103 protein-coding genes and 1 pseudogene (1 of these 104 cut by a window edge) are annotated in these 114,427 nt (G+C 72.0%); 46 read left to right on the top strand and 58 right to left on the bottom strand.

What is annotated here, in order from left to right; translation table 11 throughout:
• Positions 1-411, bottom strand: the 5' portion of a protein-coding gene (locus AAH991_RS12640) for a type III secretion system chaperone family protein (RefSeq protein WP_346225970.1). Its footprint begins 24 nt before the window's first position; the window shows 411 of its 435 coding nt (coding positions 1-411); the start codon lies at positions 409-411; its stop codon lies off the left edge, out of view.
• Between AAH991_RS12640 and AAH991_RS40470 the strand changes: the two are divergent.
• Together AAH991_RS40470 and AAH991_RS12630 are read left to right on the top strand one after the other, a co-directional pair.
• A pseudogene (locus tag AAH991_RS40470) lies at positions 292-573 on the top strand (sigma factor); the annotation flags it as partial. The gene AAH991_RS12640 and the pseudogene AAH991_RS40470 sit on opposite strands and share 120 nt — an antisense overlap.
• 148 nt (positions 574-721) lie before the next feature.
• Entirely contained in the window at positions 722-1,786 is a 1,065-nt protein-coding gene (locus AAH991_RS12630) for a cobalamin-independent methionine synthase II family protein (RefSeq protein WP_346225969.1), read from the top strand.
• Positions 1,787-1,789: 3 nt separating this feature from the next.
• Here the strand turns inward: AAH991_RS12630 and AAH991_RS12625 are convergent, their stop codons facing one another.
• The 3 genes from AAH991_RS12625 to AAH991_RS12615 form a co-directional block, all read right to left on the bottom strand.
• The gene (locus AAH991_RS12625; protein WP_346225968.1) at positions 1,790-2,731 is read right to left on the bottom strand and encodes a hypothetical protein; all 942 of its coding nucleotides are present in this window, start codon (positions 2,729-2,731) and stop codon (positions 1,790-1,792) included.
• A gap of 65 nt (positions 2,732-2,796) precedes the next feature.
• Positions 2,797-3,366 carry a carboxymuconolactone decarboxylase family protein gene (locus AAH991_RS12620; protein WP_346225967.1) on the bottom strand — a complete coding sequence of 190 codons (570 nt, stop codon included), beginning with the start codon at positions 3,364-3,366 and terminating at the stop codon, positions 2,797-2,799.
• A gap of 105 nt (positions 3,367-3,471) precedes the next feature.
• Entirely contained in the window at positions 3,472-4,005 is a 534-nt protein-coding gene (locus tag AAH991_RS12615; RefSeq protein ID WP_346225966.1) for a TetR/AcrR family transcriptional regulator, read from the bottom strand.
• A 74-nt stretch (positions 4,006-4,079) separates the two neighbouring features.
• On the opposite strand from AAH991_RS12615, the gene AAH991_RS12610 reads away from it, so the two are divergent.
• Positions 4,080-4,799, top strand: a complete 720-nt coding sequence (locus AAH991_RS12610) for an SDR family oxidoreductase (protein ID WP_346225965.1) — start codon at positions 4,080-4,082, stop codon at positions 4,797-4,799.
• A gap of 12 nt (positions 4,800-4,811) precedes the next feature.
• Here AAH991_RS12610 and AAH991_RS12605 read toward each other — a convergent pair whose 3' ends face one another.
• From AAH991_RS12605 to AAH991_RS12580, 6 genes are all read right to left on the bottom strand, one after another.
• On the bottom strand, positions 4,812-5,450 hold the full coding sequence (locus tag AAH991_RS12605) for a pyridoxamine 5'-phosphate oxidase family protein (protein ID WP_346225964.1): 639 nt from the start codon (positions 5,448-5,450) through the stop codon (positions 4,812-4,814).
• A gap of 41 nt (positions 5,451-5,491) precedes the next feature.
• Complete coding sequence (locus AAH991_RS12600) at positions 5,492-6,397, bottom strand: hypothetical protein (RefSeq protein WP_346225963.1); 906 nt, start codon at positions 6,395-6,397, stop codon at positions 5,492-5,494.
• Between the two features lie 139 nt (positions 6,398-6,536).
• Positions 6,537-6,710, bottom strand: a complete 174-nt coding sequence (locus tag AAH991_RS12595; RefSeq protein WP_346225962.1) for a hypothetical protein — start codon at positions 6,708-6,710, stop codon at positions 6,537-6,539.
• A gap of 249 nt (positions 6,711-6,959) precedes the next feature.
• Positions 6,960-7,400, bottom strand: a complete 441-nt coding sequence (locus tag AAH991_RS12590) for a carboxymuconolactone decarboxylase family protein (protein WP_346225961.1) — start codon at positions 7,398-7,400, stop codon at positions 6,960-6,962.
• A complete protein-coding gene (gene sigJ / locus AAH991_RS12585; protein WP_346225960.1) occupies positions 7,397-8,305 on the bottom strand; it encodes an RNA polymerase sigma factor SigJ in 909 nt (302 codons plus the stop codon). The genes AAH991_RS12590 and sigJ overlap by 4 nt, the downstream gene beginning before the upstream one ends.
• A 43-nt stretch (positions 8,306-8,348) precedes the next feature.
• On the bottom strand, positions 8,349-9,800 hold the full coding sequence (locus AAH991_RS12580) for an MFS transporter (RefSeq protein ID WP_346225959.1): 1,452 nt from the start codon (positions 9,798-9,800) through the stop codon (positions 8,349-8,351).
• Positions 9,801-9,906: 106 nt separating this feature from the next.
• Between AAH991_RS12580 and AAH991_RS12575 the strand changes: the two genes are divergently transcribed.
• Positions 9,907-10,401: a winged helix-turn-helix transcriptional regulator gene (locus AAH991_RS12575; protein ID WP_346225958.1), complete on the top strand. Its 495-nt coding sequence runs from the start codon at positions 9,907-9,909 to the stop codon at positions 10,399-10,401.
• 50 nt (positions 10,402-10,451) lie between these two features.
• On the opposite strand, the gene AAH991_RS12570 is transcribed toward AAH991_RS12575, so the two are convergent.
• The 4 genes from AAH991_RS12570 to AAH991_RS12555 are packed head-to-tail and all read right to left on the bottom strand — an operon-like array spanning position 10,452 to position 14,594.
• A complete protein-coding gene (locus AAH991_RS12570; RefSeq protein ID WP_346225957.1) occupies positions 10,452-11,453 on the bottom strand; it encodes a LacI family DNA-binding transcriptional regulator in 1,002 nt (333 codons plus the stop codon).
• Positions 11,454-11,497: 44 nt separating this feature from the next.
• Complete coding sequence (locus tag AAH991_RS12565) at positions 11,498-12,379, bottom strand: carbohydrate ABC transporter permease (RefSeq protein WP_346225956.1); 882 nt, start codon at positions 12,377-12,379, stop codon at positions 11,498-11,500.
• A complete protein-coding gene (locus AAH991_RS12560; RefSeq protein ID WP_346225955.1) occupies positions 12,379-13,275 on the bottom strand; it encodes a carbohydrate ABC transporter permease in 897 nt (298 codons plus the stop codon). Before AAH991_RS12560 ends, AAH991_RS12565 begins: the two co-directional genes overlap by 1 nt.
• A gap of 2 nt (positions 13,276-13,277) precedes the next feature.
• Entirely contained in the window at positions 13,278-14,594 is a 1,317-nt protein-coding gene (locus AAH991_RS12555) for an ABC transporter substrate-binding protein (protein WP_346225954.1), read from the bottom strand.
• Positions 14,595-14,801: 207 nt separating this feature from the next.
• On the opposite strand from AAH991_RS12555, the gene AAH991_RS12550 reads away from it, so the two are divergent.
• The 3 genes from AAH991_RS12550 (at position 14,802) to AAH991_RS12540 (ending at position 19,214) form a co-directional block, all read left to right on the top strand.
• A complete protein-coding gene (locus tag AAH991_RS12550) occupies positions 14,802-16,787 on the top strand; it encodes a beta-galactosidase (protein WP_346225953.1) in 1,986 nt (661 codons plus the stop codon).
• Between the two features lie 103 nt (positions 16,788-16,890).
• On the top strand, positions 16,891-18,033 hold the full coding sequence (locus tag AAH991_RS12545) for a glycoside hydrolase family 53 protein (RefSeq protein ID WP_346225952.1): 1,143 nt from the start codon (positions 16,891-16,893) through the stop codon (positions 18,031-18,033).
• An 89-nt stretch (positions 18,034-18,122) separates the two neighbouring features.
• The gene (locus AAH991_RS12540; RefSeq protein WP_346225951.1) at positions 18,123-19,214 is read left to right on the top strand and encodes a glycoside hydrolase family 53 protein; all 1,092 of its coding nucleotides are present in this window, start codon (positions 18,123-18,125) and stop codon (positions 19,212-19,214) included.
• 75 nt (positions 19,215-19,289) lie between these two features.
• Here the strand turns inward: AAH991_RS12540 and AAH991_RS12535 are convergent, their stop codons facing one another.
• Together AAH991_RS12535 and AAH991_RS12530 are read right to left on the bottom strand one after the other, a co-directional pair.
• A complete protein-coding gene (locus tag AAH991_RS12535; protein WP_346225950.1) occupies positions 19,290-19,763 on the bottom strand; it encodes a hypothetical protein in 474 nt (157 codons plus the stop codon).
• Positions 19,764-19,882: 119 nt separating this feature from the next.
• Entirely contained in the window at positions 19,883-20,119 is a 237-nt protein-coding gene (locus tag AAH991_RS12530; protein WP_346225949.1) for a hypothetical protein, read from the bottom strand.
• 137 nt (positions 20,120-20,256) lie between these two features.
• On the opposite strand from AAH991_RS12530, the gene AAH991_RS12525 reads away from it, so the two are divergent.
• From AAH991_RS12525 to AAH991_RS12505, 5 genes are all read left to right on the top strand, one after another.
• Entirely contained in the window at positions 20,257-22,560 is a 2,304-nt protein-coding gene (locus AAH991_RS12525) for a TIM-barrel domain-containing protein (protein ID WP_346225948.1), read from the top strand.
• A 23-nt stretch (positions 22,561-22,583) separates the two neighbouring features.
• Positions 22,584-23,903 (top strand): ABC transporter substrate-binding protein, encoded by a 1,320-nt coding sequence (locus AAH991_RS12520; RefSeq protein ID WP_346225947.1) that lies wholly within the window; start codon positions 22,584-22,586, stop codon positions 23,901-23,903.
• A 73-nt stretch (positions 23,904-23,976) separates the two neighbouring features.
• Entirely contained in the window at positions 23,977-24,879 is a 903-nt protein-coding gene (locus AAH991_RS12515; protein ID WP_346225946.1) for a carbohydrate ABC transporter permease, read from the top strand.
• On the top strand, positions 24,876-25,715 hold the full coding sequence (locus AAH991_RS12510; protein ID WP_346225945.1) for a carbohydrate ABC transporter permease: 840 nt from the start codon (positions 24,876-24,878) through the stop codon (positions 25,713-25,715). The genes AAH991_RS12515 and AAH991_RS12510 overlap by 4 nt, the downstream gene beginning before the upstream one ends.
• A 41-nt stretch (positions 25,716-25,756) precedes the next feature.
• On the top strand, positions 25,757-28,687 hold the full coding sequence (locus AAH991_RS12505) for a glycoside hydrolase family 3 protein (RefSeq protein ID WP_346225944.1): 2,931 nt from the start codon (positions 25,757-25,759) through the stop codon (positions 28,685-28,687).
• 63 nt (positions 28,688-28,750) lie between these two features.
• On the opposite strand, the gene AAH991_RS12500 is transcribed toward AAH991_RS12505, so the two are convergent.
• The gene (locus AAH991_RS12500; RefSeq protein ID WP_346225943.1) at positions 28,751-29,074 is read right to left on the bottom strand and encodes a DUF1330 domain-containing protein; all 324 of its coding nucleotides are present in this window, start codon (positions 29,072-29,074) and stop codon (positions 28,751-28,753) included.
• A gap of 342 nt (positions 29,075-29,416) precedes the next feature.
• Between AAH991_RS12500 and AAH991_RS12495 the strand changes: the two genes are divergently transcribed.
• The 4 genes from AAH991_RS12495 to AAH991_RS12480 all read left to right on the top strand — a co-directional run bounded on the left by AAH991_RS12495 (position 29,417) and on the right by AAH991_RS12480 (position 34,815).
• On the top strand, positions 29,417-30,928 hold the full coding sequence (locus AAH991_RS12495) for a serine/threonine-protein kinase (protein ID WP_346225942.1): 1,512 nt from the start codon (positions 29,417-29,419) through the stop codon (positions 30,926-30,928).
• A 2-nt stretch (positions 30,929-30,930) separates the two neighbouring features.
• Entirely contained in the window at positions 30,931-32,316 is a 1,386-nt protein-coding gene (locus AAH991_RS12490) for a serine/threonine-protein kinase (protein ID WP_346225941.1), read from the top strand.
• A 799-nt stretch (positions 32,317-33,115) separates the two neighbouring features.
• On the top strand, positions 33,116-34,495 hold the full coding sequence (locus AAH991_RS12485) for a hypothetical protein (protein WP_346225940.1): 1,380 nt from the start codon (positions 33,116-33,118) through the stop codon (positions 34,493-34,495).
• Between the two features lie 65 nt (positions 34,496-34,560).
• A complete protein-coding gene (locus AAH991_RS12480; RefSeq protein WP_346225939.1) occupies positions 34,561-34,815 on the top strand; it encodes a metallothionein in 255 nt (84 codons plus the stop codon).
• 15 nt (positions 34,816-34,830) lie between these two features.
• Here AAH991_RS12480 and AAH991_RS12475 read toward each other — a convergent pair whose 3' ends face one another.
• Entirely contained in the window at positions 34,831-35,178 is a 348-nt protein-coding gene (locus AAH991_RS12475) for a peptidylprolyl isomerase (RefSeq protein WP_346225938.1), read from the bottom strand.
• A gap of 73 nt (positions 35,179-35,251) precedes the next feature.
• A complete protein-coding gene (locus tag AAH991_RS12470) occupies positions 35,252-36,436 on the bottom strand; it encodes a cytochrome P450 (RefSeq protein WP_346225937.1) in 1,185 nt (394 codons plus the stop codon).
• A 498-nt stretch (positions 36,437-36,934) separates the two neighbouring features.
• Here AAH991_RS12470 and AAH991_RS12465 point away from each other — a divergent pair, with 498 nt between their 5' ends.
• The 5 genes from AAH991_RS12465 to AAH991_RS12445 all read left to right on the top strand — a co-directional run bounded on the left by AAH991_RS12465 (position 36,935) and on the right by AAH991_RS12445 (position 44,673).
• Positions 36,935-38,146, top strand: coding sequence for an ROK family protein (locus tag AAH991_RS12465; RefSeq protein WP_346225936.1), 1,212 nt, complete (start codon positions 36,935-36,937; stop codon positions 38,144-38,146).
• 208 nt (positions 38,147-38,354) lie between these two features.
• The gene (locus AAH991_RS12460; RefSeq protein WP_346225935.1) at positions 38,355-39,278 is read left to right on the top strand and encodes a hypothetical protein; all 924 of its coding nucleotides are present in this window, start codon (positions 38,355-38,357) and stop codon (positions 39,276-39,278) included.
• Positions 39,279-39,590: 312 nt separating this feature from the next.
• Positions 39,591-42,395, top strand: coding sequence for a glycoside hydrolase family 3 C-terminal domain-containing protein (locus tag AAH991_RS12455; RefSeq protein WP_346225934.1), 2,805 nt, complete (start codon positions 39,591-39,593; stop codon positions 42,393-42,395).
• Positions 42,386-43,393 (top strand): LacI family DNA-binding transcriptional regulator, encoded by a 1,008-nt coding sequence (locus AAH991_RS12450; protein ID WP_346226078.1) that lies wholly within the window; start codon positions 42,386-42,388, stop codon positions 43,391-43,393. The genes AAH991_RS12455 and AAH991_RS12450 overlap by 10 nt, the downstream gene beginning before the upstream one ends.
• Positions 43,390-44,673, top strand: a complete 1,284-nt coding sequence (locus AAH991_RS12445) for a GH1 family beta-glucosidase (RefSeq protein WP_346225933.1) — start codon at positions 43,390-43,392, stop codon at positions 44,671-44,673. Before AAH991_RS12450 ends, AAH991_RS12445 begins: the two co-directional genes overlap by 4 nt.
• Before the next feature lie 66 nt (positions 44,674-44,739).
• On the opposite strand, the gene AAH991_RS12440 is transcribed toward AAH991_RS12445, so the two are convergent.
• Both AAH991_RS12440 and AAH991_RS12435 read right to left on the bottom strand, forming a co-directional pair.
• Complete coding sequence (locus AAH991_RS12440) at positions 44,740-45,870, bottom strand: low temperature requirement protein A (RefSeq protein WP_346225932.1); 1,131 nt, start codon at positions 45,868-45,870, stop codon at positions 44,740-44,742.
• A 44-nt stretch (positions 45,871-45,914) separates the two neighbouring features.
• A complete protein-coding gene (locus AAH991_RS12435; RefSeq protein ID WP_346225931.1) occupies positions 45,915-46,916 on the bottom strand; it encodes an isopenicillin N synthase family dioxygenase in 1,002 nt (333 codons plus the stop codon).
• Between the two features lie 193 nt (positions 46,917-47,109).
• On the opposite strand from AAH991_RS12435, the gene AAH991_RS12430 reads away from it, so the two are divergent.
• Together AAH991_RS12430 and AAH991_RS12425 are read left to right on the top strand one after the other, a co-directional pair.
• Positions 47,110-48,498: a sensor histidine kinase gene (locus AAH991_RS12430; protein WP_346225930.1), complete on the top strand. Its 1,389-nt coding sequence runs from the start codon at positions 47,110-47,112 to the stop codon at positions 48,496-48,498.
• 85 nt (positions 48,499-48,583) lie between these two features.
• The gene (locus AAH991_RS12425) at positions 48,584-49,519 is read left to right on the top strand and encodes a DMT family transporter (protein WP_346225929.1); all 936 of its coding nucleotides are present in this window, start codon (positions 48,584-48,586) and stop codon (positions 49,517-49,519) included.
• Between the two features lie 29 nt (positions 49,520-49,548).
• Here AAH991_RS12425 and AAH991_RS12420 read toward each other — a convergent pair whose 3' ends face one another.
• From AAH991_RS12420 to AAH991_RS12410, 3 genes are all read right to left on the bottom strand, one after another.
• Positions 49,549-50,361 carry a DoxX family protein gene (locus AAH991_RS12420; RefSeq protein ID WP_346225928.1) on the bottom strand — a complete coding sequence of 271 codons (813 nt, stop codon included), beginning with the start codon at positions 50,359-50,361 and terminating at the stop codon, positions 49,549-49,551.
• Positions 50,362-50,440: 79 nt separating this feature from the next.
• Positions 50,441-52,030: an MFS transporter gene (locus tag AAH991_RS12415; RefSeq protein WP_346225927.1), complete on the bottom strand. Its 1,590-nt coding sequence runs from the start codon at positions 52,028-52,030 to the stop codon at positions 50,441-50,443.
• A gap of 212 nt (positions 52,031-52,242) precedes the next feature.
• The gene (locus tag AAH991_RS12410) at positions 52,243-52,857 is read right to left on the bottom strand and encodes a TetR/AcrR family transcriptional regulator (RefSeq protein WP_346225926.1); all 615 of its coding nucleotides are present in this window, start codon (positions 52,855-52,857) and stop codon (positions 52,243-52,245) included.
• Between the two features lie 99 nt (positions 52,858-52,956).
• On the opposite strand from AAH991_RS12410, the gene AAH991_RS12405 reads away from it, so the two are divergent.
• The 3 genes from AAH991_RS12405 to AAH991_RS12395 all read left to right on the top strand — a co-directional run bounded on the left by AAH991_RS12405 (position 52,957) and on the right by AAH991_RS12395 (position 58,587).
• Complete coding sequence (locus AAH991_RS12405) at positions 52,957-54,159, top strand: MFS transporter (RefSeq protein WP_346225925.1); 1,203 nt, start codon at positions 52,957-52,959, stop codon at positions 54,157-54,159.
• A 273-nt stretch (positions 54,160-54,432) separates the two neighbouring features.
• The gene (locus AAH991_RS12400; RefSeq protein WP_346225924.1) at positions 54,433-56,781 is read left to right on the top strand and encodes an AAA family ATPase; all 2,349 of its coding nucleotides are present in this window, start codon (positions 54,433-54,435) and stop codon (positions 56,779-56,781) included.
• Between the two features lie 102 nt (positions 56,782-56,883).
• On the top strand, positions 56,884-58,587 hold the full coding sequence (locus AAH991_RS12395) for an ABC transporter family substrate-binding protein (protein ID WP_346225923.1): 1,704 nt from the start codon (positions 56,884-56,886) through the stop codon (positions 58,585-58,587).
• Between the two features lie 27 nt (positions 58,588-58,614).
• On the opposite strand, the gene AAH991_RS12390 is transcribed toward AAH991_RS12395, so the two are convergent.
• Together AAH991_RS12390 and AAH991_RS12385 are read right to left on the bottom strand one after the other, a co-directional pair.
• Positions 58,615-60,117, bottom strand: coding sequence for a hypothetical protein (locus tag AAH991_RS12390; RefSeq protein ID WP_346226077.1), 1,503 nt, complete (start codon positions 60,115-60,117; stop codon positions 58,615-58,617).
• Between the two features lie 225 nt (positions 60,118-60,342).
• On the bottom strand, positions 60,343-60,525 hold the full coding sequence (locus AAH991_RS12385; protein ID WP_428833980.1) for a hypothetical protein: 183 nt from the start codon (positions 60,523-60,525) through the stop codon (positions 60,343-60,345).
• Between the two features lie 173 nt (positions 60,526-60,698).
• Here AAH991_RS12385 and AAH991_RS12380 point away from each other — a divergent pair, with 173 nt between their 5' ends.
• The 4 genes from AAH991_RS12380 to AAH991_RS12365 all read left to right on the top strand — a co-directional run bounded on the left by AAH991_RS12380 (position 60,699) and on the right by AAH991_RS12365 (position 66,514).
• Positions 60,699-61,265 carry an HhH-GPD-type base excision DNA repair protein gene (locus tag AAH991_RS12380; RefSeq protein WP_346225921.1) on the top strand — a complete coding sequence of 189 codons (567 nt, stop codon included), beginning with the start codon at positions 60,699-60,701 and terminating at the stop codon, positions 61,263-61,265.
• A gap of 177 nt (positions 61,266-61,442) precedes the next feature.
• Positions 61,443-63,524 (top strand): SpoIIE family protein phosphatase, encoded by a 2,082-nt coding sequence (locus AAH991_RS12375; protein WP_346225920.1) that lies wholly within the window; start codon positions 61,443-61,445, stop codon positions 63,522-63,524.
• Positions 63,525-63,743: 219 nt separating this feature from the next.
• Positions 63,744-65,435, top strand: coding sequence for an RNA polymerase sigma factor (locus AAH991_RS12370; RefSeq protein ID WP_346225919.1), 1,692 nt, complete (start codon positions 63,744-63,746; stop codon positions 65,433-65,435).
• A 113-nt stretch (positions 65,436-65,548) separates the two neighbouring features.
• A complete protein-coding gene (locus AAH991_RS12365) occupies positions 65,549-66,514 on the top strand; it encodes a hypothetical protein (protein WP_346225918.1) in 966 nt (321 codons plus the stop codon).
• Between the two features lies 1 nt (position 66,515).
• On the opposite strand, the gene AAH991_RS12360 is transcribed toward AAH991_RS12365, so the two are convergent.
• Positions 66,516-67,265: a YaaA family protein gene (locus AAH991_RS12360; protein WP_346225917.1), complete on the bottom strand. Its 750-nt coding sequence runs from the start codon at positions 67,263-67,265 to the stop codon at positions 66,516-66,518.
• Between the two features lie 127 nt (positions 67,266-67,392).
• Between AAH991_RS12360 and AAH991_RS12355 the strand changes: the two genes are divergently transcribed.
• Positions 67,393-68,124 carry a GNAT family N-acetyltransferase gene (locus AAH991_RS12355; RefSeq protein ID WP_346225916.1) on the top strand — a complete coding sequence of 244 codons (732 nt, stop codon included), beginning with the start codon at positions 67,393-67,395 and terminating at the stop codon, positions 68,122-68,124.
• A gap of 224 nt (positions 68,125-68,348) precedes the next feature.
• Here AAH991_RS12355 and AAH991_RS12350 read toward each other — a convergent pair whose 3' ends face one another.
• On the bottom strand, positions 68,349-68,579 hold the full coding sequence (locus AAH991_RS12350; protein ID WP_142561501.1) for a DUF7455 domain-containing protein: 231 nt from the start codon (positions 68,577-68,579) through the stop codon (positions 68,349-68,351).
• A gap of 247 nt (positions 68,580-68,826) precedes the next feature.
• Between AAH991_RS12350 and AAH991_RS12345 the strand changes: the two genes are divergently transcribed.
• Positions 68,827-70,899: a DNA gyrase/topoisomerase IV subunit B gene (locus AAH991_RS12345; RefSeq protein ID WP_346225915.1), complete on the top strand. Its 2,073-nt coding sequence runs from the start codon at positions 68,827-68,829 to the stop codon at positions 70,897-70,899.
• Between the two features lie 23 nt (positions 70,900-70,922).
• Here the strand turns inward: AAH991_RS12345 and AAH991_RS12340 are convergent, their stop codons facing one another.
• The 6 genes from AAH991_RS12340 to AAH991_RS12315 all read right to left on the bottom strand — a co-directional run bounded on the left by AAH991_RS12340 (position 70,923) and on the right by AAH991_RS12315 (position 74,573).
• The gene (locus AAH991_RS12340) at positions 70,923-71,216 is read right to left on the bottom strand and encodes a hypothetical protein (RefSeq protein ID WP_346225914.1); all 294 of its coding nucleotides are present in this window, start codon (positions 71,214-71,216) and stop codon (positions 70,923-70,925) included.
• 205 nt (positions 71,217-71,421) lie between these two features.
• The gene (locus AAH991_RS12335; protein WP_346225913.1) at positions 71,422-71,850 is read right to left on the bottom strand and encodes a DUF6210 family protein; all 429 of its coding nucleotides are present in this window, start codon (positions 71,848-71,850) and stop codon (positions 71,422-71,424) included.
• A gap of 62 nt (positions 71,851-71,912) precedes the next feature.
• Positions 71,913-72,407, bottom strand: coding sequence for a beta-class carbonic anhydrase (locus AAH991_RS12330; RefSeq protein WP_346225912.1), 495 nt, complete (start codon positions 72,405-72,407; stop codon positions 71,913-71,915).
• Positions 72,408-72,520: 113 nt separating this feature from the next.
• Complete coding sequence (locus AAH991_RS12325; RefSeq protein WP_346225911.1) at positions 72,521-72,844, bottom strand: hypothetical protein; 324 nt, start codon at positions 72,842-72,844, stop codon at positions 72,521-72,523.
• A 15-nt stretch (positions 72,845-72,859) separates the two neighbouring features.
• Complete coding sequence (locus tag AAH991_RS12320; RefSeq protein WP_346225910.1) at positions 72,860-73,867, bottom strand: SPFH domain-containing protein; 1,008 nt, start codon at positions 73,865-73,867, stop codon at positions 72,860-72,862.
• Positions 73,868-74,072: 205 nt separating this feature from the next.
• Positions 74,073-74,573, bottom strand: coding sequence for a beta-class carbonic anhydrase (locus AAH991_RS12315; protein ID WP_346225909.1), 501 nt, complete (start codon positions 74,571-74,573; stop codon positions 74,073-74,075).
• A gap of 135 nt (positions 74,574-74,708) precedes the next feature.
• Here AAH991_RS12315 and AAH991_RS12310 point away from each other — a divergent pair, with 135 nt between their 5' ends.
• On the top strand, positions 74,709-75,083 hold the full coding sequence (locus AAH991_RS12310) for a VOC family protein (RefSeq protein WP_346225908.1): 375 nt from the start codon (positions 74,709-74,711) through the stop codon (positions 75,081-75,083).
• A 4-nt stretch (positions 75,084-75,087) separates the two neighbouring features.
• Here AAH991_RS12310 and AAH991_RS12305 read toward each other — a convergent pair whose 3' ends face one another.
• Positions 75,088-75,375: a hypothetical protein gene (locus tag AAH991_RS12305; protein WP_346225907.1), complete on the bottom strand. Its 288-nt coding sequence runs from the start codon at positions 75,373-75,375 to the stop codon at positions 75,088-75,090.
• A 2-nt stretch (positions 75,376-75,377) separates the two neighbouring features.
• The gene (locus AAH991_RS12300) at positions 75,378-75,905 is read right to left on the bottom strand and encodes a hypothetical protein (RefSeq protein WP_346225906.1); all 528 of its coding nucleotides are present in this window, start codon (positions 75,903-75,905) and stop codon (positions 75,378-75,380) included.
• A gap of 246 nt (positions 75,906-76,151) precedes the next feature.
• Between AAH991_RS12300 and AAH991_RS12295 the strand changes: the two genes are divergently transcribed.
• Complete coding sequence (locus tag AAH991_RS12295) at positions 76,152-77,108, top strand: GlxA family transcriptional regulator (RefSeq protein ID WP_428833981.1); 957 nt, start codon at positions 76,152-76,154, stop codon at positions 77,106-77,108.
• 91 nt (positions 77,109-77,199) lie between these two features.
• On the opposite strand, the gene AAH991_RS12290 is transcribed toward AAH991_RS12295, so the two are convergent.
• Both AAH991_RS12290 and AAH991_RS12285 read right to left on the bottom strand, forming a co-directional pair.
• Positions 77,200-79,728, bottom strand: a complete 2,529-nt coding sequence (locus AAH991_RS12290) for a DNA gyrase/topoisomerase IV subunit A (RefSeq protein ID WP_346225904.1) — start codon at positions 79,726-79,728, stop codon at positions 77,200-77,202.
• A gap of 225 nt (positions 79,729-79,953) precedes the next feature.
• On the bottom strand, positions 79,954-80,529 hold the full coding sequence (locus AAH991_RS12285; protein ID WP_346226076.1) for a GNAT family N-acetyltransferase: 576 nt from the start codon (positions 80,527-80,529) through the stop codon (positions 79,954-79,956).
• A 96-nt stretch (positions 80,530-80,625) separates the two neighbouring features.
• On the opposite strand from AAH991_RS12285, the gene AAH991_RS12280 reads away from it, so the two are divergent.
• A complete protein-coding gene (locus tag AAH991_RS12280; protein WP_346225903.1) occupies positions 80,626-82,737 on the top strand; it encodes a RecQ family ATP-dependent DNA helicase in 2,112 nt (703 codons plus the stop codon).
• A gap of 136 nt (positions 82,738-82,873) precedes the next feature.
• A complete protein-coding gene (locus AAH991_RS12275) occupies positions 82,874-83,452 on the top strand; it encodes a hypothetical protein (RefSeq protein WP_346225902.1) in 579 nt (192 codons plus the stop codon).
• 43 nt (positions 83,453-83,495) lie between these two features.
• Here the strand turns inward: AAH991_RS12275 and AAH991_RS12270 are convergent, their stop codons facing one another.
• Positions 83,496-84,389 (bottom strand): carbohydrate kinase family protein, encoded by an 894-nt coding sequence (locus tag AAH991_RS12270; RefSeq protein WP_346225901.1) that lies wholly within the window; start codon positions 84,387-84,389, stop codon positions 83,496-83,498.
• Positions 84,390-84,666: 277 nt separating this feature from the next.
• Between AAH991_RS12270 and AAH991_RS12265 the strand changes: the two genes are divergently transcribed.
• From AAH991_RS12265 to AAH991_RS12250, 4 genes are all read left to right on the top strand, one after another.
• The gene (locus tag AAH991_RS12265) at positions 84,667-87,303 is read left to right on the top strand and encodes a bifunctional acetate--CoA ligase family protein/GNAT family N-acetyltransferase (RefSeq protein WP_346225900.1); all 2,637 of its coding nucleotides are present in this window, start codon (positions 84,667-84,669) and stop codon (positions 87,301-87,303) included.
• Between the two features lie 82 nt (positions 87,304-87,385).
• Positions 87,386-87,985, top strand: a complete 600-nt coding sequence (locus AAH991_RS12260) for a DUF5998 family protein (RefSeq protein ID WP_346225899.1) — start codon at positions 87,386-87,388, stop codon at positions 87,983-87,985.
• Positions 87,986-88,040: 55 nt separating this feature from the next.
• On the top strand, positions 88,041-89,249 hold the full coding sequence (locus AAH991_RS12255) for an alkaline phosphatase family protein (protein ID WP_428833979.1): 1,209 nt from the start codon (positions 88,041-88,043) through the stop codon (positions 89,247-89,249).
• 119 nt (positions 89,250-89,368) lie between these two features.
• The gene (locus tag AAH991_RS12250; protein ID WP_346225898.1) at positions 89,369-90,181 is read left to right on the top strand and encodes a sulfurtransferase; all 813 of its coding nucleotides are present in this window, start codon (positions 89,369-89,371) and stop codon (positions 90,179-90,181) included.
• Between the two features lie 36 nt (positions 90,182-90,217).
• Here the strand turns inward: AAH991_RS12250 and AAH991_RS12245 are convergent, their stop codons facing one another.
• The 5 genes from AAH991_RS12245 to AAH991_RS12225 form a co-directional block, all read right to left on the bottom strand.
• Positions 90,218-91,198, bottom strand: a complete 981-nt coding sequence (locus tag AAH991_RS12245) for a threonine ammonia-lyase (RefSeq protein WP_346225897.1) — start codon at positions 91,196-91,198, stop codon at positions 90,218-90,220.
• 122 nt (positions 91,199-91,320) lie between these two features.
• The gene (locus AAH991_RS12240; protein WP_346225896.1) at positions 91,321-93,861 is read right to left on the bottom strand and encodes a CHAT domain-containing protein; all 2,541 of its coding nucleotides are present in this window, start codon (positions 93,859-93,861) and stop codon (positions 91,321-91,323) included.
• The gene (locus tag AAH991_RS12235; RefSeq protein ID WP_346225895.1) at positions 93,858-94,310 is read right to left on the bottom strand and encodes a hypothetical protein; all 453 of its coding nucleotides are present in this window, start codon (positions 94,308-94,310) and stop codon (positions 93,858-93,860) included. The genes AAH991_RS12240 and AAH991_RS12235 overlap by 4 nt, the downstream gene beginning before the upstream one ends.
• Complete coding sequence (locus AAH991_RS12230) at positions 94,307-94,834, bottom strand: RNA polymerase sigma factor (protein ID WP_346225894.1); 528 nt, start codon at positions 94,832-94,834, stop codon at positions 94,307-94,309. The genes AAH991_RS12235 and AAH991_RS12230 overlap by 4 nt, the downstream gene beginning before the upstream one ends.
• A gap of 44 nt (positions 94,835-94,878) precedes the next feature.
• The gene (locus AAH991_RS12225) at positions 94,879-95,898 is read right to left on the bottom strand and encodes a S8 family peptidase (RefSeq protein ID WP_346225893.1); all 1,020 of its coding nucleotides are present in this window, start codon (positions 95,896-95,898) and stop codon (positions 94,879-94,881) included.
• Between the two features lie 192 nt (positions 95,899-96,090).
• On the opposite strand from AAH991_RS12225, the gene AAH991_RS12220 reads away from it, so the two are divergent.
• Complete coding sequence (locus AAH991_RS12220) at positions 96,091-96,588, top strand: DUF3145 domain-containing protein (protein WP_179155579.1); 498 nt, start codon at positions 96,091-96,093, stop codon at positions 96,586-96,588.
• A gap of 151 nt (positions 96,589-96,739) precedes the next feature.
• Positions 96,740-97,495 (top strand): hypothetical protein, encoded by a 756-nt coding sequence (locus AAH991_RS12215; RefSeq protein WP_346225892.1) that lies wholly within the window; start codon positions 96,740-96,742, stop codon positions 97,493-97,495.
• Between the two features lie 60 nt (positions 97,496-97,555).
• Here AAH991_RS12215 and AAH991_RS12210 read toward each other — a convergent pair whose 3' ends face one another.
• From AAH991_RS12210 to AAH991_RS12155, 12 genes are all read right to left on the bottom strand, one after another.
• Positions 97,556-98,500 carry an aldo/keto reductase gene (locus tag AAH991_RS12210; RefSeq protein WP_346225891.1) on the bottom strand — a complete coding sequence of 315 codons (945 nt, stop codon included), beginning with the start codon at positions 98,498-98,500 and terminating at the stop codon, positions 97,556-97,558.
• Complete coding sequence (locus tag AAH991_RS12205; protein ID WP_346225890.1) at positions 98,497-98,994, bottom strand: hypothetical protein; 498 nt, start codon at positions 98,992-98,994, stop codon at positions 98,497-98,499. The genes AAH991_RS12210 and AAH991_RS12205 overlap by 4 nt, the downstream gene beginning before the upstream one ends.
• A gap of 130 nt (positions 98,995-99,124) precedes the next feature.
• Positions 99,125-100,546, bottom strand: a complete 1,422-nt coding sequence (locus AAH991_RS12200) for an acyl-CoA carboxylase subunit beta (protein ID WP_346225889.1) — start codon at positions 100,544-100,546, stop codon at positions 99,125-99,127.
• A gap of 14 nt (positions 100,547-100,560) precedes the next feature.
• Positions 100,561-101,793 (bottom strand): beta-ketoacyl-ACP synthase II, encoded by a 1,233-nt coding sequence (gene fabF, locus AAH991_RS12195; protein ID WP_346225888.1) that lies wholly within the window; start codon positions 101,791-101,793, stop codon positions 100,561-100,563.
• 119 nt (positions 101,794-101,912) lie between these two features.
• Positions 101,913-102,152, bottom strand: coding sequence for an acyl carrier protein (locus tag AAH991_RS12190; protein ID WP_169984581.1), 240 nt, complete (start codon positions 102,150-102,152; stop codon positions 101,913-101,915).
• Positions 102,153-102,232: 80 nt separating this feature from the next.
• A complete protein-coding gene (locus AAH991_RS12185; protein WP_346225887.1) occupies positions 102,233-103,189 on the bottom strand; it encodes a beta-ketoacyl-ACP synthase III in 957 nt (318 codons plus the stop codon).
• Positions 103,186-104,082, bottom strand: a complete 897-nt coding sequence (locus tag AAH991_RS12180) for an ACP S-malonyltransferase (RefSeq protein ID WP_346225886.1) — start codon at positions 104,080-104,082, stop codon at positions 103,186-103,188. Before AAH991_RS12180 ends, AAH991_RS12185 begins: the two co-directional genes overlap by 4 nt.
• Before the next feature lie 117 nt (positions 104,083-104,199).
• Entirely contained in the window at positions 104,200-105,348 is a 1,149-nt protein-coding gene (locus tag AAH991_RS12175; RefSeq protein ID WP_346226074.1) for a PucR family transcriptional regulator, read from the bottom strand.
• Between the two features lie 213 nt (positions 105,349-105,561).
• Entirely contained in the window at positions 105,562-107,208 is a 1,647-nt protein-coding gene (locus AAH991_RS12170; RefSeq protein ID WP_346225885.1) for a DUF2079 domain-containing protein, read from the bottom strand.
• 148 nt (positions 107,209-107,356) lie between these two features.
• Positions 107,357-107,800 (bottom strand): DUF350 domain-containing protein, encoded by a 444-nt coding sequence (locus tag AAH991_RS12165; protein WP_346225884.1) that lies wholly within the window; start codon positions 107,798-107,800, stop codon positions 107,357-107,359.
• A 14-nt stretch (positions 107,801-107,814) separates the two neighbouring features.
• Positions 107,815-108,978 (bottom strand): glutathionylspermidine synthase family protein, encoded by a 1,164-nt coding sequence (locus AAH991_RS12160; RefSeq protein WP_346225883.1) that lies wholly within the window; start codon positions 108,976-108,978, stop codon positions 107,815-107,817.
• Positions 108,979-108,981: 3 nt separating this feature from the next.
• Complete coding sequence (locus AAH991_RS12155; RefSeq protein WP_346225882.1) at positions 108,982-109,395, bottom strand: hypothetical protein; 414 nt, start codon at positions 109,393-109,395, stop codon at positions 108,982-108,984.
• Between the two features lie 212 nt (positions 109,396-109,607).
• Here AAH991_RS12155 and AAH991_RS12150 point away from each other — a divergent pair, with 212 nt between their 5' ends.
• The 4 genes from AAH991_RS12150 (at position 109,608) to AAH991_RS12135 (ending at position 112,533) form a co-directional block, all read left to right on the top strand.
• A complete protein-coding gene (locus AAH991_RS12150; RefSeq protein ID WP_346225881.1) occupies positions 109,608-110,624 on the top strand; it encodes a PHP domain-containing protein in 1,017 nt (338 codons plus the stop codon).
• A 69-nt stretch (positions 110,625-110,693) separates the two neighbouring features.
• A complete protein-coding gene (locus tag AAH991_RS12145) occupies positions 110,694-111,152 on the top strand; it encodes a helix-turn-helix transcriptional regulator (protein ID WP_346225880.1) in 459 nt (152 codons plus the stop codon).
• A 128-nt stretch (positions 111,153-111,280) separates the two neighbouring features.
• Positions 111,281-111,994 (top strand): helix-turn-helix transcriptional regulator, encoded by a 714-nt coding sequence (locus AAH991_RS12140; protein WP_346225879.1) that lies wholly within the window; start codon positions 111,281-111,283, stop codon positions 111,992-111,994.
• Positions 111,995-112,140: 146 nt separating this feature from the next.
• Positions 112,141-112,533, top strand: a complete 393-nt coding sequence (locus AAH991_RS12135; protein ID WP_346225878.1) for a VOC family protein — start codon at positions 112,141-112,143, stop codon at positions 112,531-112,533.
• Positions 112,534-113,092: 559 nt separating this feature from the next.
• Here AAH991_RS12135 and AAH991_RS12130 read toward each other — a convergent pair.
• Together AAH991_RS12130 and AAH991_RS12125 are read right to left on the bottom strand one after the other, a co-directional pair.
• Positions 113,093-113,671, bottom strand: coding sequence for a hypothetical protein (locus tag AAH991_RS12130; protein ID WP_346225877.1), 579 nt, complete (start codon positions 113,669-113,671; stop codon positions 113,093-113,095).
• The gene (locus tag AAH991_RS12125) at positions 113,668-114,336 is read right to left on the bottom strand and encodes a hypothetical protein (RefSeq protein ID WP_346225876.1); all 669 of its coding nucleotides are present in this window, start codon (positions 114,334-114,336) and stop codon (positions 113,668-113,670) included. The genes AAH991_RS12130 and AAH991_RS12125 overlap by 4 nt, the downstream gene beginning before the upstream one ends.
• Between the last annotated feature and the right edge of the window lie 91 nt (positions 114,337-114,427).

Genomic DNA, 114,427 nt, shown 5'->3' with positions numbered 1-114,427 from the left:
GTCGGTGAGCCAGCGGTAGAACTTGATCGAGAACCTGACCCAGTGGGCCACCATCGTGGTCAGGTGTTCCCTGGTCACGCCGGCCCCGATGTAGACCTGCGAGTCGCCGACGAGGCGGATGTCGCCGTTGTCCTGGGTGAACGTGTACACCTTCGGCCACATCGTGTCGGCGTTCCACTCGTTGAGCGCCGTGAGCAGCATCGGTTTGTCGTCCACCGAGTGCGGCCTGTCGTAGAAGGTGCGTACGGTGAAGAGATCTCCTTCCCTGCCGAACAGGAAGAAGATCGTGAGATGGGCGGTGGAGATCGCCAGATCGCCCTCGGCGTCTATGGTGTGCTCGATGTCCAGCTCGTCGAGGATCTCCTCGAGGAGATCCCGGTCGGGCTGTACGACCGCTGGGGAAGGCGTCACGGTCCCATCCTGCCGCATCGGCTCGGTCCTGAAGTGGCGGATGTGACAAGGGAGCCCACCGAGGAGTTCGTCGAGCACAGAGCCCGATTGTTCGGGCTCGCCTACCGGCTTCTCGGCTCCGCCGCCGAGGCCGAGGACGCCGTCCAGGACGACTACCTGCGGTGGCACGCCGCCGATCCGGCCGTGATCGCCGGTGGTGGTCGCGCTCGCACGCGGCGGAGCGTCACGAGGCCGAGGCGGAGCGCTTGTGGTAGCTGCGCTTACCACTCTGTCATTGATGGGACACATGGGGTGACCGTACGCTCACCGCATGAGCATCCCCACCGAACCCATCGGCAGCATCCCCCGTCCCGAGACGTTGCTGACCGCCCTGGCCGACCACGCCGCAGGGCGGGTCGAGGACGACGAACTCGCCGAGCGGCAGGAGGAGGCGACCGCCGACACCATCCGCAGGCTGCAGGGGCTCGGTTGCCCGGTCCTGGTCGACGGTGAGCAGGCCAAGCCGAGCTTCGCCACCTACCCGGTTGCCGGGCTCGGCACGCTCGCGCCGGACGGTGCGGTCATCCCGTTCGCCGACGGGCACACGCGTCAGCTGCCGCGGCTCACCGGAGGGCCGTTCCGCTACGCGACCCACGCCGACGCGTACCTGCGGACGGCCCGTCGGCACACGGACCTGCCGGTCAAGCAGGCCGTCATCGCGCCCTCCGCGCTGAGCCTGCTGTACCCTGCAGAGGGGGTCGACGGCTATCCCCGCGAGGTCTTCCTCGACGACCTGGTCGACGAGGCCGAGGCGGACATCCGCAGGTGCCTCGACGCGGGAGCCCACATGGTGCAACTGGACTTCACCGAGGGTCGTCTGTCGCTCAAGCTCGACCCCTCGGGCGGCCTGCTGGACGCCTTCGTCGCCCTGAACAACCGGGTGCTCGAGCGCTTCACCGCGGCCGAGCGCGCCCGGATCGGCGTGCACACCTGCCCCGGCGGCGACCTGGACTCCACGCACAGCGCCGACGTCGATTACGCCCTGCTGCTCCCCACGCTCTTCCGGCTCCGGGTGGGCGGCTTCTACGTCCAGCTCGCGAGCGAGCCCGACCGGGAGCGGGTGCTCCGCGTGATCGCGGAAACGCTCCCGGCCGAGGCGCGGATCTTCGTGGGAGTGACCGACCCGATCGATCCCGTGGTGGAGACGGCCGAGCAGGTGCGCGACCGCGTTCTGGAGGCGGCCCGGCACCTGCCGCCCGAGCGGCTCGGCACCTGTGACGACTGCGGTTTCGCGCCGTTCGCCGACGACGCCTCGACATCGCGGGAGACGGCGTTCGCCAAGATCACCGCGCGGTTGGAGGGCACCAGGCTCGCCGAACAGGCGCTCGGGCTGTAAGCGCTACCAGGAGGCGGTGGGGAACCAGCCGTACCCGAACATCGCGGGCAGCCGTACGTCCCAGTAGAGGAACGTGAAGGCGCCGACGACGAGGAAGGCCACGGCGGTGACCGTCGCGACCCGCGCCGGAGCCGCCGTGAGCCATCGCGTGAAACGGCCCCTGGTCGCGTAGACCAGCACGACGAAGAGCAGGGCCATGAGGGTGATGTTGCCGAGCGACTGCAGGACGAACACGGCCGCCCCGTAGAACGGGTTGCGTGTCTGCGCCGCGTACTCGAACAGCTTGTGGAACAGCGGGAACGGACGGCCCACGAGGAAGCCGCCGATCAACGCGCCGACCACCACGAGCCGCGCGTGCGGGAAGCGGGTGGACACGCGGGCGAAGGGATCCGGTACGACACGCAGGGCCGCCAGGCCGAGGTAGACGAAGGCCAGGCCGATCAGCCCGAATGTCACGGACGCCTGGATCAGCCGGGGTGGCAGGCCGGAGGCCGCCTGCGCGGTGGACAACTGGGGCAGCCGCTCGCCGAGCAGGGCGCCCACCGCGCCGTACACCGCGGAGACGACGACCATGCCGAGCGCGAGCCTGCTGAGCGGGCGCAGCGCCGCCCTGAGCCGGCCGCCGGCGTCCGTGGAGTCGGCCATGGGTGCGATCGCGCTGAACACGGCGATGTTGCACGCGGTGAACGTCCCGGCCAGGCCCGAGACGAACGCGAAGACGGTGCCCGCGACGAGCCCTCCGATGGCCGTGTGCTTGGCGTCGTATCCGAGCAGCGTGTTGGCGACGTTGTCGCCGATCACGCTGTCCACGAACCGGAACGACCAGAGGGCGGCGATGAGCGCGCCGGCGAGCACGCTGAGGACGACGATCAGGCCACGGCGCCGGGGCACGCCGTCGGAGCGCGAGAGGGACGGGGAGGCGGGAAGCGGCAGGGTCCGAGCCATGAAACACCTTTCTCCGGACGAGGACGTGACGGGGGAGGTGCGATCGGGAGCTGCGGAAGGGACGGTCAGGACCGCCCGGCGGCGGCCTGCATCTCGGCGAAGAGCGCCAGGTAGCCGTTGGCGACGATCCCCTTGGCCCGGGCGGCGTACGACTCGGGGTCGTCGGGCGCGATCGTGGCCAGGCCGTCGACGTACCGGTTGAACATGCAGAAGGCGGCGGCGATGAGCACGGTGTCGTGGATCTCCAGGTCGGTCGCGTCCTCGGCGCGGGCCGCGACGATCTGCTCCTCGCTCACCTCCCTGCCGCCGCGCTGCACGGAGGCCGCGATGCGCAGCAGGGCCCGCATCTTGGGCGTGACCGGTGCGGAGCCGAGGTCGGTGCGCACCTGCTCGACCAGCGTCATCCCCTCGGGCAACTGGGCGGCGGCGTACGCGGCGTGGGAGGAGAAGCAGTATCGGCACTCGTTGAGCGACGACACGTACGCCGCGATCAACTCGCGCTCGCCCCGGGAAAGAGTGCTGTCGCCGCGCAGCAGCACCTCGGCGAGCGCGTTCAGCGGCAGGGCGGTCTCGGGGCGGAAGGCGAACAGGCCGCGGATCCCCGGGGCGTCGGATCCGAGGTCGATGTGGGGCATGGACGCTCCCTTGCTGGCGGGGGAAGGGGGACGGGCGTCTCCCCAAGCAGCGTCGGCGAGAAAGATCGTCCGGTCAACCTCCATGTTGCCCAGTGGACCGTGTGCTCATCCGATCCGGCGTACGAGCGCCGCGATGTCCCGCGCCGCGGCGGCGTCGAGCGGGGCGTGCCGGTTGAGCAGCCGATACCACATGACCCCAAAGACCATGTCCACCAGCAGGTCCAGGTCCGCGCCGGGGGGTGGCGGCATCCGTTCCAGCACTCCCCGCAGGGCGGCACGCCGTGGACCGATCAGCCGCTCGCGCAGCCGATCGCTCAAGGCGGGGTCGCTCTGGGCCTCTGCCATGAGGCCGGCCACCACGCTGCCGACGACCCCGTCGGCCAGCGCGAAGGTGTCGCTGAGGAATGTCTCCAGGTCGTCCTCGGACGGCGCCCGGGCGCCCGCGACGAGGTCGGTCATCGCCTCCAGCAACAGGTCGGCCTTGGTGTCCCACCACCGGTAGAGCGTCTGCCTGCCGGTGCCCGCCTCCTCGGCGACGCCCTTGAGCGTCACGTTCGGATAGCCGTCGCGCTCGCACAGCCGCAGGGCGGCCCGGAGGATCGCCCGGCGCGCCTCCTCGCTGCGAGGTCTGCCCACCATGCCCGCCACTTTACAAGACATCGTGCCTCGTTTTAATGTTACGAGGCATGATGTCTCGTAATGAGGAGAAGTCCGTGAACGAACGCGTGGTGATCGTCGGAGGTGCGAGCGGCATCGGCCTGGCCGCCGCCGTACGGCTGGCCGCGACGGGCCGCGATGTCGTCGTCACCGGCCGTACGCCGGAACGGCTGGAGCGGGCGGTCAAGCAGATCGGGGAGCGGGGCTCCGCCGTGGCGGCCGACGCCCGTGACCCGGAGGCGATGCGGAATCTGTTCGCCGAGGTGGGCCCGGTGGACCACGTCGTGATCAACGTGTCCGGCCGGAAGGGCGGGGGGCCGTTCCTGTCGCTGTCGCCCGACGACCTGCGCCGGGCCCTGGACGACAAACTGATCGCGCATGTGGTCACCGCCCAGGCCGCGCTCCCGGCGCTGCGGCGGGACGGGTCGCTGACGTTCGTCGCGGCGGCCAGTGCGAACAGCGCGATGGCCGGGGTGGCCGGGCTCGCGGCCGTGAACGGCGCGATCGAGTCGATGATCCCCGGCCTGGCCGTGGAGTTCGCCCCGGTCCGGGTCAACGCGGTGTCGCCCGGCGTGATCGACACAGAGTGGTGGGACGGGCTGGGGGACGACCGGCAGGGCACACTCGACGCGTTCGCCGCCGCCACCACGGTCGGCCGCGTCGGCGCTCCCGCCGAAGTGGCGAACGCGATCACCTACCTGATCGAGACGGGCTACGCGACGGGCACCGTGCTGACCGTCGACGGCGGTGTCCGCCTGAAGCCGGGCGCGCGCTGAGGGCCCCCTCGGTCAGTACGGCATGCCCGTGCGGGCCAGGATGTGCGGCGGGACGGGGTGGGCGGCGGCCCGCGGGTCGGTCACGGGGGCCTGCCACGACGGGGTGAGCGGCAGAACGCCCGCCCACACGTCGTGCGGGTCGTCCGCGTCGTCCGGGTGGCCCTCGCGCACCTTGACCGACGCCTCGTCGAGGGGGATCGCGAGGATGGTCGTCGCGGCCAGTTCCTTGCGGTTCGGCTGCCGGGCGTGGTCCCACTGGCCCGGAGCGACGTGCTCGGTCAGGCACCGCAGGGCGGCGAGTTTCTCGTCGTCCTCCAGCACGCGCGGCACGCCGTAGATCATCGCGCTGCGGTAGTTGACGCCGTGCTCGAAGACCGACCGGGCCAGCACGAGGCCGTCGACATGGGTGATCGTCACGCAGACCGTCGTGTCGCGGGTGAGGCTGCGGCTGGCCACCGAGCCGTGCACGTACAGATGGGCGTCGTCGAAGCCGTACACCGTCGGCACGACCATGGGGTCGCCGTCCACGACGACGCCGAGGTGGCAGACGAACCCGGCCCGGAGCACTTCGAACAGGGCCTCCCGGCCGGTGCGGCCCTGTTCCCGCAGGCGGCGGTGCCGGGTCCGCGCCGTCGCGGACAGATCACTCATAAGGCGCCATTCAATCAGATAAGGGATAGCCTGCGGCGGGCTCAGGGAATGATCTGCATCTGGACCACACCCATGAGGTAGGCGGCGCGAACGTGAGGATCGCGCACCATCTTCAGCGCGTCGGCGGGGGGCGTCCAGTCGACCATCACCCCGGAGATCAGCCCGGCGTCGGCCGTGCTCCGCATCGCCGTCAGGTCGAAGGCCTTCCTGGTCAGCGCCTTGCGCTGCAAGGGGCCGAGACCCCGCAGCCACGCGCGGAACTGCTCGACCGGGTCCGTTCCTCCCTCGCAGGCCGCCGTGTGGAGCGGCTGGCAGTTGTCCTCCGACCACGACAGCGGGAGATGCGCCGGTCCGAGGGCCGGGAACAGCACTCTGTCGCCCTCCAAGCCGCTCGCCTCGATCTCCGCATAGGTCAGGGGCTCCTTCAGTTCGACGACGAGAGCGACGCCGATGGACAGGTCGCCCAGTCGCGCCGCGGACACCGCTCCGGCGAGACCGGCCAGAAAGCGCTCGACCTTGCGGCGCTGCCGGAGCGGCCGTCCCGTCCCCTCCAGGTACCCCTTCCGCAACACCTCGGTGGCGGCGGTGTCCGGGATGGTCACCACGTCGACGTTGCCGCCGACGGCCGGATCGAGAGCCACCTTCCGTGGGGCGGTCGCAAGGTGGGCCGGGAGGGGGACGAGGTCGATCGGGATCGTGCCGGGTGCCTCGGTGGGCAGCGTGTTGTCCTCCCGGGTGAAATCGGACAGAGGGCCGGCCCCGTAATCCGGATGAGCGACGGCCAGGGCGACTCCGTAGGCCGAATACAGTTCGGCCCACTCCTTCCGGGCGATCTCACCGCCGTCGCTCGCGCAGGAGCCCACGGCGACCAGCACGGCGGCGAGCGCGATGCGAGCCGGCTTCCACACCCGTGACAACATCGCCTCCGCCGTCACCAGAACGATCATGCTGCCTGTGCATGCTAGGCGGTGGGGGCGGGTTCCGGCGGGTTCCATCCCTATTCGGCATCACGGCGATGGACGTGACGCACGCGGCCCGCCCGGCGGGAATGCCGGGCGGGCCGTGGGATCGCTGTGACGGACCGGATCAGGCGGCCGACGTCGGTCCGGACGTCCTCGGGAACCGGATGACGTTCCCGCCCGTGTAGGCCCTGAGGTCGACGATCTTCCTGTCCCCTCTGTCCCTCCTGGGCCTTCGGCGCAGCGCGGTCCTGATGTCCCTGACCTTGGCGAGCGACGGCACCACCGTGACCATGTTCATTACCCCCCGACCGTGATGGTTCCGTGACCTTGTCGGAATAGATATCGGAGACTCGGTAAAACCGGCGTAAAGCCTCCGCTGTCACGCGGGTCTCAGTAAGGAAGCGACCGGCCGGAGGGGGTGCGCAGGTCGAGATCGGCGGCGGGACGGCGGGTGCGGAGCGGCTTGCGGATCCTGGTGCGTCTCATGGCCTCCTCCTTCCGTGATGGAGGAAGACTATTCGCCCCGCGTGCCGCCGTCCTCCCGTTTTCAGGCGGAGCCGGGGCTCTTCCGGCTCACGACACAGATCCGGTTCCAGGCGTTGATCTGCGCGATGGCGACGACCAGCGCGGAGAGCTGCTCCTGGGAGTAGTGCTCAACCACCTCCGCCCAAAGCTCGTCCGGCACGGGGTCGGGGCGGTCGGCGAGCCGAGTCGCGGCCTCGGTCAGTGCGAGGGCCGCCCGTTCGGCGTCGCTGTAGAACGGCGCCTCCCGCCAACCGGCCACCGTCCACAGGCGCTCGTCGCTCTCGCCGGCCTTCTTCGCGTCCCGGTGGTGCATGTCCAGGCAGAAGGCGCAGCCGTTGATCTGGCTCGCCCGGATCTTCATCAGCTCCAGGGTCGCGGGCGGCACGTCGCACTCGTGCAGGAAGCGCTCCACCCCGAGCATGGCCTGGTACGCCTCGGGAGCCAGCTTGATCCTCGTGGTCATCGTCGGTTCCTCGTCTCGTCGGCCCGCGTCACGCGGGCGAGTTTCTCCGGGTTCGCGACCATGTCGACGGCGGTGATCCGGCCGCGCGCGATGGAAAGCCCCATCACGGCCACCAGACGCCCATCGCGGTAGCGCAGCAGCCCCGGCCAGCCGTTCACCGTGACCGGGACCAGCTCGTGCGAGCCGAACCTGCGGATGCCGAACAGCAGCCTGGCCACCTTGGCCGCGCCGAGGACGGGCCGCCTCGCCGCGCGCACCCGGCCGCCGCCGTCGCTGCGCAGCACGACGTCCGGGTCGAGCAACGCGAGCAGCGCGTCCAAGTCGTCGCCGAGGCAGGCCCGGGCGAAGGCGCGCACCACCCGCCGGTGCTCGGCGGGGTCCACGTCGAATCGGGGCGCACGGGACTCGACGTGCGCCCGTGCCCGCGCGGCGAGCTGCCGGCAGGCGGCCGGACTGCGCCCCACCGCCGCGCCCACCTCGGCGAACGTCAGGCCGAACACGTCGTGCAGCACGAAGGCGGTCCGCTCGGCCGGGCTGAGCGACTCCAGCACGACGAGCATGGCCATGCTCATCGACTCGTCCAGAGTCACCCGCTCGGCGGGGTCGGGCCCCATCAGAACGGGCTCGGGCAGCCACGGCCCCACGTACTCCTCCCTGCGGTGCCGCGCCGAGCGCAGCACGTCGAGGGCGAGCCGGGAGACCGTGACCACCAGCCAGCCGGTCGCGTCCCTGATCTCGTCACCACCCGCGGCCTTGGCGGTGCGCAGCCGCAGCCAGGCGTCCTGCACCACGTCCTCGGCCTCGTCGAGGCTGCCGAGCAGGCCGTACGCGACGCCGAGCAGCCGGGGCCGCAGTGCCTGGAACTCGGCGTCCAGGCCGGTCACCGCGCTTTCATGGTCGTTCACACCCTGAGGACGAGACACACCCTCAGTGTGTGACATCCGGCAGCTACGCCCGCGGGGCGGCCGCGGCCGGCTCGGCCGCTGCGTCCTGAGCGGACGCCGCGGCGCCGCCGGGGGCGCGGAGGCCGAAGGCGACGATGATCGCCCCGAGCGCCGCCGCCACCAGCGGGACGACCAGCGCGGTCCGCAGCCCATCCGGCCCGGACCTGGCCGCGACGCCGACGGCGGTGACGGCCGACAGCCCGAGCGCCGTGCCGAACTGCATCGCCGTGTAGAGCAGGCCGCCCGCCAGGCCGTGCTCGTCCTCGTCGACGCCCTCCGTCGCGGCCATGGTCAGCGGGCCGTACGCCAGGGAGAAGGACAGGCCGAGCAGGAGCAACGCCGGGAGCATGGCGGTGTAGGTCCAGTCCATGCCCACGGGGAGGAAGAGCGCGTACGCGACCGCCGCGAGGACGACGCCGCCGAACAGCACCCGGGTGTTGCCGAAGCGGTTGACCAGGCGCGGCGTCAGCGTCGGCGCGAGCACCGTGTCGATGCCGATCACCAGCATGGCCAGGCCGGTCTGCATCGTGTTCCAGCCACGCAACTCCTGAAGGTACAGGGTGACCAGGAACTGGAACCCGGCGAACGCGAACAGGAACAGCAGCGCCGCCGCGTTCACCCGCACCAGCGGCGCGCTACGGAGGATGCCCAGCCGCACCAGGGGCGACGACGATCGCCGCTCGATCGCGACGAACAGCACCAGCATCACCAGCCCCGCCGCGTTGGCACCGGCGGTCAGGCCGGGGCCGTCCCCGGGATGCTCCAGCCGCACCACCCCGTACGCGAGCAGCAACATGGCGGCTGTGACGGCGAACGCCCCGGGCAGGTCGAAGCCGCCCGAGGGGCGCCCGCCACCCGTGTCACGGACGAGGACCAGCGCCGCCGCCAGGATCAGCGCGGACAGGACGACCGGGGCGAAGAACACCCACCGCCAGCCGAACGCGGTGAGCACGCCGCCGGCGACCAGGCCGAGCGAGAACCCGCCCGCCGCCGTGCCCGCGTACACGCCGAGCGCCCTGGTGCGCACCGGCCCCTCCGGGAAGTTGGACGTGACCAGCGCCAGCCCGGCGGGCGCCATGAACGCGGCCGCGATCCCCGTGACGAACCGCGCGGCCAGCAGCATCCAGCCCTGGGTGGCGAGCCCGCCGAGCCCGGAGAAGACCAGGAAGACGGCCAGCCACAGCAGGAACATCCGACGATGGCCCAGCAGGTCGGCGGCGCGCCCGCCGAGCAGCATGAACCCGCCGTAGCCGAGCACGTAGGCGCTGACGACGCCGCTGAGCATCCCGGTGGACAGCCCCAGGTCGGCCCGGATCGACGGCAGCGCCACGTTGAGCATCGCCACGTCGATGCCCTCCAGGAAGATCGCGCCGCACAACACGAGCAGCACTCCCCGGGCGCGCCCGGTCATGCGGGCGGTGTGCCGGGCGGAGATTCCGCCCACGGAATCGGACATCGGAGTCCCGCTCCATCTCGTCGGGGAACCGGTCCCGGGGTGGTTCCCCGAGTGCCTGCCGGTTCCCTCTTGTAACCGACTGCATCGTCAGGCACTATCGGTGACTGTGGAAGACGGCACTTCCGAGTCCCTCGGTTACTGCGCGGATACCGGCGTCGACGACGACGTCCTCCAATGGGACCAGCGCGCGGACTGCGAGGTGCGGCAAATCCTCGACCGGATCGCCGACAAGTGGTCGCTCCTGGTCATCGCGCTGCTCGACAAGCGAAGCCTGCGCTTCACCGAGCTGCGCCGCGCGATCGACGGGGTCAGCCAGCGGATGCTGGCCCGCACGCTGCGGCATTTGGAACGGGACGGGCTGGTCAGCCGGACGGTCCACCCGACGGTCCCGCCGCGCGTGGACTACGCGCTGACGCCGATGGGCGCGACCCTGCACACGACCATCCGTGCCCTGGTCGACTGGACCGAGGAGCACCAGAACGCCATCGCCGCGGCCCGCGCCGCCTACGACCGGCGCGTGGCCGCCGAGCAGGAGGCCGCCGAGCGCGAGGAGGCCGAACGCCTGGCCGTCGCCCGCGCGGTCCTGCCGGTCAGGGGCTGACCGCCGGCACGGGTGCCCGGACGAGCGCGAGCACGCGCCGGGGACGCGACCTAGGCCGACTCCCTCACGACGAGACGGGTGGGCAGGATCACCGGGTCCACCGGGCCGCCGCCGTCGATGAGCGTGAGCAGGAGCCGTACGGTCTCCTGCGCGACCTCGGCGAGCGGCTGGCGGACGGTGGTCAGCGGCGGATGCGTGGTGGCGGCCACCGACGAGTCGTCGAAGCCCCCCACGGCCACGTCGTCGGGCACCCGGCGCCCGGCCGCGCGCAGCGTGGACAGCGCGCCGGCCGCCATGAGGTCGGAGGCCACGAAGACGGCGTCGAGGTCGGGCGTGCGCGCCAGCAGCCGCGCCATCGCGCTCTCGCCGCTGAGCTGGGTCCAGTCGCCGTGCTCGATGAGCTTCCTGGACGCCTTCCTGCCGAGCACGTCGGCGAAGCCCTCCAGGCGCTGGATGCCGCCGGGGGTGTCCATCGGGCCGGTGATCGTGGCGATCCTCCTGCGGCCCTGCTCGACCAGGTAGCGGGTCATCTGCCGGGCGCCCTCGCGGTCGTCGGCCGCCGCGTACGGGATCGTGGTCTCCCGCCCGATGACCGCGCCCTGCGCCACGGCGGGGACCTTCGTCTCCACCAGGGCGTCCACGAGCGTGTCGCCGGCGTGCGTGGACATCAGGAACACGCCGTCGGCGTGGCCGCCGCGCACGTAGCGGAGCACCCGCTCGCGGTCCCCGTCGTCGCCGGCCAGCATGACGACGAGGGACACATCGCGCTCGGCCAGGCGCTTGATGGCGGTGCGGATCATCACGCTGTAGTTGGGGTCCTCGAACAGCTTCTCGTGCGGCTCGGACAGGACCATCACGACAGAACCGGTCCGCTGGGTGACCAGGCTCCTGGCGGCGCGGTTGACGACGTACCCGGTCTCGGCGATGGCCCGGCGGACGGCGGCGTGGGCGGCGGGGCTCACGTACCGGTCGTCGTTGAGCACCCGGGAGACCGTGCCCCGGGAGACGCCCGCCGCCGCGGCCACGTCGTGGATGGTCGGACGTTTCGCCATAGACGTATTTTCCCCCCGCCGATCAGCGTGTTTCCCCGTGCGCATCAGCTTTTCACGGCCCCGCCGGACAGGTCCGTACGCCAGTAGCGCTGCATCGTGAGGAACAGCGCGATCAGCGGGACGAGCGACAGCATCGTCCCCGTGAGGATCAGGTTGTACAGCGACGGCTGGTTGGCGCCCGCGGCGAGCAGCGTGTAGAGGCCGACCGTCAGCGGGAACCTGTGGTCGTCGCCCAGCATGATGAACGGCAGCAGGAAGTTGTTCCAGATCGCGACGAACTGGAACAGGAAGATCGTCACCATGCCCGGCGTCATCATCGGCAGCGCCACCTGGCGGAACAATCGCCACTCGCCCGCGCCGTCCAGCCGGCCCGCCTCCAGCAGCGAGCCCGGGATCGCGGCCCTGGCGTAGATCCGGGCCAGGTAGATGCTGTACGGATGCAGGATCTGGGGCAGCAGCACCGACCAGTACGTGTCGGCCAGGCCGGCCTTGGAGAACAGCAGATACTGCGGGATCGCCAGCACCACCGACGGCACGAGGATGCCGCCGATGAGCAGGTTGAAGATCAGATTCCGCCCCGGGAAGTCGTACGTGGCGAGGGCGTAGCCCGAGACGGTGGACACGGCGGTCGACAGGACCGCGCCGCCCCCGGCGTACAGGAGGGTGTTGAGCAGCCAGAGCCAGAAGACGCCGTCGCGGTAGGCGAACAGGTCGCCCAGGTTGGACAGCAGCCCGGTCCCGGGCGCGAACGTCGAGGTGGAGAACAGTTCGGCCTTCGACTTGGTGGCCGCGACCACCACCCAGCTCACCGGGAACAGGGTGTAGATGGCGCCCAGCACGAGCACCCCGGTCGGCACGACTCCCAGCGGCCGGCGCGGCGCCGGCCTGGCGTGGCCGCGGCCGCGCGGCAGCGCGGTGGCGGTCATCAGCCCTCCCCGAACGCGCGGTTCTTCACGATCCGCAGGAAACCGAACGACAGGACGAGGGAGATGCCGGCGATCACCATGGAGGTCGCGGCGGCCGAGTAGAGGTCGCCGGTGACGAACGCGTCGCGGTACACCTTCATCAGGGGGCTCCAGGTCGAGCTGATCGTGTTCGTCAGCGGCCGAAGGGTGGTCGGTTCCGTGAACACCTGGACGGTCGCGATGACGGAGAACACGGTGGTCAGGATGATCGACGGGACCAGGATCGGGATCTTGATGCGCAGCGCGATGTCGAGTTCGCTCGCGCCGTCGATCCTGGCCGCCTCGTAGTACTCCCGCGGCACGGCCCGCAGGTTCGTGTAGAGCACCAGCATGTTGAAGCCGGTGCCGCCCCAGACCGCGACGTTCGCCATCGAGAACGTCACCAGGCCGGCGCTCAGGAACGGGTGCTCGCCGAACGGGCTGAGGCTGGGCAGGTAGAGGAAGCCCCACATCAGCGTCGCGGCCACGCCGGGCACGGCGTACGGCAGGAAGATCGAGATCCGGGTGAGGCGGGCGAGCCGCACGTGCGCGGCGTCGAGCATGAGCGCGAACACGAGGGCGAGCCCCAGCATCAGCACCAGCACCAGCGCGCCGTATCCGAGGACGCGCAGCCAGCCGGCCCACAGCTCGCCGTCGCCGACGGCCGCCGCGTAGTTGGCGAGCCCGGCGAAGACCTCCGTACGGGCCCCCTTGCCGAGGCCCAGTCCGGAGACCTTCGTGCGCCGCAGGCTCAGATAGATCGTGTAACCGATGGGCAGGGCCATGAAGAGCGCGAACAGCGCCATGGCCGGGGCGAGGAACAGGTAGGGCACGGCGCCCGCGCGATGCGCGCGGGCGCCCTTCTCAGGAGATCGCATCGTCACTGGGCGAGGCTGAAGCCGGACTTCTGCATGTCGGCGACGGTGGTGTCCTGCATCGTCCCGACTGCCGCGGCGAAGTCGGATTTGGCGGCGACGGCCTTGTCGAAGGCGTCCTTGTAGGCGTTGTAGGTCACGTTGACGTTGGGGCCGAAGGTGAAGCCGCGGGCGGTGGCGCCTATGTCGGCCGCCTGCTTCCAGAAGTCGGGCTGGTTGGAGAAGTAGTCCGGCGCCTCGGTCATCAGGGCGGCCCCCTTGGCGGAGGCCGGGTAGACCGCGCCCTCCTTGATGAGCAGGCCGAGCGCCTGCGGGTCGGTGTTGAGCCAGGTGGCGAACTGCGCGGCGGCCGCCTTGTTGGGCGACTTCGCGGCGACGGCGGTGGACGAGCCGCCCCAGAAGCCGCTGTGGTTCTCACCCGCGTTCCACTGCGGCAGCGGGGCGATGGCCCACTTGCCCTTGGCCTTCGGCGCGTTGCTCGACAGGACGCCCGGGCCCCACACCGCCGACGGCCAGGTGAGCAGCTTGCCGTCGTTGAGCGCCTTGTTCCACTCGGGGGTGAAGTACGGCATGCCGTCGATGACGCCCTCCTTCACCAGGCCGCCCCAGTAGGAGGCGACCTTCGTGGTGGCCTCGTCGTTCACCGCGACCTTCCAGGCGTCGCCGCTGATCGACCACCACTGCGCGCCCGCCTGCTGGGAGAGGCCGGCGAACCAGCCCGGGTCCTTGCTGGAGAACGTGCCGAGGAAGACCTTCGGGTCCTTCTTGTGCACGGTGCGGGCGGCCTCGGCGTACTCGTCCCAGGTCTTCGGCACCTCGATGCCGTACTTCTCGAACAGGTCCTGCCGGTAGTAGAGCATCATCGGCCCGCTGTCCTGCGGGACCGCGTAGACGGCGTCGGTGCCGAGGGTCACCAGCCCCCAGACGCCCTCGCCGAACTCGCTCTTCGCCTGCGCGGTCTCCGCCTTGAGGTCGGCCACGGCGTCGGCCGCGACGAAGGAGGGCAGCATCTGGTATTCGGCCTGGACCAGGTCGGGCGGATTGCCGGCCTTGGCGGCGGTGAGGAACTTGGCCGCCGCGTCGTCCCCGCCCGCCTGCTTGCTGACCGTGACCTGGATGTCGGGGTGGGCCTGGTTCCACACCGCGGCGATCTTGTCCATGTTCGGGACCCAGGTCCAGTAGGTCAGCTTCACCGGCCCGGCCGGTGCCGCGCTCCGGCTCGCGGCCTCCGAGGACGGTTTCTCGGCGCCGCCCGAGCAGGCCGCCGACAGTGCGGTGGTGAGGATCGCGACGGCCGCCACTGCTGACCGGTTTCCACGCATAGGGCCCTCCAGGCAGGGGGGAGAGGGAGTGGGGAGGATGAAACGTTCTGGGAGCGTTCACAGAGTGGAAGTTCGCCAATGTGCTGTCAATGGTCGTTACCCGGTTGTTAACGGCCCGTCTTCAACAGCGCAAATCGCCCACACCTTCACGACTGAGCGGCTGTGCGTTACTGTGCACGTTCACAGAAGCAGAATCGAGGGGGAGACGTGCCCGGATATCCCGTCCTGCCCGAGGGCCTCGCCTACGGCGGGGACTACAACCCCGAGCAGTGGCCGGAGGACGTGTGGCGGGAGGACGTCCGCCTGATGCGGGAGGCCGGGGTGAACCTGGTCACCGTGGGGGTCTTCAACTGGGGACTGATCGAACCGGAGGAGGGCGAGTACGACTTCTCCCGGCTCGACCGGGTCCTCGACCTGCTCCACTCGGCCGGCGTGTACGCCGACCTCGCCACCCCCACCTCGTCGCCGCCCACGTGGTTCCGCCGCCGCTACCCCGGCAGCCGCCTGGTGGACCGGGAGGGCCACGTGCTCGGCGGAGGCTCACGGCACAGCTTCTGCCCGAGCTCGCCCGACTACGCCGCCGCGTCCGAGCGGATCGTCGCCGCACTGGCCCGGCGGTACGCCGGCCACCCCGCGGTGGTCATGTGGCACGTGCACAACGAGTACGGCTGGGCCAACGCCCACTGCTACTGCCCGACGTCGGCCGAGGCGTTCCGCGCCTGGCTGAGGGACAGGTACGGCGACGTGGGGGCGCTCAACGCCGCCTGGGGCACGACCTTCTGGGGGCTGACCTACGGCTCGTTCGAGGAGGTCGAGCCGCCCGTGGCCGCGCCGGCGGGCCTGCTCACCGGGCTCCAGCTCGACTTCATGCGGTTCTCCGTCGACGCCCACATCGCCTGTTTCCGCAGGGAACGGGACACGATCCGCCGGTTCGGCGACCTGCCCGTCACGACCAACTTCATGATCCCCAACTGCAAGCCGATGGACTACTGGCGGTGGGCGGCGGAGGTCGACGTGGTGGCCAACGACCACTACCTCGACTCGGGGCGGGCCGACCCGCACATCGAACTCGCCATGGCCGCCGACCTCACCCGCTCGGTGGCCGGAGGCCGCCCCTGGATGCTGATGGAGCACTCGACGGGCGCGGTCAACTGGCAGCCGCGCAACCTCGCCAAACGGCCGGGGGAGATGCGCCGCAACACCCTCGCCCACGTTGCGCGCGGCTCGGACTCGGCGATGTTCTTCCAGTGGCGCGCCTCCCGCCACGGCGCGGAGAAGTTCCACTCGGCGATGGTGCCGCACGCCGGGACCGACTCGCAGATGTGGCGCGACGTGGTGGCGCTCGGCGCGGACCTGCGCGAACTCGCCGGGGTCAGGGGCTCGCAGGTGACGGCCGAGGTCGCCGTGGTGTGGGACTGGGAGTCCTACTGGGCGCTCGAGTTCGAGTGGCGGCCCTCGGCCGACCTGCGCTTCCGGGAGCGCGTCGAGGCCTACTACGAGGCGCTGTGGCGGGAGCACGTCACCGTCGACTTCGTCCACCCGTCGGCCGACCTGTCGCCGTACCGGCTGGTCGTCGCGCCGAGTTCCTACCTGCTCGCAGAGGCGCCGGCGAAGAACCTGCACCGCTACGTGGAGGCGGGCGGGCACCTGCTCGTCTCCTACTTCTCCGGAATCGTGGACGAGAACGACACCGTCCACGCGGGGCCCTGTCCCGGGGCGCTGCGCGAGGTGCTCGGGGTGGTCGTCGAGGAGTTCCACCCGCTGCGCGAGCACGAGACCGTGACGGTGGAGCCCTTCTCCGCCACCGGCCGGATCTGGTCCGAGCGCGTACGGCTCGCGGGGGCGCGGGCCGTGCACGAGTTCGGCGACGGGCCCGATGCCGGGCACCCCGCCGTCACCCGGCACGACCTGGGCGCGGGCACCGCGTGGTACGTGTCCACCGCCCTGGACGCCGGGTCCGGCCTGCGCGGGCTCCTCGGCCGGGTGCTCGACGGCGCGGGCGTCTCCCGGCCGCGCGGCCTGCCCGACACGCTCGAGCTCGTACGGCGGGGCGACCACCTGTTCCTCATCAACCACGGGGACGCGCCGGTCACCGTGTACGGGGTGACCGGCACCGGGGTGCTCGACCGCGCCGCGTACGACGGCTCGGCGACGGTGCCCGCCGGAGGCGTCGTGGTCGTCCGCACCGAGTGAGACTCCCCGGCGCCGTGCCGCACCTGACCGACGGCACGGCGCCGGGGCCCGCACAATCACCCACAGAGGAACACGGCTCGTCCTCTCCTGACCGGAGGATCACATGGCTCGATTCCTGGCGGCCCTGCTGTGCGCGATGGCCGCGCTGTTCACCACCGTCGCCCCGGCCGGGGCCGCGGCACCGGCCGGCGGCGGCCCGAAGCCCGGCGGCCCCCCACCCCACCTCGCGATCAGGGGCGCCGACGTGTCGAGCCTCGCCAAGTCCGAGGCGCTGGGCGGGACGTACCGCTACGCGAACGGGCGGCGGGGCGACGCGCTGGCGATCCTGCGGCACAGCGGGGTCAACTACATCCGGCTCAAGGTGTGGGTGAACCCCGCCGACGGCTACAACACCGAGAACCAGGTGCTCGCGATCGCGAAGCGGGCCAAGGCGCTCGGCATGGGCCTGCTGGTCGACTTCCACTACTCCGACTCCTGGGCCGACCCGGGCAAGCAGAACAAGCCCGCCGCCTGGTCCGCGCTGTCGTTCGAAGAACTGAAGCAGGCGGTGTACGACCACACCTACGACGTGCTGAGCGCGCTGAAGGCGCAGGGCACGACGGCCGACATGGTCCAGGTCGGCAACGAGATCAACGGCGGCCTGCTGTGGCCGGACGGCCGCTGGGACGCCTGGCCGGGAATGGCCGCCCTGCTGGGCGCCGGGTACGACGCGGTCAAGGCGGTGTCCGCCCGGACGAAGGTCGTGCTGCACTTGGCGGACGGCGGCGACAACGGCCTCTACCGGTGGTGGTTCGACACCGCCGCGTCCTACGGCGTCCGCTACGACGTGATCGGCCTGTCGTACTACCCGTTCTGGCACGGCACCCTCGCCGCGTTCCAGGCCAACCTCAACGACGTCGCCGCACGGTACGGCAAGCCGGTCGTGGTGGCGGAGACCGCCTATCCCTTCACGACGGCCGACGACGACGGCTGGGAGAACATCGTCACCTCCGCCGAGCCGTACCCGGGATATCCGGCGACCCCTGCGGGCCAGGCGGCGTTCGCCCGCGACCTGACGAACATCGTGCGGGCGGTGCCCGGCGGACTCGGCCTGGGGGCCTTCTGGTGGGAGGCCACCTGGACGGGGGTGAAGGGCAACGGCTGGGATCCCGCCGACCCGTCGTCGGGCAACGCCTGGGAGAACCAGGCGTTGTTCGGCTTCGACGACCGGGCGCTGCCCGCGCTGCGGGAGTTCGCCCGCCGGTGAGTATCGAAACGTCCCTCGCCGTGGCGGCCTGACCTCGTGACGGCGGGGGTTCGGGGGCGTCCACCCATCCTCTCCTGACCGGAGGAACCATGAGAAAGATCCTGGCGGCGCTGGTCGTGTGCGCCGCCGCGGTGCTCCCCGCCGCGCAACCGGCGCACGCCGCCGGCACACTGACCATGCTCGGAGCCGACGTCTCCTCCGTGCAGCGCTCCCTCGACCTGGGCGCGAAGTACTACGACGCGGGCGGCGCCCAGCGGGACCCGCTCGACATCCTCAAGGGCGTCGGCGTCAACTACGTCCGCCTGCGGATCTGGAACAACCCGGCCAGCGGCTACAACAACAAGGCGAAGGTCCTCCAGTACGCCAGGACGGTCAAGGCCAAGGGCCTGAAGCTGATGATCGACTTCCACTACTCCGACACGTGGGCGGATCCCGGCAAGCAGTACAAGCCCGCCGCGTGGGCCAGCCACGGCATCGGCCAGTTGCAGACCGACGTCTACAACTACACCTACGACGTGTGCTCCAGCCTCAAGGCCCAGGGCACGACCCCCGACAGCGTGCAGATCGGCAACGAGATCAACGTCGGCATGCTGTGGAACGACGGCAAGGTCGTCAACAACGACTTCACGAACCTGAGCCTGCTGCTCAAGGCCGGCTACAACGCGACCAAGGCGTGCAACTCCGGCACTCAGGTGATCATCCACACCGCGAACGCCGACAGCGACGCGCACGCCCGCTGGTTCTACGACGGCATCCGGGCCAAGGGCGTCCCCTGGGACATCACCGGCCTGTCGTACTACTGCATGTGGCACGGCACGCTGTCCAACCTGTCCAGCGTGATCTCGGACATGCGGTCCCGCTACGGCAAGCCGGTCGTCATCGCCGAGACGGCCTACCCGTTCACTCCGAACAACGCCGACTGGGAGGGCAACTCGGTCACGTCGGGCTGTCCGGGATACGGCCTCACCTGGCAGGGTCAGGGCGCCGAGTTCGCGGCGGTGCAGAGCACGGCCCGCAGCGCGGGCGCCGTCGGCGTCTTCTACTGGGAGCCGACGTGGTACGCCGTGCCCGGGAACGGCTGGGACCCGGCGAACATCAACGGCACCGGCGACGGCTGGGACAACATGGCCGTCTTCGACTGGACCGGCCACATCAACCCGAACGTCAGATGGACCCCGTGACCGACTGACATCAAGCGGGCCGCCTCCGGGGTGCACCCCCGGGCGGCCCGCCCGCCCCCACAGGCCAGGCGGTCATCAATCGAACAGCTCGTCGACTGTGGTGATGACGGCAGCCCTGCGGACCCAGGCCTCCAGTTGGTTCGTGTCCTCACACCGCTGGATCCGTTCGCGCACATCGTCGGAGATCTCCAGGCCGCGGGCGTCGAGCATGATGAGAAGCGCCTCCGCGCGGCCCTGGTCCTTCCAGTGGGAGAAGTACTTGTCGCCGAGGTAGTCGAAGTCCTGAATGGTGGTCACCATCTCCTCCAGACGCTTGACCGTCACATCCTGTAGCGAGCTGATCACGTAGTTCAAATATACTCTGGCGCGATCCTCATCCAATGTCGCCAGCCCCGCCAGCATCGCCTCCAGCACCTGCTCGTCGTCGGCCTCGACTGGATGCGCCACGGCCGAGAGCACGGCGAGTTCCGGGCTGGCGCGGGCCTGGTCGGGGTCGGTGATCAGGGGGGATGCGGCCGGGGTCGATCGCCAGCGGTGTGATGGCGCCACTCGGGGAGTTCGAGTGGCATCTCGTGATCAATACCGGGCATGGCCGAGAATTTACTCAATGTTGAGACTCAATCACACGCGGTTAGCGCAAATGGCGGCGATTGACGGCATTAAAGCGCTCAGGGCTCGGGGATGGCTTCCCATTCGCGGCAGGGGCTGAGCGGGTGGTGCTGGTAGATCACGCCGACGGCGGGGTGGGGCCAGCCGAGGATGACGGCCTCGCGGTCCGTGTGCGGAACCGGCTCGCCGAGGTCGGCGGCGGTGACGGGCTGGCCTCCGGGGCCGCAGACGCACTCGGGGCTGCCCTCGTGGTCGATCACGTCGTCGAGCGGCATCACATGCACGAACCTGTCCATCTCACCTACCTTGTCGCGGGATTGCGGTCACATTACCTCAAACAGGCATTAATCGGAATAATTTGGACAAATCCGGAGCGAGTTCGACCCATTGACCTTTGTTGGGATGGACGGCAAACTAACTCCACAATCGCCGGATGAGCCGATGGAGTGCCGCAATGCCGTACCGTCCCCCATTGATCGCGCGCGAGTTCTTCGTGGCGGATCCTCCCGAGCTTCCGGTACGCGAGCCGGGCGAGGCGGGCCTGTCCGCGCTGACCAGCGCGGAGGTGGTGGCCTCCGACGGCCGGGGCGTGACGCTCAAGGGCTCCACCTCGGCCGAGGAGACGCTCGTCGTGCAGATCACGGTCGCGGGTGAGGGGGTGATCCGGGTGCGCCTGTCGGAGGATCCCGACGCGCGCACCCGGTCCGCCCGCGCGATCTCCATGGTCACCCCGGGGGAGTACGGCGAGGCCGTCGTGGAGGCGAGCCACAGCCGCGTGATCGTCGACGCGGGATCGCTGCGGGCCGAGGTGCGGCTGAACCCGTGGAACCTGCGCTTCACCGACCGGGCGGGCCGCACGCTGGTGGAGCAGGACCCGGGTCACCCCGACATCAGCGGCCGGCTGCGCACGCTGCCGTTCGGCCGCTCCGCCGTCGACGGCGCCCCCGTCGCCTATCACGACACGTTCGTGGCCCCCGCCGACGAGGCGTTCGGCGGCTTCGGCGAGTCGTTCACGCCGCTCGACAAGCGCGGCCAGCGCCCGCTCATGTGGAACTTCGACGCCTTCGGCGCCGAGTCGCAGCGCGCGTACAAGAACGTGCCCTTCTACCTGTCCAGCAGGGGATACGGCATCTGCGTCGACAGCGGCACACCGGTCGAGTTCGACGTGTGCCAGTCCACGCACAGCGCCGTGCAGATCATCGTGCCCGACGACCTCATCGACTACTACGTCATCGCGGGACCGGCCCCGGCGGAGGTCCTGGACCGGTTCGACCGGCTGACCTGCCGGCCGCAGCTGCCGCCGAAGTGGGCGTTCGGCACCTGGATCTCCTCGGGCTTCTTCCGCGACAGCCAGGAGCGCGTGCTGGAGCGCGCCAGGAAGATCAGGGAGCGGGGGATCCCCTGCGACGTGCTCCACCTCGACTGCTACTGGCAGGCCGACGGGCACTGGTCCGACCTCCAGTGGGACCCGGAGACGTTCCCCGACCCGGTGGGCATGCTCGCCACGCTCAAGGAGCAGGGCTTCAAGGTCTGCCTGTGGATGAACTCCTACGTCTCGCACCTCAGCCCGGCCTTCGCCGAGGCCTCGGAGAAGGGCTACTTCCTCAGGACGCGCGACGGCGAGACCTACGTCGCCGACACCTGGCACGGCTCCTACCCGGCCTGCGGCATCGTCGACTTCACCAACCCCGAGGCGGCCGAGTGGTTCAAGGGCCTGCTGCGCGACCGCCTGCGTGAGGGCGTGGCGGCGTTCAAGACGGACTTCGCCGAGGGGGTCCCCGCCGACGCCGTGGCCTTCAACGGCATGACCGGCACCGAGCTGCACAACGTCTACACGCTGCTGTTCAACGACATCGTGGCGGAGGTGACCCGCGAGGTGAACGGACACGAGCTGGTCTGGGCCCGCTCGTCCTACCTCGGCGGCCAGCGTCACTCGGCCCAGTGGAGCGGCGACGTCGACACGACCTACTCCGCGATGGGCAGCACGATCAGGGGCGGGCTGTCGCACGGCCTGTCCGGCATCCCCTTCTGGAGCCACGACGCGGGCGGCTTCACCGGCACGCCCAGCCCGGACCTCTACATCCGCTGGTCGCAGTTCGCCGCGCTGTCCCCGCTGGTCCGGTTCCACGGCACGACCACCCGGGAGCCCTGGGAGTTCCCGGCGCACGCCGAGCGGGCCGCCGTCGAGGCCCTGCGGCTGCGCTACCGGCTCATGCCGTACATCTACTCGGCGGCCGTCACCGCGGCCGAGACGGGCGCGCCGATGCTGCGCGCGCTGTGCGTCGACCACCCGGACGACCCGGTGGCCTGGCAGGCGGACCTGCAGTACCTTCTCGGCACCGACCTGCTCGTCGCCCCGATGACCGCCGCCGACGGCACCAGGAAGGTCTACCTGCCCTCGGGGGTGTGGGTGGACTACTGGACCGGTGAGGCCGTGGACGGCGGACGTTACGTCACGGTGTCGCCGCCGCTCGACCAGATCCCCCTGTTCGTACGGCACGGCTCGCTGATCCCGGTCACCGAGCCGGGCGACACGGTGGCCGACGAGCCCCGGGTCTCGCTGCTCGCCTTCGGCGTGCCGGAGCGCGAGAGCCGTACGACGATCAGGGACCTGGACGGGGACACGACGGTCACGGCGGTGCGGGACGGCGACCGGCTGGTCGTCACCGCCGAGGGCCCCAAGCAGATCGACGGCGTCGAGTTCGTTGGCCCCGGCGTCCCGGTCGTCATCAACTAGACAAACCCCCCTGGAGAAACACCATGTTCAGAGTAGGCAGGAGCGCGGCGGTGGCGGCACTGGCCGCGGCCGCACTGGCGCTCGGCGCGTGCGGTGGATCCTCTGACGATTCCAATAGCGGCGGCAGCGGCGGCTCCGCGGAGGGCAGGACCCTCACCCTCTGGCACTACGAGACCGGCAACAGCGCCATGGGCACCGCCTGGGCTCAGGCGATCAAGGATTTCGAGGCGAGCCATCCCGGCGTCACGGTGAAGTTCGAGGAGAAGGGCTTCGAGCAGATCCAGAAGACGGCGTCTATGGTCCTCAACTCCGACGAGGCGCCCGACATCATGGAGTACAACAAGGGCAACGCGACGGCCGGTCAGCTGTCCAAGCAGGGCCTGCTCACCGACCTGTCGGAGGAGGCCACCAAACGCGGCTGGGACAAGCTGCTCAGCCCGTCGCTGCAGACCACGGCCAAATATGACGAGCGGGGCATCATGGGCTCGGGCAAGTGGTTCGGCGTGCCGAACTACGGCGAGTACGTGATGGTCTACTACAACAAGGACATGTTCGAGAAGGCGGGCGTCAAGGTGCCCACCAGCTTCGACGAGTTCACCGCGGCGCTCGACGCGTTCGCGAAGAAGGGCACCACGCCGATCGCGACGGCGGGCGCCGAGTACCCCGCCCAGCAGCTGTTCTACCTGCTCGCGCTGAACAAGGCCAACCGTGCCTGGATCGACTCCTTCGAGCTCTACAAGGGCAAGGTCGACTTCCACGGTCCCGAGTTCACCTACGCCGCGCAGACCATCTCCGACTGGGTGAAGAAGGGGTACATCGGCAAGGACTCGGCCGGCATGAAGGCCGAGGACATGGGCGTGGCGTTCATCGGCGGCAAGTACCCGATCATGGTGTCGGGCAGCTGGTGGTTCGGACGCCTGCAGGAGGAGATCAAGGACTTCAAGTGGGGCTCGTTCCTGTGGCCCGGCCAGTTCGCCCCCGGCTCCAGCGGCAACATCTGGGTCGTGCCGGAGAAGTCCGAGAACAAGGACCTCGCCTACGACTTCATCGACATCACGATGAAGAAGGAGATCCAGAACCTGCTCGGCAACTCGGGCGGCGTCCCGGTCGCGGCCGACCCCACCGCGATCACCGACGCGCAGAACAAGGAGCTCATCGAGAACTTCAACAAGCTCTCGACGCAGGACGGCCTGGCCTTCTACCCTGACTGGCCCGCCCCCGGCTACTACGACGTGCTCGTCGCCGGCGTACAGGAACTGATCAACGGCAGCAAGAAGCCCGAGGAGGTCCTGGACGAGATCGCCCAGCCGTACAACGACAACCTGGCCGACATCGCCGAGTAACCCTCCCCGACTCCGGCGGCGGGGCTGCCTGACCGGCCTCCGCCGCCGGACCCCTTCTCGAAAGGCTCCGCACATGGCACCACCCGGCGCGGGTACCGCCCGCCCGCGCGGGAGGGGCGGCTACTGGCTCTACCTGGTTCCGAGCCTGGTGCTGTTCCTCGCGATCATCGTCGTCCCGTTCCTGATGAACCTCGCGACGAGCTTCACCCGCTGGTCCGGCGTCGGCACTCCCAAGTGGATCGGGCTCGACAACTACACGAAGCTGTTCAAGGACGAGCGTTTCTGGGCCTCCTTCCAGCACAACGTCGCGCTGATCGTCGCGATGGCCGTGGTGCCCACGATCATCGGTCTGGTGCTCGCCGCCGCGCTGTTCGACTACATCGCCAAGCGCTTCGGCGGGCGTACGGCCTCGGCCCTGCGCGCGGCGTTCTACCTCCCGCAGGTGCTGCCCGTCGCGGTGGCCGGCGTGGTCTGGGGCTGGATGCTCCACCCGTCGTACGGCGCGGTCAACCAGATCTTCGGGCTGAAGGTCAACTGGCTGGGCGACCCCGATTTCGCGCTGGCGACGGTCATGGCGATCATGGTGTGGTTCCAGCTCGGGTACCCGGTCGTCATCTTCATGGCCGGGCTCCAGCGGGTCGACCCCTCGTTGTACGAGGCGGCCGAGATCGACGGGGCCTCGTGGTGGCGCAGGTTCTGGCACATCACGATCGCGCAGATCCGGCCGGAGATCTTCGTGGTCCTGCTGACCTGCACGATCGCGGCGCTGAAGGTGTTCGGGCCGATCTTCGTGCTGACCAGGGGAGGGCCCGGCTCCGCGACCATGGTGCCGTCGTACTTCTCCTATCTGAACTTCTTCCAGAAGGTCAACGTCGGGTACGGCTCGGCGATCGCGACCGTGCTCGCCCTGATCATCCTCGTGGTGACCTTCCTCTTCCTGCGGGTGCAGGAGCGTGACCAGGAGAGTGAGTCGTGACCCCCGATCGCACCATCCGCCAGCCGGGACGATGGGCTGTGCTCGCGGCGCTGGTCGTGCTCGCGGTCGTGATGCTGTTCCCGTTCGTCATCGTCACGCTCAACGCGGTGAAGTCCCCGGCCGAATACTCCTCGGGCGGCCCGCTGAGCCTGCCCCACGGGCTCTACCTGGACGGAATCGCCGCCTTCTGGGACCGCGTCGACTTCGGCCTGAAGCTGTGGAACAGCCTCCTGATCAGCGGTGTCGTCGCGGTCGCCGCCGTGGTGCTGTCGGTGCTCAACGCGTACGCGCTGGGGATCGGCAAGGTGCGCGGGCGGCTGTGGATCCTGGTGGTCTTCCTGGTCGCCAACACGCTGCCGCAGGAAGCGCTGGTCTACCCGCTCTACTTCCTGGCGAAGAAGGCGGGGCTGTACGACTCGAAGCTCGCCGTCATCCTGATCTTCACGGTGATCCAGGCGGCCTTCGGGACCTACCTGCTCTCGTCGGTGCTCGGGCAGTTCCCCCGCGCAATCCTGGAGGCGGCCGAGATCGACGGCGCGAGCAGGTGGCGGATGCTGTGGCGCATCGTCGTGCCCATCAGCCGCCCGACCCTCTCGGTGCTGCTCATCTTCTTCTTCATCTGGACGTGGAACGAGTTCTTCCTGCCGTTGGTGTTCCTCATCGACAACGACAACCAGACCGTGCCGGTCGCCCTGGCCAGCCTGCAGGGCGAGAAGATGATGGACGCCACCACGACCAGCGCGTCCGCGCTGCTCGGCATCGTCCCGGCCGTGGCCTTCTTCCTGATCTTCCAGCGCACGCTGACCCGTGGCGTCACGGTCGGCGCCATCAAGTAACACCCCCCAAGTAACGCGTCACTACCTGACCTGGAGGCGCAATGTCCCATCGCCGTTCGGCGATGCTGTCCGCGTCGGCCGCCCTGGCCCTGGCACTGAGCCTGGGCGCCGGCCCCGCGAGGGCGGCCGACGACTATCGGTTCCGGAACCCGTCGCTGCCGCTCGCGCAGCGCGTCGACGACCTGCTCGGCCGGCTCACGCCGGACGAGAAGATCGCGATGCTGCACCAGTACGCCCCCGCGATAGACCGCCTCGGCATCAAGATGTTCAAGACGGGCACCGAGGCGCTGCACGGCGTCGCCTGGTCGACCGACCACACGAACAACGGCGCCGTGGTCACCGCCAAGGGCACCGTCTTCCCCCAGGCGGTCGGCCTGGCCAGCACCTGGGACCCCGCTCTGATCAAGCGGGTCGGCTCCGCCGTCGGCGACGAGGCCCGCGGCTACCACGCCGAGAACCCCACCGTGTGGGGGCTCAACCTCTGGGCGCCCGTGGTCAACCTGCTGCGCGACCCCCGCTGGGGACGCAACGAGGAGGGCTACTCCGAGGACCCCCTGCTGACCGGCGCCATCTCCACCGCGTACGGCTCGGGCATGGTGGGCGACGACCCCGACCACCTGAAGACGGCGCCCACGCTGAAGCACTACCTGGCCAACAACAACGAGGTCAACCGCGACACCACGTCGTCGGAGCTGCCGCCGCGGGTGAAGCACGAGTACGACGAGGCGGCCTTCAAACCGGCCATCGAGGCCGACGCGGCGACCGGCGTGATGGCGTCGTACAACCTCGTCAACGGCCGGCCGAACACGGTCAACCCCGATCTGGACGGCGTGGTCCGCTCCTGGACGGACCGGACGCTGTTCAACGTCTCCGACGCCTGGGCGCCGAACAACCTCGTGCAGACCGAGAAGTACTACGCGACCCAGCCCGAGGCGGCCGCCGCGCTGATCAAGGCGGGCCTCGACAGCTTCACCGTGGACGACACCAACGGCGGCCCGACGGTCGCGTCCGTCAAGGAGGCGCTGTCGAAGGGCCTGCTGAGCCAGTCGGACGTGGACGACGCGGTCCGGCACCAGCTCAGCGTCCGGTTCCGGCTCGGCGAGTTCGACCCCGACGGCGGGCCGTACGCGAGGATCACCAAGGACGTGGTCAACAGCCCGGCGAACCAGAAGCTGGCCCGTGAGACCGCGGCCAAGGCGATGGTGCTGCTGAAGAACTCCGGCGGCGCGCTGCCGCTGAAGCCCGGCAGGAAGGTCGCCGTGGTCGGCCCGCTGGCCGACGTGCTCTACACCGACTGGTACTCGGGCAGCCTGCCGTACAAGGTGACCCCGCTCGACGGGATCAAGGAGCGGGCGGCGTCGGTGACCTCGTCGGAGGGCGTCGACCGCATCGCGCTGAAGGACGTCGCCACGGGGAAGTACATCAGCGCGCCCGCGGCCGGCGGCGACCTGAAGGAGAGCGCGACCTCGGCCGGCGTCACCGAGCAGTTCGACGCGTTCGACTGGGGTCAGGGCGTGCTGACGCTGCGCAGCGTCGCCAACGGCAAGTACGTCAGCCGGGCCAACTGGGCGACGCTGGCCAACACCGCCGAGCAGCCGTCCGGCTGGTTCGTGCAGGAGCAGTTCAAGCTGGAGCGGCAGGCCGACGGCACGTACCTGCTGCGGTACGCCGGCTACGAGACGTCCGAGAGCTGGTTCGGGTCGGACACCTACGTCAAGGCGTCGTCCGACGGCACGCTGAGCCTGACCTCCGCCGACCAGGCCACGCACTACGCCAAGGAGGTCGTCTCCAGCGGCGCCGACGACGCCGTCGCCAAGGCCAAGGCCGCCGACGTGGCGGTCGTCGTGGTCGGCAGCATGCCGTTCATCAACGGCCGCGAGGCCCACGACCGCACCGACATGAACCTCGCCGAGGGCCAGGAGGCGCTGGTCAAGGCCGTGAAGGCGGCCAACCCGAACACGGTGGTGGTGCTGGAGAACAGCTACCCGACCACGATCAACTGGGCGCAGGACAACGTCCCGGCCATCCTGTGGACCACCCACGCGGGCGCCGAGACCGGGCACGCCCTCGCCGACGTGCTGTACGGCGACGTCAACCCGGCCGGCCGGCTCACCCAGACGTGGTACCGCTCTGCGGACGAGCTGCCGGGCATCCTCGACTACGACATCGTCAAGAAGGACCGGACGTACCTGTACTACCAGGGCAGGCCGCTCTACCCGTTCGGCTACGGCCTGTCGTACACGTCGTTCGCCTACCAGGGCCTCAAGGCGGTGCGGAAGGGCGACGCGTACGAGGTCTCGGTGAAGGTGACCAACACCGGCTCCCGGGCCGGCGACGAGGTCGTGCAGCTCTACACGCATCAGCACCGCTCGCGGGTGAAGCAGCCGGTCAAGCAGCTCCGCGCGTTCCAGCGGGTGACGCTGGCGCCGGGGCAGACCAGGACGGTCGCCTTCAGCGTCGCAAAGAGCGACCTCGCGCTGTGGGACGTCACTCGCAACAAGTGGACCGTCGAGAACGCCACCCACGACGTGCTCGTGGGGTCGTCCTCGGCGAACATCCGGCAGCGGGCGACGATCAACGTGCAGGGCGAGAACATCCCCCACCGCGACCTGTCGAAGACCACCCGGGCGGTCGACTTCGACGACTACTCGGGCATCCACCTGGTCGACGAGACCAAGGAGCGCGGCGACGCCGTGGCGGGCGCGAGCGGCGGCTGGATCGCGTTCAAGGACGTCCAGCTCCGCAACTCCAGGAACGTGACGGCCGGGGTCGCCTCGGCGGGCGGCGGGACGATCGAGGTGCGCCTCGGCTCGCCGACCGGCGCCAAGGTGGGCACGATCCCGGTCGCCGCGACCGGCGGGATCTACAACTGGGCCACCGCGGCCGCGCCCCTGTCCGGGGCGAACGGCGTGAAGGACGTCTACCTCGTCTTCACCGGCGATCTCCGGATCAAGGACCTCACCCTGAGCTGAGGCCCTGCGAGGACGGCGGACGCCCCGCGCGCACGCGCGGGGCGTTCCCCGTCCCGGGGGTGGTCAGCCCGCCAGCACGTCCGTCGCCTTGTGGTCCTCGTCCACACCCTCGATGAGCACGGCGTCGCCGGAGGAGTTCCCGGTGCGCAGCGGGAGGATCTCCTGGTAGGCGGGCGACCGGTACCACGCCCTCGCCCTGCCGAGGTCGGGGAACTCGATGACGATGAGGGTGTGCGTCCAGGCGCCCTCCAGCACCTCGGGCTCGCCGCCGTGGATGATGAAACGGCCGCCGAACGGCTCCAGCGTGGCGTCGATGCGCCGCAGGTACTCCACGATGTCATCGCCGAGGTTGACGTCGCGGAGCTGGGCGACGGCGTAGGCAGTCATGGTTCCTCCCGTGATCGCGTGCGGCCGGGTGCGGGGCCCCGGGCGGGGCCCGTCCTCCCGTGGTCCCGAGCATCCCGCGGACGGGTCGCGAAGACGATGACGTGAGAGGTAATCGGCTTGCCGTACCGGTCGGCCGGGACGTCCGGGTGTGTTCCGGCAGTGCCGGTCAACCAGGCGAACAGCCGGACAGGCCGGCGATGTCAACCCGCCGGGGTGCCTCGTGAAGCGCCTCGTCCCCGTCGCGGGGCGATCCCTCTCCGGACGCCTCCAATATGCGTCGGTCAGGACGACCGTGCCGGGTTTCGTCGGGCGATCAATCACGCTTTCGCTATTCTCCCCCATATGGCCGAATCGCTGAGGGGGACGCTGGCCTCGCGATACCACCTCCTGCGCCCGCTGGGCTCCGGCGGCATGGGCACGGTGTGGCTGGCCAGAGACTCCGTGCTCGACCGCGAGGTGGCGATCAAGGAACTTCGCATCCCGGACGGCCTCGGCGACCGCGAGCGGGCCGAGCTGGTCGCCAGGGTCATGCGCGAGGCGGAGGTCACCGCGCGTGTCCGGCATCCCGGGATCGTCGCCCTCCACGACGTGCTCCTCCAGGACGGCAGGCCGTGGATCGTCATGGAACTGCTCCACGGCCACGACCTCGCCCGGCAGATCGCGACGTACGGGCCGCTTCCGTACCGGCAGGTGGCGGACCTCGGCGCCCGCCTGCTCGACGCGCTGTCGGCCACGCACGCCGGGGGCGTGCAGCACCGTGACGTCAAGCCGGGCAACGTCTTCCTCTGTGCCGACGGCCGGGTGCTGCTCACGGATTTCGGCATCGCCCGCCAGGCCGGCCAGGCGTCGATCACCGAGGCCGGGCTGCTGGTCGGCTCGCCCGGGTTCATCGCGCCGGAACGGCTCGCGGGCGAGCCCGGCGGCCCGGCCGCCGACCTGTGGTCGCTCGCCGCCACGCTCTACACGGCCGTCGAAGGCGTCGCTCCGTACCAGGGCCCGCGTGCGGAGGTCATCCGGGCGACCCTCACCCAGGCCGCCCGTCCGCCGGTGCTCGCGGGGCCGCTCGGGCCGGTGCTGGCGTGGATGATGGCGCGCGACCCGGCCGGTCGTCCGGACGCGGCGACCGCGCTCACGCTGCTGCGCCAGGTCGCCGCCGGCGGCACGCCGTCGGTGGACCACGGGCCGGGCATCCGGGTCGAACCCCCGCCGCGCCGCCGGCGGACGTGGTGGTGGATCGGCGCCGCGGCCGCCGTCGTGGTGGCCGCCGCGGTTCCCCTGACGGCGCAGCTGCTGAGGAGTGAGCCGCCGGGCGATTCCACCCGCCGGGTCTCACCGGCTTTCGAGCGTGCCGTGGACCTGTGCCGGTCGCTGTCGGCCGGCCAGGTGCGGCGCATCCTGGGCGCCCCGGCGCAGGCGCGGCCGGGGGAGGCGAGCTGCCAGTGGGCCGTGACGGGCGCCGGCATCGCGCTGAGCGCGGAGACCGACTCCGACACCCCCGAGCCGTGGGCGCTCGACACGGCCGCCGCGCACACGCTCCTGGAGGGGCTGCGCAGGCAGTACGCGTCGGGTCCGCGTGACCGCGACTGGATCTGGTACGAGATCGGCCTCGACCGCAGGAGCCAGGCCATCGAGTCGGCCGCCAGGGACGTGCCGGAGGCGGCCGACGAGGCGTTCGCGGTGGACCTCACCACGCCGGAGGGTAAGGCGCAGGCCACGGTCGTGTACTTCAGGCTCGGCGACCTCGTGGCCCGGCTCCAGTACGCCGACCTCGACGCGAAGTCGCCCGCCGACCTGCGCGACCGGGCGGTCGCGGCGGCGGCGTCGGCGGCCGAGGGCCTGAGGGGGCTGGCCTAGCCGTGGATCTGCTCGCCGGACGGTACCGGCTCGCCGAACCGCTGGGTGAGGGCGGCGGCGGCACGGTCTGGCGTGCCCACGACGAACTGCTGCGCCGGGAGGTGGCGATCAAGCAGGTGCGCGTCCCGCCCGGTCTGGACGACCGGGAGCGCGCCGGTTTTCTCGGCAGGGCCGTCGAGGAGGCCCGGGCGGCCGGGCGGCTCACCCACCCGGCCATCGTGACGGTCCACGACGTCGTCGGGCACGCCGGGCAGCCGTGGATCGTCATGGACCTGGTGCCGGGCCGCTCCCTCGACAAGATCATCCGAGAGGACGGGCCGCTTCCCTCCGAGCGGGTGGCCGAGATCGGCCTGGCCGTGCTCGACGCGCTGGAGGCGGCCCACTCCCGGGGCATCCTGCACCGCGACGTGAAGCCGGCCAACGTGCTCATCGGGCCGGACGGCCGCGCCCTGCTCACCGACTTCGGCATCGCCGCGCCCGTGGGCGGCGCCGGCGGCTCCTGGCAGAGCTCGGCGGGGTCGCCCAACTACATGGCCCCGGAACGGTTCCGGGACGAGCCCGACGGCCCGCCCTCCGACCTGTGGTCGCTGGGCGCCACGCTCTACACCGCCGTCGAGGGGGAGCCGCCCTTCCACCGGAACATGGCCGCCGCGCTCGTCGCCGCCGTTCTGCTCCACGAGCCCCGGCCGGTGACCCGGGCCTCGCGGGTGCTCGCGTGGATCGTGCTCGCGCTGCTCGACAAGGACCCGGCGCGGCGTCCGCCGCCCGACGTCGTACGGCAGGCGCTGCAGGCCGCCGCCGCGCCGCCGGTGCCCGCCGCACGGCCCGCGCGGACGTGGCGGCTCGTCGCCGTGGCGGCCCTGGTCGTCGTCGCCGGCCTGGCGGCGGGCCTGGGCGCCTGGCTGCTGGTGTCCGGGGGGCGGGACGGCTCCGCGCGGTTCGCCGCGCTCCCGGACGCCTGCCGCAGCCTGACCGAGGCCCAGATCCGCGACCTCATCGGCGCCGCGCCACGCGGGGAACCCGCCGCCGAGGGGCGGTGCGAGTGGAAAGAGCACACCACCGGCCGTGAAGGGGCGATCACGGTGACCTACCGGCTGCCCGCCGAAGGGGAGGACGAGGCGGCGGCCTCCCGCGACCTCGCGGCGGAGCGGGCCACCCGGGCCGCCCAGTGCGCCGCGGCGCGCGACCGGCCCGGGATCGCCGACGAGGCCTTCACCTGTGACTCCTCCGACCCCGCCACCGGTGCCACCGGGGCCACGGTCTGGTTCCGCCTCAGCAATCTCATCGTCGAGGTCGCCTATCGGCGTGCCGGTGACCCCTCGGTCACCCCGGCCGACCGGCACACCGCCGAGCGCGCCGCCGAACTCGTCGGCATCGGGCTCGGGTGACCTCCCGACCGTAGGAGACGATATGACCAGCGGTGACGACGCACCCGTCGAGCCCGGCGGGCCCCCTCCCCAGGACCGCCCCCGGCAGGGCGTGCCGCCGTACCCGCCCCCGTACGGCCCGCCCCCCGGTGCTCAACCCGGTGCCCAGCAGGGTGCCCCCTACGGTCGGCAACAGCCGGGTGCCCAACCTGGCGTCCCATACGGTCAGCAACAGCACGGTGCCCAGCCGGGCGCTCCGTACGGTCAGCAACAGCCCGGTGCCCAGCCGGGCGCTCCGTATGGTCCGCCGCCGGGTGCCCAGCCCGGTGCCTCGTACGGTCAGCAACAGCCCGGCGCTCAGCCCGGTGCTCCGTATGGTCCGCAGTCTCAGCCCGGCGGATATCCGGGTGCCGTGCCCGGGGGGCAGCCCGCCCCGCAGCCCGGCTTCGGCGGGTACCCCGGTGCCCAGGCCGGTGCCCAGGCCGGTCCGCCGTCGCCGCCCGGACCGTACCCCGGTCCTCAGCCCGGTCCGTACCCCGGTCCTCAGCCCGGTCCGTACCCCGGTCCTCAGCCCGGTCCGTACCCCGGGCAGCAGCCCGGTCCGTACCCGGGACAGCAGCCTGCCGGGTACCCGGGCACGCCGGGCGGGCAGGCCGCTCCGCAGTCCAGCCCGCAGTCCACACCGCCATCCGGACCGCAGGCGCAGCCCGGTCAGTACTCCGGCCCCTACTCGAGCCCGTACCCCGGCCAGAGCGGTCAGGACGCGCGGCAGGGGCAGGGCTGGCAGCCCGCGACGCCGCCCCCGCCGGAGCTGTGGCAGATGCCGACCCAGCCGTCCGCCCCGGCGCGGCGGGGATGGGTGCTGCCGGTGACGGCGGTCGTCGCCGTACTGGCGGTGGCCGGGGGCACGTTCGCGTTCATGTCGATACGCCAGACGGGGACGACGCCCGGCGCGGCGGGTTCGCCGGCGCCGTCGCAGGCCGCGAAGTCGGCGTCGGCCGTCCCGCAGGCGGCCGGCGCCGACGTGTGCGCCATGCTCGATCCGGACGACGCCGAGCGCCTCGTGCCGCAGGCCAAGGTCGACTCCTCGACGAACGACAACCGGAGCGACAGCATCGTCAGCTATGTCCGCTACACCTGTGGCTGGGTCAACCGGGACATCTCCTACAAGGACGTCACCCGTAGCCGCGAGATCACGGTGCACGTGTCCAAGTACGAGGCGATCGGAACGACCACCGCGGAGAAGTCGGCGCGGATCCAGTACGACGGCGAGCTCAGGCAGTACAAGTACCAGGCGACCATCTCGAACAAGGAGCGTTACTACTCGGCGGCCAAGGAGTACCCGGGGATCGGCGAGCAGGCGGCCGCGCAGTACCACTGGACGCGGGAGAGCGACAAGTACTGGTACTCCTTCGGCCAGGGAGTCGGGCGGATCGGCGACGTGGTCTTCCAGGTGAAGTACGAGGCGAGCCAGAAGAAGAAGGAGGCGGACCTCTTCTCCAACGAGACCACCCAGTCGATCACCGAGGAGAACGCCCTGCGCGAGGTGAAGGGCCTTCTGACGCAGGTAGCGCGATCGGTGGCCGCCTGGCGGGACGGCAAGCCGCTGCCGTACCACGCGCGCCCGAAGCCGAGCCCGACGCCGTCGCCCTCGCCCACCCGGATCCCGCTGCCGAAGGCCTGCGTGAGCCTCGAGTCGCTGGCCGCCACCCTGGTGCCGAAGACCGAGGGCGCGGCCGTGCGGGGCAAGGAGGGCAACTCGACCGTCACCCAGTGCCAGTGGTGGAACGACAAGCTGCCGCTCGGCGGCGGCAAGGTCCGCTGGCGGAACCTCCGTGTCGCCGTCCACAGCTTCTGGGACGCCGAATCCGCTCGTTATTACCTCATCGACCAGCGTTCGAAGACCAAGTTCACGGCGAGCAGCGAGATCGGCGGCATCCGGTGGGGCAAGGTCGAGAAACTGACCGGTTTCGGGCAGGAGGCGTTCGGCCAGGCGATCCGGCAGCGCACCGACACGGCCCAGGGCAACCGCTACGAGATCTACGCGCTGGACGGCAAGAACGTCATCTGGGTGCTGCTGTCCGGCAGCGACCGGCCGGAGAACACACCGATCAACGCGCCCGATTCCGTGCTGATGGACCCGAAGGAGGCCGAGGACGGGGCCAAGTCCGTGGCCAAAGCCCTGCTCGACGCACTATGAGGCGGTGTTCGTCCAGGATTGGGCGGGTACTTCCCCCCTCGACCGCGAGTCGACGGGGGGAAACCATGGCTACCTGTGAAGTCTGCGGCAACGACTACGACATGGCCTTCGAGGTGCACAGCCAGGGCGCGGTGCACGTGTTCGACAGCTTCGAGTGCGCCATCACCCGGATGGCACCCGTGTGCGAGCACTGCGGGTGCCGGATCGTGGGCCACGGCGCCGAGTACGACGGCCGCTGGTTCTGCTGCGCGCACTGTGCGCGCGAGGAGGGCGCGACCAGGATCACCGACAGGGAGGTCACGACCGCCGGCATGCGGTAGCCGTACCGGCGGCGGTCAGGACTCGAAGGCGACGAGGCGGATGATGAGGAAGTGCCCGCCTTCGGGTTTGGGCGGCAGCGTGGTGCCCGGCACGGCCTCGAACACCTCCGGGTGCTCATCCCGGGTCACCACGCCGAACAGGTCGTCCGGCAGGGCCACGCCTTGTGCGAGCGCACGCCGCGCCGCGGCGTAGAAGCTGCCGCCCGCCTCCAGGTCCGCGGCGACCGCCTCCGCCGCCGACCGGCTGGGCACCGTGATGCGGGCCACCCGCGCCCGCTCCGGGCGTGCCGTACGCGCGCGCAGGTAATCCTCGATCTCCCAAATGAGCAGCTCGCCGAGATAATGCGAGACGTCCTTGTCCATGGCGTCCATACTGGTGCGTCCCGTTTGATGCGGACTTGCACTCCGCTTGTCCCGCGTCATCGATCCGTGGGCGTCATCCCGCCGAGGTGACGTGCAGGGCGACGGGCCGCAGGACAAGGCCGTCTGTCCATGCCACCGACTCGGGTGAGGTGGCCAGGCGGAGGGCGGGCCGCCGGATGACCAGGGCTCTGATCGCCTCGGTGAGCTCGACCCTGGCGAGGCTGGCGGCCAGGCAGCGGTGCGGGCCGTAACCGAACGCCACATGCGGGTTGGGCGGATGGCCGGTGAAACGGTGGATGTCGAACCGGCCGGGCTCGGGAAACGCCTGCGGATCGTGGTTGGCCGCGTTCAGGTTCGGCATGACGACCGTCCCCGCGCTCAGCGAGCCGCCGGACAGCTCGGTGTCCTCCGTGATGCGGCGCATGAACGCGCTGGCGGGCGGCCCGTCGAAGCGCAGGATCTCCTCGACGGCGGTGGCCGTCAGGGCCGGATCCGCGACCAGCTCGTCCCACTGGTCGCGGTGGAGGAGCAACCGGAACACACCACGGGCGATCATCGAGGCGGTCGTCTCGTACCCGGCCGTGATGAGGGAGAAGACGGTGTTGACGAGCTCGCCCTCCGACAGCCGGTCATCGGCGTCCCTGGCCTGGATGAGCAGGTCGATGAGGTCCTCGCCCGGTTCGAGGCGATGCTGGGCGACCAGTTCGGCGGCGTAGGCCATGAAGTCGGTGTAGCCCTCGTGACGCGCCTGCTCGGTGGCCGTGGACGTGGTCAGGAACATGTCCGTCCACCGGACGAACTGCGCGTAGTGGTCCATCGGCACCCCGAGCATCGCGCAGATGACATTGGCCGGCAGTCGCAGCGCGCATCCCCCGACCACGTCGAAGTCGTCGCCCAGGCCGTCGAGGAGGTCCCGGGCGATCCGCGCGATGCGGGGGCGCCACGGTTCGATCCGGCGCGGGGTGAAGGTGCCGTGCATGATCCGGCGGTAGCGCGTGTGCTCCGGCGGATCCTGGTTGATGAGCGCGTCCGGGTCGTCGTCGATGCCGACGCCGCTCACGAAGCGCGGCAGCCCGGGAAGGCGCAGATTACGGCTGGACGTGGGTGAGGCCAGCAGTGCGCGCACGTCCTCGTACCGGACGGCCATCGGCACGCGGTCGCCACTTGGCATGGTCGCCGGCTCCAACGGCCCCGACTCCCGTCTGCGGGCGAACTCCGGCGGCGGAGTGGCGAGCGGCCCCGGCACGACGTCCGGCACAGAATTCAGCCCAATCCCGTTCGAATCCGGCTCGGTGCTCAATGCAACCCCTTCCGGTTCGGGACGCCCGGAGGACGGCCTAGGCGGAACGTACGAAATGCCGCACCGCCCGTCAACAGGGGTAGGTGCCGGCCATCGCCGACGATTTCGGCCGGCTCATCGAGGACGCCGGCGAACTCCCGCTCGGGAAGGACCGCGATGCGCCGGTGCCGCTCGGGGCGAGGCGCAAGGGCCGAGTACGGCCGGAGGCCGGCCCGTGACGTGCCCCTGGATTCCGCATGCCACTCCACGGTAGGCTTTAGTTAGTTCCATAGCCAAACAAACGTCGGAGGAGCGAGTGCCACCAGGTTACCCGGGAGGCGCTGGGGCCGGTGGCCGGTGCCACGCCGGACGCGGCGCGGCCCGCGCGCCCGTCCGTGCCTCGATCCTGGCCGCGGATGTCGTGTCAAATTGCTCGCAATTGCGGCATGATGAGCCCGAGCGGGAACGGGGCGGACATTGATCACATCGCACAACGGGCCACAGCCGGCCGACTTCACCGACGTACGCGCGACCAACCTCGCCGTCGTGCTGCGGTTCGTGCGGGAGAACGCGCCCTGCTCGCGCGCCGACATCGCCGCCTCGACGGGCCTCAACAAGGCCACCGTGTCCAGCCTGGTCGCCGACCTCATCGACCGGCGTCTGCTGCGCGAGACCGGCCTGACCGAGCACCGCGTCGGCCGGCCCGCCACCATGCTCGTCCTGGACGGCTCGCCGTACGCGGCGATCGGCATCGAGGTCAACGTCGACTACATCACGGCGGTCGCGGTGGACCTCAAGGGCGAGGAACTGCTGAACTGGCGGCGCTCCTTCCCCGGCGGGACCTCCAGCGCGGGCCAGGCGGTCGTCGCGATGGCCGCGCTCGCCCGGCGGGTCGTCAGCAGGATGACCAAGGAGGCCCGCCAGGTGCTCGGCCTGACCGTGGCCGTCCCGGGGCTGGTGGACGTCAACGGCGCCGTACGGGTCGCACCCAACCTGGGCTGGCACGACGCGGACCTGGCCGGCGACCTCACCAAGGCGCTGCGCGACCCGGGCTTCCCCGTCCTGGTCGACAACGACGCCAACCTCGCCGCCCTCGCCGAGCACCGGTTCGGGCCCCACCGCAACGCCGCCAACCTCGTCTACGTGACCGGCGAGGTGGGCGTGGGCGCGGGCATCGTCATGGACGGCAGGCTCAGGCGAGGCGGGCAGGGCTACAGCGGCGAGATCGGCCACATCGAGCTCGACCCCGCCGGGCCCACCTGCCGGTGCGGCCGGCGCGGCTGCCTGGAGGCCGTCGCCGGGATCGGTGCGATCCTCGCCCGCACGGCGCCCGACGCCTCGCCGTCCGAGCTGGAACTCGAGATCGACGAGGTCGTGCGGCGCGCCCGCAACGGCGAGCCCGAAATCCTCGCGCTGCTGGAGGACGTGGGGCGCCACCTCGGCAGGGGAATGGCCGCCGTGGCCAACATGCTCAACCCCGAGGTCGTGATCCTCGGGGGCTACTACGTGCCGCTGGCGCCCTGGCTCGTCGCGTGCGCGGAGGAGGAGATGTACGGCAGGGTGCTCGCTCCCGGCGGGGGCGGCTGCCGGCTCGAGGTGTCGACGCTCGGGTACGGCGCCGCGGCGCTCGGGGCGGCCGCGCGGGTGCTCGACTCGGTCGACTCCGGCCGCCTGCCCGCGCAGCGCTGACCGCCGCCGGGAAGCGTCCGCCGGGAAGCGTCCGCCCGGCGGGGAAGCGCCCGCCCGGGCGGGGAGCACCCGCCGGGCGGGAAACGGGCGCCGGAGCCATGCGCCGGACGCGGGGTCCGGCGCGGTGGCCGATGCCGATATGGGATGCCCGCGAACCGGGCCGGGAAACGACGCGTCGAACATCGGCAACCTCAACGAATGGGACACGATGAAGACTCGCCTGCTCTGCGCCGCCGCGCTCTCCACCGCGCTCTCCGCCGTGCTCGCGGGCGCGCCGGCCGCCCCCGCGGCCGCCGCCCCGGCCGGAGCCTCCGCCGCGCCCAAGCCCCTTGCCGGGGTCGCCGTCTACCTCTCCTACGGCAAGGGCTTCCCGATCACCCGGTACGAGCCCGGCAAGGGCTTCTCGAAGCTCGGCGTCATGCCGATGACGGGTCAGTTCTCCGCGTCCCCGGACGGCACGAAGGTCGCCTGGATCACGGACCGCGGCGAGGTCCGTGTCGGCAGCGGCAGCACGGCGACGACCGTGGCCAAGGGCGCCGCGGCCGGGTTCCCGTGCGGCACCCCGGTCTGGTCGCCGGACTCCCGGTCGGTGGCGTACGTGAACAAGGGCAACTCCGACGCCGGGCCGGTCTCGATCGTCGGCGCGGACGGCAGGGGCGCCCGGAAGGCGGGCACCACCCTCGGGATCTGCCACCTCGCGTGGTCGGCGGACGGCCGCTACCTCGCCGGCTACGCGGGGACGACCAGGGGCGTGTACCGCCTCGACGTGAAGACCGGCAAGGCGGTCAAGGTGAAGGGCGTCGACCTCGCCAACCACGTGCAGAGCCTGTCGCCCGACGGCGCCAAGGTGGTCGTGGCGCCGCTGTCGCGCACCGCGCCCGCGGGCGACGGCTCCTGGCCCGGCGGCTTCCGCCCGGCCGTGGTCGACGTCGCCACCGGCAAGAAGAGCGCGATCCCGGTGAAGGGCTCGCTCATCGGGGCCTTCTACCTGCGGGACGGCCGCCTGGTCGTCCGGGTCGCCGGACGCACCGCCAACACCCTCGTCGTGCTCGACAAGAACGGCAGGCAGCTGCAGAGCCTGACCGAGCCGGCCGCGGCCAGGCGTCAGGCGCTGCTGCAGATCGTCCGCTGACCGGGGACTCCCGGGGCATCCGAGGGCGGGCGCGGACCGGCGGGTCCGCGCCCGCCCTGTTGCGTACGCCCCCGCGTATGGCCGGGATGACATCGGGGCGGAACCGGCGCGACGAGAGGTCTTGACCTGAGCCGAGGATGCGGGCAATCTTCCGGATGAGTCCGGATTTACACACCGGAAACTCGCGGTAACCCTTTCGAAGCGCTTCGACGGCGGCGCTTCCCCAACCGAACAGCGGATCCTCGCGACGCCCTTTGGGCGCGTTTTTCGGCAGGTCATCGAAGCGCTTCGACGCGAAGGGTAACTCTCCAGATGAACGAACCGGCTCAAGACCCGGCATTCCGGAACCCCGCGCTGTCTCCCGCCGACCGGGTGGACGACCTGCTGGGCAGGCTCACACTCGACGAGAAGATCGGCCTGCTGCACCAGTACCAGGCGCCCGTGGAACGGCTCGGCCTGCGGCCCTTCCGCACCGGCACCGAGGCCCTGCACGGCCTGGCCTGGCACGGCCCGGCCACCGTGTTCCCCCAGGCCATCGGGCTGGCGAGCACCTGGAACCCCGACCTGGTCCGCCGAGTGGGGGACGCGACCGGCGACGAGGTCATGGCCTTCCACCACAAGGATCCGCAGAGCGTGGGCCGCAACGTCTGGGCGCCGGTGGTCAACCCGCTGCGGGACCCGCGCTGGGGCCGCAACGAGGAGGGCTACTCGGAGGACCCCTGGCTCACCGGCGTCATGGGCACGGCCTACGCGAGCGGCCTGCGCGGCGGTCACGAGGTGCTGAAGACGGCGCCCACGCTGAAGCACTTCCTCGGCTACAACAACGAGACCGACCGGTGCGTGACCTCCAGCGGCCTGCCGCCGCGGGTGCTGCACGAGTACGAGCTCAGGGCGTTCCGCCCGGCGCTGCGGGCGGGAGCCGCGGTGGCCGTGATGCCGTCGTACAACCTCGTCAACGGCCGGCCGGCCCACCTGTCGCCGCTGATCGGCAGCCACCTGCGGGCCTGGGCCCCCGACGACATCCTCGTGGTCAGCGACGCGTACGCGCCGGGCAACCTCGCCGGGATGCAGGGCTACCACAAGGACCTGCCCCAGGCGTACGCGCACGCGATCAAGGCCGGGCTGGACAGCTTCACCCAGGACGGCGCCGACAGCGCCGCCACCTTGGGCCACGTCAGGACCGCGCTCGACCGCGGCCTGCTGAGCGAGGCCGACATCGACGCCGCCGCCCGGCACGCGCTGTCGATCCGGGTGCGCCTGGGCGAGTTCGACCCCGCCACGCCGTACGACGACATCACCCACGACATGGTCAACAGCCCGGAGCACCGGCGGCTCGCGCGGGAGGCGGCCCGGCAGTCGATCACGCTGCTGAAGAACGACGGCCTGCTGCCGCTGGCCGCCCCGCGCACGGTCGCGGTGATCGGCCCGCTGGCCGGCGTCCTGTTCGAGGACTGGTACAGCGGCACGCTGCCGTACCAGGTGACGGCCCTGGCGGGCCTCGCCGAGCGGTGCGAGACCGTCTACTGCGAGGGCGTCGACCGGGTGGCGCTGCGCACCGAGGGCGGGTACGTCGGCGCGTCCGCCGACCCCGCGGGCGGGCCGCTGCTCGTGGGGAGCGAGCGGTCCTGCTTCGACGTGTTCGACTGGGGCGGCGGCGCGTTCGCGTTCCGGTCCTGCGCCAACGGGCGGCACGTGTCGGCGGGGGAGGACGGCGTGCTGGTCAACGACCAGCCGGGCCCGAACGGCTGGGAGGTGCGCCAGACCTTCCGGATCGAGGAGCGCCCGAGGGGCGTCGTGCTGCGCAACATCTCCTCCGGCAGGTACGTCACCGTGGCGGACGGGGTCGTCCGCACCACCGACGACCCCGACGCCGCGGCCGTGCTGGCCGTGGAGCCGGTCGAGAGCGGCGCTGCCCGCGCGGCGGAGGCGGCGGCCGGCGCCGACGCCGCGGTCGTCGTGCTCGGCGACCACCCGCTGGTGAACGGCCGCGAGACCGAGGACCGCGCGACGCTGGCGCTGCCCGAGCGGCAGGAGGCCCTGCTGAAGGCCGTCCACGCGGCCAACCCGGCCACCGTGCTGGTGATCTCCAGCGGCTACCCCTTCGCGGTCGGCTGGGCGCAGGAGCACCTGCCCGCGATCCTCTGGTCGTCGCACGGCGGTCAGGAGTACGGCCACGCGCTCGCCGGCGTGCTGCTCGGCGACGACGACCCGGGCGGCCGCCTCACCCAGACGTGGTACCGCTCGGCCGCCGAACTGCCCGACCTGCTCGACTACGACATCATCGCCTCCGACGCCACCTACCTCTACTACCGCGGCCGGCCGCTCTACCCGTTCGGGCACGGCCTGAGCTACACCCGCTTCGCGTACTCCGGCCTGGAACTGTCGTCGGCGGAGGTCGCCGAGGGCGAGACGCTGACCGTCAGCGTGACCGTGACGAACACGGGCGAGCGCGCGGGGGAGGAGGTCGTGCAGTTCTACACCCACCAGCGGCGCTCGCGGGTGAAGCAGCCGCTGCGCCAGCTGCGCGGCTTCGCCAAGGTGCGGCTCACGCCGGGCGAGAGCCGTACGGTGTCGGTGGACGTGCCGGTCGGCGACCTGGCCTTCTGGGACGTGACGCGGGGCAGGTTCGTGGTCGAGGACGCCGCGCACACGGTGCAGGTGGGCGCCTCGTCGGGGGACATCCGCCTGTGCGCGCCGGTTCGGGTGCGGGGCGAGCGCATCCCGCCGCGGGACCTGACCGCGGGGCCACTGGACGCGGCCGACCACGACGAGTACGACGGTGTGGTGCTGTGCGACGCCGCGCTCGACGCCGGGGACGCGGTGCGCTCCACGTCCCCGGGATCGTGGATCGCCTTCCGCGACTGTGATTTCGGCCGGGGGGAGCTGTCGGCCTGCGTGCTGGCGGTGTCGAGCGACGAGGGCGGGGTGGTCACGCTGCGGCTCGACGATCCCCTGACCGGCGAGGTCGCCGGCGCGGTCAGCGTCCCGCCCACGGTCACCCGGCATGATTTCGTCGAGGTGAGCACCCCTCTGGCGGGAGCGGCCGGAGTGCGCGATCTTTATGTGGTGTACGAGAGCGAGGGGGTCACGGTGAACGCGCTGGGGTTCTGCCCGTGAGGACCGTGACGATCGCCGACGTCGCCAAGCACGCGGGGGTCGCCGTCTCCACGGTGTCGTACGTGCTGAGCGGCAAGCGGGCGATCTCGGCGACCACGCGGCAGCGGGTCCTGGACAGCGTGCGTGCGCTCGGTTACCACCCCAACGCCGGCGCCCGCGCCCTGGCCAGCAAGCGCGCGAAGGTCATCGCGCTGGTGCTGCCGCTGCGGGCCGGCATGAACCTGCCGGTCCTCATGCAGTTCGCGACCTCGGTCGTCACCACGGCCCGGCAGTACGACCACGACGTGCTCCTGATGACGGCCGACGAGGGAGCGGACGGGCTGCACCGGGTGGCGGCCAGCGCGCTGGTCGACGGGCTGCTGCTGATGGACGTGGAGATCCACGACCCCCGCGTGCCGCTGCTGCGCAAGCTCGCCGAGCCGAGCGTGCTGATCGGTTTCCCGGCCGACCCCGAAGGGCTGACCTGCGTCGACCTCGACTTCGCCCGGGCCGGGGCGCTGTGCGCCGACCACCTGGCCGACCTCGGGCATCGCGAGATCGCGCTGCTCGGCGCGCCCCGCGTGGTCTACGAGCGCGGCACGGGCTTCGCCGAGCGGACGATGGCGGGCTTCGTCGAAGCGGCCCGGCGGCACGGCCTGGAGGCCGACGCGCGGCCCTGCGAGGAGTCGTTCGACGAGGTCCACGCCGCCGTGAAGCTGCTGCTCGACGAGCGGCCTCGGCTGTCCGGGCTCGTCGTGCACAACGAGGCGGCCGCCGGCCATGTGCTGGGGGCGTTGCGGATCCTCGGCAGGCGGGTGCCCGAGGACGTCTCGGTGGTGGCGATCTGCCCGGACGACATCGCCGAGCGGGCCAGCCCCGCGCTGACCTCCGTGCTCATTCCCGCCGAGGACGTCGGCAGACAGGCGGTCCGGCTGCTCATGGCCAAGCTGGAGGGCCAGGCCGTACCGGAGTCGACGCTCCTCGAACCTCGGCTGACGATTCGCGAAAGTTCACGATGACCTCATTCCCCGACGGCTTCCTGTGGGGCGCCGCCACCGCGTCGTACCAGATCGAGGGCGCGGTGCGCGCCGACGGCCGCGTCCCCTCGATCTGGGACACCTTCTCCCACACTCCCGGCATGGTCGTGGACGGGCACACCGGCGACGTGGCCTGCGACCACTACAACCGCTATCTCGAGGACGTCGAGATCATGGCGTGGCTGGGACTGAAGGCGTACCGGTTCTCGGTGGCCTGGCCGCGCCTGGCCGACCTGAGCTTCTACGACCGGCTCGTCGACGCCCTGCTCGACAGGGGGATCGCGCCCGTCGCGACGCTCTACCACTGGGACCTGCCGCAGACGCTGCAGGACGAGGGCGGCTGGGCCAACCGCGACACCGCCTACCGGTTCGCCGACTACGCCGCCGCCGTGCACAAGCGCCTCGGCGACCGCGTCGCCACCTGGACGACGCTCAACGAGCCCTGGGTGTCGGCGTTCGTGGGGTACGCCTCGGGCCGGCACGCGCCCGGCGTGACCGACCCGGCCGCCGCGTTCACCGCCGCCCACCACCTGATGCTCGCGCACGGCCTCGGCGTGCAGGCGCTGCGGGCGGGAGGCGCGGAGTCGGTCTCGCTGACGCTGAACCTGACGCCGATCCTCGGCGACGCCGAGCCGGCCCGCCTGATCGACGGGCTGGCGAACCGGCTCTTCCTCGACCCCGTGCTGCGCGGCGAGTACCCCGCCGACGTCCTCGCCCACCTGGAACGTTTCACCGGGGTCGACCTGGACGACCTGCCCACCATCGCGCAGCCGATCGACGTGCTCGGCGTGAACTACTACACGGTCAACCGCGTCGTCGCCGACCCCTCGTCCGAGGGGCATCCGGAGTATCCCGGCAGCGAGGGCATCGCCTGGGAGGACCCGCACGGCCCGGTCACCGAGATGGACTGGGAGATCAACCCGGCCGGGCTGGAGGATCTGCTCGTACGGCTGTCGCGGGACTACCCCGGGACGCCTTTGATGATCACCGAGAACGGGGCCGCCCTGCCCGACGGGGTGGCCGACCCCGGCCGGATCGCCTACCTCGACGCCCACTTCCGCGCCGCCCGGTCGGCCATGGACCGCGGCGCCGACCTGCGTGGCTACTTCGTGTGGTCGCTGCTGGACAACTTCGAGTGGGCCCGGGGCTACGACAAGCGGTTCGGGCTCGTCCGCGTCGACTACGAGACGCTGGAGCGCACGCCCCGCGACAGCGCCAGGTGGTACCGCGAGGTGATCGCCCGGAACGGCCTCGCCGGCTGAGACCGCTCCACCCGCGTCCCGGCGGGGACCGCACCGGTCCCCGCCGGCGACCGGGCCGCTCAGGGCCTAGCGGACGTTCTCCAGACTGATCATCGCGACCACCAGCACGACCAGCGCGCCGAGGTGGGCGGCCGACGACCACAGGCCGATCGGGACGGTCGCCAGGGCCAGCAGCGCGGCGGCGATCCGCACGGCCGGCCGTCCCAGCCCGAGCACCCGGCGGAACCACAGGTCGCCGAGCAGGAACAGCGCGGTTCCCCCGGCCAGCGCGACGGCGGGGCCGAGGCCGAGGTGGTCGTGGCCGACCGCCTTCTTGATCCCGGCCGCGGTCGCGACGATCCCGAGCAGCATCGGGATGTGGGCGTAGAAGTACGCCCCCAGGATGAGCCTGGTCCGGCGGACGACGTCGGCCCGCGCCAGCGCGTGCTCGGGTCCGCTCTCGCCGCGTCCGAAGTACACCCACCACATCGCCGCGGTGAGGGCGAGGCCGAGCAGCGAGGTGACGATCAGGGCCGCCCCCGGGTGGCCGTCGGTCGCCCCGATGCCGATCGCCACGATCGACTCGCCCAGGACGATGATGACCAGCAGGCCGTGCCGCTCGACGATGTGCGCGGGGTGCAGCGGGAAGCCCTTCTGCCCGATGAAGACCGGGCTCGTCCAGATCAGCACGAGGGCCGCGGTCCACAGCGCGTAGTTCCACGGCGGGTCCGCGAAGGCGGCGGCCAGGACGAGCGCGGTCGCGGCCAGGTTGAACGGCACGACCCGCGCGATCGCGGCGGTGGCCTGCAGATAGAGCCCGCCGTGGACGAGCACGATGACGAGGTAGCCGAGGGCGAACGCCACGCCGCTGCCGGAGAAGGCGTGCGGGATGGCCAGGGCCATGATCAGGAACCCGGTCATGCCGCACAGGATCAGCACTCGCCGGGCCGTGCGCTCCGGCGGCACCGTGTTGGTGAGCCAGGCGTAGCCGGAGTACATCCACCACAGCAGACCGAAGATGAGGATCGCCTGCACGGTGCCCTGGCCGGTGAACCCCTCTCCGTCGTGCCGTGTGAAGTCGCCCACTAGCAGCGAGGTGAGCTGCGTGATCGTGAAGACGAAGACGAGGTCGAAGAAGAGCTCGATCGTGGAGACGCGCAGTTCGGCGTCCGGTGCGGTCGGCTCGACGCGCTCGGCGAACCAGCGGGGGAGGCGCATGGCGGTCATTATGCCTGTTGCGGTGATTTCTTGATTACACCTTTTCAGCTCTCGCCCGGTGTGGGCGGAAGCACGCGGCCGCCGAGCTGCGGGAAGACCTTGGCGACCTTCGCCGTGAGGTAGTCGCCGTACGTGCCGGTGAAGGCCCGCAGGTCCAGGCCGTCCCAGCGGGCCCGGCCCCCCGCGCGGCCGGGCAGGGCGGGCAGCGGCGGCACCTCGCAGTCCCAGCCCGGGTCGAAGAAGAAGGGGAAGGACAGCCTGTCGCGGCCCGTTTCGTTGCGCACGCGGTGCGGGGTCGACCGATACAGTCCGCCGGTCAGCTTGTCGAGCATGTCGCCGATGTTGCAGACCAGCGTGCCGGGGATGGGCGGCGCCTCGATCCAGCCGCGTGCGGTGTGCACCTGGAGCCCGGGGTTGTCGTCCTGGAGCAGCAGTGTCAGCAGGCCGTAGTCGGTGTGCTCGCCGACCCCCCACTCGTCCGGATCGGCGTACGGCGGGGGCGGGTAGTGGAAGATCCGGAAGAGGATCGTGGGCGTGGCCGTGTACCCGGCGGCGAAGTAGTCCTCGTCGAGCCCCAGGCTCAGCGCGACGCCCCGCATGACCGCCTGCCCGACGTGGGTGAGGGCGTCCATGTAAGCCAGCACCGCCGGGCGCATCTCGGGCACCTCGTCCGGGAAGAGGTTGCGCCCGTGCAGCGGCCGGAGATCGTCGTGGTCGTGCTCGGCGCCGAAGTAGACGCCCTCCTTGAGGTCGGGCCGGCCCGAGGTGAGCTCGCCGCCCACGGGGAAGTAGCCCCGCCAGGCCCGTCCGCCCCGGTCCATGGAGATGCGCGACTTGTGCTCCGGCGGCAGCCGGAAGAACCGCGCCGCGGCCTCCCTGAGCCGTGCGACCAGCTCGCCGGGCACCCCGTGGCCGCTGATGTAGAAGAAGCCGCTGTCGAGGCAGGCGGTCTCGATCCGGCGTGCGACCTCGGCACGCTCCCGGCCGGTCCCGGAGCCGGTGAGCGCGGCCACGTCGATCACCGGCAGTGGTCCGGCGGTGTTCATACCTCCATATCCCACCATCCGGGAGGGTCGTCCGGAAGGCTCCTTTACCTGCTTGCCGGACGTGTTGCGCGTGCGGGGATTTCGAGCGCACAGGACCAACTCGTCAGGTTTGTCCCGTTACCGACGTATAACGCCCTGAAGAGTAGATTTCTTAGGCACGGTCAATCGGGCCGCATCGTAAGTGGGCGATCACGTGGGTTTCGGGGATCGATGGTCGGTCAGGAGCCGCATCGCGCTGTTCACCGGCACGGTGGTCGCCCTGCTGTGCGTCGGGTTCTCGGCCGTCCTGGTGTGGGCGCTGTACACGGCGGCCGGCGAGAACCTCATGAAGGAGGTGACGGCGGCCGGCGGGCGGGTCGCCTACCTCGTGGACCGCGGACAGGTCGGCAGTGTCCTGCCCTACGATTCCCCCTCCGCGCGTGACCGGCCCATCCAGGTGGTGGACCCGCGGGGCAGGGTGCGCGCGGCCACGCCGGACATGGCCGGCAGACCGGCCATGGCGACCTTCCACCCCCGGCCGCCGCTCCGCAAGGCCTCGCGGGAGGTCTGCGACGGCGTCTTCGGCCCGGACGGATGTCACATCGTGGTCGCGCAGCATGTCTATCGCGAGGACGGAGACTGGACCGTCTACAGCGCGGCTCCGGTCCGGGCCTTCGACGTCCCACCGGGCCTGGTGGCCGGTCTGGCCGTGGGATCGGTGCTCGTCACGGCCGCCGTCGCGTACGGCACCCGGCGAAGCGTCAAGCGGGCGCTCATGCCGGTGCGGGCCATCCGGGGCGAGCTCGACGAGATCAACGCCTCGGACCTCGGGCGGCGGGTGCCGGTCCCGGAGGCCAGAGGGGAGATCCGCGACCTCGCGCAGAGCGTCAACTACACGCTGGACCGGCTGGAGGAGACGCTCGAACAGCAACGGCGCTTCACCTCCGACGCGTCCCACGAACTGCGCAGCCCGATCACCGCGATCCGCGCGCAGGTGGAGGGCGCGCTCCTCGCGCCGCAGGAGTCCGACGTGAGCGAGATCGGGCAGGCCGTGCTGAAGAGCCTCGACCGGCTCCAGGCGATCGCCGCCGACCTGCTGACACTGGCCCGCCTGGACGTGGGCGCGCCCTGTGAGCGCGAGCCGCTGGACCTCGGCCGGCTCGTGGCCGCCGAGCTGGACACCCGCCGCCCGGTCAGGAAGGTCGTCCCGAACCTGGCCCCCGGCGTGATCGTCCGGGGGGACCGCATCCGGCTCGGCCGCCTGGTCACCAACCTGCTCGACAACGCCGAGCGGCACGCCGCGACCACCGTACGGCTGGAGGTGCGGCGGGAGGACGCCGACGGCGACCCGCGCTTCCGCTCCGGTGCGGCCGTCCTGGAGGTTCTCGACGACGGCGCGGGCATCGCGCGGGACCAGCGGGAGCTCGTCTTCCAGCGGTTCACCCGGCTCGACACGGCCCGCAGCAGGAACGCCGGGGGCGCGGGCCTGGGCCTGCCCATCGCCCGGCAGATCGCCGAGAGCCACGGCGGCACCCTGACGATCATCGACAGCCCGCGCGGCGCGCGTTTCCTCCTGCGCCTGCCGCTCGCCCGGGAGTCCTGATTCCTCGGGTCCGAAAACCGCTGCCGCTAATGTGTCATGCCGCACTACGCTCCTTACCGGCACATAAGCGGAGGGAATTGCACATATGCGACGGTGGCTTCCGTCTTTCATCCTGCTGGCGCTCGTCTGGGGGAACAGCTTCTTCTTCATCAAGGTGGCGCTCGGGAGCCTCCATCCGCTCCAGATCTCCTTCCTCCGGATGGCCGTCGGGGCACTGACCCTGCTGGTCGCGGTGCTCGCGACCGGCCGCAGGCTGCCCCGCGACCCGCGGCTGTGGGGGCACTTCGCGGTCGCCTCCGTCGTGCTGACCACGGTGCCGTTCACCCTCTTCGGGTACGGCGAGCAGCACGTCTCCTCGGTCGTCGCGGCGATCTGGAACGCCACGACGCCACTGTGCACGCTGCTGTTCGCGCTGCTCCTGCGCAGCGAGAAGGCGACCGCCGCCAGGGTGACCGGGCTCGGCCTCGGCTTCGCCGGCGTCATGGTGGTGCTGGGCGTGTGGCAGCCGATCTCCGGCGGCGCGGCCGTCGGCAGCCTGGCCTGCTTCGGCGCGGCGGCCTGCTACGGCGTGGGCGGGGCGTACATGGGCAGGTTCATCACCCCGCGCGGGGAGGAGCCGATGGTGCTGGCCGCCGCGCAGCTGGTCGCGGGAACGGCCGAACTCGCGGTGATCACGCCGCTCGCCGGGCTGAGCCTGGTCGAGATCGACGTCCCCCTGGCGGTCTGGGGCAGCCTCCTCGCGCTCGGCGCTTTCGGCACCGGCATCGCCTACCTGCTGCTGTACGGGATCCAGCGGAAGGTGGGAGTGACGGCGGCCTCGGCCGTGACCTATCTGATCCCGGTGTTCGCCGCCGCCTCCGGCGTGGTCTTCCTCGGCGAGCACCTGACCTGGAACCAGCCCGCCGGCGCGCTGGTGGTGCTGCTGGGCATCGCCGTGATCCAGGGGATCGTCCCCCGGCGCCGCGGGCGTACCGCCGCGCCGGCAGCCGCCGTCCCCGCCGAGACCGACGCCGCGGCCTGATCCGGCCGGCGCGGCGCGCTCCGCGCTCCTCAGCGGGCCGGGGGCGCCTCGGCCCGGCTCTCCGTGGTGGTGTCGTCGTCCCGCTTCGTACGCCGCTGCCTCGGCGTGGCCTTGCGTACCGTCGTCGTGGCCGGAGCCTCCTCACCGGGCGGGTCGGCGGCCGTCCCGGCGGCGGGGGAGCCCGTGTCCGCACCGGCCGCAGGGGGCGGCTCCGGCGACCCGGTGGAGGGCCGCCGCTCCCCGGAGGAGGGATCGGGTCCCGCCGGGGCGGCGGGCCGTCCCGGCGATCCCTCCGCGCCCGGCTCGCCGGGCCGCGGCGGGCGCAGCGCCGCGATGACCGCGTCGGCCTCGGCGTCGGCCCTGGCGTCGGCCCTGGCGGCACGTCCGGCGTCGGGGCCGGCGAAGGCGGCGGCGAACTCGCCGGCCGCCTCGGCCTCGCGCCGTTTGATCACCACCATGTGGTCCACCGAGATGCGGCCCGCGCCGGTGACCGCCAGCAGCACGGAGGCGGCCCCGAGAGCCACGATCAGTTCGATGTCGCCCCCGGTGAGCGGCAGGCCGGTGTCCCCGGCCGTGAGCACGAACACCGCGAGGGCCTCGGCGAACAGCAGCAGTCCGACGATCGGCACGGCGAGGCCCGCGATCAGCAGCGTGCCGCCCACCAGCTCGGTCAGCATGGTCACCGGAGCCCACACGTGGGGCAGCGGGGCCTGCAGCGCGGTGAACTGGTCGGCGGTGGCGTTGAGGCCGGCTTCGAGCTTCTGCCAGCCGTTGGCGAAGAAGATCCCGCCGACGCCCATGCGGGCGGCCAGCGAGGCGAGGTCGTGCAGGGTTTTCTTCACGGCTTCTCATCCTGGGGGGTGGGGGATGACTTGCCCGGACACTTCCCCGCCTGCGCCGCCGTCATGCGCCCGGCGGGGCTCAGTCCCGTACGCCGCCGGGCTCCTCGGCGCCGGGGTCCGGATGGGCGGGAACATGGCGGGGCAGCAGCAGGGCCACGGCCAGCGCGGTGAGCCCGAGCAGCGCCACGCTGACGGCGATGGTGGAGTGCAGGGCGGTGACGAAGGCCACGCGGGCGGCGCCGAGCAACGCGGCCCCGGTCGCGCCCGCCTCGCCGGCCACATGCGCGGCGGCGGCCAGCGACTCCCGGGCCTGCGCCATGAGCCCGGACGGGATCCCGGGGACGGTCCCGAGCGAGGGGGCGTACACGATCGTGGTGACCGTGCCGAGGACGGCGATGCCGAGACCCGCGCCGAGTTCGTAGGCCGTCTCCTCGATCGCGGCGGCGCCGCCCGCCCGCGACTCCGGCACCGACGCCATGATCGTGTCGGACGCCGCAAGCAAAGCGACCTCCACGCCGAATCCGATGCCGACGAAGCAGACGGTCAGCATCACCGGATGCTGCTCGGTGCCCCAGGTCAGCACCGGAGTGAGGGACAGCGCGGTGAGGGCGAGACCGCCGCCGACCGTCGCGCGCAGCCCGATCCGCCCCAGCACGTGCGCGGCGGCCAGGCCGCCCGCGATGGCCGCGACCATGAGCGGCAGCATCCGCACGGCGGCCCGCAGGGGCGACAGCCCCAGCACGAGCTGCAGATACTGCGCCAGCATCAGCTCCAGCCCGACCAGCGCGAAGATCGCCAGCAGCACGCAGCCGACGCCGGTCGCGAAGCCGCGCTGCGTGAACAGCCCGATGTCGAGCAGGGGGAAGTCGAGCCGCCGCTGCCGCCGCACGAACCAGACGAGCAGCGCGACGCCGGCCAGGAGGACGGCGAGCGAGGGGCCGCGGCCCAGCAGGTGCCCCGACCCCGCCTCCTTCAGCCCGAACGCGACGGCCAGGATGCCGACGGTGGACAGCGCCGCGCTCAGCGCGTCCCACGGATGCTCGGCCCGCCGCGGCGAGGCCGGCAGGATCCGTACGGCGAGCGGCAGCGCCACCAGCAGCAGCGGGACGTTGATGAGGAAGACCGCGCCCCACCACAGATGCTCGACGAGGACTCCGCCGATCAGCGGCCCCACGGCCGCGCCCGCGGCGGCGACGGCGCTCCACACGCCGAGGGCGATCGCCCGCTCGCGCCGGTCGGTGAACACCTGCCGGATGATAGAGAGCGTCGCCGGCATGATCATCGCTCCGCCGACGCCGAGGAACGCCCGCGAGGCGATGAGCGCGAGCGGGGTCGCGGCGAACGCGGCCGACAGCGACGCCAGGCCGAACACCACGTAGCCGCCGAGCACGAAGGGCCGCCTGCCGTACCGGTCGCCGAGGGTGCCGAACGTGACCAGCAGCGGCGCGACGACCAGCGAGTAGATGTCGATGATCCACAACAGCTGCACGGACGACGGCTCCAGCGCCGCGGTGAGCGCCGGGACGGCGATGTGCAGCACGGTCGCGTCGACGGCGATCAGGAGCAGGCTGAAACACAGGAGCACGAGCACCGACCACCGGCTCGCCCGATGCTCGCGCAGGGCGCCCGCGGCGCGGACGGCGGCGGACTCGACCGAAACCATGATCATAGACCGCTCAGTGCTCCTGCCCGAAAATTCCGGCCCGCTGGAACATGCGTGGCAGCTTAGGCCATGGGAAGCGGATCTCTCAGCCCTTCCGGGGATGTCGGGAACATATCGCCGGATCCGTATCACCCCAGGTGATCAAGTGGAGCGATCCGCCTCTCCGGAGAGCCCCAGGTGGATATCCCACCTCCGGGCGGGCGGCCGGCCGCGACGGCTCAGGCCGTGGCCCGGGCGGGCCCGGGGGTCTGGAGCGCGGCGTCGACGGCGGTGTCGATGGCGGTGGCGAGACGTGCCGGGTCATGGCCGGCCCGTTCCCGCACCCGCAGTCCGAGCACCAGGGTGAACAGCAGCTCCACGGCGCCGTCGACGTCGAGGTCCTCGGGCAGCTCGCCGGTGCGCCGGCCGTCGTGCAGCAGCGATCGCAGGGCCTGCCGGGTGACCTCGAAGGCGGCCTCGGTCCGCCGGCGGATCTGGACGTCGGTGGTGCCGAGCTCGGTCGCCGTGTTGACCACGAAGCAGCCCCGGCCGGGTTCGCCGCCGGACGGGCAGGAGACCAGCCACAGCATCCAGTCCCGTAGCACCTGGCGGACCGGCCGGTCGGCGACGGCCAGCCGCTGCTCGGCCTCCGCGGAGTCGGTGGCCCGGTAGTGGTCGAGCGCACGCAGGAACAGCGTGTGCTTGTCGGTGAACGTCCGATACAGGCTGCTGGGAGTGAGCCGGAGCTCGGCCCCCAGGTCGCGTACGGATGTGGCGTTGTAGCCGCGACGCCAGAACAGGTCGGTCGCCTTGGTCACCGCGTCCTGCTCGTCGAACTGCCGAGGGCGTGCCATGGTCGCCACTGTACCCAATTTGTGGAGCGATCGCTCCCATACTAGGGTCGCCCCGACATATGGGAGCGATCGTTCCCGAATGAGTCGAGGAGGTGTCGGTTGACGACCACGAACCAGACCACGACTGAGGCGCCCGACGAGCCGGTCCCGGCGAGGAGTCGCCGGCCGGCGGTCGCCGCTGTGGCCTTCGGGGCATTCCTGCTGGTCACCGCCGAGCAACTGCCGATCGGGCTGCTGACCTCCGTCGGCTCGGCCCTGTCGGTCTCCGAAGGGACGGCCGGGCTGATGGTGACCGTGCCCAGCCTGGTCGCCGCGGTCGCGGCACCGCTGGTTCCGGTGCTCGTCGGCGCGATGAACCGGCGGCTGCTGCTGCTCGGCCTGATGGCGCTGATGACCCTCGCCAACGTGGTCTCGGCCCTGGCGCCGACCTTCGCCGTCCTGGTGGCCTCCCGGGTGCTGGTCGGCATCGCGATCGGCGGCTTCTGGGCCATCGCCAGCGGCCTGGCCGTCCGGCTCGTGGCACCCGCGAACGTGCCACGGGCCACTGCGATCATCTTCGGCGGGGTCGGGGCCGCGAACGTGCTCGGCGTCCCGCTCGGCACGCTGCTCGGCGAGTTGTCCGACTGGCGCGTCGCCTTCGGGACGCTGAGCGCCCTGGCGCTCGTCGTGCTGCTCGCGCTGCTGGCCGTGCTGCCCCCGTTGGCGGCCACCCGGCCCGTCAGCCCGCGACTGCTGGGCGAGCAGTTCGGCAACCCGGGTGTGCGCGTCGGCATCATCACGACATTCCTCATCGTGACCGGCCACTTCTCGGCCTACACCTTCGTGAGCCCGGCGTTGCAGCAGCTGTCGGGAGCCGACGAACGATTCGTCGGCCCGTTGCTGTTCGGGTTCGGCCTGGCGGGCATGATCGGCAACTTCGTCGCCGGGGCCGCGCTGGCGCGCGGCACGCACCGGACCGTGCTGCTCATCACCGTGACCCTGGCGGTCGCGATTCCGCTCTACCTGGTGCTGGGCCGGGGCCCGGCCGGAGGAGCCGTACTGCTGATCGCCTGGGGCCTGGCCTACGGCGGCGTGTCGGTCGGCCTGCAGACCTGGATGATCAACGCCGCGCCGCAGGCCGTGGAAGCGGCCTCCTCACTGTGGGTGGCGGTGTTCAACCTGTCGATCGGCCTCGGCGCGCTGGTCGGCGGCGTCATCGTGGACCAGCTCACCCTCCAGGCCGTCTTCGGCCTCGGCGGCGCCTGCGCCCTGGTGGCCGCGCTCGCGGTCCGGAACGCACGTACCAACGAGAACCTGCGATAGCCGGGACTCCCCGCCAGACCTCCCAGGCTCGGCACGACACGGAGACGGCGGCCACCTGACCAGCCACCGTCTCCGTGTCTCCGTGTCTCTGTGTCTCCGTGTCTCCGCCGGGGCGCCGCACGCACCCCCGCGCGTCGTCGTCCTCCCGTGGGGAGACCCGCGATTCTGGGCAGTGGTGCGGGGCGTCGCCGTGCCCGACGGCGACGTGCCGCAAGGGTCCACCCATTCCGTCCGCACGTGCGGTATAACCGGGGTCGAAGCGGGGAGGCGTCGATGCGGGACTCCGACAGGGCACGGGCGGCGAGCCTCTTAAACCGAACTGCGGCACGTGATCTGTTCGAACAGGTGCGTTTCCGCTATTTCAGGCTTCCGCCATTCGCGCGGCGCGCGCTTTTCGTGGTGCTGCTGGTCGCGACGATGGGCGTGGCCGCGGCGCTGAACTGGTCGCTGATGCCCACGTTCATCTACACGTTCCTGGCGCTGTGCTTCCTCGCGCTGGCCCTCAGCTATCCGCGTGCCGCCGCGACCGTGCTCGTGCTCGCCGGATGGGGCCTGCTGCTGCCGCTGTTCATGGGCGTTTTCGGCGGGCAGTCGATCGCGCCCGGTCTGCTGATGCTGCTGGGCGCGCTGACCGGCGGCGCGGCTCACCTGATCCGGTGGGTCCCGCCGTGGCTGACGACGCTGATGTCCCTCGTGCCCGCAGGGGTCGTCGCGCTGTCGCTGTCGCCGCTGTCGCCGTCCGCCGCCCTGTGGGGCGCCTACGGCGCGGCCGCCGCGGTGCTCCTCTACCGCCTGGTGCTGGCCCGCAAGGTGCGCGGCGAGGCGGAGCGGGAGGCGGCGGGCGCCGAGAGCCAGGTGCAGGTGCGCGCGCGGGCCGGCGGGCACCAGCCCGCGCCGGCCGAGGCGGACGCTCCGCCGCCCATCACGGTCGAGCAGGCGCTCGCCGAGCTGGAGTCCATGATCGGCCTCGAACCGGTCAAGGAGCAGGTGCGCGCCATCGCCGCGTCGATCGAGGCGGCCCGGCTGCGCAGGGAGGCGGGCTACACCAACGAGCGGCCGATGCGCCACTTCGTGTTCGTCGGCCCTCCCGGCACCGGCAAGACCAGCGTCGCCCGGTCGCTCGCCAAGATCTTCTACGCGTTCGGGCTGCTGGAGACGCCGTTCGTGGTCGAGGCGCAGCGGGCCGACCTCGTGGGGGAGTACCTGGGGGCCACGGCCATCAAGACAAACGAGCTCATCGACCGCGCGCTCGGCGGGGTCCTCTTCGTGGACGAGGCGTACGGCCTCATCAACTCCGGCGACGGCCAGCCCGACCGGTTCGGCGCGGAGGCCGTCCAGACGCTGCTGAAGCGGGCCGAGGACGACCGTGAACGGCTCATCGTCATCCTGGCCGGCTACGAGCGGGAGATGAACGACTTCCTCGCGTCCAATCCGGGGCTGTCGAGCCGCTTCGCGACCCGGGTGCGCTTCCCCAGCTACAGCCCGGCGGAACTGCTGGAGATCACCGAGGCGCTGCAGCGGCGCCGGGGAGACCTGCTCGCCCCGGAGGCGCGTCCCGTGCTGCGCCGGCTGTTCGAGGACGTGCACCGCCGGGCGCTCGTCGACGACCTCGGCAACGCGCGATTCGCCCGCAGCCTCGCCGAGGCCGCGGCACAGGCCCGCGACGTGCGCGTGGTGAGCGCGGGCGGGGCGCCGCGCGGCGAGGACCTGGTCACCGTCACCGCCGACGACGTGACCAAGGCGTTCAACGAGATCACCGCGCGATACCGCGGCTACCAGGTCACGCCGACCCTGGACGAGGCGCTCGCGGACCTCGACAGGATGGCCGGCCTCGACCCGGTCAAGCGGCAGGTCCACGCGATCACGGCCCAGCTCAAGGTGGCCAGGATGCGGCAGGAGCAGGGCCTGCCGGTCCAGTCGCAGATGCGGCACATCGTGTTCGTCGGCCCCCCGGGCACCGGCAAGACGACCGTCGCCCGGATCCTCGGCCGGATCTTCTCCGCCCTGGGCCTGCTGGCCCGGCCCGACGTGGTCGAGGCGTCGCGGGCCGACCTGGTCGGCCAGCATCTGGGCGCGACCGCGATCAAGACAAACGAGCTGGTCGACCGCGCGCTCGGCGGCGTGCTGTTCATCGACGAGGCGTACAGCCTGGTCAACACCGGCTACTCGGGGGGCGACGCCTTCGGCGCCGAGGCGGTGCAGACGCTGCTGAAGCGGGCCGAGGACGACCGCGACCGTCTGGTCGTCATCCTGGCCGGCTACGAGCGCGAGATGGACGCGTTCCTGGCGACCAACCCGGGCCTGGCCTCCCGGTTCAACCAGCGCGTGTCGTTCCCCTCCTACTCGCCGTCCGAGCTGACCGAGATCGCCGAGCTGCTCGCCGCGCGGAGCGGCGACAGGTTCGACTCCTCCGCCGCGCGGGACCTCGCGGACGTCTTCGACTGGGTCTGCCGCGAGGGGCTCATCGACGGGCTGGGCAACGGCCGCTTCGCCCGGTCCCTGTACGAGCGGGCCGCGCTGCGGCGCGACGTCCGCCTCGCCGAGCAGGGGTCGGCGAACGCCGCCGAGCTGACGACGATCACCAGCGACGACGTCCGCAGCGCGGTGGACGAGTTGTCCTGATGTCGTAGGGGAATCCCCAGGGCGCGTGTCCCGATGGCCGAGTGCAGTCACTTCCTGCTACTAATCGACGACGTAGGGTAGCCGGGAGGATCGGAGACGCACGTGAGAGCACGATGGCCGGTTGCCCTGGCCGCACTGGCCGCTGTGTGGGCCGCCGGCGCCTGCGGCGTGCAGCGGGGGACCGGCGAACCGGACAACGGGCTCGCCCCCTCCCCGGTCAAGGCGTACGACATCAACCCGCTGGCGCGCGACAAGGTCAAGGACGGCGGGACGCTCCGGTGGGGGCTCACCGACTTCCCGTCCCAGTGGAACCGCAACCACGTCGACGGCGACACCACCGCCGTCAAGGTGGTGACGGACGCGTTGCTGCCGCGCACGTTCCGCTCGGACGCGCGGGGGCGGCTGACCCTCGACACCGACTACGTGACCAACGCCAGGATCACCGCGACCTCCCCCCGCCAGGTCGTCACCTACTCCATCAATCCCAAGGCGAAATGGTCGGACGGCAGGCCGATCACCTGGACGGACTTCGCCGCGCAGTGGAAGGCCATGAGCGGCCGCGACCGGGACTACCGGGTCGACTCGACCATCGCGTACGAGAACGTCCAGAGCGTGGCCCGGGGGGCGAGCGACCGCGAGGTGGTGGTCACCCTCGCCCAGCCGTTCAACGAGTGGCAGTCCCTGTTCACGCCGCTGTATCCGGGCAGCACCAACGCGACCGCGGCGGCGTTCAACGCCGACTGGATCAACCGCATCCCGGTGACCGCGGGGCCGTTCAAGGTGGACCGCCTCGACGTCAAGGGCAGGACGGTCACGCTCACCCGCAACCCCGGCTGGTGGGGCAACCGGGCGAAGCTGGACGGCATCGTGTTCCGCGCCGTGCGCCCCGACCAGATGGTCCACGCGTTCACCAAGGGGGACGTGGACGTCTTCGAGGTGGGTCCGTCCCCCGCCGACTACGCGCGGGTCAGGGAGGCGTGGGACGCCGTGATCCGGCAGGCCGCCGGCACCCAGTATCGGCAGTTCACCTTCAACGGGGAGAGCCCGGTCCTGGCCGACGCGCGGGTGCGCGAGGCCGTCGCGGCGGCGCTCGACCGACGCGCTCTCATGCAGGGCGACCTGAAGGGCCTCGGCTGGCCGGCCGTGACGCTCGACAACCACTTCCTCATGAACAGCCAGTACGGCTACCGGGCCAACGCCGGCGACATCGGCGCGTACGACCCGGGGCGGGCCGGGCGGCTGCTCGACCAGGCGGGCTGGACGCTGTCGGGCAAGACGCGCGTGAAGAACGGCAAACCGCTCACGCTGCGCTTCGTCGTGCCCGACGGAATCATCATGAGCGGCGTCGAGGCCGACTCCGCCCGGCAGATGCTGCAGCGCGTCGGCATCCGGGTCGAGGTGCGCAAGGTGTCCTTCGACGACTTCTTCGGCAAGCACCTCATCCCCGGCGACTTCGACATCACCGCCTTCGCCTACCCGAGCACGCCGTACCCCGTCTCGGACGCCTTCGACATCTACGCCGACGGAGAGAGCGGCGGCCGGGGCGACGACACCGAGTGGTACGCCAACATCGGGCGCAGCGGCAGCAAGCAGATCGACGAGGCCATGTACCGCGCCGGCAGCACGCTCGACGCCGCCAAGGTGCCCGGCCTGCTCAACGAGGCCGACCGGCTGGTCTGGAAGAAGGTCAACGTGCTGCCGCTCTACCAGTGCCCGCAGGGCGTGGCCGTGCGGTCCGCGCTCGCCAACATCGGGGCCAACGGCTTCCACGACCTGAGGTACGAGGACATCGGCTACGCCTCCTGAGTGGCGGCCGCCCGGGCCGGAGGCGCGTCAGGTGGGAGGTTCGTCCGGGATGTCGGCGATGTCGTCCAGGGCGGCGGCCAGCTCGTCCGGGTGGTCGCCGATCCGCTCGGCGATCTCGATGAGGACGTGCAGCACGTCGTGCCGGTCGTGCCCCAGGTCGATCAGGCGCTGGGCGGCCTCCCACAGCTGCGGCGGGTCGCCGACCCACAGCCGCCCCGCGATCTCCTCGTGCCAGGCGAGGTGCTCCTCCAGGTCCGTACGGCCCAGTTCGCCGGCGTGGTCGATCTCCAGCAGGATGCGCCGGTCGGCCTCGTCGGCCGGGTTCAGCAGGTCGAGGTTGGTCGACCCGCGCATGCCCTGCAGCAAGGGGAACGCGAACGCGCGCCGGGCCAGCGCGGACAGGTCGCCGTCCGGCAGCAGCCGCTCCACGAGAGAGCGGTCCAGCCCGAAGGTGGCCGGGTCCCGGTAGGCCTCGGTGAACCGGGCGGTCGCCTCCCAGACGGCGTCGAGCGTGGCCCGCACGCCCTCCTCGGGCAGCCCGATCCGGGGACCGGCGAAACGCACCCATGCCGACAGCACGTGCGGCATCGCGTCCTGCTCGGCCGTGCTGAGCAGGACCTTGCGCGGCAGCCAGTCGAGCAGGAACGTCTCGCACTTGGTCGGGCTCACCCGCATCGGCCGCCCGAAGTCCTGGTCGCAGCCGTAGTCGATGATGTGGTCGGCGCACCGGGAGGCGGCCGAGGGGTCCGACAGGTTCTCCGCCGCGTCCGAGGCGAGGAACTCGGCCGCCAGCATCGCGCGGCGATCGCGGCTGTAGGGCGCCTCCGTGTGCGCGGGGGCGGGCCGCATCCGCCCGGGCGGCAGCGCCTTGATCCGCGCCCGCGCGAAGGCGTGGTAGGCGCTGTAGCTGTCGCTCACCAGCTTCGGGCCGCCGCGGCCGTGCGCGGCGGCGCCGGTGGCCTTCATGGCGAACTCCAGCAGCGCCCGCGCCTGCTGCGGCTCCAGCTCCTCGAACCGCAGCAGCGCGTTTCCCGCGGCCTCCAGCCTGGCCTGCTCCAGCAGCTTGTCGACGTGGGACGACACCCACGCGTCGCGGGCCATCCCGCCCATGTTGTAGTCGACGACCACGACCAGCGCGTGCCGGTCCTCGCCGTTGTAGGCGAACGTGCACACCACGGTGTCCTGGTCGCCGTACACGTCCCTGGAGACGTAGCAGCCGGTCGGTTTGACGGCGCCGACGCGGTCCGCCCAGCGGGGCCGGGCGACGTCGGACTCCATCAGCGCGAGCGCGGCGCCCTCCGCCTTGGCCGCCTGGCGGGCGGTGCCGAGGTAGGCGACGGAGACGAGCAGGGTGAGCGCGGCCGGAGTGCCGGCCTTGGCCGCGTAGTCCACCAGGCCCTCGCCGAGGATCTGCTCGACGTCGCCGCCGCGCAGCCGCCTGCCCCACCAGGCGCCGAGCATGTCGGAGACCATGAGCTCCGCGTCGAGCGGGCTGCGCACGGCGAGCAGCTCCCTGGCCGCCAGCAGCATCTCCGCGAACACGTCGTCCGGCGGCCGGGTCTCCCGGGGGTCACGTCGGCGCCGGCGACTCACGAGATCTCGCTCCGCTCGCTCACGGTCACCACCTTCTCGCATTCCCGCCGCGAAGGGCATCAGGAACACGGGCCGGTGACTTCCCCGTTATCTGCCGCTCCAGCCTTTCCCAGACTACGGCGGCGGGGCGGGGCGACGGCCGCGTGAGCGTCGTGCGCCGCCTCACCTCCGGGAAGGCGGCGCCGAGTTCACCAGACCCAGGAGGCGTTCCCGGGCGACCCGCTCGACGATCTCCGGTGTGACGTCGAGCCCCAGGTGCTTCCCGCACGCCCAGGCGTCGGCGACGCAGCGGGCGACGGCGGACAGGGGGACGGTCAGGAATTCCGCGGCCAGACGATCGGTCACCAGCTCCGCCGGTTCGCGGAGACCCGGCTCCGGTGTTGGGCCGCCACTGATTCGTGCTGCGAGTACGGGCATGGACTGCATTCCTCGCTGAATGGGGACCTGCCGCCCCTTATTCCACCTCTTTCCGGGGCAGTGTCAAGCCTTGGCGGGCCACCGCGTGGGAAGCTTGACCCATGCGCATCCGGCTCGCCCAGGATCCCGAGGCCGACGAGCTGCTCGGCCGCAGCCCCCTCGCACTGCTCGTCGGCATGCTGCTCGACCAGCAGGTGCCGCTGGAGCGGGCCTTCGCGGGGCCCCGGACGATCGCCGGCAGGCTCGGCCGCGACCTGGACGCGCGTGAGATCGCCTCCTATGATCCTGACCAGTTCGCGGCACTGTTCGCGGCGGCGCCCGCCGTCCATCGGTATCCGAAGGCGATGGCGGCCCGCGTCCAGGCGCTCGCGACATATCTCGTCGAGCACTACGATGGCTCGGCCGAGAAGGTATGGGAGGATGTCCGCGACGGTGCCGAACTGCTGCGCCGGCTGCTGGCCCTCCCCGGATTCGGCCGGCAGAAGGCCCAGATCTTCCTGGCCCTGCTGGGCAAACAGTGCGGCGTGCGCCCGGACGGCTGGCGTGAGGCGGCCGGGCCGTACGGCGAGGAGGGGGTGCACCGGTCGGTGGCCGACGTCGTGGACGCCGAGAGCCTGCAGCTGGTTCGCGCGACCAAGCAGGAAGCGAAGCGGGCGGCCAAGAAGTAGGCCCGATCTTCCTGCGCGAGGCGCCGGTCTTTTGACAGGATGCGTTGACCGCATGCCGGGCGGGGCTTCCGTCCGCGTATGCCGATCGCCCATGATGTAGGGCAGATCTGCGCTACCAATCACAGTTATGGAGATGTGCCTCGTGGGAGACGCTGGCACGCGACGGAGGTGCCGACCATGAGCGCCGAAACCTCCGTGCCCCGGCCCCGGGAGCCCGGTTTGGACATATCAGACTCCGACCTCTTCAGAGGCGTGATGTCGGAGGCGCCGTTTGCCTTCGCGTTTTTCGACCCGGATGGGCGTTTCGTCCGGGTCAACTCCACCTTTACCGAGCTGACCGGCCATCCTGTCGAGTTGCATCTTGACCGCCAACCGGCCGAGCTGCTGCCGGCCGACCTGACCACCCTGATCGACGCGGCGCTGCGCCGGATCGCCGACGAGGCGCTGCCGATCACCGACCAGCGGATCAGGACCCGCGCGGAGAACGGCGACAGCCGCCACTGGACGGTGTCGTTCTTCCCGCTGCACGGCGACGACGGCGTCATCGGGACCGCGCTCTTCGGGGTCGACGTGACCGAGCGGCAGCTGAACGAGGAGATGCTGGAGCGCAGCGAGGAGCGCTACCGCTCGCTGGTGGAGTCGCAGCAGCAGCTGGTGTGGATCAGCTCGCCCAGCGGCTCGGTGGCCGAGGACGCGCCCCAGTGGCGGGCCATCACCGGCCAGGGCCTGGAGGAGTACCTCGCGCACGGCTGGCTGGACGCGGTGCACCCCGACGACCGTCCCGGCACCGAGGAGGCGTGGCGCGAGGCGCTGCGCGGCCGCACGATGTTCGAGTGGAGCTACCGGGTGCGCACCCGGGCCAGCGGCTACCGGCACTTCGAGGTCCGGGCCGTGCCGATCGTCAGGCACGGCCGTGTGGTGGAGTGGGTCGGGGCCAACACCGACGTCACGCCGCAGCGCGAGGCAGAGGAGATGCGCGGCCGCCTCACCGACCAGCTCGGCGCCGCCGCGCTGCGCACCGCCCGCCTCCAGGGCGCGACCGCCCAGCTCGCCGAGGCGCTCACCGTCGAGCAGGTGGTGCAGGTCATCATCGACGTCGGCCGTACGGCCCTCGCCGCCGACCACTCGTCGGTCGCCCTGCTCGACCCGGACCGGGCCACGCTGAAGGTGATCAACAGCGGCGGCACCCCGGACGCCCCGGGTGAGGACATCGACCTCGCGCATCCCAACGTGATGACGATGGCGGTCAACAGCCGCCGCCCGGTCTTCGCCGAGTCGCCCGACAGCCTGCGCGCCCAGCTCGTCGACGCCGGCGCCGACGAGGGGCGGATCTCCGGCTTCCTGGCGCAGACGGACGAGCGGGCCTGGGTGGGCCTGCCGCTGCTCGCGGCCGGGCGGGCCCTCGGCGCGCTGCGGTTCTCGTTCACCCGGACCCAGAAGATCTCGCAGGAGGACGGCGTCTTCCTGGAGGCGCTGGCCGGGCAGTGCGCCCTCGCGGTCGAGCGGGCCACACTGTTCGAGCGGGAGCACAAGACGGCCGAGACCCTGCAGCGCAGCCTGCTGCCCGAGCGCCTGCCGGTGGTGCGGGGGATGACGCTCGCCTACCGCTTCCGCTCCGGCTCACGCCACGTGCAGGTGGGCGGCGACTGGTACGACGCGTTCGTCCTGCAGGACGGCCGGGTGGCGGCGGTCGTGGGCGACGTCATGGGCAAGGGCGTCAAGGCCGCCGCGGGCATGGGCCGGATCCGCAACGCCATGCGGGCGCTCGCGCTGACGAACCCGCCCCCGGCGGCGGTGCTGACCGGGCTCGACCGCGTCTTCGAGGCGACCGAGGAGGAGGAGCAGGTCACCACCCTGGCGTACATGGTCGTCGAGCCGGGGACCGGGGAGGGCACGCTGGCCCTGGCCGGCCACCCGCCGCCGCTGCTGGTCTCGCCGCAGGGCGTCGGGCTGCTGCACGAGACCGAGCCGGGCACTCCGCTCGGCTGGGCCACGAGCCGCAAGCAGTTCAGGTTCTGCGTGCCGCCGGGTCACACCGCCGTCCTGTACTCGGATGGTTTGGTGGAGAACCGCAAGCGCGGGCTGGACGCCGGACTCAGGGAGCTTTCGTCCGTAGTGGCCGAAGCGCCCCCGGAGGTCCTGAGCAGCCCGAATATGCTGCTCGATTTCCTGGTGGACCACATGCTGTCCGGGTATGAACAGGATGATGACGTAACGGTACTCGCAGTCCACGTCCCACCGGCCACGAAGAGTGACTGAATGAAACAGTCATAACGGTTGCTTTCGGGTATCAGTGACCTCCTTCCGTACGCACTAGTGTCTCGGTCGGCCTAGGGTGGAGGGGCAACCCGGCGGGACGCGGCCGTATCACGTACCGTGGCGTGCCACAATGGCATGTCGCGGTCTGCGCGACCTCACCACCGGAAAAGAAGAAGCACCTGGGTCCATTCTCGCCATGCGTTCGTTCGAGAGGTGTTCGTGTCGCCTGCAAGTTCGACTCGCTCGAAGCCGTCGGAGCTGAACGAGCCAGTGATTCAGCAGCTCCTCGAGCGTGGGCGCTCGCAGGGTTTCCTCGAGTCCGAGGATGTCCGCAAGGCCTTCGAGGAAGCGGACATCCCGATGTCGCAAGCCGCTGGATTCCTGCGCAGCCTCAGCAAGGAGGGTGTGACCGTCGTGGTGACGGCCGCCGACTCCGCGGCTCCCAAGCGTTCTCGAGGTCAAGCCAAGCGCCGCACCACCGCGCCCGTCAAGAAGACCACCAAATCCGCGGCGGCCAAGGAATCGCAGCCGGAGACCGTGACCGCAGTGGTCACCGACTCCGCGCCGGCCGCCAAGCCGGCGGCGAAGAGGCCCGCCGCCCCGGCCAAGCCCGCGCCCGCCGCCAAGCCGGCTGCCGCCAAGGCTCCGGCGAAGCCCGCTCCGCCGAAGAAGGCCGCGCCCGCCAAGCCGGAGGCCCCCGCCACGGGGCCCGAGGGCAAGGCGCCGAAGGCCGACCCCAAGCCGAAGTCGGCCGACATCGCCGAGGACGACGAGGACATCGACCTCGAAGGTGACGTCGACATCGAGGACTTCGACATCGAGGTCGAGGACGTCGAGATCGACGCCGAGGCGGAGACCGAGGAGTCCGACGCCGAACCCGAGGGGGAGGCCGAGGGCGAGGAGCCCAAGGCCGAGGCGCTCGCCCAGTCCGAGGACGAGGTGCTGATCCTCACCGACGACGATGACGACGCGCCCGTCGCCCAGGTCGCGGCGGCCGGCGCCACCGCCGACCCGGTGAAGGACTACCTCAAGCAGATCGGCAAGGTGCCGCTCCTCAACGCCGAGCAGGAGGTCGAGCTCGCCAAGCGGATCGAGGCCGGCCTGTTCGCCGAGGAGCAGCTCGCCCAGGAGGCCGACAACCTCCCCGTCGACGTCCGCGCCGAGCTGGAGTGGATCGCCGAGGACGGCCACCGCGCCAAGAACCATCTGCTGGAGGCCAACCTCCGTCTCGTCGTCTCGCTGGCCAAGCGGTACACCGGGCGCGGGATGCTGTTCCTGGACCTGATCCAGGAGGGCAACCTGGGCCTGATCCGCGCGGTCGAGAAGTTCGACTACACCAAGGGCTACAAGTTCTCCACGTACGCCACCTGGTGGATCCGGCAGGCGATCACCCGGGCCATGGCCGACCAGGCGCGGACCATCCGCATCCCGGTCCACATGGTCGAAGTGATCAACAAGCTGGCCCGTGTCCAGCGGCAGATGCTGCAGGACCTCGGCCGCGAGCCCACGCCGGAGGAGCTGGCCCGCGAGCTCGACATGACCCCTGAGAAGGTCATCGAGGTGCAGAAGTACGGCCGCGAGCCGATCTCTCTGCACACTCCGCTGGGCGAGGAGGGCGACAGCGAGTTCGGCGACCTCATCGAGGACTCCGAGGCCATCGTCCCGGCCGACGCCGTCAGCTTCACGCTGCTGCAGGAGCAGCTGCACTCCGTTCTCGACACGCTGTCGGAGCGGGAGGCGGGCGTGGTGTCGATGCGGTTCGGTCTCACCGACGGGCAGCCGAAGACCCTCGACGAGATCGGGAAGGTCTACGGCGTGACCCGTGAGCGGATCCGCCAGATCGAGTCCAAGACCATGTCGAAGCTGCGGCACCCTTCCCGTTCCCAGGTGCTGCGCGACTACCTGGACTGACGCACGAGTCGATCGTCCCCCGGCCACGTACGGCCGAGGGGGCGATGACGTTTACACCCCCGTAACCTCGTGGTAGCGCCCCGGGCACGTCGAGGCTCCTAGGCTCGCGCCTCATGGGAGTGATCGAAGTGGATCGGGCGCGTGCTCGGGGGCCACGAGTGATCCCGGACCGCCCGTGGGCGGATGCGATGCTCGACGAGGCGGTCGAGGCCGCCTGCCGGGGCGACCTCGGACCGGCCGCGGCCGTCCTGGCGGACAGCAGGGGCGACCCGGAGACGCGGTCGCTGCGGGTGGAGGCGCTCTCGCGGACCGTCATCGGGGCGAGCCGGTCGATCGAGGCGCTGCTCGCCTATGACCAGGGCAATCCCGACCTCTGGCTGTGGCTCGGCCGCACCCGCCTGGAGGAGGCCTGGGAACTGCGGCCCGACGTACGGGCCCGAGCGGTGCAGGCGGACCGGCTGCACACCTATCAGTCGGCGATGGAACAGGCCAGGCAGCCGCTGCTGACGGCGGCGGCGCTCGCGCCGGGCGACCCGGTGCCGTGGGAGGGCCTGATGTGGCTGGCCGTCGGGCTGGACCGGCCGCGCGGTGACAAGGACGCGGTCTGGTACGAGTGCTCCCGCCGCTGGCCGACGCTGTATTCGGGGGCGGTGGCCCGTCTGATCACTCTGTCGCCCGGCTGGGGCGGCACCGCCCAGGAGATGCTCGCTTTCGCCCGCTCGGCCGCCGCGCACGCTCCGGAGGGCAGTCCGCTGCCCGCGCTCGTGCCGCTGGCCCACTTCGAGACCGTCGCCGCCGGGCGCACCCCCATGTCGCGGGGCGGCTGGTTCTCCTTCGACGCGCAGCGTGAGGTCGTCTCGGCCTCCGCCCACTGGTCGGAGCGGCGCCTCGGCGCGGCGCATCCGCGGGCGGTCGAGGCGCACAACGTCTTCGGCGCCGCGTTCTACCTGTCGGACCTGCGGCGTCCGGCGCGCGGCCACCTGGCCAGGACGGGCGGCCGGTTCAGCCGGCTGCCCTGGTCGCACCTCGGCGACCCCGGGCAGCAGTACCGCCGGGCCTGCGCCCGGCTCAACCTCTGACTCACTCGTTCACGATCACGTCGAGGACCCGCGGCCGTCCCCGGCCGGCGGACGCGGCCAGTTCCACCCGGTGCCCCAGGCCGGTCAGCAGGTCGGCGAGGTCGCCGGCCGTGCGGGGCCGGTCGGGGGTCTCGACGAGCGATCGGGCCACCACGCCCCTGGTGGCCTTCGCCATGTGGCTGACGACGGTCCGTTTCCCCGCCGCCTCCCTCAGCACCCGTACGGCCACGCCGCGTTCGCCGGGCTGCCAGGCGGCGGCGTACGTCGCGGACCGCATGTCCACCACGAGCCCCTTCGTCGCGTCGAGCACCGCGCTGATCGACGGCCGCCAGAACGCGGCCAGGCCGCCCATCGGCGGCAGCCGTACGCCCATGGACAGCCGGTAGGGCGGCACGCGGTCGGACGGGCGCAGCAGGCCCCACAGTGCCGAGAAAACGACGATCCTCCGGTCCGCCCGCCGCCGGGCCTCGGGCGAGAGGGTGGCCAGGGCGAGATTGTCGTACAGCACGCCCGTGTAGAGGGCGGCGACGGGCAGGGTGCGCGCCGTGGACAGCGCCAGGTTGCGCCCGATCTCGCCGGCCTGTCCCTCGGACAGGCCGAGCACGTCGCGCGCCTCGGGGGCGTGGCAGAGCGAGACGAGGGCGTCGAGGACCTTCTCGCGCGGGGAGGCGAGTTCGGGGAAGCTGAGCCGCCGGACGGCAGAGGTTCCCCGCTCGGCCTTCCCCTCCGAGGGCGGAAGCAGGATGAGCACGGTTCCGCAGCTTATCCGGCCCGCGCGCCGGTCAGCCGCGCGCCGGATCGGTGAAGACGCGGCCCATCGGGGGCGCGTGTGCCGAGGGTGGATATCCGGGCAGTGCCGGCCGGTTAGGCTGCGGCGGGTGGATGAGGAGATCGCACAGTTCGACCTGCTGGTCGACGAGGCCTGGCCGGCGCCGGGGCGGGCCGAGGACGGCGGCTGGGTCTACCGGCATGCCGGCGGAGTGACGAAGCGGGCCAACTCGGTGCTCGCGCTGGGAGAGCGCGCGGACCTGCCGGAGGCGGTCGACCGGGCCGAGCGGTTCTACGAGGGCCTCGGGCTGCCCTGTGTGTTCTACGTAGGCGCGGGCGCGACGCCGGGGCTCGACGAAGAACTGAGCCGCCGGGGCTACCTGCTCGCTGACCCCACGTCGGTGATGACCAGACCGCTGACCTCCGGTGACCGTGCCGCGGGGGCGGTGGTGGAGGACGCGCCGTCGGAACGGTGGCTGCACACGTGGTGGAGCGTCGACGGCGGGCGGCATCGCGACGCCGGGGAGACTCCCGCGCGGACGTGGGGCGAGCGCATCCTCGGCGGAGTGCCCGCCGGGTACGTCCTCCTCGACGAGGGCGCGGTGGGAAGGGGCGTCCCGCAGGGCCGGTGGCTCGGCGTCTACTGCATGGCCGTCGAGCCACGCGTCAGGCGGCGCGGGCTGGGCGCGGCCGTGCTGCGCACCCTGCTCGCCTGGGGCGGAGGCCACGGCGCGGACGGCGCGTACCTGGTGGTGACGGAGGCCAACGCGGCGGCCCGCGCGCTCTACGAGCGGGAGGGCTTCACCGTCGCCGGTCGCTATCACTACCGCGTGCGGCCCTGACGGGCGCCGCCGCTGGGGAGGCCCGCGCGCCGGCTCAGGCCGGTCGCGGCACCCGTACGGCGGCCGCCGTACGCCGACGGCCGCGGGTCACGCCCGGGCGGCATCCGCCGGGCCCCGGGGGAAACGGGGAACGGCGGGTGTCCGGCCCGGGCCGGTGGCTTCTTCATATGGCGACGGCGTGCGGAGCGGACATCGTCGTGACGCTCCGGCACGCCGTCTATGGGTCAGCGCTCGCCGTCAGGGGCGGTCGCGGGGGATTCACTGAGTCGGGCCGACTCGTCCTGGATCTCAGCACCTTTGTCGCGCAGCACAGTCACGTGCTGACGCCCGTGGTGGGCGCAGAACAGCAACTCCCCACCCACGGGCAGGGTCGCGCGGATGTAGGCCTGAGCACCGCACCGGTCGCACCGGTCCAGGGCCGTCAGCGGCTTGATGGGGGCGAGAGCTCCAGTCACGTATCGCCTTTCGGGTCGCCCCACATTTCGTGGGGACGTTGGCGTCAGTCACTTGGGACAACATCTAACCGGATGAGGGGCTTCCCAATCATGCTCCGACTACGCCCAGAGCAGAATGATCCGGAAAGTGACCGGGATCACAGCGAAAGTGCCGGTCATCGTGCTGCGCCTGGCAAGCTTGTACGCGTACAAACATGAGTGGCGTTAAGCTGCGTACGCGTGTTCGATTGATAAGTGGGAGTTGGGTGTGACTGCGGTTCGCGCGGAGACGGGGTACACCGCCCGTCATCTCTCTGTGCTGGAAGGCCTGGAGGCCGTCCGCAAGCGCCCAGGGATGTACATCGGCTCCACGGACACGCGCGGCCTCATGCACTGCCTCTGGGAGATCGTGGACAACGCGGTCGACGAGGCGCTGGGCGGCTACTGCACCCGCATCGAGGTCGAGCTGCACCCCGACGGCTCGGTCGAGGTCCGCGACAACGGGCGCGGCATCCCCGTCGACATCGAGCCCAAGACCGGCCTGGCCGGCGTCGAGCTCGTTTACACCAAGCTGCACGCGGGCGGCAAGTTCGGCGGCGGTTCCTACGGCGCCTCGGGCGGTCTGCACGGCGTCGGCGCCTCGGTGGTCAACGCGCTGTCCTCCCGGGTGGACGTGGAGGTCGACCGCGACGGGAAGATCCACCAGATCAGCTTCCGCCGGGGCGTGCCCGGCGTGTTCGACGGCGACGGCCCGACCGCCAAGTTCCGCAAGAAGTCCGGCCTGCGCGACGGCGGCCCGGCTCCGCGCAACGTCACCGGCACACGCGTGCGCTTCTGGGCCGACCGGCAGATCTTCCTGCCCGAGGCTGAGGTCTCGCTCGACGAGATCCACGTGCGGCTGCGCCAGACGGCTTTCCTGGTGCCGGGGCTCACGCTCGTGGTGCGCGACGCCCGCGGCGAGGAGCCGGTCGAGGAGTCGTTCCGCTTCGACGGCGGCATCGGCGAGTTCACCGAGTTCCTGTCCCGCGACGAGGCCGTGTGCGACGTGCTGCGGCTGCAGGGCGAGGGCCACTTCCACGAGACGGTCCCCGTGCTCGACGAGCAGGGCCACATGACGCCGACGGAGATCGAGCGGGAGCTCACCGTCGACGTCGCGGTCCGCTGGGGGAAGGGCTACGAGACGACCGTACGCTCCTTCGTGAACGTGATCGCCACGCCGAAGGGCGGCACCCACGTCGCCGGGTTCGAGCGGGCGCTGGTCCGCACGATCAACGAGCAGCTGAGGGAGACCCGGCTGCTGAAGAACGGCGACGAGCCGGTGACCAAGGAGGACATCCTCGAAGGGCTGACCGCGGTGGTCACCGTGCGGGTGCCCGAGCCGCAGTTCGAAGGCCAGACCAAGGAGGTGCTCGGCACCTCCGCGGCCAGCCGCATCGTCGCCCACGTGGTGACCCGGGAGCTCAAGGCGCTGTTCGCCACCCCCAAGCGGGGGCAGAAGCAGCAGCTGCGCGCGGTGCTCGAGAAGATCGTCGCCGCCGCCAAGGCGCGTATCGCCGCCCGCGAGCACCGCGACAACCAGCGGCGCAAGTCCGCCCTGGAGAACTCGGCGCTGCCCGCGAAGCTGGTCGACTGCCGCAGCGACGACGTCGACCGCAGCGAGCTGTTCATCGTCGAGGGTGACTCCGCGCTGGGCACGGCCAAGCTCGCCCGCGATTCGGAGTTCCAGGCGCTGCTGCCGATCCGGGGCAAAATCCTGAACGTGCAGAAGGCGTCGGTCGCCGACATGCTCAAGAACGCCGAGTGCGCGGCGATCATCCAGGTGGTGGGCGCAGGATCCGGCCGTTCGTTCGACATCGAGTCGGCCCGCTACGGCAAGATCATCTTAATGGCGGACGCGGATGTGGACGGCGCGCACATCCGCTGCCTGCTGCTCACGCTCTTCCACCGCTACATGAAGCCGATGGTCGAGGCCGGGCGGGTGTTCGCCGCGGTGCCGCCGCTGCACCGCATCGAGATCACCAACCCCGGGCGCGGCCAGGACAAGTACATCTACACCTACAGCGACGCCGAGCTGCACAAGGTCCTGCGCGACCTGGAGCGGCGCGGCAAGCGCTGGAAGGACCCCGTGCAGCGTTACAAGGGCCTCGGTGAGATGGACGCCGACCAGCTCGCCGAGACGACCATGGACCCCCGTCACCGCGTCCTGCGCCGCGTCAAGATCGAGGACGTGGAGGATGCCGAGCACATCTTCAGCCTCCTGATGGGCAGCGACGTCGGCCCGCGCCGCGAGTTCATCATCGGCAGCGCCGCCGAGGTGGACCGCGACCACATCGACGCCTGACCGGTGCCCCGCCGGGCACCGATTCAGTAGCAGTCATAGCCGGAGAGGTAATCGCTCTCGGGGCTGTAGTACACAAAGCGGCAGGAATAGGTCCCGATCGGGATGGTGATGCTCCCCATGGCGCCATCGCTGGCGCCCGGCCCCGTGCAGTCGCGGGCCAGGACACCGGTCAGCCAGTCGATCGTGGGGAGTACGTTGCCGGCCGCGCAGGTGTAGTGGGCGGAGAAGTTCTGCGCCGCGGCCGGTGCGGCGGTGACGGCGCCCGCCAGGGCGACTGCGGCGCAGATCGTGGACACGCGTGTGACCAGAGCGTTCACGGGGGCGTCCTTCCTTGGGGGGAGGGGGATGCGGACGCGTGCACATCTACCCGGACCACTCCGGCCCTATCTGCCGGGAGGTGTCCGGAAGCGGCCGGTTTCCGGTGACCTCAGCCGTCTCCGGGAGGCTGATGATCCGGTCTCCCCTCCCGCGCGTCCCCAGTCGTGTCCCCGAGCGGGCCGTGTTCGCCGCCTTCCGGCGGGCTCAGTCCGAGTTGTGCCACATGAGCACTCCGGGGCCGTCGGGTGTGATCACCGGAACCCATGCCTCGTCCACCTCGCCGATCCGGCTCTCGTCCAGCCGGAGGTCGTGCCGCGTCTCGGCGTTTCCGTCGCATGCCCAGTACGGGATCGATCCGACGATGTCGCGCAGCCTGTTCCGCTCGTCGTCCGGCCACGGGTGGTTCCAGGTGCCGGCGCGCCGGAAGTGCTTCTCGAAGAGCCGCCGAAGCGCGTCGAGAGCGTCGAGGCCGAACAGTGGGACGAGGAAGCCTTCCACCTGCCCCTCGCGGCAGGCCGTGCCTCCGTACTGCTGCTGGTAGAAGACCCCGGTCCCGGCTTCCACCACGACGTACATCCAGCGGCCGCCGCTCGTGCCGTCGGGATCGAGGGAGACGAAGCGTTGCGCTTTCACGGTGGCAGTCTCCCGGACTGTCCCTCACGGGCGCGACGACTCGTGCCGGCCGGGGAGCGGGTTCAGGGTTTGACCTCCCGCAGGCGGCCGGTCTCCACCTCGTAGACGAAGCCCCGCACCGAGTCCTTGTGCGGGATGAACGGGTCGGCCTTGATGCGGTTGAGCGACTGGATGAGGTCCGCGTCGAGGTCGGCAAAAGCCTCGGCGGCCCAGTCGGGCTTGATCCCGACCTCCGCCTCGATGTCCCCGCGGAAGCCGTCGTCGGTGAAGGTCAGCATGCCGCAGTCCGTGTGGTGGATGAGGATGATCTCCCGGGTGCCGAGCAGGCGCTGGCTGATGGCGAGGCTGCGCCGCTCGTCCGCGGTCACCACGCCGCCGGCGTTGCGGATGACGTGCGCGTCGCCCTCGGCCAGGCCCAGCAGGCCGTACACGTTGAGCCGGGCGTCCATGCAGGCGACGACGGCCACGCCGCGCGCCGGAGGCAGCGGCAAATGCCCCTTGTCGAAACCCGCGGCGTATCGCTCGGCGTTGGCGAGGAGCTCGTCGGTGACGCTCATGTGGTGCCCTTTCGGATCGCTGGAATCGCTGGCCCCACTGTTGCCGATTATCCCTACAGGGTCAATAGGTATTGTGACTGTCGGTGAAACGAGGACGCCCGATGGTCATCGGCTCAGCCGGACTCGATCTCCAGCGTGCTGACCCGGTTGCGGGCTTCCACCATGGCCTCCCGGTAGAGCTCGTCCCAGTTCGGGTCGTCGTCCTTGATGGTCCTGACCGTCTGCCTGGCCAGCTCCACCGGCCCGGCGGGGCCGAGGGCGACCTTGCGCACGACGATCAGGGTCCACCCGTTCTCCATGACCGTGTCGGTCTCCCAGCGTGGCGCGCCGGCCGCACCCCGCCGGGACGCCGGTTTCCCGCTGCGCGCGAGCACCACGAGCAGGTACACGAGTAGCGCGATGACGATGAGCGTCATGGGAAGGGCGAGCAGGCGCATCGGGGTCCCGGCTCCCTACTTGGTGGGCAGAGCGACGCCTCCAGTATTGCCCGGCGCGTACACCGTGATGCCCTGGGGCAGAGCCTTCAGCTTCTCGATCTCCGCACAGGTGGGGCACTTGTTGTAGCCGTCCTGCCGGGCCTTGTTGGCCTCCGCCTCGGCGCGTGCCTGGGCGACCTTGGCCTGTGCCTCCGTGACCTTCGCGAACGCGGCCTGTGCCTGGTTGACCGCCTCCTGCACCTCGGTGGGCAGGGTCACCCGCGAGAGGTTGAAGTGGATGCCGGTGAGGAAGTCGGCGCCGAGGGTCGCCTTGAGGTCCTCGGCCAGGCTCGTGTTCACCGCGTTCTGGATCTTGGCGATGTTCGCGTTGTTGCCCTGCTGCGGCACGCCCGATTGCTGACCGGCGCTGTTGTTCTGCACGAGAGCGCAGGAGGAGACCAGTTCGGCGCAGCGGAAGTTGTTGATCTGGGTGCGCAGGTCGTTGTCGATCACCGGTCGGATGATCTGGTCCAGGAAGGCGGACCAGCCCTCGTCGCCGTCCCAGGGGTAGTAGGTCCCGCCGTTGGTGCTGCGGAACTTGCGCGTGCCGAACTTGTCGTCGAACGACTTCAGCGTCTGGTGGTCGAGGTTGAGCCCGAAGTACAGCGTGCCCTCGATGCCCATGTTGACGCCGTCGCTGCTCGGCACGTTGACCACGTCGACGCCGGACTTCTCGCCTTCGCCGGAGTTCGAGGTGATCGTGTAGAAGCGCTGCTGCGCCGGATAGCGGTGTATCTGGGACCACCAGCCGATCCAGGTGACCCCGGAGCCGGGGTCGATGACCTGGCGGACCTTGTTGTCGTCGAGCGGCCCGCCGTCGCGGACGACCGCCACCTCTCCGCCGCTGGTGCGCTCGAACCCGCTGAACGCGCCGATCAGGGTCGGCGCGCCGACGACGATGAGCGCGAGGATCACCAGGATGGCGATGCCGCGGAAGGACCGGCGCGACGTGCCACCCGAGGCGGCGGAGGGGGTGCGGGGCATGCGGGCTCCTGTGGGGGCTCGGAACCGGTGTGTGACCGGGGGAGAGGCGCGCGTTTTCGCGATCCAGCAGAAGAACGTAGCAGCCTCCCGGCCGGGTTCCGTCCCGCCGCCCGAGACGCGCGCCGGTCCCCCGGACGCCCCCGGACGCCCCCGGACGCCCCGTACGGCAGGCCCGCGGGGGCGGCCCGCCGTACGGGGGCGTGGATCAGAGCTCGACGGGCTGGAGCCGTCCCGTGTGCACGTCGTACAGCGCGCCGCCCACGACGAGGTCAGCCGGCAGGTAGGGGCTGGACTTGATGCGGGTGATGTCGTGCCGCAGCGTGGCCCGCTGGTCGGGGACCGTCTGGAACTCCAGGCTCCGGGTGTCGACGCCGTACTCGGCGGCGATGAGGTTGTGCACGTCTTCGTCTGTCGACTTGGACATCCGGCAGTCGGTGTGCGGCATCACCAGCACGCGGTCGACGCCGAGCAGGTAGACGGCGAGGACGAGAGTACGCAGGACGTCGTCGGTCACCCGGGCGCCGGCGTTGCGCAGGATCTTCGCGTCGCCGGCGGTCAGGCCGAGCAGGCCGAGGGGGTCGATGCGGGAGTCCATGCACGTCACCACGGCGAGTCCGCGCGCGGCGCGGCCGCTGAGTCCGGAGTGGGTGAACGTGCTCGCGTACTTCTCGTTCGCGGCGAGTAGATCGTCGAAGGCAGCGGTCATGTCACAGATGTTGCCCGATGACCTTTCGCCGATCCCCGCGGGGGTGGGGATTTCGCCACCGTGTCGGCTGGCTGCCCGGCGCGACACCGGTATAAGGTTTTCAGTGGTGTTGTTCCCTTGGAGAGAGGTCACCCCATGAGCGGTGTCGCACGCATGTACTCGGTGGTGCTCGACTGCCCGGACCCCAAGGCCCTGGCCGCCTTCTACGCCGGGCTGCTGGGCTGGAAGGTCACGAGCGAGGAGGAGGACTGGGTCACCCTCACCGGGGACGACCAGGGCCGTCTGTCCTTCCAGCGGGTGCCCGGCCACAGGCCGCCCGCGTGGCCGGACGCCGGGCACTCGCAGCAGTTCCACCTGGACCTCGTCGTGGACGACCCGGTCAGGGCGGAGAAGGAGGCGCTGGCCCTGGGCGCGGTCAGGCATGAGCACCAGCCCGGCGCGGGGCATGGGTGGACCGTCTACCTCGACCCGGCGGGACACCCGTTCTGCCTGTGCGCCTCGTCGGCCTGACGCCTCACCGCGGGAGATCGGAGGCGGCCTTCCCCCGGGGCGTTCGTGTGAGGCGCCGCAGGACGAGAAGGCCGCCGATCCCCGGCAGCCAGGCCAGCGCCTTGCCGGCCGGGTCGCATCCCGCGTCGCGGGCGGTGGCCACGACGACGAACAGGTACGCGCAGCCGTGGAGGGGGCCGACGAGCGAGGACACGGGCGGCAGGTGGGTGGTGGCCAGGTTGACCAGGAGGATGGCCAGGGATCCCAGCTCGACGGCGGCAGCGGTACGCAGGGCGGCTCGAGGGCGGGACATGGTCAGACTCCCGTGGTCGAGCCGGGACGGACGATCATCAGCACCGTGACGGCCGCCCACAGCAGGTTGAAGACGCCGGTCAGCGTCGCGAGCCTCGCCACCCCGGCCCCGGCGGACAAGGGATTCCCGGCGGTGAGCCGGGCGAGGACGGCCTCCTGTCCGGGCAGGACCGCCAGGGCCAGGATCGCGGCCGCTGCGCCGGTGAGCGCGACGGACGCGACGACCCAGGCGTCGCCGAGCACGCCGAGGGCGCTCGCCGTGGCGAAGCCGAAAACCGGCACGGCCAGGCCCGCGACGGCGTAGACACGGCAGACGCGCTGCAGGACGCGGAGCACCGCCAGGCCGCCGGCCTGTGTGTTCCGGTCGGGTGTGTTCCGGTCCGCCGTGTTCCGGCCGGCTGTGTTCCGCTCGGCTGTGTTCCGGTCCGCCGCACGCCGTGCGGCGGCGGGGAACATGCTCGCCGCCACGGCGACCGGGCCGATCGCCAGGATCGCGGCGAGGACGTGGACGGCCAGGAAGAACGCGGTCATCGTGCGCGCGCTCCGATCAGTGGTCGGCGTGCGCGGACGGGCGTCGATCGCGGCACGAACTGCGCGTGCATCGGCATGTCTCCTCGTCGTCGGTGTGCCGGTCACCAACCGTAGGAGTGCGGCCGTCGCCGGTCCCAGCGGCGAGAACGACAAAGATCGACGGATTCCCGCCAACTCCTGCGATCAGGTCGTCCACCCGAAAGCACAGGTGTCTCCGCTGGCGGGATTCCGTCTATGGTGGCGATCGTGCACACCGTGGCGATCCTGGCGCTGGACCATGTCGTGCCGTTCGACCTGGCGACCCCCATCGAGGTGTTCGGCCGCACCCGCCTGCCGGACGGCCGCAGGCCGTACCGGGTGCGGGTGTGCGGGCCCGCCCCCGAAGTGGCGACCGAGGCGTTCGCCCTGCGCGTGCCGTACGGCGTGGACGCGCTGGCGCACGCCGACACGGTCATCGTGCCCGGCTGCTCGGAGCGGGCCGGGCCGCCCCCGGCCGAGGCCCTGGAGGCGCTGCGCGAGGCGGCCGCGCGGGGCACCCGCCTCGCCTCGATCTGCGTGGGCGCGTTCACGCTCGCGGCGGCCGGGCTGCTGGACGGTCTGCGGGCGACCACCCACTGGGCGGCGGCGCCCGAGCTGGCCCGGCGGTTCCCGTCGGTGGACGTGCGGCCGGACGTGCTGTACGTCGACAACGGGCAGGTGCTCACCTCCGCGGGCGCGGCGGCCGGACTCGACCTGTGCCTGCACATGATCAGGCGCGACCACGGCTCGGCCGTCGCGGCCGACGCCGCCCGCCTGTCGGTCATGCCCCTCGAACGGGAGGGTGGCCAGGCCCAGTTCATCGTCCACGAGCATCCGCCGGTGCCCGGCGGCTCACTGCTGGAGCCGGTGCTTGCGTGGATCGAGGACAACCTCGGCCGCGACCTCACCCTGGCGGAGATGGCGGCCCGGGGCGGGATGAGCGAGCGCACCTTCAGCCGGCGCTTCCGGCAGCAGACCGGCACCACTCCGCTGCAGTGGCTGCTGCGGGCCCGGGTGCGGCGGGCGCAGTACCTGCTGGAGAACAGTGATCACGGCGTCGAACGCATCGCGGCGCAGGCCGGGTTCGGGTCGCCGACCGCGTTCAGGGAGCGGTTCAAGCGGGTCGTGGGGACCACGCCGCAGGCGTACCGCTCGTCCTTCCGGGGCGGCCCCGCCGTCATCTGACGCGGAGTCCGCCCGCCGCGGGCGGCGGGCGGACTCCGTGACGGCTACCGAATTCGTCCGCAGTGCTCCGGCCTCCGGGCCGGGGAGCGCGTCAAGAGACCGGTTCTTCGCCGCCGGTGTCGCCGGTGGTGGCCATGCCGCCCTCGGTCGCGGCGGCCTCGTCGTCGCCGTCCGCGCCGAGCGCGCCGCCGATCGCGGCGATGGCGTGCACGAGGCGCACGCCCGAGCCGTCGCGGCGGCCCAGCTCCTCCGGCAGCGGCACCGGCTTTCCGGTCGAGGAGACGGCCTTCACCGGGGCCGGACCGGCGTAGGCGAGCAGCAGGACGTCCTCGCCCTTCAGGAAGCGCTGGGCACGGACGCCGCCGGTCGCCCGGCCCTTCGGCGGGAAGTCGGCGTAGTCGGAGACCTTGCCCGCGCCCATCTGGGTGCCGGGCAGGGCGGTGGAGGAGCCGGCGACCGTCACCACACGCGCCTCGCGGGCCGGATCGACCACGCCGAAGAAGACCACCTTCGCGTCGCCGTCGAGACGCACGCCGGCCATGCCGCCGGCCGGGCGTCCCTGAGGCCGTACGACGGAGGCGGGGAAGCGCAGCAGCTGCGCGTCGCTGGTGATGAAGACCAGGTCGTGGTCGGCGGAGGTCAGCTCGACGGCGCCGACCACCACGTCGCCGTCCCGCAGGCCGATCACCTCGAACTCGTCGCGGTTGACGGGATATTCGGGCACGACCCGCTTGACCACACCCTGGCTGGTGCCGAGCGCGAGACCCGGCCCGTCCGGGTCGAGCGAGCCCAGGCCGACGACCTTCTCGCCCGGTTCGAGCGAGACGTGCTCCGACACCGGGTGCCCGCCCGCCAGCGTGGGCGGGTTGGCCGAGGGCGGCAGCGCGGGCAGGTCGAGCACCGAGACCCGGATCAACCGGCCCTTGGAAGTCACCACGCCGACCTCGCCGCGTACGGTCGAGCGGACCACCGACACGAGCACGTCGTGCGCCGTGCGCTCACCCTCGCCGGAGATCGGCGTGGCGTCGGTCGTACGGGCCAGCAGGCCGGTGGACGACAGCAGCACCAGGCAGGGGTCGTCGGGCACCTCCAGCGGCACGACGGCGCTCCTGGCGGCCTCCGACGACTCGAGCAGGACCGTGCGCCGCGGCGTGCCGTAGGTCTTGGCCACCTCGGCCAGCTCGGACGACACGACCTTGCGCAGCCGGTCCTCCGAGCCGAGGATCTCGTTCAGCTCGGCGATGTCGGCCTGGAGCTGCTCCTTCTCCCGGTCGAGCTCCAGCTTGTCGTAGCGGGTCAGGCGGCGCAGCGGGGTGTCGAGGATGTAGTTGGCCTGGATCTCGCTCAGCTCGAAGGTCTCCATGAGCCGCGCGCGGGCCTGCGCGGTGTCGTCCGAGTTCCGGATGACCCGGATGACCTGGTCGATGTTGAGCAGCGCGATGATGAGGCCGTCGACGAGGTGAAGCCGTTCCTCGCGCTTGCGCAGCCGGTACGCCGAGCGCCTGCGCACGACGTCGAGCCGGTGGTCCACGTAGACCGACAGCAGCTCGCGCAGGCCGAGCGTGCGCGGCTGGCCGTCGACGAGGGCGACGTTGTTGATGCCGAAGGTCTCCTCCATCGGCGTCAGCCGGTAGAGCTCCTCCAGCACGGCCTCGGGGTTGAAGCCGTTCTTGACCTCGACGACCAGGCGCAGGCCCTTGTGCCGGTCGGTCAGGTCCTTGAGGTCGGCGATGCCGGTGAGCTTCTTGGCGTTCACCAGCTCCTTGATCTTGGTGACCACCCGCTCGGGACCCACGTTGAAGGGCAGCTCGGTGACGACGATGCCCTTGCGGCGCGGGGTGACCTGCTCGATCGTGGCCTTGGCCCGCATCTTGAAGGTGCCGCGGCCGGTCTCGTACGCGTCCCTGACGCCGCCCAGGCCGATGATCGTGCCGCCGGTCGGCAGGTCGGGGCCGGGGACGAAACGCATGAGCTCGTCGAGTGTGGCGGCCGGCTTCCTGATCAGGTAGCGGGCCGCGGCGATGACCTCGCCGAGGTTGTGCGGGGCCATGTTGGTGGCCATGCCGACCGCGATGCCGGAGGCGCCGTTGACCAGCAGGTTGGGGAACGCCGACGGCATGACCGACGGCTCGGTCTCCTGGCCGTCGTAGTTGGGCTTGAAGTCGACGGTGTCCTCGTCGATCGACTGCACCATGAGCATGGCGGCCGGGGCGAGACGGGCCTCGGTGTACCGCATCGCGGCGGGCAGGTCGTCGGGAGAGCCGAAGTTGCCGTGTCCGTCCACCAGAGGCAGGCGCATCGAGAACGGCTGCGCGAGCCGTACGAGCGCGTCGTAGATGGCCGAGTCGCCGTGCGGGTGGAGCTTGCCCATCACCTCGCCGACGACGCGGGAGGACTTGACGTGCCCGCGGTCGGGCCGCAGGCCCATCTCGCTCATGGAGTAGAGGATGCGGCGCTGGACGGGCTTGAGACCGTCGCGCGCGTCGGGCAGCGCGCGCTGGTAGATCACCGAATAGGCGTACTCAAGGAAGCTCGTCCGCATCTCCGCGGAGACGTCGATGTCGACGATCCGCTCCTCGAAGTCCTCGTCCGGCGGGGGTGTCGTCGTGCGTCGGGCCATGTCGTGGTTTCCTGCGTGTCGAGGAGCCGGGCCCCGGCCCGTCGGAGCCGGGGAAGGTCAACGTCGGTGGTGCGTCTCGAACATTCTGCCGAGAGTTCAGCCTGTTCGCGACTCACACCATATCGCCGGGCCCGCGCCCGCCGTCCCGGCTTCCCCGACGGGACAGCCCTTGCGGCCCCGGAAGGCGGCCCCGGGAGGCGGCCCCGGGAGGCGGCCCCGGGACGGTCAGTCGCGGGGGCCGGCGCCGGGCCAGGGGCCGGGCGTCTCACCCTCGTCCTCGTCACCCGGGACGTTGAGCTTCTCGTCGTAGATCCGGAAGCCACGTGCCTTGTAGTTCGCCAGTGCCGCCGGTCCGTCGAGCGAGCAGGTGTGCACCCAGACCCGCCGGGTGGTCTCCCGCCCCGGCCAGCGCTCGGCGAGGTCCCAGGCGCGGGCCGTGGCCTCGCCCAGCAGCCACCCGCCGAGGCCCTGCCCGATCGCGTACGGCAGCAGCCCGAAGTTGACGATCTCGACCGTGCCGCCGTCCTGGGCTCCCAGTTCGGCGTACCCGGCCGGGGTGCCGCGCACCCAGGCCACCCAGGTCTCGACGCCCGGCCGGTCGAGCCAGTCCTTCCACTGCTTCCAGGTCCAGGGCAGCCGGTTGGTCCACTGCCAGTCGCCGCCCACCGCGGTGTAGAGGAAGCGGCTGAACTCCGGGCTGGGCACCTCCGCGCGGACGACCTGCGCGGGGAGCGCGGGCGGCCGTCCCGGCCGCAGGTCGGCGGGGCTGGTCTGTTCGAGATACCAGGTGGTCACGTCCATAACGGGAGACATCCAACCACGTCGCCCGTCCGGGTCGGTCCGGCCGCTTCGCCGTCGCGGCGGAAACGGTCGGCCGGACCTGGTACCAATGGGCGGGTGAGCGAAGAAGAGGTGACGCTGCGGGAAGAGGCCGAGGCCCGGCTGCGGGCGCTCGCCGGCGATCACGCGCGGCTGCGCGACGACCAGTGGGCCGCGATCAAGGCCCTGGTCATGGACCGCAGGCGCGCGCTGGTGGTGCAGCGCACCGGCTGGGGAAAGTCGGCCGTCTACTTCATCGCGACCGCGCTGCTGCGCGAGCTCGGCGAGGGGCCCACGGTCATCGTCTCCCCGCTCCTGGCGCTCATGCGCAACCAGATCGCCGCGGCCGAGCGGGCCGGCATCCACGCCGAGACGATCAACTCCGCCAACCCCGAGGAGTGGGAGAAGGTCTACGGCCAGGTCGCCGAGGGCGCGGTCGACGTGCTGCTGGTCAGCCCCGAGCGGCTGAACAACCCCGACTTCCGCGACAACGTGCTGCCCGAGCTGGCCGGCAGCGCGGGGCTGCTGGTGATCGACGAGGCCCACTGCATCTCCGACTGGGGCCATGACTTCCGGCCCGACTACCGCAGGCTCCGCACGCTGCTGGCCGAGCTGCCGCCGGGCATCCCCGTGCTGGCCACGACGGCCACGGCGAACGCCCGGGTCACCCGCGACGTCGCCGAGCAACTCGCCGTCACCCAGGAATGGGACGAGTTGCCCGGCGGCGAGGTGTTCGTCCTGCGCGGCCCGCTGGAGCGCGAGAGCCTCCACCTGAGCGTCGTACGGCTGGGCGGCGCGGACCAGCGGCTCGCCTGGCTGGCCAGGACGCTGCACGAGCTGCCGGGCTCCGGCATCGTCTACACGCTGACCGTCGCGGCGGCCCAGGAGATCGCCGCATACCTGCGTGAGCAGGGGCACACCGTCGTGGCGTACACCGGCCAGACGGAGCCGGCGGACCGGCTGGCGGCCGAGGAGGACCTGCTCGGCAACCGGGTCAAGGCGCTGGTGGCGACCTCGGCGCTCGGAATGGGCTTCGACAAGCCCGACCTGGGCTTCGTCGTCCACGTGGGCGCGCCCGCCTCGCCGGTGGCGTACTACCAGCAGGTGGGCCGGGCCGGCCGCGGCGTCGAGCGGGCCGAGGTCATCCTGCTGCCCGGCCCCGAGGACCGGGAGATCTGGGCCTACTTCGCCTCGCTCGCCTTCCCGCCCGAAGGCGTGGTCAGGGCCACGCTCGAGGCGCTGTCCGAGGGGGGAGTGCTGTCCACCGCCGCGCTGGAGACGAGGGTCGACCTCAGCCGGAGCAGGCTGGAGATGATGCTCAAGGTGCTCGACGTGGACGGCGCCGTCCGCCGGGTCAAGGGCGGCTGGGAGGCCACCGGAGAGCCGTGGAGCTACGACGCCGAGCGCTACGCCCGGGTGAGCGCCGAGCGCCGGGCCGAGCAGGAGGCGATGCTCGGATACATCGCGACCACCGAGTGCCGGGAGCAGTACCTGCGCCGTCACCTCGACGACGAGACGGCGACGCCGTGCGGCAGGTGTGACAACTGCACCGGCGCCCACCGTTCCGCCGAGGTGCCGGACGAGGCCGTCCGGTCCGCGCACGAGCGCCTCGCGCGCCCGGGCGTCGAGATCGAGCCGCGCCGCCAGTGGCCCACCGGCCTGCCGGACCTGAAGGGGCGGATCAAGCCGGAGCTGGGCGCCGAGCCGGGCCGCGCGCTCGGCCGTCTGACCGACATCGGCTGGGGCACCCGGCTGCGCGAGCTGTTCGCGGCGGAGGACGGCCCGGTTCCCGACGACGTGTTCGCCGCCGTGATCGAGGTGCTGAAGTCGTGGGAGTGGGAGCGGCGCCCGGTGGCGGTGGTCGCGTTGCCGTCCGGCACGCGGCCGCTCCTGGTCGGGTCGCTCGCGGAGCGCCTCGCGCAGGTCGGCCGGCTGGAGCATCTCGGCACGCTCGGCTACCGCAGCGGGCCACCCGCGGCCAGGCACAACAGCGCGCAGCGGGTGTCGGCGATCCGGGGGACGCTCGCGATGCCGCGTGACGTCGCCGCCAGGATCGCGGCGGCGGGCGGGCCGGTGCTGCTGGTGGACGACCGCGTCGACACCGGGTGGACGATGGCGCTGGCCGCCGCCCAGGTCCGTCACGCCGGGGCGCCCGCGGTGCTGCCCCTGGCCCTGGCCGTCACGAGCTGACGAGCCGGCGGGCCCGGCCGGCGAACCCCTGACACGCGGGGGGCGGCGAGCCGGGACCCGGCTCCGGGTCGGGCCAGGGTGAGGTCAGGGTGATCACCCCATCCCCGGGCGGGCTCCGATCACCACACTTGTCGCCATGAGATCACTTGTTGCGGCACCGCTCCTGGTCGGCGCGTACGGCGTCGCCCGCGTCATCGACGGTCTCGACGGCAGCCGGGGACCCGGCCCGGCCTGGACCGTGGGGCATCTGTTCTTCCTGGCGGCGTTGGTCCTCTTCGTGTGGATCTTCGGGCGGCTCCGGACGATGGCCGGCGGCGGGGTGACCGCCACGGCGGGATACGCCGCCGGTCTCGCCGGTGCGCTGGCGCTGGCCGCGCAGTTCACGATCGACATCGTGGTCGGCTTCCTGTCCGCCGACCACGACGCGATGGGGCCGCACTTCGACGCGGTCAAGGCGATCCCGGGCGTCGAACCGGTCGTCTACACCGTCGTGCCGCTGCTGTTCTACGTGGGCATGGTCACGCTGGTGGCCCGGCTCGCCGTACTCCGCCGGGTGCCGTGGTGGAGCCCGGCGCTGGTGCTCGTGCAGGCCGTGCTCCCGATGGCGAGCAAGGACCTGATCCCGCTGGGAGCCGCGCTGCTCCTGCTGGCCTTCGTGCCGCTGATGCGGGTGCGGCCCGCGCGGCCGGTCGCGCTCGCGCGCAGCCCGTTCTGAACCGCGCTGTTCTGGATCGGCCCTTCCGAACGGAAGTGAAGGGTCAGAGCCGGGGGCGGGCGCCCAGGTTGGCGATGCACTTGGCGGCGAGGGCGTTGCCCGCCGCCAGCGCCTCGGCGGCCGGCTTGCCGTCGAGCCAGACGGGCAGGAAACCGGCGGTGAAGGCGTCACCGGCGCCGGTGCCGTCCACCACGCGGTCGACGACCTCGCCGGGCGACCGGACCGGTTCGGGACGGTTGTTGGAGTACCAGAGCGAGCCCTCGGCGTTGAGCTTGATCACGACCTGGGGGAACCAGGCGGTCAGCACCTTGGCCGCGGCGGCGGGGTCGTCCCTGCCGGTGAGCACCTTGGCCTGGTCGGCGTTGGCGAACAGCAGCTTCGCGCCGTCGGTCCACTCCAGGAAGGGCTCGGCGCCGGTCCGCTCCAGCGGGGCGGCGGAGGCGCAGTCCACGGAGATCGACATGCCGGCGCGCCGGGCCATGTCGAGCGCGGCGAGGCCGGCGTCGCGCGACCCCTCGTTGATCAGCGTGTAGCCGGACATGTGGAGGTGGGCGCCGGAGGTGAACAGGTCGCGCGGCAGGTCCTCGGGCGACAGCGCGGCGTTCGCGCCGGGGTCGGACAGCATGGTCCGCTCGCCCTTGTGCGTGACGAGCACGACACAGGTGCCGGTCGGCCGCTCGGGGTCCATGACGAGCCGGGCGTCCACGCCGTACCCCATGAGCTCCATGTCGCGGTTGCGGCCGGTGATGTCGGCGCCGCGGCGGCCGATGAAGGCCACCTCCGACCCCTCCACGGCGAGCCAGGAGGCGATGTTGGCGCCGGAGCCGCCGCCGTGCATCGTGACGACGGCCGGGGTGTCGCTCGCCCTGGCAAGAGGGAACTTCGCGCGGGCGACCGCGTCCGTCATGAGATCGCCCACCACGACGACCCGCGTCATGATGTCACCACCTTGCCAACTGCTAGTGGAGGCGAGCCATGCCCTGGGAGGGGCGGCGTCCTCTCCGTGCTGTGAGGCTGACGTCCAGAAACCTAACAGCTTCCAGGGGCGTCGTGGGGTGGAGAGCGGACAGACGGGAACAGTCGATGCACAAGCGTTGCCCAATTCGTCGCGTCAGGGCTGGTAGATCCCCTATAAGCGGCCTCGCCAGATGGGCCCGTCAGTCGTAAGGAATCTCTCAATCCAGGCCAAGCCAGGCACCGCTAGCCTCGATTGCGTGGACCCTCAGTACCCCGCCCACTGGGAGGCGGACGTCGTGCTGTCGGACGGCGGCACCGCGCACGTCCGCCCGATCCGGCCGGACGACGCCGACATGCTGCGCTCGTTCTACTCACGCCTGTCCGCGGAGTCGATCTACTTCCGCTACTTCGGGCCACGGCCGCGGCTGACCGACAAGGACGTGGTCTGGTTCACCAACGTCGACTACGACAACCGGGTCGCCCTCATCGCCACGATCGGCACCGAGATGGTCGCGGTCGTGCGGTACGACCGGGTGCAGCCGCGCGACCACGCCGAGGTGGCCTTCCTCGTCGAGGACGCCCACCAGGGCAGGGGCGTGGCCTCGGTGCTCATGGAGCACCTGCGGGCCGCCGCGCGCGAGCGCGGGATCAAGACGTTCATCGCGGACGTGCTGCCGGGCAACCACCGCATGATGGGCCTGTTCCGCCAGGCGGGCTACACGGCGCAGAGCCAGTTCGAGGACGGCGTCGTGCGCATGACGCTCGACCTGTCCAGCACCGAGACCGCGCTGGAGGTCCGGCTCGCCCGCGAGCATCGCGCCGAGGCGCGCTCGATCGCCCGCCTGCTGACGCCGGAGTCGGTGGCGGTCATCGGCGCGAGCCGCGAGCCGGGTGGAATCGGCCAGACGGTCCTGCGCAACCTGCTCGCGGCCGACTTCACCGGGCCCGTCTACCCCGTCCACCGGCACGTACGGGCCGTGGCCGGCGTGCGGGCCTACCGCAACGTGTCCGCGATCGACGGCGAGGTGGATCTCGCCGTGCTCGCGGTCCCCGCCGAGGGCGTGCTCGAACTGGTCGAGGAGTGCGCGAGGAAGGGCGTGAAGGGCCTGGTCGTGGTCTCCTCCGGGTTCGGCGAGACCGGGCCGGAGGGCCGGGCGCGCCAGGAGGAACTGGTCCGCATCGCCCGGGGGTACGGCATGCGGGTCGTCGGGCCCAACTGCCTGGGCATCGCCAACACCGACCCCGCCGTACGGCTCAACGCGACGCTCGCGGAGACCCTGCCGGGGCGGGGGAGGGTCGGGTTCTTCAGCCAGTCGGGCGCGCTCGGCACCGCCCTGCTGCAGCGGGTGGCGCAGCGCGGCATGGGCATCTCGACGTTCGTCTCGGCCGGCAACCGGGCCGACGTCTCCGGCAACGACCTCCTCCAGTACTGGGAGGAGGACCCCGCGACCGACGTGATCCTGCTGTACCTGGAGTCCATCGGGAACCCGCGCAAGTTCACCCGGCTGGCCCGGCGGATCTCCCGGTCCAAGCCGATCGTGGTGGTGAAGTCGCGCGGCGTCCCCGGCGGGCACCGCGCGCCGGTGCTCGCGCTGCCCGACACCGCGCTCAGCTCGCTGTTCGCGCAGGCCGGGGTCATCCGGGTGGACGACCTGGTGCAGCTGTTCGACGTCGCCGAGCTCCTGGCGCACCAGCCGCTGCCGGACGGGCCCCGGGTGGGCGTGGTCGGCAACTCCGACGCGCTCACGCTGCTCGCCGAGGAGGCCTGCGCCGGCGCGGGACTGGAGCCGCGCCCGCCGGTCAACCTCGGCCCCCAGGCGGGGGCGGGCGAGTTCGCCGAGGCGCTGCGGAGCGTCCTGCCCGAGGTGGACGCCGCCGTCGCGATCTACATGCCGCCGATCCCGGGCGACTGCCGCGAGGTGGCCGAGGCGCTGCTGGAGGCCGCGCGGGAGTCGGGGAAGCCGGTGCTGGCCACCTTCCAGGGACAACTGGGCATGCCGCCGGAGCTGCGGGTGCCGGGCGGCCCCGGCGACGAGTCCCCCCAGCGGGGGTCGATCCCGTCGTACCCCGCCCCGGAGGAGGCGGTCCGCGCGCTGGCCCACGTGGTGCGCTACGCCCACTGGCGCCGGCAGCCCCCGGGCACCGTCCCGTACGTCGAGGGGGTCGACACGGCGGCGGCGCGGCGTATCGTCGCCGCCGAGCTGGCCCGGGAGGGATCGGACGGCGAGGAGCGGGAGATCGACGCGACCGCGCTGCTGGCCTGCCACGGCATCGAGGTGTGGCCGGCGCACGTCGCGGCCGACGCCGAGGAGGCGGTCGCCACCGCCGAGCGGATCGGCTGGCCCGTCGTGGTCAAGTCGGCCGACCCCGAGGACGCCCGCCGCGCCGGCACCGTGCGCATCGGCCTCACCGAGCCCGCCGGGGTCCGGCAGGCGTACGCGGACCTCGCGGCCCTGCTCGGGCCGGACACCCCGCTCGCGGTGCAGCGCATGGCGCCGCAGCCCTCGGTGCCGACCGTCGTCGGCGTGACCCAGGACCGCTACTTCGGCGGGGTCGTCACGTTCGGCCTCGGCGAGGTCACCGCCCGGCTGCTCGGCGACCAGGCGTACCGCCTGGCGCCGCTCACCGCGGAGGACGCGGCCGGGCTGGTGCGGTCGGTCCGCGCCGCGCCGCTGCTGTTCGGCGAGTACGGCTACCAGGCGGTGGCCGTGGAGGCGCTGGAGGAACTGCTGGTGCGGGTGGGGCTGCTGGCCGACTCCCTGCCCGAGGTCGCCCGGATGGACCTCGACCAGGTCCTGGTGAGCGCGACGGGAGTGGCCGTGCTGGGGGCGCGGGCCGTCCTGCGGCCGGTCACGGCGCTGCGCCCCGACGTCGGCCCCCGGCGGCTGAGCTGATCGGCCCGGCGCCGGGACCCGGGCGGAAAACCCGTACCGCCGGGGTGTGAAACAGGTGTCCCTTACAGGGCAGGATGGACCCATGAGGGAAACCCGAGTCTCCGCCGCGGGCTTGCGCGAGGCCATAGATCGCAGCGGCTACTACCCGGATCTGGTGGCCGACGCCGTCGACTCCGCGCTCGGCAACGAGCAGGTCACGGCGTACGTCGTGCATCACGAGGCCACGTTCGACCCGGCGATGGAGGTGCGCAGGCACGTCACGGTCCTGGTCCTTTCGCCCACCCGGCTGCTGGTCTGCCACACCGACGAGCACCCGCCCGCCGAGGGCATGCCCGCCTCGCACGCCTCCACCACCACCGAGGCGGTGCGGCTCAGCCGCATCCAGTCGGTGGCCGTGACCAGGGTCGTGCCCGACCCCGCGTCGTACGTGCCGGGCGTCCCCCCGACGGAGGTCACGCTGACGATCGGCTGGGGCGCGATCTCCCACGTCGATCTCGAACCGGCGACCTGCGGCGACGAGAACTGCGAGGCCGACCACGGCTACACCGGCGCGATCACGGCCGACGATCTGTCCCTCCGGGTCAGCGAGGCGGCCGACGGCCCCGAGGCCGTCACCCACGTGCTGGCGTTCGCGAAGGCCCTGTCGGAGGCCACGGCCAAGACGGCGTCCCAGGTGTCCTGACGACACGTCCCGAGCACACTTCCTGACCGCCCTCCTCGAGCCGCCGGGAGGCGACGTGATCGACCCCCAGCCCCCTGCGACGTCCACCGTGACGCCCTCGGGGGCGTCTCCCGCGGCGTCTCCCGCGGCGTCTCCCGCGGTGCCGCCGGCCGCGCCCGTGCCGTACGTGCCCGCGTACGGCACGGCCTCGCTGGCCGATCTGCCGGGCTCGCTGCTCGCCTCCCTCGGGCTGCCGGGCGCCGCGAGACTGGCGCTGGAACCGGCCGCCCGGGTGTGCCTGTTCCTCGTGGACGGCCTCGGGGCCGAGCTCCTGGCCGCGCATCCGGGCGCCGCGCCGTTCCTGTCGGCCCACCTGCGCGGGACGCTCACGGCCGGCTTCCCCTCCTCGACCCCGACCAGCCTGGCCACCCTGGGCACCGGTGCCGCTCCCGGGGAGCACGGCATGATCGGCATCCAGATGGCCGTCCCGGGGGAGGGGCGGCTGTTCAACTGCCTGCGCTGGACGGCCCCCGGCCCGCCGATCGACCCGGACGTGTGGCAGCCCGCGCCGACGGTCTACGAACGCATGGCGGCGGCGGGGGTCGAGCCCGTCTACGTGGCGCCCGCCTCGTTCGACGGCACCGGCCTGACCCGCGCCGTCTACCGGGGGATGCGCCACCGGGCGGCCGAGAACCCCGGCGAGCGCGTCGAGGCGGCGCGGCAGGCGCTGCGCGAGACCAGGTTCGTCACCGTCTACTACGGCGACGTCGACCGCGTGGGCCATTTCCACGGGTGGGGCGGCGGGGAGTGGCTCGAACAGCTCGCCGTGGCCGACCGCATGGCCGAGCGCATCGCCGAAGGCCTGCCGCCGGGCGCGGTCCTGTACGTCACGGCCGACCACGGCATGGTCAACGCCACCGACAAGGTGGATGTGGACCTGCGTCCCGACCTGCGGGAGGGCGTGCTCATGCTGGGCGGTGAGGCCCGCGTGCGGCACGTCTACACCTCACCCGGCGCGGCGGGTGCGGTGCTGGAGACCTGGCGGGAGGCCCTGCGCGGGCGTGCGTGGGTCGTCACCCGCGAGGAGGCCGTCGCCGCGGGCTGGTTCGGCCGCCGCGTCCGCCGCGAGTGGCTCGGCCGCGTCGGCGACGTGGTGGCCGTGCCGTACGGCGAGTGCGTGATCGTGGCCTCGGCCGGCGAGCCGGTCGAGTCGTCGATGATCGGCTATCACGGCTCGCTGACCCCCGCCGAGCAGAACGTCCCGCTGGCGGAGATCCGCCGCTGACGCCTGTCCCGCGAGATCTCGCCGGGGGCGCCGGCGGCGGGGATGCGCCGGCGCCGGCCCGCCGCAGGGCACAATGGCTGCGGCACCGTCCGGCACCGAGCCGAAGGCGAGGAGATGGCATGAGCCCGCTGATCACTCCTGAGGAGCTCGCCGCGATCGGCGACGCCGCGATCCTCGACGTCCGGTGGCGGCTGGGCGGACCGCCCGGCATCGAGGCGTACCGCGAGGGCCACGTCCCCGGCGCGGTCTTCTGCGACCTCGACGCCGACCTCGCCGCTCCGCCCGGACCGGCCGGACGGCATCCGCTGCCCGCGCCGGAGGCGTTCCAGGAGGCGATGCGCCGCCTCGGGGTGTCGCAGGACCGGCCGGTGGTCGTCTACGACGACGCCGACTCGACGGCGGCGGCCAGGGCCTGGTGGACGCTGCGCTACTTCGGCCACGGCGACGTGCGCGTCCTCGACGGCGGGCTGCGGGCATGGACGCGGGCCGGGTTGCCGGTGACCAAGGAGGAGGGGCCCGTGCGGCCCGGCGACTTCACGGCGCGGCCGGGAGGGATGCCGGTGCTCGACGCGGGCGGGGCCGCCGCGCTGGCGGCCGACGGCGTGCTGCTCGACGCCAGGGCGGCCGAGCGCTACCGGGGCGAGGTGGAGCCGGTGGACCCGGTCGCCGGGCACATCCCCGGCGCGGTCAGCGCCCCGACCGGTGGGAACGTCGAGCCCGGCGGGCGGTTCCACGCCAGGGAGTTCCTCCGCGAGCGCTTCAACAGCCTCGGCGTGGTCGAGGGCGTGCCCGCCGGCGCGTACTGCGGGTCCGGGGTCACGGCCGCCCACGAGGTGCTCGCGCTGGAGATCGCCGGGCTGCCGGCGGCCCTGTACGTCGGCTCGTGGTCCAACTGGGTCGCCGACCCCGGCAGGCCGGTCGCGACCGGCTGACGGGCGTCACGCGGTGGTGGTCCCGGCGGTCAGGCGTCAGGACCTGTGGGCGGGAGCCGCGCCGACCCAGCGGCGATAGGCGTCCATGTCGACGTTGCTGCCGCACACGACGGTGACCACGTGCCGGCCGGCGAAGCGGTCGCGGTCCTCGAGGATCGCCGCGATGCCGAGCGCGGCCGACGGTTCGACGACGAGGCCGGCGTGGTCGAGGAGCATCCGCATGCCGGCGATGATCGACGCCTCCCGGACCAGCACGCAGTCGTCGGCGACCACGAGGAGGTCGTCGAGGACGGCCGGGATGGGACGCCGGGCGGCGACGCCGTCGGCGATGGTGTCGGCCGAGTCCGTGGTGACGACGCGCCGACGCCGCCATGAGCGGGTCATCGCCGGTGCGCCCAGCGGCTGGACACAGATCACCTCCACTCCCGGCGCCGAGGACTTCACCGCATGACCCACGCCGGTGGCCAGTGCCCCGCCGCCGAGCGCGATCAGGACGGCGTCGAACGAGGGCGCGGTGTCCACCAGTTCCAGGCCGATCGTCGCCGCGCCTTCGCAGGTCTCGATGTCCAGGCTGTCTTCGACCAGGCGGACGCCGTCGTGCCGCGCGATGGCCGCCGCCCGCTCGCGAGCCGCGTCGAAGTCGCCGTCCACCAGCTCCAGCCTGGCGTCGAGCGCGCGGATCCGCTCCAGCTTGGCCGCGGGCGCGAAGCGGGATGCCACGACGGTGACGTCGAGCCCCCGGCCGCGACCGGACCAGGCGAGGGCCTGGCCGAGGTTGCCCGCGCTGGCGCACACCACGGCGCGCGAGCCGTTCCCCGCGAGCAGGCTCGCGACCACCTCGGTGCCTCGGCCCTTGAAGCTGCGCACCGGGTTCGCCGTTTCGAGCTTGACGCTCACCGCGCACCCGAGGGCGGGCTCCAGCGCCTCGCAGCGGTACAGCGGAGTGTCGAGGAAGACCGGGTCGATCAGATGGCGAGCCGCCCGGATCCGAGCGGTGTCGAGGCGCGTCTCCTGCACGGCACAGCAGCGTAGCCCCGTCGGCGCCGTCCGGTCCGGGGTGGACGCCCGGCAACCGGTTGCCGTACTGGCCGGTGGGCCGGGGGCATGCCGTGCGGCGACCGGGACGGGACGCGTGGGGGTCAGCCGGTGCCGAAGGGCGCGTCACCGGCGCCGAAGCCCACGAAGCCCGGCACGGCCGTCTTCTCGGACGCCCGGGCCAGCGCCTCGGCGGGGGAGCGGCCCTCGGCCAGCAGCGTGTGGAAGAGCGTCATGAGCGCCAGAGCCTCGTCGTCGCGCACCGGCACCACCCCGGCCACCACGCACCCCGCCACTCCGGTGTGCGCGGCGCGGTCGAGGAAGGCCCCGGCGAGGCCCAGCGCCGCGCCGTCCACCGGGGCGTGCGCCATTCCGGCGTCGCAGGCCGACAGCACGACGAGGCGGGGGATCCGCCGCGCGGTCAGCAGGTCGTAGGCCATGAGCGGCCCGTCGTCCAGCGTGATCCGCGACAGCATGGGCCCGCGCGGGGTGAACATCCCGTGGGCGGCGACGTGGAGCACGTCGGCCCGCTCCAGCGCGCGGAGCACCTGCGCCCTGGTGGCGCCGACGCGCCGTGCCCGCGTGTGCACGGCGGCGACCATGTCGGCCTCGGCGGCGGCGTGATCGAGCCCCGGTCCCGCGACCGACAGCACCTCAGGGGCGCCGGCCGGGCCGGGGCGCGGGGCGAGCCACCCGGTCGCGTCGGCCGCCACCGACACCGGCCGCCCGCGCAGCGAGGGAAGCAGCGGCCAGGGCAGCGTGCACAGCGCTCCGGTGGGCACCACCGTCACCGGGCCGCCGGGCGGGCTCCCCGCGCAGGCGAGCGTGCCGGGGCCGGACAGGAGAACGCGGTCGAGCGCGGACAGCTCGTGGGCGGCCGCCGCGCCGGCCGCTCCTTCGTGGGCGTCCGCGTCGCCCGGGACGTCGCGCAGATTGCGGCGGCGCAGGCCGTACCGGATGCGCACGGTCGCCTCCACCGCGGCCTGGTAGGAGCCGAGCGCGCGCAGCGCGCAGCCTTCCGGGCCGGCCGTGACGGCGAACAGGTCGTCGCCGCGCCGCACCAGCTCCACCAGGATCCCTGCCCCCGCGGGCGGGGCGACGGGCGTCCGGAAGGTGGGAGCCGCCGTGCCGCGCACCACCGCCCGGCACCGCTCGGCCCATTCGAGCACCGATTGGGCGTCTCCCGTCCGCCCGGCCCGGTCGAGGGCGACCTCGCGGCCGAACTCGGCGAGGTCCTCGGCCGGCCGTGCCGCGTGCACCCGCACTTCCGCGTCCCCAGCGGTGTTCCAAGCCGCGTCTCCAGCGGTGTCCCCCGCGGTGTCGTGGGCACGCGTCCCGGCGTCGTGCACGGCCTCGATGCCCCGGGCCGCGGCCGCCAGGGCCAGGTCGAGGTCCCCGTCCAGACGGTGCCGCATCGCCGTCGCGTGCCAGCGTACGAGGGGACGCGTGGCGCCGGCCGCGACGAGGTCGAGCTGGGCGCGGGCATGCGTGATCAGGCCCAGCCGTACGGCGGTAGCGGCGGCGGTGAGCCGCAGGGCCGCCGAGGCCGCCGGCCAGCCGCACGCCGCGAGGTCGTCGGCGCAGGTGATCAGCTCGGTGACCAGGCCGGACAGGCCGTCGCGTGCGCCGGGACCGGCCGGCGGGGCGGCCCCCGCGGCCCGCGCGAGGCGGGCCCGCAGGACGACCTCCCTGGCGAGGGGCAGCCAGGCCGTCCTGCCCTGCGCGTCCAGCTCGGCCAGCGCGGTGCGCGCCGTCGTCTCGGCCGGCGTGGCGTCCCCGGCGAGGAGCGCGGCCTGGGCGAGCAGCAGCCGCGCACCGGGGACCGCCGCCTGCGCCCCGGCCGCCACCAGCTCCGGGACGGCCTGTTCGAGCAGCGTGCGCGCCTCGCCGGGCAGCCGCGCCGCCACCAGCGCCTCGGCGAAGTCCGTGCGCATCGCGGCGAGCCGTTCCGGGTAGCCGAACAGCGTGGCCTCGGCCGCGCGGTACCGCGCGAAGGCGGCGGCGACGTCGCCGCGCCGCGCGGCCACGAACGGCAGGTTGCCCTCCGCCAGCATCGCGACGTGGTCCAGGCCCGCCGACCTCGCGACCCGGGCGCATTCGGCGAGGTCGGCCTCGGCCTCGCCGTACCGTTCGAGGTAGGTGCGGGCGAGGCCGCGGTTCAGCAGCCCGCCAGCCCGGAAGCGGGGATCGTCGTCCAGCAGGCCGACCGCCCGGTCGCAGTGCCGCGCCGCCTCCTCGTGCCGTCCCAGCAGGATCAGGGCGACCGACCGCTGCACGCCGAGCCTGGCGAGGTCCGTTCCCGCGAGATCCCGCTCGGCGAGATCGGCGAGGCGCAGCCCGCCCTCCGGGTCGCCGAGCTGGGCCCGGATCGTGACGAGCGACATCCGCGCCTGCGCCACGCGGCGCGGGAATCCCTTCCCCGCCGCGATCGCCTCCTCCAGCCGCTCCCCGGCGAGTTCGAGATCGCCCAGTTCGCGGGCCGCGAGCGCGGCCGCGCGCAGCGCCACCGAGGCCGCCTCGCCGTACGCGCCCGCGGGTCCCGGCCGCCCGGTGAGGCCCAGTACGGCTCTCGCCTCCGCGAGTGCCAGCCGGGGGTCGGTGCCGGAGAGCCGCACGGCGGCCTCGGCCCTGTCCAACGGGGTCATGGGCCTACGTGGATCCAGCGGGTGAAGACGGGCGCGTGGCCGGGCCGGTGGCAGACCACGCTGACCCATCCCGGCGGCAGACCGGCCACCGCGAAGTGACCACTGCCGGAGGGCACGCGGACCTTGCCGATGTGGGGGGTGCGCACCTCGATCCTGGCGTCCGGGCCGGGGGCGGGGGACACCTGACCGGCCACTTCCATCCGCCCGCCGCTGACGGCCGTCTCGACGTCGATGACCAGGCCGTCCGCGCTGAACCTGCGGACGCCGGCCTGCGCCGTCCCGTCCGCGGAGCGGGCCCCCCGGGGCACGGCGACGTCCACCGGCCCGGCCGGCACACCCCCGGGCACCCGCAGGCCGAAGACCGCCCGGGCGGCGGCCGACACGCCCTCGGGCACCGGATCGGCGCCCGCTCCCATGCGCAGGGCGGCCAGCAGGTATTCCTCCCTCATCGGGCCTCCTCCTCTTCGACGAGCGCGCGCAGGCGGGCCATGCAGCGGGCCCGGGTGGGGCCGATGCTGCCGACGGGCAGGTCGAGCCGGACCGCTATCTGGGCGTACCTCGCCTCGGGATGGAGCACGTAGAGGCGGATGAGCGACCGGCACGGCTCGCCGAGCAGGTCGAGCCTGCGCCACACCTGCCTGCCGAAGTCGGCGTCCACCACCGCCGCCGTCGGATCGGGGAGCGCCGTGTCCGCCACGTCCAGGTCGGAGGCGACCTCCCCGCGGGCCTTGCGGCTGAGCCGGGCCGCCTCGTGCCTCGTGGTGGTGACGAGCCACGCGCCGATCCGCTCGGGGTCGCGGATGGCGTCCGCGTTCTCCACGAGCCGGAGCCAGGCGCCCTGCACGGCGTCGGCGGCGTCGGCGGCGCTCAGCCCGAACGCCCGGGCGACCGCCCACATCCTGCCGTCGAACCGGGCGACCAGGTCCTCCCAGGCGGTCTGGTCGATGATCGTGAACGAGTTGTCTGTCGGCATTCGTCACTCTGCGCGCTCGGGGAGATGCTTTTCGTGACGGCACCCTATCGATCCCCGCTCGCCAGGACCACCCCGAGATCCGCGATGCGCCGCCCGCCGCCGAGCAGGCGTCGTACGGCCCGGTCCGGGGGCGCCTCCCGGCACAGGCGGGCGAGCGCGCCCGTGACGAGGGCGGCGGCGAACGACGTGCCGCTCCAGGTCGCGTAGCCGCGAAAGTCCCCGTATTCGAGGAAACTGCTGGTCAGGCCGACACCCGGCGCCCAGACGTCCACCCACGGGCCGTACGCGGAGAATTCGGCCCTGGCGTCCCCGTCGAGCGCGCCGACCGCGACGACGCCCGGCAGGGCCGCCGGCCAGAAGGGGCGCGGCGACGCCGTGTTGCCCGCGCACGCGACCACGGCGGGAAAGCCCGCGAGCGCCTCGGCCAGCCCGAGAGGCGGCGCGTCGTCGAAGGTGTGCCCCCCGAAGGAGAGGTTGACGACGTCGGCACGCGCGCCGCGCAGCGTGGCGAGCGAGCGCAGCAGCGCGGCCTCGTCGCTCACGCCGTCGCTGTCGAGGAGTCGCAGGGCGCGCAGCCGGACGCCGGGGGCCTGCCGCAGGATCAGCCCGGCCACGAACGTCCCGTGCCCGGCCTGCCGGTCGCGCACGCCGTCGCCGTCCGCGTCGGGCGTCTCGGCGATGTCGTCGCTGTACCACGGCGCGAGCCACGGGTGCGGCGCCAGCCCGGTGTCGAGGACGGCCACGGTGACGTCGCACTGCTCGCCCGGCGCGTACGGCGGCGCCGCCGCGGGCGCGGGCGGCCCGCCGGGTCCGCCGAAGAACAGCGGCTGGCCCGTCAGCAGGTGGTTGGGGGAGGCCGGGTGCCCGCGGTCGCGGAGCGCGGCCGTCAGGTCGATCACGTCGGTGCCCGGCGGCAGCCGTACGCGGTGGACGCGACCGGCTCCGGGGAGGGGCTCGGCGGCCAGGGCCCACCGGGCGACGGCCGCGGGGGAGGAGGTCAGGAGTTCGTCCGGCCGGATGTGGACGGGCCGTCCTGGGAGGGGTTCGACGAGGCGGCTGCGCATGGGGGAGGCCTTCCGTGACGGTTACGGAACGCGTCCTTCCCGATTCGGTTGGTCACCAAGCGCCAATCGGTATGACCCCCCTCTGGTGCCGGACTGCGACGGACGGTAGTCTCTCCTACAGTCATCCAACCGTGATCATTCCAAGTGTGAGGCCGTTGGGGAAGGCGCACCTCATGCGAATTGGGAGGTCCGGTGGCTGCTGCTCGTGGCGTCCTGTACGTCCACTCGGCTCAGCCTGCGCTGTGCCCGCACATTGAGTGGGCCGTCGCAGGCGTTCTTGGCGTGCCCGTCGACCTGACGTGGACCGCCCAGCCCGCCGCGCCCGGGACCCTGCGGGCCCAGGCCGAGTGGGAGGGGCGTCCCGGCACGGCTGCGGCGATCACGTCCTCACTCATGGGCTGGCAGCGCATCCGCTTCGAGATAACCGAGGACGCCTCGCCGGGCGTCGACGGATCCCGGCACGCCTACACGCCGACGCTGGGCGCCTTCACGGCGGTCGTCGGCGCGAACGGCGACATCCTGATCCCCGAGGACCGGCTGCGCAACGTCATGCTCATGGCGGCGCAGGGGCGGGTGGTCCTGGAGGAGGAACTCGATCGCCTGCTCGGCAAGCAGTGGGACGAGGAGCTGGAGTCGTTCCGCTACGCGGGCGAGGGCGCCCCGGTCCGCTGGCTGCACGCCGCCGTCTGACCCTGCTTCACGGCGAACTGTTTTTTTCGCGGATCGTGATAACAAGTCACCCTTGCGCCTTGTGAAAACCGCGTAGAAAGCCGTCTTTTTCGCAGATATACCGGGACTCATCCACGTCCGCACCCCCCGACGCGGACCCGAGGAGGAGTCCATGAGCGTTCTTGCCCGGCGCCTGGCGATCGGCGTGGCGGCGGTGGCGCTGCTGGCCGGCACGGCGGCGCCCGCCCAGGCGACGGCCGCCTACGACTACCATCCGAGCGACGCCGACTGGGCCGACTGCCCCCGGCTTCCGGCCGGCGCCGCTCCCGACACCTGGAGCTGCATCTTCATCATCACCGTGGGTGGTTCGATCAAGCTGGGCTCGATCACCCAGGACATCAGCCAGCCGCTGCGGATCACCGTGGCGCAGGGCAGACTCGCCGATGGCGGCACGGCCGCGGCGTTCGGCAGCGTCGTGGGCGGCCGGATGAAGGTGCCCGGCGGTCTCATCGGCAAGCCGTTCGAGGTGCCCAAGCTCACCGACGTGTACGTGGAGACCCAGGGCACCGGGAAGGTCGAGGCCGGTCCCGTCTTCCCGACCAACGTCGGCATCAAGATCCGCATGATCCATTCGCTGCTCGGCAAGAAGTGCTACATCGGGAGCGACGCCGCCCCGATCACGCTGAATCCCGAGATCACCTCGCTGGACCTGACGTCCATCGACGACACGCCGGTCTTCAAGGCCACGGCCACGGACACGACGTTCGCCGTGCCCAAGGCGTCGGGCTGCGGCCTCAACTGGGGCCTGGTCAACACGGCGGTGAACCTGCGGGCCGGGCTGCCCTCGCCCAGCGGCGAGAACGCCGCCGACTTCCAGTGGTTCGTCCGCGGCAAGTCCTACCTGGAGCTTCCCGAGCTCACGTCCTGACCTCGCCCGCGTCCGCCCGGCCCCCGTTGCGTAAGGCGCGTACGGGCCGGGCGGACCGGGTCAGGCGAGCCCGTCCAGCAGGGCGATGTCCCCGGGGGACAGGCGCAGCAGGGCCGCGGCCATGTTCTCCTCCAGGTGGATGAGCGAGGAGGTGCCGGGAATGGCCAGGGTGACCGGGGAACGGCCGAGCAGCCAGGCGAGCGCCACCTGGGCGCGGGTCGCGCCGTACCGGCCGGCGACCTCGTCGAGCACGGCCAGCCGCTCGGCCGAGGGGGCCATGCCGGGCGGGGCCTGCGACAGATCCAGGCCGGGCCGGAGCGTGCCGGCGGCGAGCGGGAAGTAGGCGGCGAACGCGATGCCGGCGGCCTCGCACGTGGCCAGGACGTCCGCGGCCGATCGGTCGAACAGGTGGAAACGGTTCTGCACCGCCGCCACGGGCGCGATCGCGCGCGCCTCGGCCAGTTGCTCCGTCGTCACGCCGCTGAGCCCGAGCGCGCGGATCAGCCCGCGGTCGCGGAGCTCGGCCAGTGCCCGGAAGGACTCGGCGAAGGGCACCTCGCCGGGAAACAGCAGTCCGTCGCCGCCCACCCGCAGGTAGACGAGGTCGAGCCGGGCCAGGCCGAGCCGGACCAGGTTCTCCTCGACCTGCTCGCGCAGCCGCTCCGGCTCCGCGGCGGCCTCGAAGCCGTGCCACTCGTCGCGGACCACGCCGACCTTCGTGGCGATGACGAGGTCGCCGGGATAGGGGTGCAGGGCCTGCCTGATCAGGTCGTTGGCGACGTGCGGGCCGTAGAAGCCGCTGGTGTCGATGTGGGTGACGCCCAGCTCCACGGCCCGGCGCAGCACGGCGAGTGCGGTGGCGTGGTCGCGCGGCGGGCCCCACACGCCCGGACCCGGCAGCTGCATCGCGCCGTACCCCAGCCGCCGGACGGCCAAACCGTCCGCGAGCCGCAGGACGTCGCCACTGGAACCGGTGGAACCGGTGGAACCGGTGGATACGGTCATTCAAGCCTCCTCGGGCCGGCCGCGGCTCGGTCGCCGCGGCTTCGGGAGAGGCGGGCCCGGATCGACGCCGTGGTGATCGCGCCCTCGGAGTCGCGGTCGAGCTTGTGGCGGCGCACCAGGTCGTGCACGCCCTGGCGGGTGATGCCGAGCATCGCCGCGGCGACCGAGACCGGCACCGCGGTCGCGGCCGGGTGCCCCGCGCGCCGGGCGACCGCCCGGCCCAGCGGAGTGCCCCACCACGCGGCGGGCGGATCGAACGGCTCATCGCCCGGATACAGCGCGCTCACCAGCCGTATCGCGAGGAAGGCGGCCGCCCCGTCGTCCTCGCCGCACAGCACGTCGGCCCAGGCCCGGCTCTTCACCGCCAGAAGCTCGCGCAGTCGCGTGTCCTCGCCGGACAGCTCGTCCGGCTCGAAAAGAATCTCCAGCGCGCCGAGCACCCTGCCGCCGACGACCCGGCACAGGTGCTCGGCCAGTTCGCGGCGCTCGTCCATGTCCGCCTCCCTTCTACTTGACGACTAGCATCAAGTACTTGTCGCCGAACGTCAAGTAATCGACGGCCGTCCCGCGAAAACGCGGAAGCGCCGGTCCCCGGGGGCGGGGACCGGCGCTTCCGGTGACTCGTCAGAGCGGGATGTTGCCGTGGGCGCCCCGGGCCGGGGTGGCCTGGGCGAGCACCCGGGCGATCGCGCCGCGCGTCTTGGCCGGCTCGATCACCTCGTCGATGACGCCGAGGTCGAGGGCGCGCTGGAGGCCGCCCGCGGCCTTCTCGTGCTCCTCGGCCAGCCGGGCCTCGAGCGCGGAGCGCTCCTCCTCGGGGGCGGCCGCGAGCTCACGCCGCTTGAGGATGCGCACCGCGGCGACCGCGCCCATGACCGCCACCTCGATGTTCGGCCAGGCGAACACCCGGGTCGCGCCGAGCGAGCGGGAGTTCATCGCGATGTACGCCCCGCCGTACGCCTTACGGGTGATCAGCGTGACGCGGGGCACGGACGCCTCGGCGAACGCGTGCAGCAGCTTCGCGCCGCGCCGGACGATCCCGTCGTGCTCCTGGCCGACCCCGGGGAGGTAGCCGGGCACGTCCACGAGCACCACCAGAGGCACCCCGAAGGCGTCGCACATCCGGACGAACCGAGCGGCCTTCTCCGCCGAGGTGGAGTCGAGGCAGCCGCCGAGCCGCATGGGGTTGTTGGCGATGACGCCGACCGTGCGGCCGCCGAGCCGGCCCAGGGTGGTGACGATGTTCGGCGCCCACTTGGGGTGCAGCTCCACGCCGGGCTCGTCGAGCAGCCCGTTCACCAGCGGATGCACGTCGTAGGCGCGGCGGGGGTTGTCGGGGAGCAGGCTGCCGAATTCGACCTCGTCCACCTCGCCGCGCACCCGGCCCTGGTGGCCGAGCAGGCTGGCGAGCTGACGGGCCCGCAGCATCGCCTCGGGCTCGTCCTTGGTGACGACGTGGACGACGCCGCTGCGCTTGCTGTGCGGCTCCGGACCGCCGAGCGAGGCCATGTCGGTCTCCTCGCCGGTCACGCTGCGTACGACGTCCGGCCCGGTGACGAAGATGCGGCCGTTGTCGGCGAGGATCACGATGTCGGTCAGGGCGGGGCCGTAGGCGCCGCCGCCGGCCACCGGGCCGACCACGACGGAGATCTGGGGGACCAGGCCCGACGCCTTGGTCATGGCGGTGAACACGCGGCCCACGGCGTGCAGCGACTCCACACCCTCGGCGAGGCGGGCGCCGCCGGAGTGCCAGAGGCCGATGATCGGCACCCGTTCGCGCACGGCCACGTCGTAGGCGTGGACGATGTGCTCGCAGCCCTCCGCGCCCATCGCGCCGCCCTGGACACGGGCGTCGCTGCAGAACGCCACGACCGGCACGCCCTCGACGCGGCCGGTCACCGCCAGCACGCCGCTCCTGTCCTCGGGGGTGATCGTCCGGATCGACCCCTCGTCCAGCAGGTGGCCGAGGCGCACCAGGGGGTCACGAGGATCGACGGCGGCCGCGTCGGCGGCGTCGGCCACCGTCCTGCTGTCGAGCACTGTCATTCGAGACTCCCTTGTCAAACCGTCGTGAAGGCCACGGCGACGTTGTGTCCGCCGAACCCGAAGGAGTTGTTGATCGCGGCGAGCTGGTCGCCCTCGAGCTTGCGCGGCTCGCCGCGGACGAGGTCGACCTCGATGCCGTCGGCCGGGTCGTCCAGGTTCGCGATGGCCGGCACGATCCGCTCGTGCAGGGCGAGAATGGTGAAGATCGACTCGATGCCGCCGGCGCCGCCGAGGAGGTGGCCGGTCATCGACTTGGTGGCGGTGACGATCGCGTGGCCGCCGATGGCCTCCTTGATCGCACGGGCCTCGATCTCGTCACCGAGCGGGGTCGACGTGGCGTGGGCGTTGACGTGGACGACGTCCGACGGGGCGAGGTCCGCGTTCCTGAGGGCCCGGAGCATGGCCTCCTGGCCGCCCTTGCCGTCCGGGTCGAGCCCGGTGATGTGGTAGGCGTCGCTGGTGTAACCGGCTCCGGCGGCCACGGCGTAGATGCGGGCGCCGCGGGCCAGGGCGTGCTCCTCCGACTCCAGCACCACGATGCCCGCGCCCTCGCCGAGCACGAAGCCGTCGCGGCCCTTGTCGAACGGGCGGGAGGCGCGCTCGGGCTCGTCGTTGCGGGTCGACATGGCCCGCGCGGCGGCGAACGACGCCACGTTCAGACCGTGGATCGCCGCCTCGGTGCCGCCGGCGACCACCACGTCGGCACGGCCGGAACGGATCATGTCGATGCCGTAGCCGATGGACTCCGCGCCGGTGGCGCAGGCGCTGACCGTGGCGTGCGCGCCGGCCTTGGCGCCCAGCTCGATGCTGATCCAACCGGCCGAGCCGTTGGGCATGAGCATGGGCACGGTGAACGGCGACAGCCGGTTCCAGCCCTTCTCGCGGTAGAGGTCGTAGGCGGACAGGATCGTTCCGATGCCGCCGATGCCGCTGCCGACCACCACGCCCAGCCGCTCCCCGTCCACCTCGGGGGCGCCCGCGTCCTGCCAGGCCTGCCTGGCGGCGATCAGGGCGAACTGCTCGGCCCGGTCGAGCCTCCTGGCCTCGGGCCGGGGAAGCACCTCGCCGGGGTCGACGGCCGCCACACCGGCGAACTTCACCGGCACGGTGTCGACCCAGTCCTCGGTGAGCGTGCGGATGCCCGACCGCCCCTCGAGGAGCGCCGACCAGGTCGATGCGACGTCTCCACCGAGGGGCGTCGTCGCGCCGAGCCCGGTGACTACGACACGTACCCGGTCCTTACTCACTTGTCTGCACTCCTCTTGCGTATGGGCGTGAAAGGGGGCCGGACGCGCCCTGTCGTCTCATCGGAGGCGGGGCGGGCACGTCCGCGCGGCCGTCGTACGGCGGGGACTAGGGATACGCCCTAGGCCTGGATGAAGCTGATGACGTCCTTGACGGTCTTCAGGTGCTTGAGCTGGTCGTCGGGGATCTCGACGCCGAACTCGTCCTGGGCCGCGACGGCGATCTCGACCATGGAGAGCGAGTCGATGTCCAGGTCGTCCACGAAGCTCTTCTCCGGGGTGACCTCGTCGGCCGGGATGCCGGTGATCTCGTTGATGATCTTGCCGAGGCCCGCGAGGATCTCCTGCTCGGTCAGTGCCATGTCGCGACTACTCCTTGGATTTTCTGTCTTCCGGGTTTTCTGGGTTGCCCCAGCTCTGTACGGCAGGCCGTACAAGTTCCTCAGGGGATCTCGATCACCTGGGAGGCGTAGGTGAGACCGGCGCCGAAGCCCAGCAGCAGGGCCAGGTCGCCCGACCGGACCTCGCCGCGCTCGATCATGCGGGAGAGCGCGAGCGGGATCGACGCGGCGGAGGTGTTGCCGGCGAGCACGATGTCCTTGGCGACGACGGCCTTGTCGGCGCCCAGCTTGCGCGCGATGGCCTCGACGATCCGCAGGTTCGCCTGGTGGGGGACGAACGCGTCCAGGTCGGCGGGGTCCACCCCCGCACGCTCGCAGGCGAGCTTGGCCACCGGGTGAAGCGCGGTGGTGGCCCAGCGGAACACCGTCTGGCCTTCCTGGTGGAGGAAGGAATTGCGGTCCTTGATGGTGATCGCCTCGGCCTTGTCGCCGGCGCTGCCCCAGGCCACCGGGCCGATGCCCGGCTGGTCGGAGGGGCCCACGACCGCGGCGCCCGCGCCGTCGGCGAAGATGACGACGGTCGACCGGTCGTCGGGGTCGACCCACTGGGTGAGCTTCTCGCTGCCGACGACCAGCACGTTGGTCGCCGAGCCCGACCGCACCGCGTCGGACGCGGCGGCCAGCGCGTAGCAGAACCCGGCGCAGGCGGCGTTGACGTCGAAGGCGCCGGGGGCCGTGATGCCGAGCCGGTGGGCGACGCGGCCCGCGGCGTTGGGGATGGGCGCCTCGATCGTGCAGGTCGCCACGATCACCAGGTCGATGTCGTCGCTCGACAGGCCGCTGGCCGCCAGGGCCTTGCCGCCCGCCTGCACCGCGAGGTCGATCTCCGACTCCTCCGGGCCCGCCACGCGGCGTTCCTTGATGCCGACGCGGCTCTGGATCCACTCGTCGTTGGTGTCGATCCGGGCGGCGAGGTCGTCGTTGGTCACGACCTGGGCGGGCTGGTAGCCGCCGAAGGCGAGCACCCTCGCCGCGGGAGCGCCTTGGCCGAGCCTCACTTCAGCACCTCCCGGGCGGTGTCCAGGTCGGCGGGGGTCTTGAGCGCCACGGTCTTCACGCCGGGCAGGGCGCGCCGGGCCAGGCCCGTCAGCGTGCCGCCGGGCAGCAGCTCGATCATGGCGGTGACGCCGCGCTCGGCCATCGTCGCCATGCAGGCGTCCCACCGGACCGGGTTGGCCACCTGGTTCACCAGCCGGTCCAGGAACTCACCACCACCGGCGACGGCCGCGCCGTCGGCGTTGGACAGCAGCGTGACCGACGGGTCCGCGGGGGTGAGCGCCGCGGCCTCGGCACGCAGATGGTCGACGGCGGGGGCCATGTGGACGGTGTGGAAGGCTCCGGCGACCGCCAGGGGACGTACCCGGGCCTTCTCCGGCGGCTCGGCCGCGAAGGCCTCGAGCTGCGCCCGCGTGCCGCCCGCGACGATCTGACCCGCGCCGTTTATGTTGGCGGGGGTCAGCCCGTGCTTGGAGATCACGGTGAGGACGTCCTCCTCCACGCCGCCGAGAACCGCGCTCATGCCGGTCTCGGTGACGGCGGCGGCCTTGGCCATGGCCCGGCCGCGCTCGCGCACCAGGGCGAGGGCCTGCTCGGGGGTCAGCACACCGGCGATCGCGGCGGCGGCGAGCTCGCCCACGCTGTGCCCGGCGACCATGTCCGGCCGGACCCCGAGAATCTCGGACGACGCCAGGGCGGCCGCCACCAGCAGGGGCTGGGCCACGGCGGTGTCGCGGATCTCGTCGGCGCCGGCGGTCGTTCCGTACGACACGAGGTCGAGCTCCACGATCTCCGACCACGCGGAGATGCGCTCGCGGAACTCGGGGATCTCGAGCCACGGACTGAGGAATCCTGGGGTCTGGGCGCCTTGGCCCGGAGCGACGATGACGAGCACGTACTCAACCCTGCCCTGTAGAGGTTCACCACACTGATGGAGATCCGAACGAACTTTGTGGCCGCCGCGTTGTGGGGTACCTACAGTTTCGGTGTCGAGAAGATTAAGGCACCCGGCTCAGGTTACGGACAGGCGCCCGAGTATGAGACCCACCTGGAGGGTGAATGCGGACCGTCCCTCGGTGGGTTGGTACCCGGTCAGTTCCGTGATCTTACGTAGACGGTACCGCACGGTGTTGGGGTGGACGAACAGCAGCCGGGCGGTCGCCTCGAGGGAGGTCCCCTGCTCCAGGTACGTCGCGAGCGTGTCGAGCAGCGGGGTCCCGGCGAGCGGCTTGTAGACGTTCTCCACCAGCTGGGCCCGGGCGTCCTCGTCGCCGTCCAGCGCGCGCTCGGCCAGCAGGTCCTCGGCGAGCACCGGGCGCGGGGCGTCGGGCCAGCCGGCGGCGGCGCGCAGGCCCGCGATGGCGGCGCGGGCCGACCTGGCCGCCGCGTGCAGGTCGGGCACCTCGGGCCCGATGACGACGGGCCCGGGACCGAAGCGCGCCACGACGCCGCGCGCCGCGTCCTTGACGCCGTCCGCGCCGCCCACGATCACGATGAGCCGGTCGCCCTGCACCCCGGCGAGCAGCTCGTGGCCGAGACGGCGGCCCTTGTCGCGCAGTCCGTCGATGACGCTCTGCGGGTCCTCGTCCGGGGCGTACCCGGCGAAGACGACGACCGGCGCGGAGGTCCAGCCGAGCGCGGCGGCCCACGAGTGCAGCCCGTCGTCGACCTGGCCGCGCACCAGCGCGTCCACGATGAGCGCCTCCAGCCGCGCGTCCCACGAGCCGCGCGCCTCGGCCTCCCTGGCGTACACCTGCGCGGCGGCGAAGGCGACGTCGCGCGTGTAGCGCAGCATCGCGTGCCGCAGCAGCTCCGCGCCGCCGGGCGCGGCCAGCTCCTCGACCTGGGCCTCGACGACCTCGACGACGATGCGGACGAGGTCGACCGTCTGCTGGAGCGACACGCTGCGCTTGAGCTCGCGCGGCGCGGTGCCGAAGAACTCGATGCTCGGCGTCGGCCGTCCCTCGCCCGCGTGGCCGAACCACTCCACGAACGCCGCGATGCCGGCCTGCGCCACCAGGCCGACCCACGACCTGTCCTCCGCCGACAGCGCGCGGTACCAGGCCAGCCGCTCCTCCATCCGGGCCATCGCGGCCGTCCCGAGGCTGCCCATGGCACGGTCGAGCCGTCGCGCCGTGTCCTCCCGGATCCTGTCGCTCATCGGCACACCGTCTCCGGCCACACCGTCTCCGGCCACACCGTCTCCGGCCACACCGTCTCCGGCCACCCGGGCGACGTCGCCCTGCCCGTCCGTACGCACCTGTCCGCCGCTCCCCGTGCCCCGCTCGCTCACGCCCTCTAGCGTGCCAGGTCATCCCGTAGATCGTGCCGTACGGGGGCGTGGACGGCGTCGCCGCAGGTGGGAACGGCGGCGTCAGGCCCCGATGCGGTGCAGGACGACGATGTCCTCGCGGTCGAGGCGCATCTCGTAGCCCTCGGAGAGGTAGCTGTTGATCAGGCCGCGCAGGTCGTTGTTGACCGAGGCCACGATCCAGGGCGTGCCGCGCTTCTGGTAGTCCCACCACAGCACGGTCGTCCGGCCGGACAGCCGCGCGCCGAAGTCGTCGGTCGCCTCCACCACGACGCCGTCGGGAACCAGGCTCATGGCCTGCTCCCGGGCCGCCGTACGCGGGTCGGGATGGTAGAAGTCGGGGTTCATCAGGTTGTCGAACGGCCGGTAGGGGACCGTGGTGACCGCGACCGCGAAGACCGCGGCGGCGTAGGCCAGCCGCAGGCCGTGCCCGGGGCGCGGCACCCCCCGCCGCTCCAGCCACCGGATCAGCCGGGCGGCGCCGTCCACCCCGGCCATCAGCAGGATCACGATGACGAACGCGTCGTAGTGCCAGCCGGTCGACCACCAGTTGTCCGAGTCGGCCAGCAGTCGCTCCAGGATCAGCGGCAGCGCCGCCAGGACCAGCGGGGACAGCAGGCACAGGAACAGCGCCGGCCACAGCAGCAGGCCCCAGGTGTCCCACTTCGAGTGGTCGTCGAAGAGCATGGCCACGAACTCGTGCGGCCGCGTGACCGCGCTCCACAGCATCTGCGGCAGGTCCTCGCCGAGCTTGGAGTAGCGCGTGTAGTAGGCCGGGTTGCCGCCCGCCATCGGGATCAGGAACTTGCGCACCACCTCGAACACGGCCACTCCGGCGACGGCCAGCCCGGCGCCGAGCCTGCGCTGCCCGGTGAGGAACAGCCACACGCCGAGGCCCGCCACCATGAGGCCCAGGTCCTCCTTGGTGAGCAGCAGGCCGAGCACCGCGAGCAGCCCGGGCAGCCGCCGTCCGGCGTGCAGCCGCTCGATGGCGATCGCGCTCAGCAGCGGCACGAAGGCGACCTCGTGGAACTCCACCGCCGTCGCCTGCGCGATCGGCCAGGAGATCGCGTACGCGGCGGAGACGAGGTAGGCGTGGGGGGTGCCCAGCACACGGCGGGTGAACATCCAGATGAACGGGATGGCCAGGGCGAACAGCACGGCCTGCGCCACGAGGAGCGTCTCGGGTCCGTCGTGGAGCCAGTAGAAGGGCGCCAGCACGGCCAGGATCGGTGAGAAGTGGTCGGCGAGCTGGACGTAGTCCATTCCGAGGCCGCCGGTGACCCCGCGCAGCGGCACCGTGGGCGCGGAGAAGCGCGAGTATCCCCGCACCGCCTGGTCGAAGATGACGAGGTCGTAGGTGGCCACCTGGAAGTGGGCGAACCTGAGCAGCGACAGGGTCCAGTTCAGGGCCGCCGACAGCCCGCACAGCACGGACACCGCGATCAGGTGCCGGTGGGACCTCAGGAACCGTCCGGCCGGACCCCGGGGCGCGCTCTCAGCGGCCCGGTCGCCCCGCTGCTCCTCCGATTCGGCGGCGGTGGCGCCGGTCGCATCGGCCGCGTCGGCCGCCCGGGGGCCTGCCGTGTCCTCCGGCTCCGCGACGGCCGTTCCGTCCACGGCGGCTGCCTCCAGGGTGTCGTCGGGGTCGCTGGCTTTCCGGGGCGACTCCTCCGCCGGTTGCCCGGGCGTCGTGGTCCCCGTGATCATGAGGAGGAGAGTAGGCCCTCGGGGCGGGAACGGTCTATACGGGCGTACCCGCGCAAACTTCTGCGCGGGACGCCCGCCGCTCCCACCTGCGCGTCCTCCCGCCGGCCGATGAATGTTTCACGGCGCGCGGGACCACGCGCGTACGAGGTCAGATGACGGCGACGGCCGTGATGAGGCCGATGAAGAAGTGCGTCACGCCGAGGAGCACGGCGGCGGGCTGCAGCGTGGTCTCGCGGACGAGCTCGCGCACCGAGATGCCGGCGACCTTGTCGAAGGCGACCATGCCGAGCGTCTGCACGGCGATGCCCACCAGGCCGAACACGAGCGTCGCGAGGAGCCCTTCCTGCAGGACGCCGCCCGACGACCAGATGGAGGCCGCCACGACGAGCCCGACGCCGGCGACGCTGGAGGCGGCCAGCACCGTGGCGTTGGGGTTGCGGTCGGTACGGATGATCTTGCTGAGCCTGCCGGGCGTCGCCAGGTCGATGACGTAGAACCCGGCGACGAGCAGCAGCACGCCCAGGATGGCGTACGCGAGGATCGCCAGGGAGCCGTGCGCGAGCACGTCGGCGATGGAGGTCTTGGTGTCCACGGGGGCCTTCGCTTTCAGCCGTGAATGCGGTGGGGGACGAAAGAGGACGTGTCGTCGGTGACGAGGCCGGAGGTCTCCCGGATGCCGAGCCCGGCCGACTCGTCGTCGACCATCCAGGCGCCGAGCACCGGACGCCAGCCGTCGAACTCGGGCAGCGGCAGGAACTCCTGGTAGACGAAGCCCTCCGTGCCGTACTCGCCCGCGGTCTCCATCTCGACGCCCGGCGCGGCGATCCGCATCGAGGCGCCCTCGCGGCCGAGCAGCGGCTTGCGCACGTAGCCGGGACCGCCGGCCAGCTCGCGGGGACCGTCGAGGTAGGCGGGCAGCAGGTTGGGGTGGCCCGGATACAGCTCCCAGAGGATCGCCAGCAGGGCCTTGTTGGACAGCAGCATCTTCCACAGCGGCTCGATCCACGTCATCGAGACCTGCTGCGCGAGCGCGTGCGGCGCGAACGGCTCGGCGACGATCCACTCCCAGGGGTACAGCTTGCACAGCGTGCGGACGACCCGGTGCTCCAGGTCGACGAACCGGCGGTTGAGCGGGTCCCAGCCGATGTCCTCCATGGCGATCGCCGCCGTGACGAGCCCGGCCTGCTCCGCGGTCTCCTGGAGGTAGCCGATGGTCATCGCCTCCTCGCCCGTCTCGTCGGCGCTGGTCCACGCGAAGTGGGCCGGGCCCGTCTGGAGCGTGAGCGACTTCCAGCGGTCGACCAGGCGCTCGTGGATCGAGTTCCACTGGTCGTCCTCGGGATACACGTCCTTGAGCCAGAACCACTGCACGACGGAGCTCTCGACCAGGCTGGTCGGGGTGTCGGCGTTGTACTCCAGCAGCTTGGCCGGTCCCGTGCCGTCGTAGCGCAGGTCGAACCGGCCGAAGACGTGCGGGTCGCGCCGCCGCCACGACTCCGCGACCGCCGCGCGGCAGTGCGGCGGGATGCCGAGGTCGGCGAACCGGTCGGAGGCCACGATGTGGCCGGCCGCGGCCAGGCACATCCGGTGCAGCTCCTCGACCTGCTCCTCCAGGGACAGGACCTCGTCCATGGTGAAGACGTAGTGGGCGCTCTCGTCCCAGTACGGCCGGGTGAGTCCCTCGGGGTGGGCGGAGCGGTGGAACGCGAGCCCCTGCGACTCGATGAGGGCGGCCCAGTTCTCCCTGGGCGCCGAGGTCGTTCTGCGCATCCGTCAGCCGCCGCGGCTGCCGTGGCCGAATCCGAACCCGCCCCGCTGGACCACGCGCCCGGTACGGGTGGTGATGTGCGCGTCGGCCGGCCGGATCGTCGTGCCGTGGTAGACGCGGCCTCCGTTGCGGGTGCCGCCGTAGTACCAGCGGTACGCGCCGTGCGAGCCGGAGTAGTGGCTGTGGCCGTCGTCATCGTCGTCGCAGTAGGAGTCGTCGACGACGACGTACGACCCGTCCGGGTTCATCGTGGAGGTGTCCACGCAGTCCGCGCCGACCTCCTCGTAGTCGTCGTCCTGGGCCGCGCAGAAGCCGACGACGAGGACGGACAGGACGCCCAGCGTGCCGAGCTTGATCATGGTGGAGGACTTGACGCCGCTCGCGGGAGGCGTCGCCGCCGGCCGCGGCGCGCCGCTCATCGCCATGGGATGGGTGGGCAAGGAGGAGTTGCCGGGCGGCGGTGTCTTCGGTGGGGGGCTCTCCCCGGGCTCTGCCAATCGGGCTCCTGCTTGTCGAGATCGGCACACATTATCGTCTGGCTGGACGAACGGGACAGGCGGGCCTGAGGTTCCTGATGAGTCTGTTATGTCTCGTCCAGCCGATACTCCGTACGCCGGGTAGCGTGCCGGATGTGGATCCCGTCGAGGCACTCAAGCGCATCGCCTTCCTGCTGGAACGGGCCGGCGAGCCGACGTACCGCGTGCGCGCCTTCCGCGGCGCCGCCGCCGTGATCGAGGGCCTGCCCCGCGAGGAGCTGGTGCGGCTCGCGCGCACCGGCGGCCTGACGGACCTGAAGGGCATCGGCAAGGTCACGGCCCTGGCCGTCACGGAGGCACTGGACGGCGCCGTGCCGACCTACCTGCGGCGGCTGGAGGACACCAAGGACGTCGACCTGGACGAGGCCGCGCAGGCGCTGCGGTCGGCGCTGCGCGGCGACTTCCACAGCCACTCCGACTGGTCGGACGGCGGGTCGCCCATCGAGGAGATGGCCGAGGCCGCCCGCGCGCACGGTCACGAGTACCTCGCGCTGACCGACCACTCGCCCCGGCTGACCGTCGCGCACGGCCTGTCCGCGGACCGGCTGCGGCGGCAGCTCGACGCGGTCGCCGGGCTCAACGAGCGGTACGCCGGGGACGGCGGCCCGCCGTTCCGGATCCTGACCGGCATCGAGGTGGACATCAACACCGACGGCTCGCTCGACCAGGAGCCCGAGCTGCTCGAGCGGCTGGACGTCGTGGTGGCGAGCGTCCACTCGCTGCTGCGGATGGACGCCGCGGAGATGACCCGGCGGATGGTCACGGCGGTGGCCGACCCCAACGTGGACGTCCTCGGGCACTGCACCGGCCGCGTCGTACGCGGACGAGGGCGGCCGGAGTCCCGGTTCGACGCCGAGATCGTCTTCGAGGCGTGCCGGAGGTTCGGGGTCGCGGTGGAGATCAATTCCCGGCCCGACCGGCTCGACCCGCCCAAGCGCCTGATGCGGCTGGCGTACGAGATGGGCTGCGAGTTCGCCGTCGACTCCGACGCCCACGCGCCGGGCCAGCTCGACTGGCAGCGGTTCGGGTGTGAGCGCGCGGCCCTGTGCGGGATACCGCCCGAGCGCATCCGCAACACCCGTCCCTGGGGGACTCCTGCGCCCTTGGGGTGATAGTGCTGTGGCGTCCGAGTGAGGTGTGTTAGGCGGGTTTCGCCGGACTGATCGACGTAGCGTCGAATCATGAAACGCCGCGACGCGCTGGTGAAGGAGCTGGAATCCGGCGGGTGCCTGTCGGCGCGCGAGCTCGCCTCGCGCCTCGGGGTCAGCAGGAGCACCGTCGTGCGCGACGTCGCGAAGCTCCGGGAGGCCGGGGTCCCGATCCGGCTCGACCAGGGCGGGTACGCGCTCGCGGGCCCCGACTCGGTGAAGCGCGCCATCGACACGGCGTTGCGCGGGCGGCACGTGCTGCGCCTGGAATACGCCAACAGCAAGGGCGTGCCCACCGTCAGGGACGTCGAGCCGAGCATCTGCCTCGGCGGCAGGGGCGGCCACTGGTACCTGGTGGCCTGGTGCCGGCTGCGCGACGACGTGCGCGTCTTCCGGCTCGACCGGATCTCCTGGGCGGAGGTCCTGGACGAGCGGTTCCCCGAGCCGGGCCGCGACCGCCTGGCCGAACTCGCCGAGGCCGTCGGCGGCTGACGGACATCCGGCGCCCGCCGCCGCGGCATGCGCTCCGGCTCCTGCCGCTCCCGCCGTGGCCTGCGGGAACGCGCGTCACTCGAACGGGTCAGCGAGAATTGTCGGTGCGGTGGCCTACCCTCTGCGGCGTGAACCGTACCGACCGGCTCTACGCGATCGTCGAGGACCTGCGGGCGATCTCCCCGCGCTGCCGGTCCGCGCGTGAGCTCGCCCTGCGCTTCGAGGTGAGTTCGCGGACCATCGAGCGGGACATCTCCGCGCTGCAGCAGGCCGGCGTGCCCATCTACGCGGAGGTCGGGCGGCGGGGAGGCTACGCGCTGGACAAGAGCATGTCCCTGCCCCCGCTCAACTTCACCCCCGCCGAGGCCGTGGCGGTGGCGATCGCCCTCAGCCGTACAGAACAGCAGCCCTTCGCCGACGACGCGCGCAGCGCGCTGCGCAAGCTCGTCGCCGCCATGCCCGGTCCCGAGGGGGAGCGGGCCCGGCAGCTGGCCGCCCGCGTGCAGATCCTCACCGAGGACAAGCCGGAGTCCCGATACACCGGGTCGATCGGCAGGGTGATCGAGGAGGCCCTGCTCCGGAGCGTCGTCCTGCGCATCCGGTACAGCGACGCGCACGGTGTGCTGACGACCAGGGAGGTGGAGCCCGGGGCGTTCGTCGGCGGGCGGAGCGGATGGTGGTATCTGGTGGCCTGGTGCCGCCTGCGCGACGCCGTCAGGGTGTTCCGGCTCGACCGGATCGCCGAGGCCGTCCTCACCGAGGAGCCGGTGCCCGGCCGGCCCCTTGAGGCGTTCGACGCCGACGTGCCGGACATGATCGCGAGGACACCGGCGCTCGACTGACCCGAGTTTCGAAAAAACGTTCGTGAAATCCTGGAAACGCCGACAGGGGGGTGTCGCCGAAGGGCGGGAGGCTCTACCTCACCGAGAACCCGGAAGCCCGGAAGCCCGGAAGTAGAGCACCGGAAGCAGAGAGAAAGAGAACGACGATGACCACTCCCGCCCCCGCCGTCAACACGGTCGGCTGGTTCGAGATCGCGAGCGACGACCCCGAGGGTGTCCAGCGGTTCTATGGCGACCTGTTCGGCTGGCGCTTCCGCACGGACGAGGACTCGGCCGCCGTCGGCATGGACTACCGGCTCATCAGCTATGACGGTGACGACGAGGTGCGCGGCGGGGTGCTCGGCACCGGCGGGGACATGCCCGGTCACGCCGTCTTCACCGTCCTGGTGCGGGACGTGACCGAGACCTGCCGGAAGGTGGAGGCCCTGGGCGGGAAGGTGCTCAGTGAGGTCGTGGGCAACGAGAGCGGCCCCGACTTCGCCTACCTCCACGACCCGTCCGGCAACCTCTTCGGCGTCTTCGCCCCGGCCGCTTCCTGACCGGCCCGTGTCGCCGGTCGTGGCCGACGAGCCGCGCGTCGGCCGGTGACGAGCCGGCCGGGCCCGGCGGCGACCGGTGACACGCGTGACCGGTGGCAGAGAGCCGGATGCTGCCGGAGCGGAGCAGAAGCTGAAGTCTCGCGACCGGCGGCGGCGCGACCGGTGACACGCGTAATCGGTGACATGTGTGACCGGTGGCAGAGAGCCGGATGCTGCCGGAGCGGAGCAAATCCTGGAACCTCGCGACGGCCGGTCTCCGACCGGCCGGAGCCTACCGAGGCCGTCCGAACGCCCGCCGGGATCCCCCCTCCCGTGCTTCCCCTGCGGCGCCTTTCCCCCGGGCCCTTCCCCTCCGGGCCGTCAGGGCGTTCGGGCGGCCCTTCCCCATTCGCCGGAACCTCACTCGTCGGAACCCCATTCGCCGCGAGCCCTGTTCGCCGGATACGACACAGGAGGGCCGGTCGGATGTGACCGGCCCTCCTGTGACAACCGAATGCTCGGCGGAAGCGTGCCCGATGTGCACCTGCCGCCGGCCGGGGCCGGGCAGGACCGTGCGCGCTCAGCGCCGGGCGTACAGGTTCCTGCGACGGAGGATGAAGACCAAGGCCGCGACGGCGATGACCGCCACGACGGCGATGATGCCGATCTTCAGCGCCATGCCCGAGTCGTCGGCGTCCTGCGCGGCCGACCGCTCGCTGAGCACGGACCCGGATGCCGCCGCCTTCTCCGGATTGAGCGTGGTCGCCGGGGCCTCGGGGACGACGTCGACCGCACCGGCCTTCACCGTCACCGTCTTGCTCGCCTTGGCGGGCTCGGTCGCCTTCACGGTGACCTTCCACTCGCCGCTCGGCAGCGGCTCCGCGGCGTGGTAGAGGTTCTGACCCTCGGGCGCCGACCTCAGCGGCACCGGTCCGAAGGTGCGGCCGTCGGTGGCGGTCGCGGTCAGCGTCGCCTCGACGATCTCCGTGACGGGGTGCTTGTCCTCCTTGTACGTCACCAGAACGTTGACGTTGTGGTCGCCGTCCCCGATCACCTCCAGCTTGATCGGCCCGCCGTGAGCGGAGGCCGCCGGTGCGCCGAGCGTCAGTGCGAGCCCGGCCAGCAGGACGGCGAGGACGTATTTAAGTGCCTTGGTCACGATTCGTGACTCCCCTCAGGTTCGGTGTCGGGGGTGAGCGCTCCATCGCCGGGCGTCGTCGGGAGGAACACGTGCTGGTGCCCGTAGCCGGCGTCGACGTTCACGGCGTCGAGGGCGGTGCCTCCGACCGACCAGGTGAAGAGCGCGTCGGCCCGTTGCCGTACGGCCAGGTCCATGGCGGTGGTGCGGGCCGCTCCGGTGAGGTCCCGCGCGGCCGCATAGGTCTCGACGGTCGTGGCGAGCTGCCGGGCGGCGGAGGCGAGAGTCGACCGCGCCACGTTGGTGGCGGTCTCGCCGGACGGTGGGTCGGCGAAGCCTTCGGCGGCGGCCGCGGCCTCCTTCCGCCAGTTCTCGACGTCGGCCGTGGTCACCACGGCAGGTCCCGCGGTGCCGTCGACGGGCATGGCCCGGCTCAGCCCCTCGACCACCGGCACGAGCCGGTCGCGCGTGGTACGGGCCAGCTCGGTCAGGGCTTTGATCTGTGTCTTGTCGCGGAGGGCGGATTGGGCGCGGATCTCGCTGGCCATCTGCTCGATCGAGCTCGGCCGGGTCGTCCAGAACACCAGGCCGCCGGCGACGAGCGCGCCGATTACGAACGCGGCGACGAGGCCGGGCACCCGGCTGCGGACCGGCTGCTGCCTGGGTGGTCGGTTGATGATCGCCACCTCCTGAGGGGCGGAAGTTGCTGGTCGGGTGGACTGGGTTCGCCCCATGGCACGTGTCGCCGGGGCCGTCGATCCGTTCGCGCTCGTACGG

It is taken from the genome of Microbispora sp. ZYX-F-249, assembly GCF_039649665.1.
In the GTDB taxonomy this organism is placed as follows: Bacteria; Actinomycetota; Actinomycetes; order Streptosporangiales; family Streptosporangiaceae; genus Microbispora; species Microbispora maris.
The sequence above is the reverse complement of the archived record's forward strand: the minus strand, read 5'-3'. Positions and strand labels throughout refer to the sequence as shown.

Bases quoted from the DNA above. Each gene is read 5' to 3' on its own strand.
- AAH991_RS12630 (WP_346225969.1), top strand. From the start codon at position 722: ATGAGCATCCCCACCGAACCCATCGGCAGCATCCCCCGTCCCGAGACG.
- AAH991_RS12625 (WP_346225968.1), bottom strand. From the start codon at position 2,731: ATGGCTCGGACCCTGCCGCTTCCCGCCTCCCCGTCCCTCTCGCGCTCC.
- AAH991_RS12620 (WP_346225967.1), bottom strand. From the start codon at position 3,366: ATGCCCCACATCGACCTCGGATCCGACGCCCCGGGGATCCGCGGCCTG.
- AAH991_RS12615 (WP_346225966.1), bottom strand. From the start codon at position 4,005: ATGGTGGGCAGACCTCGCAGCGAGGAGGCGCGCCGGGCGATCCTCCGG.
- AAH991_RS12605 (WP_346225964.1), bottom strand. From the start codon at position 5,450: ATGAGTGATCTGTCCGCGACGGCGCGGACCCGGCACCGCCGCCTGCGG.
- AAH991_RS12600 (WP_346225963.1), bottom strand. From the start codon at position 6,397: ATGATCGTTCTGGTGACGGCGGAGGCGATGTTGTCACGGGTGTGGAAG.
- AAH991_RS12595 (WP_346225962.1), bottom strand. From the start codon at position 6,710: ATGAACATGGTCACGGTGGTGCCGTCGCTCGCCAAGGTCAGGGACATC.
- AAH991_RS12590 (WP_346225961.1), bottom strand. From the start codon at position 7,400: ATGACCACGAGGATCAAGCTGGCTCCCGAGGCGTACCAGGCCATGCTC.
- AAH991_RS12580 (WP_346225959.1), bottom strand. From the start codon at position 9,800: ATGTCCGATTCCGTGGGCGGAATCTCCGCCCGGCACACCGCCCGCATG.
- AAH991_RS12570 (WP_346225957.1), bottom strand. From the start codon at position 11,453: ATGGCGAAACGTCCGACCATCCACGACGTGGCCGCGGCGGCGGGCGTC.
- AAH991_RS12565 (WP_346225956.1), bottom strand. From the start codon at position 12,379: ATGACCGCCACCGCGCTGCCGCGCGGCCGCGGCCACGCCAGGCCGGCG.
- AAH991_RS12560 (WP_346225955.1), bottom strand. From the start codon at position 13,275: ATGCGATCTCCTGAGAAGGGCGCCCGCGCGCATCGCGCGGGCGCCGTG.
- AAH991_RS12555 (WP_346225954.1), bottom strand. From the start codon at position 14,594: ATGCGTGGAAACCGGTCAGCAGTGGCGGCCGTCGCGATCCTCACCACC.
- AAH991_RS12545 (WP_346225952.1), top strand. From the start codon at position 16,891: ATGGCTCGATTCCTGGCGGCCCTGCTGTGCGCGATGGCCGCGCTGTTC.
- AAH991_RS12540 (WP_346225951.1), top strand. From the start codon at position 18,123: ATGAGAAAGATCCTGGCGGCGCTGGTCGTGTGCGCCGCCGCGGTGCTC.
- AAH991_RS12530 (WP_346225949.1), bottom strand. From the start codon at position 20,119: ATGGACAGGTTCGTGCATGTGATGCCGCTCGACGACGTGATCGACCAC.
- AAH991_RS12525 (WP_346225948.1), top strand. From the start codon at position 20,257: ATGAGCCGATGGAGTGCCGCAATGCCGTACCGTCCCCCATTGATCGCG.
- AAH991_RS12520 (WP_346225947.1), top strand. From the start codon at position 22,584: ATGTTCAGAGTAGGCAGGAGCGCGGCGGTGGCGGCACTGGCCGCGGCC.
- AAH991_RS12515 (WP_346225946.1), top strand. From the start codon at position 23,977: ATGGCACCACCCGGCGCGGGTACCGCCCGCCCGCGCGGGAGGGGCGGC.
- AAH991_RS12505 (WP_346225944.1), top strand. From the start codon at position 25,757: ATGTCCCATCGCCGTTCGGCGATGCTGTCCGCGTCGGCCGCCCTGGCC.
- AAH991_RS12500 (WP_346225943.1), bottom strand. From the start codon at position 29,074: ATGACTGCCTACGCCGTCGCCCAGCTCCGCGACGTCAACCTCGGCGAT.
- AAH991_RS12495 (WP_346225942.1), top strand. From the start codon at position 29,417: ATGGCCGAATCGCTGAGGGGGACGCTGGCCTCGCGATACCACCTCCTG.
- AAH991_RS12485 (WP_346225940.1), top strand. From the start codon at position 33,116: ATGCCGACCCAGCCGTCCGCCCCGGCGCGGCGGGGATGGGTGCTGCCG.
- AAH991_RS12480 (WP_346225939.1), top strand. From the start codon at position 34,561: ATGGCTACCTGTGAAGTCTGCGGCAACGACTACGACATGGCCTTCGAG.
- AAH991_RS12475 (WP_346225938.1), bottom strand. From the start codon at position 35,178: ATGGACAAGGACGTCTCGCATTATCTCGGCGAGCTGCTCATTTGGGAG.
- AAH991_RS12460 (WP_346225935.1), top strand. From the start codon at position 38,355: ATGAAGACTCGCCTGCTCTGCGCCGCCGCGCTCTCCACCGCGCTCTCC.
- AAH991_RS12455 (WP_346225934.1), top strand. From the start codon at position 39,591: ATGAACGAACCGGCTCAAGACCCGGCATTCCGGAACCCCGCGCTGTCT.
- AAH991_RS12445 (WP_346225933.1), top strand. From the start codon at position 43,390: ATGACCTCATTCCCCGACGGCTTCCTGTGGGGCGCCGCCACCGCGTCG.
- AAH991_RS12440 (WP_346225932.1), bottom strand. From the start codon at position 45,870: ATGCGCCTCCCCCGCTGGTTCGCCGAGCGCGTCGAGCCGACCGCACCG.
- AAH991_RS12435 (WP_346225931.1), bottom strand. From the start codon at position 46,916: ATGAACACCGCCGGACCACTGCCGGTGATCGACGTGGCCGCGCTCACC.
- AAH991_RS12425 (WP_346225929.1), top strand. From the start codon at position 48,584: ATGCGACGGTGGCTTCCGTCTTTCATCCTGCTGGCGCTCGTCTGGGGG.
- AAH991_RS12415 (WP_346225927.1), bottom strand. From the start codon at position 52,030: ATGATCATGGTTTCGGTCGAGTCCGCCGCCGTCCGCGCCGCGGGCGCC.
- AAH991_RS12410 (WP_346225926.1), bottom strand. From the start codon at position 52,857: ATGGCACGCCCTCGGCAGTTCGACGAGCAGGACGCGGTGACCAAGGCG.
- AAH991_RS12400 (WP_346225924.1), top strand. From the start codon at position 54,433: ATGCGGGACTCCGACAGGGCACGGGCGGCGAGCCTCTTAAACCGAACT.
- AAH991_RS12390 (WP_346226077.1), bottom strand. From the start codon at position 60,117: ATGCTGCTGGCGGCCAGGGAGCTGCTCGCCGTGCGCAGCCCGCTCGAC.
- AAH991_RS12380 (WP_346225921.1), top strand. From the start codon at position 60,699: ATGCGCATCCGGCTCGCCCAGGATCCCGAGGCCGACGAGCTGCTCGGC.
- AAH991_RS12375 (WP_346225920.1), top strand. From the start codon at position 61,443: ATGAGCGCCGAAACCTCCGTGCCCCGGCCCCGGGAGCCCGGTTTGGAC.
- AAH991_RS12365 (WP_346225918.1), top strand. From the start codon at position 65,549: ATGGGAGTGATCGAAGTGGATCGGGCGCGTGCTCGGGGGCCACGAGTG.
- AAH991_RS12330 (WP_346225912.1), bottom strand. From the start codon at position 72,407: ATGAGCGTCACCGACGAGCTCCTCGCCAACGCCGAGCGATACGCCGCG.
- AAH991_RS12325 (WP_346225911.1), bottom strand. From the start codon at position 72,844: ATGCGCCTGCTCGCCCTTCCCATGACGCTCATCGTCATCGCGCTACTC.
- AAH991_RS12320 (WP_346225910.1), bottom strand. From the start codon at position 73,867: ATGCCCCGCACCCCCTCCGCCGCCTCGGGTGGCACGTCGCGCCGGTCC.
- AAH991_RS12315 (WP_346225909.1), bottom strand. From the start codon at position 74,573: ATGACCGCTGCCTTCGACGATCTACTCGCCGCGAACGAGAAGTACGCG.
- AAH991_RS12310 (WP_346225908.1), top strand. From the start codon at position 74,709: ATGAGCGGTGTCGCACGCATGTACTCGGTGGTGCTCGACTGCCCGGAC.
- AAH991_RS12305 (WP_346225907.1), bottom strand. From the start codon at position 75,375: ATGTCCCGCCCTCGAGCCGCCCTGCGTACCGCTGCCGCCGTCGAGCTG.
- AAH991_RS12300 (WP_346225906.1), bottom strand. From the start codon at position 75,905: ATGACCGCGTTCTTCCTGGCCGTCCACGTCCTCGCCGCGATCCTGGCG.
- AAH991_RS12290 (WP_346225904.1), bottom strand. From the start codon at position 79,728: ATGGCCCGACGCACGACGACACCCCCGCCGGACGAGGACTTCGAGGAG.
- AAH991_RS12285 (WP_346226076.1), bottom strand. From the start codon at position 80,529: ATGGACGTGACCACCTGGTATCTCGAACAGACCAGCCCCGCCGACCTG.
- AAH991_RS12275 (WP_346225902.1), top strand. From the start codon at position 82,874: ATGAGATCACTTGTTGCGGCACCGCTCCTGGTCGGCGCGTACGGCGTC.
- AAH991_RS12270 (WP_346225901.1), bottom strand. From the start codon at position 84,389: ATGACGCGGGTCGTCGTGGTGGGCGATCTCATGACGGACGCGGTCGCC.
- AAH991_RS12260 (WP_346225899.1), top strand. From the start codon at position 87,386: ATGAGGGAAACCCGAGTCTCCGCCGCGGGCTTGCGCGAGGCCATAGAT.
- AAH991_RS12250 (WP_346225898.1), top strand. From the start codon at position 89,369: ATGAGCCCGCTGATCACTCCTGAGGAGCTCGCCGCGATCGGCGACGCC.
- AAH991_RS12240 (WP_346225896.1), bottom strand. From the start codon at position 93,861: ATGACCCCGTTGGACAGGGCCGAGGCCGCCGTGCGGCTCTCCGGCACC.
- AAH991_RS12235 (WP_346225895.1), bottom strand. From the start codon at position 94,310: ATGAGGGAGGAATACCTGCTGGCCGCCCTGCGCATGGGAGCGGGCGCC.
- AAH991_RS12230 (WP_346225894.1), bottom strand. From the start codon at position 94,834: ATGCCGACAGACAACTCGTTCACGATCATCGACCAGACCGCCTGGGAG.
- AAH991_RS12225 (WP_346225893.1), bottom strand. From the start codon at position 95,898: ATGCGCAGCCGCCTCGTCGAACCCCTCCCAGGACGGCCCGTCCACATC.
- AAH991_RS12215 (WP_346225892.1), top strand. From the start codon at position 96,740: ATGAGCGTTCTTGCCCGGCGCCTGGCGATCGGCGTGGCGGCGGTGGCG.
- AAH991_RS12210 (WP_346225891.1), bottom strand. From the start codon at position 98,500: ATGACCGTATCCACCGGTTCCACCGGTTCCACCGGTTCCAGTGGCGAC.
- AAH991_RS12205 (WP_346225890.1), bottom strand. From the start codon at position 98,994: ATGGACGAGCGCCGCGAACTGGCCGAGCACCTGTGCCGGGTCGTCGGC.
- AAH991_RS12200 (WP_346225889.1), bottom strand. From the start codon at position 100,546: ATGACAGTGCTCGACAGCAGGACGGTGGCCGACGCCGCCGACGCGGCC.
- AAH991_RS12190 (WP_169984581.1), bottom strand. From the start codon at position 102,152: ATGGCACTGACCGAGCAGGAGATCCTCGCGGGCCTCGGCAAGATCATC.
- AAH991_RS12175 (WP_346226074.1), bottom strand. From the start codon at position 105,348: ATGAGCGACAGGATCCGGGAGGACACGGCGCGACGGCTCGACCGTGCC.
- AAH991_RS12170 (WP_346225885.1), bottom strand. From the start codon at position 107,208: ATGATCACGGGGACCACGACGCCCGGGCAACCGGCGGAGGAGTCGCCC.
- AAH991_RS12160 (WP_346225883.1), bottom strand. From the start codon at position 108,978: ATGCGCAGAACGACCTCGGCGCCCAGGGAGAACTGGGCCGCCCTCATC.
- AAH991_RS12155 (WP_346225882.1), bottom strand. From the start codon at position 109,395: ATGAGCGGCGCGCCGCGGCCGGCGGCGACGCCTCCCGCGAGCGGCGTC.
- AAH991_RS12145 (WP_346225880.1), top strand. From the start codon at position 110,694: ATGAAACGCCGCGACGCGCTGGTGAAGGAGCTGGAATCCGGCGGGTGC.
- AAH991_RS12135 (WP_346225878.1), top strand. From the start codon at position 112,141: ATGACCACTCCCGCCCCCGCCGTCAACACGGTCGGCTGGTTCGAGATC.